We start from the raw sequence: 94,183 nt of genomic DNA on the forward strand, positions 1-94,183 counted from the left end.
GCGTCTGCGTTTCCGCTTTGTTGTGTCTTTACTTTATCAGGTGTTCCGTGCCCCGCCAAATCGGCGGTTCCGGATCAACCGAACGGGATAAAGCACCCGCTTTGCCCCGTTCATGCCAATGGACTGAATCGTCCAATCGGATTCCCGAAGCGGATTCCCGATCCTATCCGTGCCGAGCGCGTGCTCAGTCCAGTGAGACCGGGAGAGGAGTGGATGTGTCGGCACGCCCGCGAAGGACTCACGTTCGTCTCGCTCGACTCGAATCCGTCGTTCCTGCCGACCTTGGGCCGTCCGGAAGCGACTCGGAGAACACTACCCCCAGGCGCTGGATCCGGCAAACCAATGTGTATGTGTCGTGGGTCACCATCTCGGAGCGGGAACGCACCGTCGGCACACACATCCCGCAGGCGTGCGGTCGCGAGCTCACTCGCGTTCTCAGTTCAGCAGTCTGCCCTCGCCGACGCCCGGCGCCGCGTACAGCCACTCCACGTCGAGTTCGACCGCGGCGACGGTCGCCGGGGAGTAGGACACCAGGGCCTCGTCCCCCACGAAGCCGGCCGCCAGCCGCGCGATCGTCGGGTTGTGCCCCACCACCAGCAGTGTGCGTACGTCCGGGTCGACGTAGTTCACCATCTCCAGCAGCGCGTCCACCCCCGCCGAGTACGCGGCCTCGCTGTACTCGACCTCCGGCGCCGACCCCGGTTCCATCGCGCCCAGGACGCCGTCCAGGGTCTGCCGTGTGCGGAGCGCCGCCGAGCAGATCACGTGGTCCGGTACGTAGCCGTGTTCGGCGAGCAACCGCCCGACCTTCTCCGACTGGCTCCGCCCCTTGTCGTTGAGCGAGCGGGCGAAGTCCGCCCCCGCCTGCCCGTGCTCGGCCTTGGCGTGACGCATGAGAAGCAGCGTGCGGCTCATTGGGCCAGCACCGTCGCGACCACGGCCAGGCCGCCGATGAAGGCGACCATGATGCCCACGATCGTCGCCAAACCCTTCAGTCCCGTCACCAGGATCCCTCCCCAACCGTCACGCCCTCCCGGGCTCTCGCCGCCCGGGCCCTCGCGTCCGCTACGCGGGATCCGGCATACGAGCCGGATCCCGCGGTTCCAGGTTAGGTGAGCTCGCGCGACGTGGCCGCCCGGGGGAACCCGGGCGGCCACGTCCTCGTTCATGCCCCGTGTCCGGCGGTCCGGCGGATCTCTCCTCCGCCCCGGACGGCCGTGCGGCTACACCTTGCCGTCCCCGGCGCGGGCTTCCTCCTTGCGGTCGGTCGCGGTAGCTGCGGTAGCTCCGGACCCGTCGTCCCCGGAGCCGCCCTCGGCCTCCGGGGCCCCAGCGTCCGAGGAGACGGCGTCGCCGCCGCCGACCTCGGGGGCGACCTTGGGCGCGGCCTCGCCGCCGGGCCTGGCCAGGTCCGTCTCGGTCCCGGAACCGCGGTTCTTCGACCACAGCACCGCACCCACGAGCACACCCACGGCGACGACCGTCACACCCACACGCAGAACGACGTCCTCCGCGTAGATCACCACGGTCGGGGCCACGATCAGCGCGACCAGGTTCATCACCTTCAACAAAGGGTTGATCGCCGGTCCCGCCGTGTCCTTGAACGGGTCGCCGACCGTGTCGCCGATCACCGTGGCCGCGTGGGCCTCCGAGCCCTTGCCTCCGTGGTGGCCGTCCTCGACGAGCTTCTTGGCGTTGTCCCACGCGCCACCGGAGTTGGCGAGGAACACCGCCATGAGCACGCCGGCCGCGATGGCGCCGCCCAGGAAGGCGCCGAGCGGCGCGTACCCGAGCGCGAACCCGACGCGATCGGCGCCGACACCGCCAGCAACCCGGGCGTGACCAGTTCCCGCAGCGAGTCCTTGGTGCAGATGTCGACGACGCGCGCGTACTCCGGCTTCTCCGAGCCGTCCATGATCCCGGGGCGCGTCCGGAACTGGTCCCGCACCTCCAGCACCACGCGACCCGCGGCCCGGCCGACCGCCATGATGGCCAGACCGGAGAAGAAGAACACGACACTCGCTCCGATGATGACGCCGACGAGCACGTCGGGCCGGTCCAGGGACAGGGAGAAGGCGTCCGCGTTCCCACCCGCCAGGAGGAGCTGCTCCTGCACCGAGGTGCGGAAGGCCCCGAACAGCGCGGTCGCGGCCAGGACGGCGGTCGCGATCGCGATGCCCTTGGTGATCGCCTTGGTCGTGTTGCCCACCGCGTCGAGCCCGGTGAGCACCTCCGCGCCCTTGCCCTCCACGTCACCGGACATCTCGGCGATGCCCTGGGCGTTGTCGGAGACCGGACCGAAGGTGTCCATCGCGACGATGATGCCGACGGTGGTGAGCAGGCCCGTGCCCGCGAGCGCGACGGCGAACAGGCTCAGCGTGATCGAGCCGCCCCCGAGGAGGAAGGCCGCGTAGACGGCCCCGGCGATGAGCAGCGCGGAGTAGACGGCCGACTCCAGTCCGACCGAGATGCCCGACAGGATGACGGTCGCCGCGCCGGTCTGCGAACTGTCGCCGATCTCCCGCACGGGACGCCGGTCGGTCTCGGTGAAGTAGCCGGTGAGCAACTGGATGGCGGCCGCCAGGACGAGGCCGATGAGGACCGCGGCGACGGCGACGACCCGCGGGTCGGGGTCCGTGCCCGCGGCGGCGATCTCCTCGACGACCGTCGGGCTGACACCGGACAGGCCGTCGACGCTGCTGGGCAGGTACCAGAACGCGGTGACGACGACCAGGACGGCGGAGATCCCGGCGGAGACGAAGAAGCCGCGGTTGATCGCGGACATCGCCGTCCTGTCCCGGCCGCGGGGAGCCACGATGAAGATGCCGATGATCGCGGTGAGCACACCGATCATCGGGACCAGCAGCGGAAACACCAGACCCTCGGTGCCGAAGGCCACCCGGCCCAGGATGAGGGAGGCGACGAGTACCACCGCGTAGGACTCGAACAGGTCCGCCGCCATGCCGGCGCAGTCCCCCACGTTGTCCCCGACGTTGTCGGCGATGGTGGCGGCGTTGCGCGGGTCGTCCTCCGGAATGCCCTGCTCGACCTTGCCGACGAGGTCGGCGCCGACGTCGGCGGCCTTGGTGAAGATACCTCCGCCGACACGCATGAACATGGCCAGGAGCGCGGCTCCGAAGCCGAAGCCCTCCAGGACGATCGGCGCGTCACCCCGGTAGAGGAGAACGACGGTCGCGGCGCCGAACAGGCCGAGCCCGACGGTGATCATGCCCGCGACGCCGCCGGTCCGGAAGGCGATGCGCATCGCTGACCGGCTGGCCGACTCGTCCCCGCCGCGCGCGGCCGCCGCGACGCGCACGTTGCCGCGCACCGCCAGCCACATGCCGATGAAGCCGGTGGTCGCCGACAGCAGGGCGCCCAGGGCGAAGAAGAGGGAGCGGCCGACCCTGATCTCCAGGGTCTCCGCGGGGAGCAGCAGCAGGAGGAGGGGGATCGCGACGACGAAGACCGCGAGGGTTCGGAACTGCCGTTTGAGGTAGGCCGCCGCTCCTTCCTGAACGGCGACAGCGATGTTCTGCATTCGCTCGGTGCCCTGCCCGGCGGCGAGGACCTCACGCACCAGCATCCCCGCGACGGCGAGGGCCAGGAGGGCCACCACCATAACGACGATGACGAGTGTGAAGTCGCTGCCTTCCAAAGCTAGGGCCATGCCGCCTTCGGCGGCGAGGTTGAGCCCAGACAATCCGTCCTCCTTGAGACGGGCACGACCATTTCGGCCCCGTTCACGCGACGCACGGAACGGTTCACCTCTGAGGCGTCGGTCCCGCGCGAGGCCATGGACGTACCGCCGTCCGGAGGGAGCCTGAGCTGGCCCGGCGACACGCTTTTCGGGGTCGAAGCGGTGCCATCCTTATGTGTGATGCGCACCGCCCGCGCCACGAGTTCACGGGCGGTGATCCGGGGATTCTACGCACGACACCGAATAAAGGTGAGGGTCGATTCGGCTTTTCCCCAGGAGGAGTCAAAGATGTGACCACATGGTGATCTGAGGATGGGGATAAATAACTTTATCCACGACATTTGTAATTAATACTGTCGCATAATGCTTCAGCACGATGTTAACGCTAAAGCGTACAGTAGGCCTTATATGAGCACGAGCACCCCGAAGCAGCATCGGCCACGACAAAGAGCGCATCCGCCCATCAGTCCGGAACGGGTTCCGCCAGCCTCAGGGGCATCACCCGATGCTCTGGTCTACTCCTTGCGCAGACGCATCCCGGACGGTCGATGCCGTCGCCCGGCAGGGCCCGGCCCTCGTCGAGATCGTCAGCCAGCGCGCGGGCGAAGGCGGCCACCCCGACCACGTCGACGCCGTGCGGCGCGTGCGGTCCGAACTCCGCCACCCGATCCGCGCCCCGCCGCAGCAGGCGGGCGGCCCCGACCATGTTGCCCCGCTGCGCGTGGGTGACGCCGACCGCGGTCTGGGCGAGCCCGCGCCACAGCTCGCGTTCGGGACCCGGCACGGACTTCCACACGGCTTCGAGGACCTCGTGGGCGGTGAAAGCGTACCCCGCGTCAAGCAGCCGCTGGGCCGTTTCCAGCCCCTCCTCCACGGAGAACTCGGCGTCGTCGGGCACCCGCTCGACCTCGCCCGCGCTGCCGTGCGGCATGGGGCGCCCGTAGCGGTCGCGCGGACGCTGGTTCTGCGCGCGCCCCTCCTCGTCACGGTCCCGTCCGCCCTGTGCTCCGGTCAGGAAAGTCGCCATCGCCGCCTCACCGCCCTCATCGTCGCCGTGCGTTCGCCGCCCGGTCCCCCAACCACTCCACGAGGGCCCGGGAGACCTCCTCCGGCCGCTCCTCGTGCGGGAAGTGTCCGGCGCCGGGGATCACCCTCCAACGGTAGGGCCCCGACACCATGCCGCGGGCGGCGCGGGCTGCCTCGGCCGGGCAGACCGGGTCGGCGCGGCCGTGGACCTGGAGGACGGGCACGGTCACCGGCCGCCGCATCCTGGCGTTGTACCGGGCGCCGTCCAGCCGCCACCGCGACCGGAAGATCCAGCGATGGTACTCCAGAGAACAGTGGGACACCTTGGGGATGGAGAAGGCCAGCCGATAACGTCGCTCGGCCTCCTCGTCCGGCCAGCCGGGGGCGCTCCAGGCACGGAGCAGGTCGCCGACGCGGACGCAGCCGTCCGCCAGGAGCCGGTGCTCGGGAAGGACCGGCAGCTGGGCGTGGAGCAGGTGCCGCACGCCCGGCCCCATCGAGGCCACGATCCGCCCCGTGCGCAGGGGGTGGGGCGCGGCGACCGCGGCCAGCGCCCGCACGTGGCCGGTGTGGAAGGCGGCCATGGTCCATCCCACGATCCCGCCCACCCCGTGCCCGACGACGACGGCGTCCGCCGCTCCGAGCGCGCGGACGAGTCCCGCCGCGTCCTGGGCGAGGGTCACGAGGTCGTACCCGCGCGGGGTCTTGTCACTGGCGCCGTAGCCGCGCAGATCGACCGCCACGGCGCGGTACCCGGCGTCGGCGACCGCGGTCAGCTGGTCGCGCCAGGCCCACCAGAACTGGGGGAACCCGTGGAGGAACAGGACCAGCGGACCGTCACCGGCCTCGGCGACGTGGAACCGCGCCCCCGCCGCGCCGACCGTGCGGTGCCGCCAGGGGCCGTCGACGTAGGCGACGGAGTCGTCCAACACCGCGGGCGGGGCTACTTCTCGGCGGGCGCGGCCTCGCCGGCGGCGACCACGGCCCCGTCACCGTCCCTGGGCGGCCGGATCTCACGGCGCAGGACGCCGACGAGCCGGGAGGTGGTGACGGCGGTACGGGCCAGGCCCTGTCGCCGGCGCAGGTTGGCGATCGCGATGAGCGCGAAGACGGCCGCCACCACCAGGTAGAAGAGCGTGACGATGCCGAAGGAGACCCACGCGGCCAGACCGAGTTCCATCAGACCGAGGCCGATGGTCACCGAGAGGAGGATCGCGACCAGGTGGAGGAACACCCCGGCCGCGAGGAACTCGCCGATGCTCCTGCCGATACGCGCGGCGTCGGCCTTGGCTTCGAGTTTGGCGAGCCTGATCTCCAGGCGCACCAGTCGGGAGAGGTTGTCGGTGGCGTCGGAGACCAGTTCACCGATGGATCGGTCGGTGCCGCTGGATGCGCCAGGTTGGCCGCCACCCGGCTTGTCCACCATCGTGGGGGTCCCTTCTCTCGGTCCGGACTCGTGGATGATCCTCCGCATCCTCGCACATGACCGACGGCCGATGTCTCTCACGGCACGCGAACCGACGGGCTCGCCTCGGCTCGGCCGGGTGAGCCGGAGCGGCGACCTGGGCCCCAGGGGCTCCGCGGCTCCGCTCCGGTTCGTGCCGGTTCCGCGAGTGCGCGTGCCGTGGGCTCCGGTCAGTCGCCCTCGGACGCCGTCGGCAGCTGCCTGGCGATCACGTCCATGATCGACGCGTCCGTGAGCGTGGAGGTGTCGCCCACCGCGCGGTTCTCCGCGATGTCGCGCAGCAGACGGCGCATGATCTTGCCGGACCGCGTCTTGGGCAGCTCCGGGACGGCCAGCAGCCTGGCGGGCTTGGCGATCGGGCCGAGGGAGGCGCCGACGTGGTCGCGCAGCTCCCGGACGAGCTCGTCCGGGACCTCCTCGGCGCCGCCGCGCAGGATGACGAACCCCACGATCGCCTGGCCGGTCACCTTGTCCGCGGCCCCGACGACCGCCGCCTCCGCCACCTTCGGGTGGGAGACCAGCGCGGACTCCACCTCCGTGGTGGAGATGTTGTGGCCGGAGACCAGCATGACGTCGTCCACGCGGCCGAGCAGCCACAGGTCGCCGTCCTCGTCCTTCTTCGCGCCGTCGCCGGGGAAGTAGAGACCCTCGAAGCGGGACCAGTAGGTGTCCTTGTAGCGCTCGGGGTCGCCCCAGATACCGCGGAGCATGGACGGCCAGGGCTCGCGGATCACGATGAACCCCCCCTCGCCGTCGGGCACGGAGTTGCCCTGCTCGTCCACGACGTCGGCGACGATGCCGGGCAGGCCACGCATGGCCGCGCCGGGCTTGCCGGCGGTCACGCCGGGCAGGGGGCTCACCATGATCGCGCCGGTCTCGGTCTGCCACCAGGTGTCGACGACCGGGGTGGCGCCGCCGCCGATGTGCTCGCGGTACCAGACGTAGGCCTCGGGGTTGATCGGCTCGCCCACCGATCCGATGACGCGCAGGCTCGAAAGGTCGAACTTGGCGGGGATCTCGTCGCCCCACTTCATGAAGGTGCGGATCGCCGTGGGCGCCATGTAGGCGATGGTGACCTGGTACTTCTCGATGATCTCCCAAAAACGGCCCCGGTGCGGGGTGTCCGGGGTGCCCTCGTACATCACGGTGGTCGCCGCGTTGGAGAGCGGCCCGTAGACGATGTAGGAGTGGCCGGTCACCCAGCCGATGTCGGCGGCGCACCAGAAGACGTCCGTGTCGGCCTTGAGGTCGAAGACCGCCCAGTGGGTGTAGGAGGTCTGGGTGAGGTAGCCGCCGGTGGTGTGCAGAATGCCCTTGGGCTTGGCAGTGGTGCCGCTGGTGTACATGATGTACAGGGGATCCTCGGCGTCGTGCGCCTCGGGCGTGTGCTCGGTGCTCGCGGCCTCGACGGTCTCGTGCCACCACACGTCGCGGTCGGTCCACTCGACGTCCTGGCCGGTACGGCGGACGACGAGGACGTTCTCGACCGCCGGGCGGTCGGCGACCGCGGCGTCGACGGCGGGCTTGAGCGCGCTGGCCTTGCCGCGGCGGTAGCCGCCGTCGGCGGTGACGACGAGCTTGGCCTGGCTGTCGTCGAGCCGCTGGCCCAGGGCGTCCACGGAGAACCCGCCGAAGACCACCATGTGGACCGCTCCGATGCGGGCGCACGCGAGCATGGCCACGACGGTCTCGGGAATCATCGGCATGTAGACGGCCACGCGGTCGCCCTTGCGGACCCCGAGCCCGGTCATCGCGTTGGCGGCCTGGCAGACCATGTCCTTGAGCTGGGCGTAGGTGATGGTGCGGGTGTCACCGGGCTCACCCTCCCAGTGGTAGGCGACGCGGTCGCCCAGACCGGCGGCCACGTGCCGGTCCACACAGTTGACGGAGGCGTTGATGCCGCCGCCGACGAACCACTTCGCGAACGGCGGGTTCCAGTCCAGGACCGTGTCCCAGGGATGTTCCCACTGGAGCCTGCGCGCCTGCTCCTCCCAGAACCCCAGACGGTCCTCGGCCGCGGCGGAGTAGGCGTCGGCCGTCACGTTGGCCTGGGCGGCGAGGTCGGCCGGCGGCGGGAAGCTGCGTGTCTCGTGGAGAAGGTTGGACAGTGTCTCCTGGCTCGGGGGAGTGCTGTCGGCCACTGTGATTCTCCTTACGTCGGTGGTTCGCATCCAATTAACCATGTGGTCCATACCACTGGAAACACCGGGGCGGAATCCAGCGGCGGGTGCCGGGGAACACGCGGCGAACGGCCGGTGGACGGTCGCGGCGACGCGATGAGCGGTCGCCGCGAGGTCCCGGGACGGCGGTGGGCGCATGGTGTTACCGGCGCGTAGTGTTGGTGACCGTGAGCGAATCGACTTCCGCCTCCCTGTCCGACCCGCTGAAGCGGATCGCCGAGCTGCCGGGCGTGGCCGACGCCGTCGAGGAGACGCGTACCCTGGTCGACCGTCTGCTGGGGCACCGCGTCCTGCGTCGGCGCAGCGGCGACGTGTCCGTGGAGTCCTCCCTGCGCGGCGCGTGCGCGTCGGCCGCGTGGAAGGCGCCGAGGTCTCGATGGACGAGATCCGCGCGGGGCACGTGTACGACACGCGCATCAAGGGCGCGCTGCGGGTCTCCGGCGAGCTGGGCGCTCTCGTGGACACCTGGCCCAAGGCGCCGCGCCAGGCGCTGGCGCGGCTGCACACGTTGGCGGCGGCGGACGCGGTCGCCGAGGAGGCACTGGGTCGGCCCCGGCTGCCCGGGGAACGGGTCGAGGATCCGATGGAGGTCGGCCCCGCCCCGGATCCTCGGGAGGCGCTGGCCCGGATGGAGGGTCTGTACTCGCTCCTGGGCGCGCGTTCGTCCGTGCCCGCACTGGTGACGTCGGCGCTCGTGCACGGCGAACTGATGGCGATCCGACCGTTCGGTTGGGGCGACGGCCTGGTCGCACGCGCCGCCGAGAGGTTGACGCTGGTGGAGCGGGGGCTGGACCCGAAGTCGCTGGTCCCCTCCGAACTGGGGCACCGGGTGCTGCGTGACGAGTACGGTCCGGCGCTTGGCGGATACGTGACGGGGACCCCTGAGGGCGTTGCCGAGTGGATCGTCTACTGCTGCCGCGCCGTGCGCGCGGGCGCACAGGACTCCCTCGCCACCTGTGAAGCGCTCAAACGCGGTTGACCGGGGCCGTGAACGGCGGACGGACCTCCAAAACACCGCGCGTTCACGGAGTCGTTCAATTATCAACCAGTAGTAGGCGCGCTCTCGTGGCCGTGGACGAATGTCCCCGGATTGCCGAACGTGCGTGCGCACGCACGGCGAACGGCGCCCCGTCTTCAGTCCCGGGGCGCCGTCTCCGGCGCGTTCCACCGGGTTAGCAAGCATCCATTTACTTAGTCTGACCAGCCCATTCATCCCCAGGTCCGGCCTAGACAGCCCTTACCGGGCCGAGCGGCGCGTGGGTTCCCGGCTCCCGCGTCGGGGTGGATCTCCGCCACCAACTGCTTTCTTTCTACGTCTCGGTTCATCCTCCGAAAAGATGCTTGACTCAACTTTTTCACTTCGATTCCCGAACCGATACACAGGGTTACGTGGTAACGTCGTGCCCGGCGTTCGACGATGAACCGTCTCACCCCACATCGGCCAAACGAGCGAACTCCCTCGCGCCGAGCCGTTGTCCTGGTCGCGATCCGCGTCCCGTCGGGGTGGCCGTTCCTCGGAGAACGAGTACGTTTCCAGGCCTCGGTGGTCGTGGGGCAGTGTCTCCACGAACCCTCCCGGTGAGCGGACCCGGTCCTACCCCCCAGGACCGGCCCCGCGGAGACGGCTCCCCTCTCCCCCTGCGGGGGCCGTCACCGTGTCCGCTCCACTCGCCTGTCGGGCAGGGATGCGTGTCCGCCCCCCGTGCACGCATCCCTCCCGTCGGGTGTGCGGCCGGGTTGTCCACAGATCCCGAATCGGGCCTACCGCCTCGCTCCTCCGTCAGCGATGGTCGAGATGTCATCACTCGACCTGCGGAGGCGCGATGTCCCCCCGACCTCTCCCGTTGCTGTTCACCGACGACCCCGCCCTGCTCGACGACCTCCGCCGGCTGGCCACAGCCGCCTCCGTGGAGGTCGCCGTCGCCCGCTCGGCGGACCAGGCACGCCGCTCGTGGTCGCGCGCTCCCCTGGTCGTCGTCGGCGCCGACCTGGCCCGCTCGGGCACGCCGCCGCATCCGCGCGCCGTGACCGTGGCGCGGCGCCCGGGCCCGGAGAGGCCGACGGGACCGCCGGGAGCGGACCACGCGGGGACACACCGGAGTCCACCCGACCGCTCCTGCGTCTGCCCGAGGACGAGCCCGCGCTCATGGACCTGCTCGTCGACGCCGCCGCGCGGGGTGATCCTCCGCGCCCGCGGTCGCGGTCATGGGCGGACGGGGCGGCGCCGGGGCGAGCCTCACGGCGGTGGCCATCGCTCTGGCCGGAGCGCGCGCCGACCGGGACACCGCGCTCCTGGACGCGGACCCTCTCGGCTGCGGACCCGACGTCTACCTGGGCTGCGACCTCGGTGCCCCCGTGGACCCCGGTCACCGAACCAGCTGGGACGACCTCCTCCGACGCGACGGTCGGGTCCACTGGCGCGACCTGCGTGCCGGGCTGCCCGGAACCCGTGGCGTGTCGGTGCTGACCTGGGCCCGAGGCCCCGGTTCAGCCGACCACGACGCGCTGCCGCCCCGCGCGGCCGACGCCGCCCTGGACTCCGCCCGGCGCGGCACGGGGCTGGTCGTGGTCGATCTCCCGCGCTCCTTCGCTCCCGCCACCACCGGTTTCCTCAACCGTGCCGACCGCGCCTACCTCGTGGTTCCGGCCGACGTGCCCTCGGTCGTGGCCGCCTCCCGCGTGGTCCCCCGGTTGCTGTCCGAGGCGCCGGGAGCGGGGGCGGTCGTGGTCGGCGCCCGTGGAGAACTCTCGGCGGACGTCGTCGCGCAGACCCTGGGGCTGCCCCTCGCCGCCGACCTGCCCCGGGAACCGGGACTCGCCCGCATCCTCGCCGCCGGCCGGGCGCCTGCCCGGAGCCACAGGTCACCCCTCGCCCGGTTCGCGGACCGTGTCGTGTCCGAACTGCCCGCACCGGAGCGTGTCCGGTGAGCGCCCTCCTGGAGGCGGTCCGCGACCGCCTGGTCGGGTCAGGCGACCCGGTGAGCCCGGCGAGCGTCTCGGCGGCGCTGCGCGCGGAGGGAGGTGTGCTGGGCGACGCGGAGCTGTTGTCGCTGACCCGACGGCTCGCGGCGGAGCTGTCCGGAGCGGGCCCGCTGGAGGAGCTGATGCACTCGGGGGTCACCGATATCCTCGTCAACGGCCCGGACGAGGTGTGGGTCGACGACGGACACGGTCTACGGCGGACCGGGGTCCGCTTCGCCTCAGCCGAGGAGGTGCGCCGACTCGCCCAACGGCTGGCCGCCCAGGCGGGACGGAGGCTGGACACGGCAGTCCCCTACACCGACGCGCACCTTCCGTCCGGGGCGCGGCTCCACGCGGTGCTGCCGCCCGTGGCGCCGGAGGGCGCGTGCGTGTCCCTACGGCTCCCGCCGAGGCGGGTGTTCGGCCTGGACCGGCTGGTCGGGTGCGGAACGCTGACCCCCCGCGGAGCCGCGCTCCTGCGCGCCCTGGTGTCAGCACGTGTTCCGCTCCTGGTCAGCGGTGGCACGGGGACGGGCAAGACCACGCTCCTGTCCTGCCTCCTCTCACTCGTGAGCCGGGCGGAACGCCTGGTCCTGGCCGAGGACTCCCCGGAACTGCGGCCCGAACACCCGCACGTGGTCCGGCTCCTGACGCGTCCGGCCAACATCGAGGGGAGCGGCGAGGTCCCGCTCTCCGTGCTGGTGCGCCAAGCGCTGCGGATGCGCCCGGACCGCCTGGTGGTCGGGGAGGTGCGCGGGCCGGAGATCGTGGCGCTCCTGGCGGCCATGAACACCGGTCACGACGGGGGTATGAGCAGTCTGCACGCCAACGGCGCCGAGGACGTTCCGGCCAGGGTCGAGGCGCTGGGCTGTGCCGCCGGCCTCGGCCGCGAAGCGGTGCACAGCCAGCTGGCGGCCACCCGTGCGCTCGTGGTCCACCTCGTCCGCGACTCCGGGGTCCGGCGGTTCGCCGAGGTCAGGGCGCTGTGTCGTGGAGACGACGGTCTGGTGGGCGCCGTCCCCGTCGTCGACTTCGCGTCGGACGGAACGTGCCAGGAGTATCCCCACGTGACGGAGTTGATCGGTCGGGTGGGCGAGGGGTGGCGGAGCACATGACCGTCCTGTTGGTGTGCCTGGTCTCGTTGGTGCTGCTGGGACTGCCACTCGGTGCGAACCGGGCTCGCCTGGTACGTCTGTGCCCGTCGCCGGGCACGGCAGGGACGGAGGTCTCGTGGACGCAGCCTGCCCGACCGAGCGACGCGAGGCCCGACGTCGGGGGGCTCCGCGGTCGGGTACGGCGGCACGCTGGGGCTCGCGGCCGGGGGAGGGACTCCTGACGGGTGCGGCCCGACGGTGGATCCGGATTGCGGCGCACCGCCGCGAGAGGGCCCGGCGCCGCCGCGCGGTGATCGTCCTCTGCCGGGTCCTGGCCACCGAGTTGCGCGCTGGGCAGCCACCCGACGAGGCACTGCTCGTGTCCGTGGCGGAGGCGGGTCCCCCGGTGGAGGGGGTCGTCGACGTCCCCTCGATGCGCGCCGTCGCCGCAGACGACCCCGATCTGTGGGCACTGACCTACCTGGCGGTCTGCTGGGAGGTGTCCGCTGAGACCGGCGCCGGACTGGCGCAGGTCGTGGACGCCCTGGCCGCGGAGGTGACGGACCACGAGGAGCGGCGGGCGGAGATCGCGGCCAGAACCGCCGGACCGCGGACCACGGCGCTCGTCCTGGGCGGCCTGCCCTTGGTGGGGGTGCTGATGTCGGTCGGGCTGGGCGGATCCCCGGTGGAGTTCCTGTTCACCACGCCGCTCGGCGCCGCCTGCCTCGTGGGCGGGGTGATCCTCGACCTGCTCGGGACCTGGTGGACGTCGTGCATGGTGCGCCGTGCCGTGGGCTCGGCCGAGGGCAGGGCGAGGGAGAAGCCCAGGCCATCTGGGGCAGTCAGGGCGTAGGCCGTGCCCGACCCGCCCGCGCGGCCCCGGCGTCGCGAACGCCCGGGGACCGCCCAGAGAGATTGGGCCGCACGTGACCGCGGGTGATGTGGTGTGACAGCTGAGTGAAAGGTAGGGGTCCAGTGCTCGCGTTGATCACCGTGGTCCTCGGGACCGCCGCCGTCTGGGTCCTCATGGGTGGCGACCAAGCCCGTCGCCTCCGAGGACCGCGTCCACTTCCGGTTCGCTCGACGACGTCGATGCGCCGACCAGCGCTGGTCCTGGCCTGTCTTCTTGGCGTGGGCGCCTCGATCGCGGTGTTCGGGCCCGTGGGCGCGGTGGTGGCGGTGGGGGTCTGCGCGGGGCTGTGGGTGCGCGGCCGTCGTGCCCGCGTCCGCGGCACGACCCTGCCGGTGACGGCCGACCTCCCCGTGGTGGTCGGTCTGCTCGCCGCCGGGGTCCGCGCCGGAGGGACGGTGCCGGCCTGTCTGACCGCCGTGGCCCGCTCCACGCGGGGCAGGCTGGGTGAGGAGTTGGCCGCGGTCGCGCACCGGCTTCGTCTGGGCGCCGACCCCGCCACCGCGTGGCGGAACCCTGCCCTGCCCGCGCCGCTGGCCGCCGTCGGCCGTGACCTCGCGCGGGCGGCCGACACCGGCGCCCCGGTCGCCGACCTGTTGGACCGACACGTGGCGGACCTGCGACGCGCGCTGCGCGCGGAGGCCCTGGCCCGCATGGAGCGCCTCGGGGTCTTGGTGGTGGCCCCGCTGGGCTTGTGCTTCCTCCCCGCTTTCGTGCTCATCGGCATCGTCCCCATGGCCGCGGAACTCCTGACCGGTGCGCTCGGCGCCTGAGGGCCTCCCGGCCACCGCGGCGGAGGCTCACCGTCGGCGCGCCCTCCAGTGCGCGCTGGCACCGGCGGCGAGGCGAGCGCCGCCGGCGTGCTCGTACGGCACGTCGGAGCGGAGCCAGGTCAGGTCTCGTCCTCGCACAACCCGTCGATGACGTCGTCGAGGACGAGTGTGCGGTCGCGCGTGGACATCAGGGTGAGTTCCTTGAGCGCGGGACGTGTGTCGACCCTGGTCCCCCGTGCCCCCTCCACCACGCACACCCGCATGCAGTGCTGGGTGGTGGGCTGCCAGAAGTCGCGTTGATCGATGGGCGCGATGCCGTAGACCGTGGCCGGGTACCGCTGCGGCCTGCTCGGGGAGTACCACCGCTGGACCCGGGCGAGCACGAAACCGGTGATGAGGGAGTCGAACACCCCGCCCTTCGCGAGGTCGGTCACCGCCTCGCGGTTTCCCTCGGTGCAGCACTCGTCGCAGCAGGCCAACTCCGCCCGCAGCAGCCATCGGGCACGCGCATGACTCACCTCGGAGTTCTTGAGCTTGCTCGGGTGTCGGTGTCCCATACGTCAGCAGGGTACGGCCTCGTCCGTGCGCTGCTGGCGGAGCGCGGCGCAGGCTCGCCCACGCCAGCGGGGTTCGGCGGATCCGTGGCCGGTCCGGCTCGGGACCGCGCGGTGACGGGCCGGTCGAGCACGGCGGAGCGGACCGACACCTCCACCTCGACGGTGGCCCCGGTGACGGCGCACGCGTCGAGTGAGCCGCCGTTGGCCTCGGCTGTGGAACGTCCCAGGGCGCAGGCGTTCTCAGTTCCGTGGACCGCCTCGGTGGCCGCAGCCAGCGCGGCCAGATCGGCGGCGGTGGCGGCCCGGTCGCGGTCGAGGCGTACGGCGGCCGTGTGGAGGACCGCGAGGGCGGCCAGCATGAGCAGCGCGCACAGGCCCACCGTCCAGACGGTGGCGGAGCCGGTGTCGGAGCGGACGTCCACGATCAGGCTCCCGGTTCCAGGGGCACGGCCGCGGTCCCGGACACCTCGACCGGGGGAGCCGCCGCCGGACCCCACCGGAGCTCGGCCCGGACGGTCACCCGTGCCATCCCCGCGTCCTCCGTGAGGTGAACCTCGGCGGTGTCGGGAGCGGCGGAGAGCGCGAGCTCCCGCGCCCTCTCGTCGGTCTCGCCCCGGGCCAGCGCACGGGCGCCCAGCCGCGCCGCGTCGGCGCAGGACAGACGGGCGGCGGCCACCGAGACGCCGCCGAGCAGGAGGGCCAGGACGAGCAGCAACGACGGCAGCACCATCGCGGTCTCCGCGGTGACCGAGCCCCGGTCAGACACCGGAGCCCAGCGCGTCGACGACGAGGGCGGTGAGGACCTCGTTCACCGTTTCACTGGTCAAGATGGCGTACAGGACACCCGCGAACGCGACCGCGGAGACCGTGCACAGAGCGTACTCGGCCGTGCTCATTCCGTGGTCGTCGGCGGGTGCGAACAGGGGGGCGATCAGGCGTGTGACGACAGGCATGGGACCTCCCGGAACTCAGGGGTCGACGGAACGTCGTCCCTCCGCCACCAGGGTCCGCCGCCCAGGGGCCGTGCGGAAGGCCCATCCCCAGCCTGTGGACAACCGCCCGCCCGACTGACGCGGACATAAACCGCGAAGCGTCGACGTCGTCATGGTCGAGGACGGATGAGCCCCACTGACGGGAGGGTCGGACCGCCCGCCCGAGGGCCGCGACATCGCGTTGGCCGCCCGCCCCGCGGACACGGAGGGCGCGACGCCGTCCACAGGCTGTGGACGGGATCGGCCCCGCCCGCTCACCGCCGGCCCGGCCCTTCGCCCCAGACGAGCCGGGCCCCCACCCCGACACCCGGATTCACCCCTCGCCCCCCGCGAGGACCTCGTCCAGCAGCCGCAGGGCGCCGGACTTGCTCAGCGGCTCGTTCCCGGTCCCGCACTTGGGCGACTGGACGCACGACGGGCACCCCTGGTCGCACTCGCAGTCGGCGATCACGTCGCGGGTCGCGGCGAGCCACTGGCGCGCCGCCGCGAAGCCGCGCTCGGCGAACCCCGCACCACCCTGGTACCCGTCGTAGACGAAGACCGTCAGCCGTCCCGTGTCGGTGTGCACCGCCGTGGACACCCCGCCGATGTCCGACCGGTCGCAGGTGGCCAGCAGCGGCAACAATCCGATCGAGGCGTGCTCCGCCGCGTGCGCCGCGCCCAGGAGCCCCACGTCCGCGTCGCGCAGCCGGTCCTCCCCCTCACGCGGCAGCGTCCACCACACGGCGCGGGTGTGCAGCGTCCGTTCCGGCAGGTCCAGGGGCTGCTCACCCAGGACCGACCCCGTGCGCACGTCCCGCTTGAGGAAGCCCACCACCTGGCGGACCACCTCGACCTCACCGAAGTACACGGTCGCCCCGCTCGGCCAGGTCTGCCGCCTCCGGACCGAGGTGACCGTGATGTCCGTCGTGTCCCTCGCCCAGGTGCTGTACGGCGGCTCGGCGCCGTGCACGAGGGCCACGCCCTCCTCCAAGTCGAGGTCGTCGACGAGGAATGTCGACCCCTGGTGCAGGTACACCGCCCCGGGGTGCACCATGCCGTGCGCCGCGGCCTCGTCGATCTCCCCGAGCAACTGCCCACTGCCCGTGTCGACGATCCGCACGGGCGGCCCGCCCGACCCACGGATATCGGCCAGGTCACTCGCGCGTTCGTTACTCGTCCAGAACCAGCCTCTCGGGCGCTTCCTCAACAATTTTCCGTCGACGAGTTCGCCGAGCAGCTCCTCCGTCGTCGAGCCGAACAAGGCGAAGTCGTCCGGCGTGATCGGCAGCTCCTGGGCGGCCGCGCACAGGTGTGGACCGAGGATGTGGGGGTTTTCCGGATCAAGGACCGTCGCCTCTACGGACTGACCGAAAATGGCCTGCGGGTGGTGGGCGAGGTACGTGTCCAGCGGGTCGTCGCGGGCGATGAACACCGCCAGCGCCTCCACGCCGCGCCGCCCCGCGCGCCCCGCCTGCTGCCACAGCGAGGCCAGTGTCCCCGGCCACCCCGCGATGAGCACCGCGTCCAGACCGCTGATGTCCACCCCGAGTTCGAGGGCGTTGGTGGTGGCCAGGCCGAGGATCCTCCCCGTGCGCAGCGACTCCTCCAACTCCCGCCGTTCCGCGGCGAGGTAACCGCCCCGGTAGGCGGCCACGCGCGCGGCGAGGCCGTGTTCACCGCTCTCGGACAGCAGTCGCTGCGCGGTCATCGCGACGACCTCGGCCCCCTGCCGGGACCGCACGAACACGAGCGTGCGCACCCCGTCCCGCACCAGGTCGGCGAGCATCTCCGCGGCCTGCGACGAGGCCGTCCTACGCACCGGAGCACCGTGCTCGCCCGTCAGTTCGGTCAGCTCCGGCTCGACCAGCGCCACGGACATCCCCGCGCGCGGCGAACCGTCCTCCGTGACCGCCGTGACCGGCACCCCCGTCAGCCGGCCCGCGCTCTCGGCCGGGCTCCCCGACGTGGCCGAGGCCAGCACGAACACCGGCGCGGAGCGGTAGCGGGCGCAGATCCGGCGCAGCCGCCGCAGGATCAGCGCGACGTGCGAACCGAACACGCCCCGGTACCGGTGCGCCTCGTCGATCACCACGTAGCGCAGCCTGCGCAGCACGCGCGCCCACGCTCCGTGGCGGGGCAGGAGACCGTGGTGCAGCATGTCCGGATTGGTCAGCACGTAGTTGGCGTGCTCGCGGACCCAGGAGCGCTCCTCGGGCGACGTGTCACCGTCGTACACGGCCGCGCGCACGTCCGGAAGACCCAGGTCCGATATCCACCGCAGTTGGTCCTGGGCCAGCGCCTTGGTCGGGGAGAGATACAGCACCGTTCCGCCCGCGTCGATCGCGTCCACCGCGGGCATAAGGAAGGCAAGTGACTTTCCCGAGGCGGTACCCGTGGCTATGATCACATCACTGCCCGAGCGTACGAGGTCGGCGGCTGCGGCCTGGTGGGACCACGGACCCGTGATCCCCCGCTCCGCGAGGCGTTCGACGAGGTGGGGCGCGGTCCACGCCGGCCAGTCCCCGCTCACCCCGTCGCCCGGCGCCACATGCTCGATATGGGTCACCCGCGGGTACCGGGTATCGTCACGCCACACACCGGGGAGCACGGGCTCCGATCGCCTCATCCGAGACCCCTCCTCACTGGACACGTTGGACACGTTCCCGACCCACGATCCTCCCGACGAGGGTTGCGACACCGACCGACATCGGTTTCAGTGTGGCATCCGGGGGAAGAGTGGCGCGGTGTCACCGTTTTTCTGCGCATCGCAGGAAGACGCACTCTGTACCCGTGGTTGAATGCGTGCTGGTGGGGTAACGCCCGGCAGAGACCATTCGCGTTATACGCGGTTCGGCGCTGGAGGACTAGTGGACCTGAAGCTTGATCATTACACCGAGGGCGACACCGAGATCGTCGTCGTTGAGGGTGAGATCGATGTCTATACCGCGCCCCGGCTCCGCGAGCTGCTGATCGACCTGGTCAACAAGGGCAACTTCCACCTCGTGGTCAACATGGAGAAGGTGGAGTTCCTGGACTCGACGGGCCTCGGCGTGCTCGTGGGCGGGCTCAAGCGCGTTCGCGCCCACGATGGGACGCTCGACCTGGTCTGCACCCAGGAGCGCATCCTCAAGATCTTCCGGATCACCGGCCTGACCAAGGTGTTCGGCATCCACGACTCGGTGCAGAAGGCCATCGACAAGCGTTCCTCGAAGTAGCCCAGAGCGAGCGATGGCAACCATCACGCTCACGATCAGCGCGCTTCCGGCCCACGTGCGGACGGCGCGGCTCATGGCCGCGACCGTCGCACGGCGGGCCGGTATCGCCGCGACGGCGATCGACGAGATCAGGTTGGCGGTCGGTGAGGCGTGTTCCCGGGCGGTGGCCGCGCACAAGCTGCACTGTCCGACGCAGCCGATCCTGCTACAGCTGATCGACGGCGCCGGGACGGCGTCGGCCGCCGACGGCCGTGCGTCGGGCCGCGTCCCGGGCGTCAACGGCAACCCCGCGCAGCGCTTCGAGGTCGTCGTCTCCGACCGCGCTCCGGCCAAGGACGCGCACGAGTCGACCGACCGCCCCCTGCTCGACGGGCTCTTCCTCGACGGGGACGACACCCCGCCCGGCGGGATCTCGGGGTTCTCCCCGGGGCTGGGTCTGGCGGTGATCACCGGCCTCGCGGACGAGGTGCGGATCGACCCCTCCGACCAGGGCACGATCGTACGGATGAGCTGGCCGGTGGCGGCGGAGCGGTCACCCGACCCCAGCTCGAACTAGGCCACGGGACTCATGGGGGCGCCTCCTGACGGGGCGCCCCCTGTCGTGTCCGCGCCGAGCGGCACGGGCGCCGCCGTGGGCACGCGGGTCCTCTCCGGGCCGACGCGTCAGTCGCACACCCGCGACGAGACCTCCTCCGTCGCCTCCAGACCCGCGCTCGCGTTCCTCGCGACCTCGTCCGCGGTGAGCACGTAACCCGTCTCGTCCTCGTTGGTGGCGGCGGCGAACACCACCCCGTAGACGGTGCCGTCCGGCGCCAGCAGCGGCCCACCGGAGTTGCCCGGACGCACCACGGCACGCACCTGGTAGATCTCCCGGCTCACCTGCTGCGAGTGGTAGAAGTCGGGCCCCTGCGCGGTCTGACGGGCCCTCACACGCGCTGGGACGGCCGTGAAGCCGCTGTTGCGGGGGAACCCGGCCACGACCGCGTCGTCGCCCTGTTCGGCGGCTCCGTTGAACTCCAGCGGCTCCAGTTCCAGACCGGGGACGTCGAGGACGGCCAGATCCTGCTGTGCGTCGAAGAGCACCAGCGTCGCGTCCAGCTGGTGCCCATCCCGCGTGACCACCCGCAGGTCCTCCGTGACCCCGGCGACCACGTGGGCGTTGGTCATGATCCGGTCGTCGCCGTACACGAAGCCGGTCCCCTCGACCCGCCGCTGGCAGTCGGGAGCCGTCCCCAGCACCTTGACCACGCTGCGGCTGGACGCGATCAGCTCGGGGGTGGTCAGCACGTCGGGGTCGGGCGGCTCCACCTCGGCCAGCTCGCCGGTGCCCAGCCCGCTGAACACCTGGGGGAAGTCGCTCTGGTCGACGATGCCCCGGAAGGTCGCGAACCCGCCCCTCGCGGCCTCCGGCATCACGGCGTCGACCGACTGGAGGACCCGGGAGTCGCGCACCTGGTCCGCCACGAACGGCAGCGCGGAGTTGGCGACCGTGCTCCCGATGAACCACGCCACCAGCAGCACCGACAGTCCGCTGACCACGGCTCCGCCCATCGCGTCCACGACCCGGGCCGAGTCCCACGTGACCCGGTTGCGCACCAGGGTGCCCAGGTAGGACAGCAGGAACTGGCCGAGCGCGGCCGCCAGGAACACCACCGCGATCGCCACCAGCGCCTGCCGTCCGGGGTCGGCCACCCATTCCTGGATGCGGCTCGGAGTGGTCAGCGCGGCCAGGACTCCGCCGCCGATGAACCCCGAGAAACTGAAGACACCGACGATGAACCCCTGCCGGTAGCCCGTCACGGCGAACAGCAGCAGCAGGACGACCAGGACGACGTCGAGCACGGTCCCCTCCCCTCCAGTGTGAGCGCTACCCGACGGGGCGCAGGCCGTACGGGGTCGCTTCGAACATGTCGGTAAGACCCTCGCGGCGCCAATGAAGTTCCCAACCGCCCAGGGTGAGCAGACTGTCCACGATCGCTGCGGTGAATCCCCACACGAGCATCCCGTCGACCCTGAAGCCCGGGCCCCATCGCCGGCCCTGGCCGTAACGCACCTCGACCCGGTTCTCGGGGTCGGCGAGGCGGGCGATCGGCACGCGCGAGACGGCCGCGACCTCGGCGACGTCCACGGGGCGCACCTCGCAGGGTTCCCGCCACCACGCGAGCACGGGGGCGACGCGGAAGTCGCTGTAGCTCAGGTACAGCTCGGGCAGGCGGCCGACGACGTCGATGCCCTCGGGGTCGGCGCCCGTCTCCTCCGCTGCCTCGCGCAGCGCGGCGGCCTCGGGTGAGGGGTCCGACGGCTCGATCCGGCCGCCCGGGAAGGCGGGCTGCCCGGCGTGCCTGCGCAGGCCTTCGTTGCGCTGGATCAGCAGCAGGTCCGGCCCCTCGGCCCCCTCACCGAACAGGATGAGGACCGCGGACTCGCGCCCACCGGATTCCGGTGGGCGCATGGGCAGCGGCACGGGCATCGTCCTGGCCGAGTCCGCGAGCGCGGTGAGCCAGTTCGGTGTCGAGTTCATGAAGGCAACCTGTTCCAGGGGCCGGGAGCACCGTCGTGCGGGTGTGGCCGACCGGGCCGACCGGCCCGGGGCGGGAGTGTGTGGTCACTCACCCGATCAGGGTACAAACAGCCGACCGGCGCCCACAGGGGTCACAACGCGTCAGGAGAACGAACGCATCCGCAGCAGCTTGGTGGCCGTCTCCTCGTCCGTGGGCCCCTCCCCGTAGGAGGGACACCAGTGTGCCAGCCCGCAGGCGCCGCAGGCGGGCCTGCGCGCGTGGCAGACCCGGCGCCCGTGCCACACCACGCGGTGGGACAGCATGGTCCAGTCCTTGCTCGGGAAGAGCTCGCCGATCGCGTGCTCGACCTTCACCGGATCCTGCTCGTCGGTCCATCCGAAGCGGCGGACGAGCCTCCCGAAGTGCGTGTCCACGGTGATTCCAGGCACATCGAAGGCGTTACCGAGCAGTACGTTTGCCGTCTTCCTGCCTACACCAGGTAGTTTGACCAGGTCCGCGAGGTTCCCTGGAACCTCGCCGCCGTGTCGTTCGCACAGCGCCTGCCCCAGCCCGACGAGGCTGTTGGCCTTGGCCCGGAAGAAGCCGGTCGACCGGATCATCTCCTCCAACTCCTCGCGCTGGGCCGACGCGTACGCCTCGGCGTCCGGGTAGCGCGCGAAGAGAGCGGGGGTGACCTGGTTGACCCGCTTGTCCGTGCACTGGGCGGACAGGATCGTCGCGACCAGGAGTTCGAGGGGGGTCGTGAAGTTCAGTTCGCAGTGCGCGTCCGGGTACAGCTCCACGAGCTCGCGGTACATCCTGCGCGCGCGGCGCACCAACGCGAGCCGACTCTCCCCGGTCGGGGTGCTCGGCACGGCGGTGCTGTCTGGTGTCTGACGGGGCATCGTCACAGGGTAGGCGCCCGGCGGCCCCGCGATCGGCGCCCTCGGAAGGGAAGGGACGGTTCTCGTGCGGATCCGCTGACACGATGCCCCAGTGACCGAGATTATGTAACCAATGTCCGATGGCACGGCGCGGACCGCCCTGACACGAACCGATGCGGACTAAGATCTCTTGGGCTGACGTCGGCTGTTGTGGGCACGTGGTCTCCCGGCGGGCAAGCCGAGGTAACGACCTGGTTTCACACCCGGGTGCGATATACGTCACACTGTTGGCGGTCAGGTTCTAGGAGGACGTGTGGTGGACGAGATCAACGAGGTACTGCGGAAGGCTCCTCTCTTCGAGGCGCTGGACGAGGAGGACACGGCCGGACTCCGCGCCTCGGTCAACGAGGTACGTCTCGGCCGCGGGCAGACCCTGTTCAGCGAGGGCGACGAGGGCGACCGGCTCTACGTGATCCTCAGCGGGAAGGTGAAACTGACCCGCACGGCCGTGGACGGCCGCGAGAACCTGCTCGGCGTGCTCGGCCCGAGCGAGATGTTCGGCGAACTGTCGCTCTTCGACCCGCGCCCGCGCACCGCGAGCGCCGTCGCCGTCACCGACTCCGTGCTCGCCGGTCTGGGCCACGACGACCTGCGCCCCTTCCTGTCGAGCCGCCCGCACGTGTCGCTCCAGCTGCTCAAGTCTCTGGCCGCCCGGCTGCGCCGCACCAACGACGTGATGGCCGACCTGGTCTTCACCGACGTGCCCGGCCGCGTCGCCAAGGCGCTGCTCGAACTCGCCGACAAGTTCGGCAAGGAGGGCGAGGACGGCCTGCACGTCCACCACGACCTCACCCAGGAGGAACTCGCCCAGCTCGTCGGCGCCTCCCGCGAGACCGTGAACAAGGCACTGGCCGAGTTCGCCCTGCGCGGCTGGCTGCGGATCGAGGCCAAGGCCGTCGTCCTGCTGGACGTCGAACGCATGCGCCGCCGCGCCCGCTAGGTCGTTGTGCCGTGGATGCCGCCCGTCGCGAGCGGCGCATCCGGTGCGGCTGCCGCGAGGCCGAAGAAGGAGTGCCCCCGGTGTGCCCGCTCCGCAAGCTCCGCGGTGTCGCACAGCGGGCGCCGGTGGGGTCCCGACGACCGATGAGAACGCGGCGGGAGTCGTGCCGGGGCGTCGCGCAGCAGGGTACGTGCCCCCGGCACACGCCCTGGGGTCCCGACGCGGAGCTCTGCGCGTGGCCGCCCACCCGGCGGGGGCGGCCACGGTCGTGCCAGGAATGGTTCCGCACGGCGGGTGAGCGCGCCGGAGAGGCGCGGGGAAGCTCCGCGACCCTACACCTCCAGTTCGGCGGGCAGTTCGCCCCGCACGGCCAGGTACCGCAGCTGCGCCCGCACCGACGAGCTCGCGGCGCCGCGGATCTGCTCGGAGATGTCCGGGTAGACCAGATCGACGATCTCCGCCACCCGCGTCGCGCCCGCCCGGACCGCCGTGCGCACCTGTTCCAGGCGGGACTCGCGGTGGTCGATGTAGGAACTGAGCACCGACAGCGGTGAGGACAGGATCGGGCCGTGGCCCGGGAGCAGGGACCGCACCTGGTGCTCGCGCGCGATCTCCCGCAGCCGGTACAGGGACTCCATGTACGGGCCGAGCCCGTCGTCGCCGTCGATCACCGGGGTCCCGTGACCCAGGACCGTGTCCCCGGTCAGCAGCGCGTCGTCGGACTCCACCAGCAGGCAGATCGAGTCGTCCGTGTGCCCCGGCGTCGCGATCACGCGCACCGCCAGCCCGTCCACCGTGAGCACCTCGCCGTCGACCAGCCCGGCGCCGCCGACGCGCATGTCAGGGTCGACCGCGTGCACGGGAGCGCCCGTCAGCTCTGAGAAGTAGCGGCTGCCCTCGGTGTGGTCCGGGTGCCGGTGGGTCACGACCGTCATGAGGACCTGCGCGCCCTGTTCCTGGACAGTCCGCGCCACCCGCTCCAGGTGTCGTTCGTCGTGCGGGCCGGGGTCGACGACCACCACCCCGCGCGCGCCCGGTTCCCTCAAGATCCAGGTGTTGGTTCCCTCCAACGTCATCGGGCCGGGGTTGGGGCACAACACACAACTGGCGCGCAGCGTCCCGGAACCGTCGATCCTCATCGCACCTCGCTTCGCTCGCAGGGGCCGGACCGGTCCGCGGGGAACGGCCACGGGGGGCGGCGCGTCCGTCCGCGCCGGTGCGGGCCCCACCGTGACGTGAGGCCCCTCAGGGGGTCGCGTCGGGCTTCGGGAGGGGGTAGTGGGACCCGTCCGGGGTGACGATCCGGGTCTGACCGTCGACATCCCGAACGTCCGGTTCAATGGGGACGATATCCCGTCGCGCCGTCCGTACGCCTTCGAGGGTGCGGCAGGCGGCGAGCTCCCGGCAGGAGACGACCGTCGGCGGCAGCATCGGCATGCGCCCCGCCTCCCACGCGTCGGCCACGGCCGACGGGTCCGTCCAGCGGGTGAGGTCGGCCTCCCCGCCGACGTGCCGGGGCTCCTGCCCGGGCGGGAGTTCGGCGGCGAAGAACCAGGTGTCGAACCGGCGCGGCTGCGCCTTCGGAGTGATCCAGCGCGACCAGGCCCGCAGCCACTCCGTCCGCACGACCAGACCGCGCCGGGAGAGCACCTCGGTGAAGGAGCGGGAGCGGTCGACCAGTCCCAGCCGGTCGCGCTCCCACTCCTCTGTGCCCGTGTCGAGGCTGATGACCGGTTCACCGGCCACCTCGGGCTCACTGGCCAGGAGGACGCCGGTCTCCTCGAAGGTCTCCCGAACCGCCGCGCACACCAGGCCCGCGCCATCCGCACGTCGACGCCCAGGATCCGCGCCCACTCGTCCGGGGACGGACCCGTCCACGGCAGGCCGCCGTCGGCGTCGCGCTCGTCCACCCGGCCGCCCGGGAACACATGGGCGCCCGGCGCGAACCCCATGGACCGGACCCGGCGCAGGAGGAGGACCTCCATACCGGAGCCGCCCGCCGTGCCGGACTCCCCGGCGACGTCGCGGGCTCCGGCCGACGCGGGCCGGAGCAGCATCACGGTGGCGGCGGGCCTGGGATCGGCGACGCCCTCCGGCGCGGACCGCTCGAACATCGGCGCGCCCTCCTGTCTCGGTGGTCGTACTGGGTGGTCGTGGGGCGGTTCGGCGCTTGGTCAGCCGGTGCCGGACGGACCGGTCAGCGGACCTCGACGATCATCTCGACCTCGACCGGGGCGTCCAGGGGCAGTGCGGCCACGCCGACCGCGCTGCGCGCGTGGACCCCGGCGTCGCCGAAGATCTCGCCGATGAGGTCGCTGGCCCCGTTGATCACGCCGGGGTGGCCGGTGAAGTCGGGAGCGCTCGCCACGAAACCGGTCAGCTTCACGACGCGGACCACCCTGGACAGGTCGCCGATCTCGGCGCGGACGGCGGCGAGACCGTTCAGCGCGCACCGGGCGGCCAGCTCCCTCGCGGTGTCCGGGGCGACCTCCGCGCCGACCTTGCCCGTGGCGGGCAGAGCGCCGTCGACGAAGGGAACCTGACCGGACACGTACACGTGGTCTCCGGTGCGCACCGTCGGCGTGTACGAGGCGACCGGGGGCACGACGTCGGGGAGGGAGAGCCCCAGTTCGGCGATGCGCTCCTCGGGTGTGGCTGCCATCACAGCTCCCGCTTCATGTAGGCGACGTACTGCTGGTTGCGCGGGTCGGTGCCCTCGGGAAGCGGGGCGGGCACGACGGAGACGAGTTCCCACCCGTCCGAGCCCCAGTTGTCCAGGATCTGTTTGGTGGCGTGCGACAGCAGGGCCACCGTCTGGTACTCCCACTTGGTCATGATCAACTCCCCCATCGGGTACCGGCGGCCCGCCGGGGCGTGGCGTGGCCGCACGTCAACGCCGCCACCTTACTCACCCGCCGGGTCGGCCGCGTCGCCCGCGTGCGCTCCGGCACGGCTCCGCCGCCGTCCCCGGTCAGGCGGGTCGACACGGACGTAGACTCCGTGGAGTGAGCGAGGCTGAGTTCGGACCGGGGCGCCGTTCGGGATCCCCTGCCGGAGCGCGACTGCACATCGTCACCGGCAAGGGCGGAACGGGTAAGACCACGGTGGCGACGGCGCTGGCGATGGCACTGGCCTCACGTGGCGGCCGGGTGCTCCTGGTCGAGGTCGAGGGACGACAGGGCGTTGCCACCCTCCTGGGCGAACCGCCGCTGCCCTACGGGGAACGGGAGCTGATACCGCTGCCCGGCGGCGGACGGGTGTGCGTCCTGGCGGCCGACGCCGAGTCCGCGCTGCTGGAGTACCTGGAGCTGTTCTACGGCATGCGGCTGGCCGGGCAGGCGCTGAACCGGCTGGGCGCCGTCGACTTCGCGACCACGATCGCCCCGGGTCTGCGCGACGTCCTGCTGACCGGCAAGGCCACCGAGGCCGTGCGTCGCCGCTCGGGGGCCCGCCGCCGCTCCGCCGCCCCCGCGCCCTTCCACTACGACGCCGTCGTCGTGGACGCACCGCCCACCGGTCGGATAGGGCGATTCCTCAACGTGAACACCGAGGTCGCCGGGCTGGCCCGGGTCGGCCCGATCCGCACCCACGCGGACAGGGTCATGGGGGTCATCCGCTCCCCCCAGACACTCGTCCACTTCGTGACGCTGCTGGAGGAGATGCCCGCCCAGGAGACGCGGGACGGGATCGCCGAGATCGACGCACTGGGACTCCGGGTCGGCTCCGTGGTCGTGAACATGGTGCGCCCGCCCCTGCTGGAGGAGCCCGACCTGACCGCCGCCGCCGCCAGCGGGGAGTTCGCCCGGGACGAGCTGGCCGCGGGCCTCAGGGCCGCGGGGCTCGCCGACGCCGCCGACCTCGCCGCCGCCCTGGCCGCCGAGGTCGGCGCGCACGCGCTGCGCGTGGCCCTGGAGCACCGGACCCGCGAACGCCTCACCGACCTGGGTCGGCCGATGGTCGACCTCCCCTGGCTGGAGGGCGGTGTGGGCCGGTCGGCGCTGGAGGGGCTGGCGGACACCCTCGGAGAACAGGGGATGGGCCGGTGAACGTGACGAGCGGGGAGGACACCCCGAACGCGCCGCGCCTGGACGTGGACACCCTGCTCGACGACCCGGCGACGCGAATCGTCGTGTGCTGCGGCGCGGGCGGGGTCGGCAAGACCACCACCGCCGCCGCGCTGGGGCTGCGCGCGGCAGAACGGGGAAGGCACGCGGTGGTGATCACCGTGGACCCCGCCCGGCGGCTGGCCCAGTCCCTGGGGGTGGAGTCGCTGGACAACACCCCTCGGCCGGTCGCGCTCCCCGAGGGGACCCGGGGCTCCCTACACGCGATGATGCTCGACATGAAGCGGACCTTCGACGAGGTCGTCGAGGAACACGCCGACCCCGAACGCGCGCGTCAGATCCTGGCCAACCCCTTCTACCAGACGCTCTCCACCAGCTTCTCCGGAACCCAGGAGTACATGGCGATGGAGAAGCTGGGCCAGCTCCGGCAGTCGGGCGCGTGGGACCTGATCGTGGTCGACACACCGCCCAGCCGGTCGGCCCTGGACTTCCTCGACGCCCCCCAACGGCTCGGGAGGTTCCTGGACGGCAGGCTGATCAGGTTCCTCAGCGCCCCGGCGAACACCGGCGCGTTCCGGCTCCTGGGTGCCGGATTCTCCCTGGTGACCTCGGTCGTGAACAAGATCCTGGGCGCCCAACTCCTCGACGACCTCCGCTCGTTCGTGGTCGCCTTCGACACGGTCTTCGGCGGCTTCCAGGCCCGTGCGGAGCGCACCTATCGGCTGCTCCAGGATCCTGGAACGGCGTTCGTGGTGGTGGCGGTGCCCGACACCGACGCCCTGCGGGAGGCCTCCTACTTCGTCGACCGCCTGACCAGGGACTCCATGCCCCTTGCGGGTCTGGTGGTCAACCGCTCCCACCCTCTCCCCGACGGGGCGGGCCGGCGGCTCACGGCTGCGCAGGCGGCCGAGGCGGAGGCGGTGCTGCGCGGCGCGGGAACCCATCCGCTGGCGTCGGCGGCGCTGCGGCTGCACGCGGAGCGGGTGCGCATCCGCGAACACGAGGCGCGCCTGAGGGACCGGATGCTGTCCGAGCATCGGGGGATCCGTGTGGCCGAGGTGGCCGCCCTCCCGGAGGACGTGCACGACCTCGCGTCGCTGCGTACCATCGGGGCGGCGCTGGCCGACGGGCCGTCAGGGGCGGCGGGGGACTCGTGGGACTCCAGCACGCGGCACTGAAGCGCGACGCCCGCGCGCCCGGACCGGCCCGTTATCGGATCGTATGATTCCGGACACCCGGGGACGCGAACCCCATCCTCCCGCGCAGCGTCCCACCACGTAGGGCCCTCCCCGAACCCTCGGGGCGAGGCCGCAGGGGTCGGACGCCGAGGACCCGGGAGGGCCGAACCGTCCCCCGTGCGGGGGCGTTAGGCGTGACAGGATGTTCAGAGGCTTCGCCCGGACCCCCGACGGGCGATTCGACACGGTCACGCACCCTCCGTTCCACATCACACCTGTTCGAGCGTTCGTGGTCACTTAGTCTGATGGGGTGGGTCAGGGGACATTGCTTCAAAGAATCGGTCAACTCGTCGTCGTCGGCGCCATCGCGGGCCTCCTCGTCGCGGCGCTCACCCTCCCGGCACTCGGCGGTATCGGCATCACGGCGAGGAACGTCGCCAGCGGGTTCCTCGACATGCCGAGCCAGCTGGAGACGCCTCCCCCTCCGCAACGCTCCACGATCTACGACCGCGAGGGCAACGTGATCGCGGAGATCTTCGACCAGAACCGCGAGCTGGTCGACATCGAGGACGTGTCCCCCGTCATGGTCGACGCGATCCTCGCCATCGAGGACGCCAGGTTCTACGAGCACGGCGGCATCGACATCTCCGGCACCCTCCGCGCCGCCGTCCGCACCCTCAACGGCGACGTCGAGGGCGCCTCCTCGATCACCCAGCAGTACGTGAAGAACGTTCAGATCGAGGCGGCCACCTCGCAGGAGGAGCTGGAGCACGCCCGCGAGGAGACCATCGCCCGCAAGATCCGGGAGCTGCGCTACGCCGTGGCCCTGGAGCGGCGGATGACCAAGGACGAGATCCTTGAGGGCTACCTCAACATCGCCTACTTCAGCGACGGCGCCTACGGGGTCGAGTCGGCCGCCCAGCACTTCTTCCAGGTTCCCGCGAGCGAACTGGAGCTGCACCAGGCCGCCACGATCGCGGGCCTGGTCCGCTACCCCTACCTGTACAACCCCCGCTTCTACCCCGAGCAGACCATCGAGCGGCGCAACGTGGTGCTCGACCGAATGGTCGCCACCGGGGCGATCACCCAGGCGGAGGCCGACGAGGCCAAGCAGGAGGACATGGACCTGGACCTCGACACCCCGCCCAACGGCTGCGTCCCCAGTGACCAGCCGTTCTTCTGCGACTACGTGATCCGGGAGATCGAGGCGGACGAGCGGTTCGGCTCCGACGAGACCGAACGGGCGCGCTGGCTGCGCACCGCCGGCCTGGAGATCCACACCACCCTCGACCCGCAGGCGCAGCGGGCCGGCCAGGAGGCCGTGGACAGGTGGGTACCCCGGGAGAACGAGTCCCGCAAGGTCGCCGCGCAGGCCATCATCGAGCCGGGCACCGGCCACATCCTCGGCATGATGCAGAGCCGCAACTACGGCCCGGACGAGAGCCGGCTCGGCGAGACCTCGATCAACTTCGCCACCGACTACGACCGGGGCGGGAGCACGGGCTTCCAGGCCGGGTCGACCTTCAAGCCGATCACGCTCGCCGCCGCCCTGGACCAGGGGCTGCCGTACGGCACCTCGTTCCCCGCGCCCGCCAGCATCACGGTGACCGGGCAGCGAGCCTGCAACGGCGGCTCGCTCCAGCCCTGGAACGTGGCCACGCCGGGGACAGCAACGAGGGCGTGCACAACATGATCTCGGGAACCAGCAACTCGTCGAACACCTACTTCGCGCAGCTCCAGAGGCGGGTGGGCCTGTGCGACGTGATCGAGATGGCGGAGAACCTCGGTCTGCAGCGAGCCGACGGCACGCGGTTCTCGGAGAACGAGCGCACACTGGCCAACAACAGCTTCACGCTGGGCAGTGAGGAGGTCTCGCCGCTACGGGTCGCCAACGCCTACGCGACCTTCGCCTCGGGCGGCGTCTACTGCGAGCCGCAGGCGATCACCCGGATCGTGGACAAGCAGGCCGGTACGACCATCGACATGGAGCCGGAGTGCGAGCGGCGGCTCGACGAGAACGTCGCCGACGGGGTCGCCTTCCTGCTGACGCAGACCTTCAACGGGGGCACCACCTCCGGCCTGGGCATCGGCCGACCGGCGGGCGCCAAGACCGGCACCACCGACAACTCGGCCGCGGCCTGGTTCGCGGGCATCACCCCGCAGATGGCCAGCTCCATCTTCGTGGGCGACCCGCGCGGTCCGCAGCAGTACCCGCTGCGGAACGTCACCATCGGCGACCACTACTACGGGGTGGTCTACGGAGCGACGATCCCGGGCAAGATCTGGCGGGACACGATGCGCGACGCCCACGAGGGCCTGGACGTCGAGCAGTTGGCCTCGGCGCCGTCCGAGTTCGGTTCCACGGCTCCGCCGCGGCAACCCCGGGAGCCCGAGGATCCCAGTCCGGCCGCCGACGAGGGCGGCGTGCCCGACGTGGTCGGGATGGGCGAGGACGCCGCGGTGGCCGCCCTGCGAGCGGCCGGGTACCAGGTGAACGTGTCCGGGAGCCGGATCCGCTCACCGCAGCCCGAGGGCACCGTGGCGGCGGTCAACCCGGACCCGGGCACACGGCTGCCCGAGGGCGCCACGGTGAACGTCTTCCTGAGCCGGGGCGGCGCCGGCGCTCCGCCGACCGAGAACGAGACGTGGTTCCCGGTCCGGCCGATGACGCCCTTCCCGTCCAACGAGGAGTCGTCCCGATGAGCCGCGGGCGGGGGCGGCGCGCCGCCCCCGCCCGTTCGGGTGGGCGGTCCGGCCTCAGGCCAGCTGGCGCTTGACCTCCGCGGCCACCCGGGAGCCCTCGGCCCGCCCTGCGACGCGCGGTCCGACCGCCTTCATGACCTGCCCCATCGCGCGCGGGCCCTCGGCCCCGGTCTCGGCGATGGCGGCGGTGACCAGCCGAGCGAGCTCATCGTCGGAGAGCTGAGCCGGAAGGTACTCGGAGATGACCTCGTTCTCGGCCCGCTCCGCGGCGGCTTGGTCGACCCGGCCGCCCTTCTCGAACGCCTCGGCGGCTTCCTTGCGCTTCTTGGCCTCGCGGGTGAGGAGCTTGATGATCTCGTCGTCGTCGAGGGAGCGCTGGACGGCTCCGGACGCCTCCTCGGTGGAGATGGCGGCGATGACCATGCGCAGGGTGCCCGTGCGGACCGTGTCACGCGCCTTGATGGCGGTGGTCAGGTCGTTCTTGAGGCGGTCTTTGAGTTGGGACATGGCACCGATCCTACGGCGGGTGACTCGCGCCGGACCATCGGTTCGTGAACACGCGCACCGCGCGTGCTGAGATGATCAGTCGACCGACGAAGGAGTGTGGATGGGAACGGACAGCGGACGGGTCCTGCGCCGGATCGGACGCGCGGCCGCCGTGACGGGTGCGATCGGCGTGACCGGTGTGGCCTACGCCTCGGTGATCGAGCGCAACTGGTTCCGGCTGCGGCGGTACGAGCTGCCGCTGCTTCCTCCGGGGAGCGACCGGCTGCGGATCCTGCACCTGTCCGACGCGCACCTGACTCCGGGTCGACGAATGCTCATCGACTGGATCCGGGGGCTGTCGGCGCACGAGCCCGACCTGGTGGTCAACACGGGGGACTCACTGGCCCACCCGGGCGCGTGGGGCCGTTCCTCGACGCGTTGGGACCGCTGCTGGACCGGCCGGGAGCGTTCGTGTTCGGGTCCAACGACCTGTACTCGCCCCGGCTGAAGAACCCCGCTCGGTACCTGTGGCGGACGAGCCGGACCGACTACGCCAAGCGCCGGACACCGGATCTTCTGGCGGGAGCTGGGCGAGGCGATGTCGGCGGCGGGGTGGCTGGACCTGAACAACCACAAGGGCGTGCTCAAGGCGGGCGGGTTGGACGTGGCATTGGCCGGCGTGCACGACTCGCACATCGGGTTGGACCGGTACGACGACGTGGCCGGTCCGGCTGACCCGCACGCGACGTCCGGGTCGGGCTGCTGCACTCACCGGAACCGGCCAACCTGAGCCGGTTCGCCAGCGACGGGTACCAACTGCTGCTCGCGGGCCACACACACGGGGGGCAGCTGTGCCTGCCTTTCTACGGGACTCTGGTCACGAACTGCGGGATCGACCGCCGCCGCGCGTGGGGACTGCACCGGTACGAGGACGCGTGGCTGCACGTTTCGGGCGGGCTGGGAACGTCGCCGTACGCACCGGTGCGGTTCTGCTGCCGACCGGAGGCGTCGCTGCTGGACCTCGTCGCCGCCTCCTGAACGGCCCCTCGGAAGCCGGAAACGGTGTGCCCGAGCACTCCCCGCGTCCGCTAGACTTGGGGCGTTGCCTCGGGGTGTAGCGCAGCTTGGCAGCGCGCTTCGTTCGGGACGAAGAGGTCGTGGGTTCAAATCCCGCCACCCCGACAAAGGAACGGGTGTCCACGCAGGTGGGCACCCGTTCTTTGTCGTGCGCGATTTCCGGCGCGCGGCGTCCGGTGCACATTCAGTGCACATGGGGTCGGGGAAGGCTTTCGGTTCTCACACCCCGGCGAGGGCGGGAAGGTGAGCCGTCGCCCGCGTCCGGTCGGAGTCCATCGCCTCGGCGACCTCGTCCAGGCGGTCGGGGAACAGGTGCCCGTACCGGTCGAGGGTCATCGTCGCGGTGGCGTGGCCGAGCATCGCTTGGACGACCTTGACGTCGGCCCCGGAGGCGATGGCGAGGGACGCGGCGGTGTGCCGGAGCTTGTGCGGGGTGAGCCCCATGCCGTCCAGTTTCGCCGCCTTCACGGCTTGGGCGAACTCGCGACGACGCCAGTTGCGCAGCCGCACCGGAGCGCCGCGCCGGGTCGCGAACACCAGGGAGTCCTCTGCCCGACCGTCGACCAGCGGCCTCAGCTCCGGCACGAGGGATGGCAGGACGGGAACCGTGCGGCTCTTCCCCGTCTTGGGCGACTGTTCCACCAGCTTGTCATCCACTTCCGCGAACGTCGTCGTGATCCGGATGCAGCGCGCTTCCAGATCGATCCGCCCGACGCGGAGGGCGGCGGCCTCGTTGAAGCGCAGACCCGTGTAGGCGAGCAGCAGGATCAACGCGCGGTTGACGTTCGCGGCAGCGGTGATCTGCCCGTACTTGGTGCGTAGCGATCCGGCGGCGGTGGCGAGGGCTTCCACCTGGACATGGTTGAGGTAGACGTGTTCGGCCTCACTGGGTTTGGGGAGCGGGACACCCCGAGCCGGGTTCGCCGGAAGACGCCGCGGAACACACCACTCCAGAACCATGGACAGGACGCCGTGGGCGTGCCGGGTCTGGGAGGCCCCCAGGTTGCTCCCGCCCTCGTCCCGGGGCTTCTGGAGTTCGGCCACCCACACCGCGATGTCCTCGTTGTGGATTGCCGAAAGAGGAAGCTCGCCCCAGCGGGGAAGGACGTGCGCGTCGAGGAGACCCCGGTACTTCCACCAGGTGGACCGCTTGATGTCCGTGCGCGTGTCCAACCACTTCTCGGCCATTTCGGCGAGGGAAATCTTCGCGTCACCGGGGTTGCGGTAGGAGCCTTCGTGGAGGCTGTTCTCGATCTCGGTCTGTCGCTTCTCGGCGTCCGGCTTCTTCTTGAAGGTTCCACCGCTCTTGATCCTGCCGGAGGGGTCGTAGTAGCGGACCATCCATCGGGCGGGTGGAGTGCGTTTGGCGTCCTTGGCCTTCCTCACGGCCTCGTTGTACGTCTTGTCCTTCGTGCGGTCGTAGACCCACGCGCGAGCCATCAGGGGTTTCCTTCCAGGGGTGGGGGTTACTGGGTGAGGACCCAGGCGTGGACCTCGTCCGGGAGGTAGCGCACGTACCGGCCGACACGGTGGGAGGGAGGGCCGTCGCCCTTGTACCGCCACTCATAAAGCGTCTTCGGAGGTACCCGGAGGAAGGCAGCGGTGTCCTTCACCGACCACAGCGCGGGGCGGGGTTGGGGGACGGTCGCAGTGGTTGTCGTGGGGGTCATGCGGCCCTCGTCTCGTGCGTTGCCGAAAGATCGTTCTGGCGGGCGGCGTCGAGTTGGGCGCGGCGTTTGAGGGACTCGCCCACCGCCCGGAGTAGGCGGCGTTCGCGGGGAGCCACGTCCGGGTCGGTGGGGCGAGCCAGTTCCCACGCGAACCGTCCGGAGTCAACCGAGGTCAACGCGGGTGGACGGTGGCCGTTCTCGTCGCCCTGGTCCTCGTTGTTCGGGTCGATGCCGAGGGCGTCCAGCACCCAGGCCAGCCGGTCCGCCTTGTGGTCCGCGAGGGTCTTGCCCGACCACTTGCGCGAGACCAGGACCCGCCGTCCCGCGTAGCCCAGGTGTTCGCGGCGGTGCGCCTTCGACTTGCAGAACCCCGGGCGAAGCCCCGCCTTGGCCTGGTCGGGTTGGACGCCGTACCGGAGCCAGTTCGCACACCGGGGCGAGCACGGCTCGAACCGCAACGCGTCCAACAACCGATCGACGTGCTGTTCCTGCGCCACGGTGTCGACCTCGTGGCACTCCGCGATGTCCTTGGTCAGGTACTTCGCGAGGTACCGGACACACCGGTCAGCGTCCGCCGAGCCCGCGACAACGCCCTTGGCGTCGATTTGGCGGCCGAACCGCACCACGTGATGGGGTTCGGCGTCGGGGTCCTCGTCTAGGGCGTCCAACGCCTCGTCCCAGGTGGGCAGGAGTTCGCCCGTGGTGGGGTCGAGGTAGGTTGCGGCGTTCTCGTCCCACACCGGCAGGCGGTCGCCGTCGAAGACCACGCGATCGGCCGGAGGCCACCACACCTGGTGGTAGGTTGCGGCGGCGATCTGGCGGAGTTCGGCCCGGGGGATCGTGCCCCGGGTGGCCATGTGCAGATGCGGGGCCAACCGGCGTTGCGGTTCCACGGCCGCGAAGTACTGCACATCGAACCCGGCCACGCGCCGCAGGTTCTGCACGAACCGATCGGCCAGTTTGGAGAAGTGCAGCGCGTCCCGAGCCGCCCGCCGGTAGTCGTAGGTCGCCGGGTCGACCGGGGTCCCGTCCGACTTCACCCGCCCGTAGGAGTCCAGGGTGAGCGTGATGAACAGCGAAGGCCGGAACACCCGCCCCGTGTTCGGATCCGTGTAGGCCCGCCCGACCGTCTTCCGTGTCATCGGACGCTTCGGAAGGTCCGGGACGTCCTGACGACGCTTGGTCGAGCGCACCCGACGCGACCCCGACGACGAGCCTGCCGAGCGGGTCACCGAGCCCCGCAGCCCGGAAGCGGTGATCTCCTCATCCAGATCCGAGATGACCGCGTCCAGTTCGGCCAGCTCGTCAGCCGACGCGGCCCCTGTGGAGGCGAGGCGGTCGCGTTCGGCGGTGACCACGGCCCGCTGCTGGACCCACGAGCGTTGCGTCTGGGAGGGCGGGTCAGGCTCGACCACGGGTTCCTCTGCCAGGTGCCAGCCCTCCTCACACTGGGTCCGCCGGAGCGACCGCTTACGCTTCGCGCAGGCGGGGCACCGGGATTCGAGGGTGGACCCGCACGGGACGTCCACGATCTCGGTTTCCCCAGTACCGATGTCCGTCCGCCGCAGCGAGACCGGACGAATGCACACCCCGTGGTCAGCGGCCACCTGTTCGGCTACCTCACGGGCCAGAGGTTGCGCGAGCCGTTCGGCACGGGTCGACTTACCGGTCGGATTCGGCATCAGGCCACCTCATCCGCAGGGGAAAGGTCCGATCCGTAGACCTGGGCCATGGCGGTGATGTCGTCATCGGACACATACGCCGCTCGCACCCGCACCGGGGCGGGTGAGCCTTCCATCCGGATGTAGCCCACCCCGGGAAGGCCCGGGTCGATCAGATGCGCGTTCGCCCCCCGGTCCCGGGCGCCCTCCCCGAGGATCATGTCCACCTGTGACGCCTCATCCAGGCGCAGGGCCACCTTGTCCGGGAACAGGTTGCGCAGATTCATCACCTCTTTGCGGGGGTCCTGGAGAGCGGCCAGGACCGCGAACCCCACCGAACGCCCCTGCGAGGTGAGCGTGGCTATGGCGTTCTCCGCGCGGCGGCGGATATCCCGGTCAGGGTGGTAGGCGGTCAGGAACGCCACCTCGTCCAGCACCACCAACACGAACGGATCCGCCGTGGTGGGGACGTGCGAGCGCTGGCGACCGGCGTACCGTCGGGCCCGGTCCTGCATGTCGGCCACCGCCGATTCCAAGACGGCCACCGCGGATTCGCCATCGTCGGCGTACCGGGCGAACAGGCCCCGGCCGTAGGACAGCTCCATCCGCTTGGGATCGATCGCCCACACCCGCGCCGTCCCCTCAGCCACAGCCGGGAGCATCGCGCGGATGGTCGACCAGATCACCGAGCCCTTCCCGGACCCGGTCACCCCCGCCACCAGGACGTGAGTCCCGTGCAGGCGTAGCCGCCACTGCGACCCGTCCTCGGTGACGCCGACCGGCAACGCGGACAAGTCCACCGCATCCAGGTCCGGGATGTCCAAGGCGTCGAGGGGTTCGGCGAGGGTGTCGTGTCGGGGGAACTCCAAGGTGATCTTGCGCGGCCCCTCCACAACCACACGGCAGGACGGGGCACCGAACCCGTGCGCCAGCTCGGACACGCGGGTCTCGAAATCAGTGGGGGAGGTTCCGGCCACGAGGGTGACCCGGACCCGGTCGGCCCAGGAGGTGCAGACCACGCGGCGGATGCGGGGCAGGTAGCGGCGTTCCTGGTAGGACTCCGCCAACCCGGAGATGACCAGGACCGGTTGCCAGTGCCGGCGGTAGACCACCACGTGCCGCCACCACGCCAACACCCGCAGGGCGACGCAGACCCGGAACGAGTCCGGCCAGATGAGCCACCACACCAACGCGACCACCGAGGCGACCCCGCACAGCACGGCCAGGCCCAGCCAACCGAACCACCACCACACCGCAGCGCAGGAGCCCAGAGAGGCGACCATCACGGGGAACCGGAACGGCAGAGTGACCAGGAACCGCACCAGCCGCCACACCCAGGAGGCCAGGACGACGATCCCGGGGGTTTCCACGATCGGGGTCGTCCACCGCACCCCCTGAGCCGGAGACGGCAACGTCGGGGAGGTCTGCGCGGCACCGACCTTGGGCGGCATCAGACCTCACCCCCCATCGCGGCCTCAATCCGGGCCAGGACCCGGTCACGGTCGGCACGGGCACGAACAGCGGCCTTCGCGGCGTCCGGGTTGCCGTCCCGCTCCGCGATCCGGGCGAACACACGGGCCTTGAAGTCGAAGAACTCCGCCCGCTCGACATCGGTGCTGGGCGGCGTGTGGACCGCGTCCAGGAAGACCCGGACGAGCTGCGATCCGGTCAGCCCGGACAGGTCGGTGGGGTAATCGGACATACTGAAGACACCTCTTCTGAAAGTTGGGAAGCTTCCGGGAGGGATTCAGGGGCGGCTCAGGTGTTGGAGCACCAGGCCGCCCCGCTTCACGCACGAATGGGGGTCAGGCGGCGTCCTTGACCGTCTTGCGCCCCGAAGCAGCGCCGGGAGCCTTCACCCCGCGAGCCCGCAGCGAGTACGCCACCCGGGGACGGCGACCGTTGTCGTCCACGTACGGCTGGACTGCCATCTGTTCGAACTCGATCGGCCGGAACGGCAGCCCCGGGACCTCGTCCGGCAGCGTCGGGCACACCTCGGCGGCCACCTTGACCTTGACCGACTTGGCCTTGCCCCGCGCTTCGGGGTCGGCGTCGATCACGTCCACCGCCCACAGCGGAAGACCCGTGTCCTTGTCGAGTTGGGGACGCTTGGTCTCGAAATCGGTGATCGCTTCCACCCCCAGAGCGAACGCCCCGTGCGGGAACACCGTGCCGAACTCCACCGGCAACGCACCCTGAATAGCCATATCGGCAGTCCTCTTCTCATCATTCACGCAGTTCAAGGCCCTTTTCAGTGAGCGCCAGGCGATCACTCGGACCAACTTCGATACATGTATAGCATGTATCGATACTCGCGACCAGCGGTAGACGAAGGAAGTTGGGGAAGTCCGTCGAATCCGCTGCCACCGGGGGTTCCGGCGACAGTGACAACGATCCCTTGAGACGACGGGACGAGATCACTACATGGCTGGACGTGTTCGGGACGTCTCGGTAATGTGAGCGCGTCCCCAGACATCCTGCGAACCCCGAGGTACATGCCGAACGAGAGGTTGCGAGCCGCGCTCCTTCAGCGTGGCGTCACACCGGCCGACGTGGCCGAGGCGATCGGTGTCGACGCGAAGAGCGTCGAGCGTTGGATCACGCAGGGCCGCACCCCCTACCGGCGGCATCGCTATTCGGCCGCGGCCTACCTCGGTGTGGATGAGACCTACATCTGGCCCGAAGCCCTCAGCCCGGAGCAGAGCAAGGCAGCGTCGCAGAGTGAGATCATCGAGATCTACCCCCACCGGTGGAGTGTCCCGGCCGACCTGTGGAAGCGCCTCTTCGAGGACGCCCAGGAAGAGATCTCGATCCTCGTCTTCAGCGGGTTCTTCCTGGCGGACGACCCGAGCATGCTCAAGCTCCTGGCGGACAAGGCCCGTTCGGGTGTCCGTGTTCGGATCCTTCTGGGCGACCCCGACAGTGACGCCGTAGCGCAGCGCGGGGAGGACGAGGGCCTGGGCGAGCTCTTGGCCGCCAAGATCCGGAACGTCATCCTGATGTACAAGTCCCTGCGCGCCATCGAGGGAACGGAGTTCCGGCTACACGGGACGACCCTGTACAACTCCCTGTACCGCGCCGACGACCAGCTCTTGGTGAACTCTCACGTGTACGGCTCCGTCGCGGCCGAAGCCCCCGTCTTCCACCTCCGCAAGATTCCCGGCGGTGGGATGATGAGCACCTACATGGAGAGCTACGAGAAGGTGTGGGACGGGGCGACCCCCCTCGACTGAGAGCAGGCCCATGGGTAAGCGGATCGACTACTACGACGACCCCGAGGCACCGGCCGCGAACAGCCTCGTCCCGTCCGTGAACGTCTTCGTCGTCAACGACCGCGACGAAGTCCTGATGATCCGTCGCACCGACAACGACAACTGGGCGGTTCCCGGGGGCGCCGTCGACCTGGGCGAGTCGGTACCCCAGGCAGCAGTCCGGGAGACCCTGGAAGAAACCGGGATCACCTGCGAGATCACCGGAACCGTAGGGATCTACAGCGATCCGAAGCACATCATCTACTACACGAGCGACGGCGAGGCCCGACAGGAATTCTCCATCGCGTTCACCGCCCGACCCGTCTCGGGTGAGCCCAGACCCAGCAGCGAATCCAAGGAAGTCGTCTGGGTTCCACGAACGGAGCTGGCGACATACAAGATGGACCGGTCCATGCGGCTACGCGTCGGGCACTTCCTCAACGGTGGACCGATGCACATCGGGTGATCTCACCGAGCGTCGGCCAGGCGCTGTTCCACGGCCCGCACCGCTGACGTCAGCGTCGGTGAGGAACGGGTGATCGCGCGATGCACGAGGTGGTCAGGGGCGTAGCGCTCCAGAATCTCCGACAGGCGACGTTCGACCGGTAGGTGGGTGCCGTCCGGACTGGTGGTCATGTCCGAGTAGGTGAGCGCTTCCAGCAGGTGTTCCCGGGGGTAAGCGAACTCGCCTTCGAGCACACCCGGCATGCCGCGTTCCTCGGCTTCCACCACGGCCCCGGAGTGGTAGGCGACCAGGGAGCACAACTCCTGATCAGCGTTGTGAACGTCGCGCAGGTAGCGAGCACCGTCGAGGGGGTGGAAGCCGGTCGTCGCCAGGTCCGGGGAGTACCCGATGTCGTGCAGCCAGGCCGAGGCTTCGAGGAGATCGGCATCCTCCCCGAGAACGCCGTTCAGGGAACGGGCCTGTTCCGCCACGCCCTGTGTGTGCGCCCAGCGCCGGGGCAACGGTCGTTCGAGCAGCTTTCGCGCGAGATCCCGCGCCCAGTGAACATGTCCCACATGTGCCAGGCTAACCCGCGGCCGTGTCCGACCCTTTGACGAACCGACCCTTACCGTGCACGGCGACCACGAGCCCGGTTCCCTCCAGCTCGGAGAGGGCCTGTCGCGCCGTCCCCCGCGACACGTCGTACTCGCGGACAAGCGCGGCCTCACTGGGCAGGGCGTCACCGGGCGTGAGTTCTCCGCTGGTGATGCGGTCGCGCAGGTCGGCAGCGATCCGCCGGTACTGGGCGGGAGGCGCGGAGCCCGGTTCCGCACGCTGGCGTTCTTCCTCGGTGCATACGACACGACCTGTTCCGGGAAGTGCCTTGATCAGCCGGTCCGATTCCAGCAAGACCAGAGCGCGGCGGACCGTCGTGCGTGAGACACCGAACTCGTCTCCGAGCGCCGCCTCTGAGGGAAGCGCGTCCCCAGGCGCGAGGTCCCCCGCGGTGATGCGGGAGCGAAGGGCTTCCGCGATCTGGTTGTAGGTCCCCCAGGGGGTACGCGGACTCAAACGGGCTCCTTCAGGACTCGGGCAACAGCGAACCGCAACATGCGCCGCTTTCTGCATTTTGCAGTAGCAGCATCGTGCAGAAAAGTTGAAGCGCATAGACGCCCGCCGGTGATGACCGGGCCTGTAGACCCTCCCCCCGACCATCACCAGGCGGACGCCCCAACCGCAGCACTGACGCTGGTCACGGACGGAACCGAACGTCGACCTGCGGCCGGTCCTCACTTCTCCGGAGGACCGCCTTCCGCATCCCCGATGCGACGGCCGCCCTGGGCGATCCGCTCGGGAAGCAGGTTCGCGTTCCCGATTCCGTTGGGGGGATGTTCAAGCTGGTTGGCGAACACCTCCACGTTCTCCTCGATGAGCGTGGGTGCGTGCTTCGCGTCGGCGTTCGTGGTGGTGGCGACCCACAGGCGTCCGTGACGCCGGATGGACCACTGGTCGCCGTAGTGGGCTTCGAGCAGTCGAAGCAGGACGTCCGGTCCGGTTGTGGCGCTCACGCTGCCATCACCTCCATTCGTGAGATCTCGAAAAGGACTTTCAGACCGATCCGCGTCCGGTCGACCAGGTGAGCAGCGCGCCGTCTCTCCGCGTGGAGCACGTAGGGCCGAGCTACCCGGACCATCGGTGCGACCGTGTACGCGGGAGATGGTGGTGTGAAGGGCAACTGCGAGCACGGCACTGGTCTTGGAGTTCGGTTCGTGGAGGGTGTGCGCTTCCGAACGTGTGCGAACGGGTTCCGCATAATCCGCCCCTACTCGGTCGGGCCAGACACCCAGGAGTCCGAGGGACTCACAGGAGCCTTCGTTACCTGGGCAACGATGCTCCGAGTAAGCGGACATGTGTACCACGTATCGGACAAGTTGAGGGACGTCTAGGGACGTCTTCTGTTATCGTCGGGTTCCCGCACCCCGGAGGGCATCGACGTGAACACTGCACTGCGGAAGGCGCTGGCCGCGTCCCGACTCACCGAGACCGATGTGGCCACGCATCTCGGTGTCGACCCCAAGACCGTCCACCGATGGCTTTCGGGCCAACGGCCCTACCCTCGCCACCGCTGGGCGGTCGCCGATCTCCTCCAGGTGGACGAGGAGGAGCTATGGCCCAAGGAAGACCCCGATCCCGAAGAGGACTCCCCTGTCTCGGAGCACGTCTACCGTGTGTTCGCCCACCGCTGGGAGGTGTCGAGGGAAGCGTGGTGCGCCCTCTTCGCCGAAGCGAAGCAGGAAATCGGCATCCTCGTCTACAGCGGCCTGTTCCTCGCCGACGACGCGGGCATCCTAGAGCTTCTGGCCGCGCGAGCCCGAGACGGCGTGAGCGTCCGGATTCTGTTGGGAGATCCCGATTCACCCGAGGTGCGGCGACGCGGGGAGGACGAGGAGATCGGAGACGCATTGGCCGCCAGGGCGCGGAACGCGCTCGCCCTCTTCCGTCCCCTCCTGGACGTCGACGGCATCGAGATCCGAACGCATTCCACCGTTCTGTACAACTCCGTCTACCTGACGGAGAAGCGGCTTCTGGTCAACCAGCACATCTATGGGCTGCCAGCGGCGAAGTCGCCGGTGGTCGAGATTGACCGAACCCTGTCCCCGGACATGGCCGAGACCTACGCACGGAGCTTCGAACTGGCGTGGGAGGGTGCGCGACCTGTCGCGCCGTGAGCCCGCCGACCTCGTTGCCGAATTGGGCTGTATGGGATCAAGGCGACGGCGCAAGCGCCGTCGCGCAGCCCGCCGCCCGTCTCGGGCTGCGGGCTGCCGCCCGGTCCCGAGACGGGCACCGGGCGAAGCGGAGGAGCAGCGCCACAAACGGACTCCATACGAGCAACAGACTCGGTCACCGTCTGGCGGTACCAGGGGGGCCCACCCCCCTGGACCCCCCGAACCCGCACGGAACCTGGCGCGACACCGGACGCGCGGGGGTACAGACCGACCGCGCCAGAACCCATGCGGGACCGAAACCGTGGTTGCCGAAGACGGGGGTGGGGGAGCCGTGGCGGAGCTCCCAGAAAGCCTCCGTCGACCTGGGGCGAAGGCATGGTGTGCCCGTGCGCGGCGTTGCACATTCATTGCAGATGACCCCGGGAACCAGGGGGTAACGGTAGGAACCGGCCGGGCGTATTCGCGCAGGTGGCCGGAGCGATCGCAGGTCCCGGAGTCGCTTTCAAGCGATTTGCATACCGGAGGTCAGGGGTTCGACTCCCCTTGCTCCACTCATCGCTTGCCACGTCACGGACGTGAAGACGGCCACCCAGGCGATCGCCTCGGGTGGCCGTTGCGCATAGGGCGCACATTGCCCGCGTCGTCACGCGGCCCGGTCGGGTTCGTGCCTGTGTCCCAAGGACGTGTGCCGTGGACACACATCCCGCCGCGCGACGGGGCCGCCTCCACGCACACGCCCCTGCGGCTCCGCCTTCCGAAGGACCGCCCCGCCAGCCCTCCGTTTTCCGGGCGGCCTCGTCCGGGCGCTCCGGGATTCGCCCCCTGGCTCCACACCACTTCGCGACGGCCCTGTTCGGGGGAGGTCGCCCGCCCTGCCGGGTGGTTCCGTCATGGCACGGGGAGGTGCGGCCCTCGGCCCACGCGCCCTTCCGGCGCTCGTTCGGGACCCGCTTGGGCGGTCGTCGCGTTCTGTGCACGGTTCTAGTCCGATCGGTGGGGCGCCCGCTTCGTCCCACCCGATCGGTCACCACGGGCATGCGGGGAAACCGCAGGTCATCCCGGTATTCATGGAATGCTTTCACCTCTACCACATGCGAACACTCTCCGTGTGTGTATGATGACACCTCCCCGAAGTGCAATGGTCCTAGTGGGCCATATGAGAAATAGGCCACTTGGGGACTGTTGGTGAACAGGGACGATCCGTAGTTTCGACACCAGCGACAACGAGGAACACAGCGCGCCGAAACGATCAACCCCCGAAGACGAGCCGCGGCCCCCTGTCCGGCAGTCCTCGGATCGGCCGTTCCTCCTCCCCCATCGGCGGTCGCGTCAGCCGGTGGGATTTCCGATCACCACACATGCTGATCTTGGGAGTGGGGCAACATGTGGAATGAGAAGATGGCGGCCCGTGCCAAATGTCGGGAAATCGACCCCGATGCCCTCTTCGTGCAGGGTGCCGCGCAGAATCGCGCCAAACTCATCTGCCGGGGCTGCCCCGTGCGCACGATGTGCCTGGCCGAGGCGCTCGACAGCCGCATCGAGTTCGGTGTCTGGGGAGGCATGACCGAACGCGAGCGTCGTGCCCTCCTGCGTCGGCGCAAGGATGTCAGCGACTGGTACGAGCTGTTGACCTCGGCCGAGCGGCGATATGAGGAGGAGCGGTCCGGCAGGTCCGCTCCGGTCGCGGCGCACCCATAGGGCGTGTTCCGTGGATGCCGCCCGTCGCGAGCGGCGCATCCAGTGCGGCTGTCGCAAGGCCGAAGAAGGAGTAGGGGTGGGGGGCCTTGCGACTGATGAAACGCCGCGAGAGTCGTGCCGGGGCATCGCGCAGCAGGGCTGGTGTCCGCGGAACACACCCCAGGGGGCGGACTCGGCGGTCGGGGCGCGCCCCCGATGGAGGGGATCAGGGGAGGATCAGGGAGTGCCCCGATGTCCGTTCGCCACGGGATGGCCCATGATGGGGGGAGCACGGCCACGGTGGGAGAACAGCCGTGCCCCCTTCGGCTTTGGGAGTGGGAGTGGCAGTACGGGACCGTCGACAGCCGACGCGGCGCCACCAGGAGCAGCCGCAGGTCCGCCTCACACACGCTGACCGGGACGCGGTCGCCGAGATCCTTCGTGAGGCCTACAGCGTCGGCCAGCTCGACGAGCAGGAGTTCGACGAACGCCTCGACCACGCGATGCGGGCCAGGGTCCGCGCAGATGTCGAACCGCTCACCCGGGACCTCGGGGCGGTCCCGGCAGGACCCGGGACCCCCGGGACCCCCGGGACCACGACCGACCTCAGGACCCCCCTGCCCAGCACGCCGGTCGAACGGGTGGTCGCCGCCTGCACCCACGCGGGCAGCTACTTCTTCCCGTTCGTGGCGCCGCTGCTGATCTTCCTCGTGAGCGACCGGTACTCGCCGTACGTCCGCCGCCAGGCCATGGAGGCGCTGAACTTCCAGCTCTTCTGCCTCATCGCGGGTGTGGGCGGTCTCCTGCTCTTCTTCCTGGTCCTGCCGTTCCTCGTCACCCTGTACGCGGTCGTGGGCGCGCTCTGCCTCCCGGCCGTCGCCTCGGTGGCCGCGCTCAGGGGCAAGAACTGGCGGTACCCGATGTTCCTCCGTCTCCTCAAGGACGACTGAGCCGACGGAACGGAGGGCGCGGAGGCCCCGCGCCCTCGGTGGGTCACCGACCCGGGTGGCCGTTCTTCTCGGCCCGCTCGTGCCCCGCGGCGGCCTTGACCTTCTCCTTGACGGCCGTGGCCTTCTCCTCCAGGTTCTCGCGGGTCTCACGCACCTGTTCCCGGGCCTGGTCGAGGTGCTCCTGCCACTCCGCGTCCTGGGACGCCTGGCGGAGTCGGATCAGGGAGTAGACGATCACTCCCCCCAGCACCGCGGCTCCCCCGATCACGACCCCGCGTCGCACGCGGGCGCTTGCGCGCAGACGCCTCCTCATGCGCGAACGCGGGCTCGGGTCGACGCGGTGGGCGGCCGCCGTGAGCATCCCGGCCACCCGGGGCGCCACGGTGTCCTCGACGCGCTGTGCGGCCGTCTCCAACCTGGGAGCGGTCCAACCGCGCGCCTGGAGGAGCCTCAGGGCGGCCTGGTCCCGCGCCTGGTCGGCGTACGGGCCGAACCGGTCCGCCTGAGTCCGGGCCAGATCCTGCAGGCGGACGAGGGTCGCCTCGGCCTCCCTGCGTGCCTTGCGACGCTTCGAAGTGATGGGCACGTCGTCAGCTCCTTCGGTCGTTCTCGGTCCCCACCCAGCGGTGGCTGCACGCCGTGTTATCCGGGTGTTATCTCAACTTACGTCCTCTCCTTCGGCATTTGGCGTTCCGACACCGTACGGGTTGTCCACAGGTCGTCGGGGTTCCGGTGAAGTGAGGAGGTCGGACGGGTAACGTGAGCACGTAAGCGCACTCGACCGAAAGGCACGTAGGTGTCGGACTCCAAGGGCCAGGCCACCGCACGGCTGACCACCTCCGAGGGAACCATCGTCATCCGGCTGTTCGAGAAGGAGGCCCCCCAGACGGTCGCCAACTTCGTCGGTTTGGCCGAGGGGTCGAAGCAGTGGATGGACCCCGCCACGGGGAAGATGTCCAATGACAGCCTGTACGCGGGCACGATCTTCCACCGGGTCATCGACGGCTTCATGATCCAGGGCGGCTGTCCGCTCGGCACCGGTCGCGGCGGCCCCGGCTACAAGTTCGGCGACGAGATCCACCCCAAGCTCCGTTTCGACCGGCCGTTCCTGCTCGCCATGGCCAACGCGGGCCCGGGGACGAACGGCTCGCAGTTCTTCATCACCGTCAACGAGCCGAACTGGCTCGACGGCCGCCACACCATCTTCGGTGAGGTCGTCGAGGGCTCCGACGTCGTCGAGAGCATCTCCACCGTCAAGACCGACCCCAACGACCGCCCGCTGACGGACGTCGTCGTCGAGAGCGTCGAGATCACCCGATAGCGGAGACGACGTGCCCGGACACCGAGGAGTGAGAACCCGCCCATGACCGCGTCGCCACGGCCCCCCGGCGCACCGCGCACCTGTTACCGGCACACGAACCGTGAGACCGGGGTCAGCTGCACCCGGTGCGAACGGCCCATCTGCCCGGACTGCATGGTCGAGGCGTCCGTGGGCTACCAGTGTCCGAACTGTGTCACCGAGGGCCGGCGGAACACCCGCGCGGCCCGGACCGTGTTCGGCGGGCGGGTGGTGAGCAAGCCGTACGTCACCTGGACCATCCTGGGCCTGATGGCCGCGGGCTACCTCGCCCAGATGGTGACGGCCGCGTCCGCCCTCTCGGTCGGGGGCTCGTCCCTCGTCTGGGAGTTCGGGATGCTGGGTTTCGGGGTGACCGAGCGCGGGGAGACGCTCGGCGTCCTCTCTGGGGAGTGGTACCGGCTGATCAGCGCCGCCTTCCTGCACGGCGGTATCTTCCACCTGCTGTTCAACGGATACGCGATGTTCCTGCTCGGCGGCCAGCTGGAACGCTGGCTGGGGCACGGGCGGTTCCTGACGCTGTGGGTGCTCGGAGCCGTGGCCGGGTCGGTGCTCACCACCCTGGTCGAGCCGTACGGGTTCGCGGTCGGGGCCTCCGGGGCGATCTTCGCCCTCTTCGGCGCGGTGTTCGTGATCGGCCGACGGCTCGGTCTGGACCTGCGGATGGTCGCGGTGCTCCTGGCGGTCAACCTCGTGCTGACCTTCACCGTCCCGAACATCTCGTGGACCGCCCACATCGGCGGCCTGGTGGCGGGCCTGGCGCTGGGCGCGGTCTTCGCCTACCTGCCGCGCCGGAACACGGCGGCGACCCGCCGCACGGTCGTGCACGCGGTCGCGGCGGCGGGCTTCGCCGTGCTGCTCGTGGCCGCGCTGCTCGTTCTCCCCGGTGTCCTGGGACTGGTCTGACCGACGGCCGGAGCCCGTCGTCGCGTCAGGCGGCCCTCCGCGCCCCGGCCACGCGCAAGGGCCTCGGACCTGTGTCCGAGGCCCTTCGTCGCATGTGAACCCGGTCCCAACCGCCAGGGACGCCGGGCACGATGGACCAGGCTACCCACAGCCTGTGGATAACCCTGTGGAAAACCGGGGTGTGCGGTCCGTCAGTGCCAGCGCGTGGACAGGATGACGGCCACGATGATGCCGCTGAAGCCGATCGCCAGGTTCCAGTTGTTCAGGTCCCGCATGTACGGAACGAACTGGCCCGCGATGTAGTAGACGCCGATCCAGAGGATGCCCGCGATGAAGAAGCCCAGCATGGTCGGGACCAGCCAGCGCGGTGTGACCTTGGGCTTCTCCTTCGAAGGAGGCGGCGTGTAGACGGCCTTCTTCTTGCGGTCGCTGCGGGACTTGGGCACGGGCGCTGCTCCAGAGAGGTGGGCGGTTCGAAACGATCCACAGTCTACGCCCCGGAGTGGGGCTCCGTCACCGCCGCACGGACACGATCCGCGCGGCATGTTCTTCCGGCGCACCGCGGGGGCGCGCTCCGAAGAGCGCGGCCCCCGTTCGTCGTCCGTGCTTCCCTCAGGGCCTGCGGAAGGGGAAGCCCCCGTCATCGTCGTCGCCGGGCCCCTCCGGCTCGTCAGGCGGGGTCGGCAGGGTCGGATCGGTCGGCTCGCCCGTGTCGTCGCCCGGCTGAGGCTGTTCGGTCTGCGGCTCCGCGGCGATGGTCACCGTCACCGTGCCGCCGGGCGCGACCTGCTGGTTCGCCTGTGGCGACTGGGCGATCACCACGCCTGCCGCGGCGTTGCTGGTCTCCTGTTCGACGAACTCCCCGACCAGCCCGCTCCCCTGGAGAGCGGCCTCAGCGCCGACCCGGTTCATGCCGATCAGATCCGGCACGTCCACCTGATCGGGACCGGAGGAGATGTACAGGGTGATCTCGCTGTCCGGAGCCACCTCCCGGCCCGCGGCCGGGTCGGTCCCGACCGCGCTGCCCTCGGCGACCTCGTCGCTGGCCCGCTGTTCGGTCCGGACGTCCTCGAAGCCCTCGCTGGACAGCGTGCTCCGGGCCTGTGACTCGGTCTGCCCCTGCACGTCCGGGATCTCCACGGCCTCCGGGCCGGCGGACACGGCCAGGACGACCTCCTCGTTCAGGGGGTGTTCGGTCCCGGCTGACGGATTGGTCTCCAGCACCGTGCCCGGCTCGGCCTCGTCAGCCCGTTCCTCCGTGGTGACGTCGTCGAAGCCCGCGTCGGTCAGCGCCGCCCGCGCTTCGTCCTCCGTCTCTCCGACCACGTCGGGGACGGCGACCGACTCGACCGTCGGCACATTGTCCCGGGTGAACAGCCAGAAGGCCAGTATGAGGGAGCCGATCACACCGACGGCGAGCAGGGCCCAGAGCGCGCCCCTGCCGGCGCCGCCCTTGCGCTCCTGCTCGTACCGGTCGTCGTAGTCGTCGTCGTACCGGTCGTCGTAGTCATCGCCGTAGCCGCCGTACCCGCCGCCGTTGGCGGGAGGCAGTGCGGTGGTGGCGCCCGCGGCGGCCATCGCCATGGTGCCCGCCTGCGTGGGCATGCCCGCGAGGCCGCGCTGGATGTCCGCCCGCATCTCCGCGGCGTTCTGGTAGCGCTCCTCGCGGTCCTTGGTCATCGCGCGGAGGGTGACGTCCTCCAGCCATTCGGGGACCTGCGCGTCGATCTCGGTCGGTGGGACGGGTTCCTCGCGTACGTGCTGGTAGGCGATCGACACGGGAGAGTCGCCGGTGAAGGGGGGACGCCCGGTGAGGAGTTCGTAGAGCACGCACCCGGTGGAGTAGATGTCGCTGCGCGGGTCCACCCGCTCGCCGCGCGCCTGTTCCGGGGACAGGTACTGTGCCGTGCCGATGACCTGGGACGCCTGGGTCATGGTGGCCTGGTCGTCGCCCATCGACCGGGCGATGCCGAAGTCCATCACCTTGACCTCGGCGTTGCGGGTCAGCATCACGTTGGCGGGCTTGATGTCGCGGTGGACGATCCCGTTGTCGTGGCTGTACTCCAGCGCGTTGAGGATGCCGTCGACGAGTTCCGCCGACCGTTCCGGCAGCAGACGCCGGTCGTCGTCGAGCAACTCCTTCAGAGTGCGTCCGTCCACGTACTCCATGACGATGTACGGGATGGAGACGCCGTCCACGACGTCCTCGCCGGTGTCGTAGACGGCGATGATCGCCGGGTGGTTCAGCGAGGCCGCGGACTGGGCCTCGCGGCGGAACCTGGCCTGGAACACGTGGTCGCGGGCGAGGTCGTGTCGAAGGGTCTTGATCGCGACGAGCCGGTCGAGCCGGAGGTCGCGTGCGCGGTGGACCTCGGCCATGCCGCCGCGCCCGACGACGGTGTCGAGTTCGTAGCGTCCACCAAGGAGCCGGGGCTGGGACATGTCGTGTACTAATCCTCGTGTCTTCCGGCGGCCGCCCGCGGGCCGCCGCCTACCCTGAGCGTCGTTCGCTCATTACCTCATCATGTGTCAGTGCCGTCGGGCGGGGTTCCGGGGTCCTCGTCCACGGGGTCTTCCGGTGTCGTGCCCCCGTCGTCGACGGGTTCCTCGTCCTCGTCGGCGGGTGTCTCGCCCTCCTCGGGGACGGTCGGTTCACGGGTCTCCCCGTCGTCGTGCTCGTCGTCCTCCGGTGCCGGGTACTCCTCCTGTGTGGCCTCCTCCGGCTGGTTGGTCCATCCGCTGTCGGGCTGCTCGTCCACGGGCCGCTCCTGCGTTCCGTCGCCCTCGATCGCGCCCTCCGAGGGGACGGAGACGGGCGACTCCGACGAGGCCGGAGGATCGACGGTCTCGCGTACGGGGTCGGCCTCGGGCGGACCGCCGTACAGGAAACCGGCCACCACGGCGGCCGCGACGAGGAGCGCCGCAACGACCAGGGCGAGGACGACGGGGAGCCTGATCCGCCGCTGGGACGCTTCCGACAGCCTAGCCGAGTCCCCAGGTTCACCAGGGGTTACGGTCGGCTGGTCGGCGGTTCGCCAACGGAGGGGGCCGCTCCCGGTGTCCTGCACCGCGCCGACCACTGCCGTCCGGGTGACCGAGCCGAACCCGGCGGAGGGTGTGGGTGGGCCGGTCCCGGCGTTCGACCGGATGACGGCGGCCATGTGCGCCACCTCGCTCGCCGAGGCCGGGCGCTCCTCGGGGTCCTTCAGCAGGAGCACCGAGACGAGGTCGTCGATGTCGGCCGGGATGTCGTCGGCAGTTCGGGTGGCTCGTCGCGGGTGTGGGCCAGGGCGAGCGCGACGGGGTTGTCGCCCGTGAAGGGCGGCTGACCGGCCAGGCACTCGTACGCCACCACCCCGAGCGCGTACAGGTCGGACGCCGCGCTCGCGGGGCGTCCGGAGGCCTGTTCGGGTGAGATGTACTGCGCGGTGCCCATGACCATCCCGGTCTGGGTGAGCGTCACCGACATGTCGCCGCGGGCGATGCCGAAGTCGGTGAGCTTGATCTGGCCGTCACCGGTGACCAGAAGGTTGCCCGGCTTGATGTCGCGGTGGACCACGCCGCGCGCGTGCGCGGCGGCCAGGGCCTGAGCGGACTGGCACACGAAGTCGAGGGTACGGTCCGGGGTCAGACGCCCCTCCTCCCGTACCACCTGGGAGAGGGACACCCCGACCACGAGCTCCATGATGAGGAAGGCGCGGCCGTCCTCCTCACCGTAGTCGTAGACCTGGGCGATGCCCGGGTGGGACAGGCCCGCGGCGATCCGCCCTTCGGTGCGGAACCGTTGGCGGGCCGTCGGTTCCGCCATCTGCGACGGGTGCAGGAGCTTCACGGCCACCGGCCGGTTCAGCAGTGTGTCCGTCGCCTTCCAGACGGCGCCCATACCGCCGGAGCCCACCTGTTCCTCCAGGCGGTAACGGGAGCTCAGAACGGTCCCGGTGAGCCCACCGGGATCCTTCGGGGGCTCGTAGGCGCTCACTCGAGCACCACTGCCTCCATCATGGCGCGTGCGATCGGCGCCGCGAGGGTGCCGCCGCTGCCGCCACCGTGCTCGATGACGACCGCGACCGCGATCTCGGGGTCGTCCGCCGGCGCGAAACCGATGAACCAGTTGTGCGTGGCCTGGTCGCCGCCGGTCTCGGCGGTGCCGGTCTTGCCCGCGACCTCCGTGCCGGAGATCGCTCCGCCGGTTCCGGAGCCCTCCGGAGCCGTGGTGACCAGGACCATCATGTCGGTGAGGTCCTCGGCGGTGCTCGCGCTGACCGCCTGCGAGAACGTCTCCGGCTGGGTCTCGGTGACCACGGACATGTCCGAGTCCAGCACCGAGTCGACGAGGTAGGGGCGCATGATCTCGCCGCCGTTGGCCACACCGGCGGCGACCATGGCCATCTGGAGCGGCGTGGCCTGGACGTTGGACTGGCCGATGCCGGCGCGGCCGAGGATGCTGTCGTCGGTCTCGACCGGGGCCAGGCTCGGCTCGACGCTCAGCGGAACCTGGAGCTCCTCGCCCTCGGGCGGGTTGAAGCCGAACGCGCTGGCCTGGTCGGACAGTGCCTGCCCGCCCATCTCCATCGCCCAGTTGGCCATGGACGTGTTGCAGGAGATCTGGATCGAGTGCGCCAGGGTGTCCGGCTGGCCGCCGTTGCACGTGCCTCCGGGGGTGGCGTTGGGCAGTACGGGGCCGTTCGCGAAGTCCAGGAGGTCCGGAGCGTCGATCGTGGACTCGGGTGTGGCGCCCAGACTCTCGATCGCGGCGGCGGCGGTCACGACCTTGAACGTGGAGCCCGGGGGGTAGAGCTCGTTGAAGGCCCGGTTGAGCAGGGGCTGGTCCGGGTCCTGCTCCAACTCCACGAAGTTGTTCACCGCGGTGTCCCGGTCGGTGACGCTGGCGACGTCGTTGGCGTCGTAGCTCGGGGCCGAGACGGCGCCGAGGATCGCCCCGGTGTTCGGGTCGAGCGCCACCGCGGCCCCCTGGAAGCCGCCGTCGCGGAAGCCGTCGAACCCGGCCTCCTGCACCTCGGGGTCGAGCGTCAGTCCGACCCGCGCGCCCTCGGGCTCGCGGCCGGTGATGATGTCGCGGAAGTTGCGCACGGCGAGCCGGTCGTCGGTTCCGTCGAGGAGCGAGTTCTCGGCGCTCTCGATGCCGGTGGTGCTGTACACGCTGAGGACGCCGGTGACCGGCGTGTACATCTCGCCGCCGGTGTACTGGCGCTGGTACAGCGGGCTGCCGCTCTCCTCGGCGACGTTCTCCGAGAAGGCGACGCTCTCTCCCGCGATCTCGATCGGCCCGCGCGGTCGGCTGAGGTGTTCGCTGTACTGGCGGGTGTTGAGCGGGTCCTCGATCAGCGCGTCGGCGCGGAACCCCTGGATCCAGGTCAGGTTCAGCATCAGGACCGCGAACAGCGCCATCGTGAAGACGCTGAGTCGGCGGATCGGTGTGTTCATCGTCTGATCACCTGGGTCGCGCCCTCGTCCTGGATCGCTTGCGGGGCGGGACGGCGGGCGTTGTCGCTGATCCGCAACAGGATGCCCATCATGATCCAGCTCGCCATGAGGGCCGAACCGCCGGACGCCATGAACGGTGTGGTGGAACCGGTCAGCGGGATGACCCTGGTCAGCCCGCCCAGGACGATGAAGACCTGGTAGGCGAGGACGAAGGCGATGCCGCTGGTCAGTAGCTTGTCGAACGGGATGGTGGAGGCCAGCGCGACGCGCATGCCGCGCTCGACCAGGAGGAACAGCACGATCAGCACGCTGAGCAGGCCGGTCAGTCCGATCTCCTCCCCGAGTGAGGCGAGGATGAAGTCGCTGTCCGCCGCGAAGATCGTGTGCGCCTCGCCGCCGCCGATGCCGGTGCCGAAGAGCCCGCCGTAACCCATGCCGACCAGTCCCTGGACCAGCTGCTGGCTACCGCCGACCTCGTTGTAGACGTCCTGCTCGAACGCGTTCATCCAGATGTTCACGCGGGCCTGGACGTGCCAGAAGAGCAGGTAGGCGAGGCTGGCGCCGGCCATGAACATGGCCAGGCCGATGACGACCCACGAGGAGCGCTGGGTGGCGACGTAGAGCATGGCCAGGAAGGTGCCGAAGAGCAGCAGGGAGGTGCCCAGGTCGCGCAGGAGCACCAGGACGCCGATGGCCAGGACCCAGCCGACGAGGATCGGGGCCAGGTCGCGGCCGCGGGGCAGGTCGATGATCTTGAATCGGCCGACCTTGATCGGCTTGCCGACGATCGCCAGGACCTGCCGCTTGTTCATCAGGTACGAGGCCAGGAAGATGACCAGCGCGATCTTGGCGAACTCGGAGGGCTGCATGGTGAACGGCCCGATGCCGATCCAGAGCCGGGCGCCGTACACCGACACGCCCAGACCGGGGATCACGGGCAGCAGGAGCAGGAAGATGGCGACCAGGCCGCTGATGTAGGTGTAGCGCTGAAGGACCCTGGGGTTCTTCAGGAAGATGATGATCAGGAAGCAGCAGACCAGCCCGACCCCGGACCAGACGAGCTGCATGCCCGCGCCGGCGCGCTCGATGTCCTCGGCCCCGATCGCGTCCAGCCGCCAGATCATCGCGACCCCGACCCCGTTGAGGAAGAGGGTGCAGGGGAGGATGAGCGGGTCCGCGTAGGGGGCGAAGAACCGCATGGCGACGTGGGCCGCGATGGACAGGACGCCGAAGGTCAGTCCGACGGTCCACATCGCGGACGGGACGCGTCCGTTCAGGTTCAGGCCGGCGACGGCGATGCCGACCATGGTGATGGCGATGGCGACCGCGACGAGGACCAGTTCGGCGTTGCGCCGCTTGATCGGGGGGAGCGCGGTGGGCGCCTCAGCGGTGGCGGTGCTCAAAGGTCACCCCGATTCCTGGGTCTCGGTGGTCGGGACGGCCGGGTTCGCGGGGGAGTCCCCGGTCGTGGCGTCCTCGGTGGTCCGCGTTCCCGCGTCGGTCGCGTCCGACCCGCTGTCGCGCGCGTCCGGGTCGGACGCGGCCGACGCGGCCTCGGCGATGCTCTCGCTCAGCACCGTGATCCGGTTCCTGGCCTCCTCCAGGCTCTCCACCGGGATGGTGTTCTCCACCGCCGAGCGGTCGCCCTCGGTCAGGTCGTCCATGCGGATTCGCGAGGGCTCGACCTCCTCCGACAGGCTGAAGCCCGCGATGTCGGTGTCGATGCCCTGGTAGATGCTCACGGTGTCCCCGGAGGCGGAGGGGCCGACGTAGAACTGGCTGTCGACGTACTGGCGGCCGAAGTAGTAGGCGGCGCCCGCCACGAGCCCGACGATGACGACGAAGACCAGCACCATCGGCCACCATCGGCGGGGGCGGTACTCGCTCTCCCGCTCCCGCGCCGCTCGTCCGCGCGGGCGGCGGCGGTCGAAGTCGTCGTAGGGCTCGTCGAAGGACGCGGACTGGGCGGGTGCGGGAACGTCGTCCACCCGGTCCATCTCGGCGGTGTCCCCGGCCGATCCGCGCAGTTCCTGCGCCCGTCTGGCGGGGGTGTCGCCCGCCTGCTCGTCGGCCTCGGCGCGCTGGTCGGCCGCGCGACCAGCTTCGGCCGGGTCGTGGGACCCTCGCGGTCGGTCTCGGTCTGGATGACGTCGGCGATGACGGCGGTGATGTTGTCCGGGCCGCCGCCGCGGATCGCCAGATCGATGAGCTTCTTGGCGGCCGCGCTGGGGTCGGTCTCGGTCGCGAGCGTCTCGTGGATGGTCTTCTTGGTGACCACTCCGGACAGCCCGTCCGAGCACAGGAGGTATCGGTCGCCGGGCTTGGCCTCGCTGATGGAGATGTCCGGGTCGACCGGGCTCTTGCCGTCCAGCGCCCGCAGGATCAGCGAGCGCTGCGGGTGGGTGGCGACCTCTTCCTCGGTGATCTTGCCCTCGTCGACGAGGGTCTGCACCAGGGTGTGGTCGTGGGTGATCTGCTCGAACCGGGGACCACGCAGCAGATAGGCGCGCGAGTCTCCGATGTGGATGAGCGCGACGCGGGCCCCCGACCACAGCATGGCGGTCAGGGTCGTGCCCATGTTCTCCAGTTGGGGCTCCGCCATGATCCGACGGGACAGGGAGGCGTTCGCCTGCTCCACCGCGCGCTGGAGGGACTCGGCCATCTCCTCCGCGGCGGGGGACTCGGTGTCGAGGCGGCGGATCGTGGAGATCGCGATCGAGCTGGCCACCTCGCCGCCCGCGTAGCCGCCCATGCCGTCGGCCACCGCGAGGAGGTGCTGGCCGGCGTAGCCGGAGTCTTCGTTGCCTTCGCGGAGGCATCCAACGTCGGAGTACGCCGCGTATCGGAGAGCGATTGTCATTTGCGCAGTTCCAGGACGGTCTTGCCGATACGGATGGGCTGTCCCACCGTGATGGGCTGGGGGCGGTTCAGCTTCTGCTGACCGAGATAGGTGCCGTTGGTGGAATTGAGGTCCTCTACGAACCAGCGGCCGCCCTCGGAGTAGACGCGGGCGTGGCGCCCCGAGGCGTAGTCGTCGGTGATGACCAGTGTCGAGTCGGGCGCCCGGCCGATGAGGATCGGCTGGGCGGACAGGTCGACGGTGGTCCCGGCGAGGGAGCCTGTGTCACGGCGAGGATCGTGGGCTCGTTGCGGCGCTGGCGCTGCGGACGCTGCTGCCGGGCCGGGGCGGTCTGCTTCGGCTGACCCCCGTGCGAGGCGGGGCGCGGCTGGGGTCGGGGGCGCTTCTTCCTGGTCTTCCTCTTCGACGGGCCGAAGAGGTCGGTGCTGATGACCCCGACCGCCATGAGGACGAACAGCCAGAGCACCGCCAGGTACGCGATCTTGATCAGTATGAGGGTCAAGTTGGACATCGAACCGCTCTTCAGCCCCTGTCGTGCTCCGGCCGGGGTGACGGTCGTCGGCGCCGCCACCGAGTCTGCCCCACCTTCGGGTCGGTGAGTTGTCGTGGTCGCTGGTCCGCGGCTCCGCAGTCGCGGCCAGTCTGCCCGAACGGTCAGGTCTTCGCGGAGACTACCGTCCCGGACACATATCCGACAGCGGTACCACAATCGTCCGCCACCGGATTTCGACCAGTCAGACGTCGGTGGAACGGGGTTGGTTGCGGTCCCGCCGCGTCTGATCGGTCGAACACCCGGTACCGGACGGTCAGTCTCGCCGGAACGTCATGGTGGTGCGTCCGAGGCTGATCCGGCTGCCGTCCACCAGACGGGCCTGCCTGACCTGCTGGCCGTTGACGAACGTCCCGTTGGTGGAGCCCTTGTCGACGAGGATCGCCTCGTCGCCGTCCAACCGGATCTCCACGTGGTGCCGGGACACCCCGTTGTCCACGAGCCGCAGGTCGCAGTCGGTCCCGCGGCCCAGGAGCGTCACGGGGGTGGTCAGCTCGAAGGACTGCTGCTGGCCGTGGCTGGCGATGGTGCCCTCGGTCGCCGCTCCACCGGGGGAGATGAGCAGGCGCGGACGTCCGGCCTGGCGCTCGCCGTGGACACCGCCCGGGTCACCGACCGGTTGACGGACCTCGCCGTCCTTGCCGACCATGGTGCCGCGGACGACACCGGACCGGATGCGGAAGCGTCCGGTCTTGAGGCCCTCCTCCGGCCGGAAATGGACGCGGACCGGGCCGACGAAGGAGTAACCCTGCTCCGTCGCGTAGTCGCGGGCGAGTTTGGCCAGCTCCTGTCCGAGGCTGTCGGCGTAGACCTCCAGCCGCTCCTTGTCGCTGGCCGCGAGTTCGACGATGAAGTCGTTCGGGACGAGCGTGCGTCCCTGAGCGACGATCGCGGCTCGTTCGTCCATCTCCCGCTGAACGGCGCTCGCCACCTCGACAGGTTGGAGCTCGGACTTGAAGGCCATCGCGAAGGTGCCTTCGATCATGCCCTCAAGCCTGCGTTCGAAGCGTTGGAGCACTCCCACGAGGTACCTCCCTTGTACTCCACTCCGTATGTGTAGACGATCGTAACCGGGCTGGGGCGCCCCCGGATTCAGGTGCACCCCCCGTGCGCTGGCGGGAGCCCCCGCGCGGCCCCGGTCACGGCGGACAAAGCGTGTGCGAGTCGCGTTCAGACCGTGCTAGCCTTGTCCATGTCGCCAGGCGGATCGGTCCGAAATGACCGAAACCACCTGGCCATAAAACGGAACAAAGGTCACTCGGGCGGGTGGCGGAACGGTAGACGCGCACGGTTCAGGTCCGTGTGTCCGAAAGGATGTGAGGGTTCAAATCCCTCCTCGCCCACAACATACCCGGTGGGGATCGCTCTGCGGTCTCCACCGGGTCTCTTTTGCGCCCGGGGACCTGCGCGGGCCGGCCGCGGGGCGGGGTGGCACACTGCGGTCGTGAGCATCATCGAACGACTCCACGAGATCGGGCGCCCCCTGGTCGACGAGCAGCTGGCCCACCCCACGGTCGCCGGGATCGCTCGGGGCGACCTCGACGAGCGCGCGTTCCGCTACTGGCTGGAGCAGGACCACCTGTACCTGTTGGACTACGCGCGCGCCTTCTCGCGCCTGGCGTGGCAGGCGCCGGACGACCACCTCGCCGACCTGGTGGGGATCGCGCACAGCACGCTGAACGAGGAACTGGAACTGCACCGCTCGCTGTCGGGAGACTTCGGCGCCGACATGACCACGAAGGAGAAGGGTCCCGCCTGCGCGTCCTACACCGGGTGGCTGCTGGACGCCGCCGCCGACTACCGGGACGGGCTCGCCGCCGTGTACCCGTGCATGTGGGGCTACAACCAGTTGGGACTGGAACTGGCGAAGTCCCGCCCCAGCGAGCCGAGGTACGCGCGCTGGGTCGACACCTACGCCGACCCCGGGTTCACGCGGCTGACCGAGCGCTACGGCCGCAGGTTGGAGGAGGCCGGGCCCGACCCCGAGCGCGCCGAGCGCCTCTTCCTGGAGGGGATGCGGCATGAGGTGGCCTTCTGGGACACCCCGTACTCCGCCTGAGCGGGCGGACCGCCCGACTGGAAGGGCCCGCGGGCGGGAGACGACCGTGGCCGGGCCGGGACGGTCCGGCAGACGGGGAAGGAAACCGGTCACCGGCGACCGGCCCCCTCCCCCGGCCCGCCCGCCGCGGCGCGCGGGCCCGTGCGCGGTGGGCTACGGGGTGATCACGGTGCTGACGGTCTCGAAGCGGTCGATCTCGCAGCCGCCGACCTTGTTGAACTCGGTGTCGATCTCGGTTCCGTCGATGCGCCCGGTGACGTAGACGACCTCGGGGCCGCCCATCTGCATCGTGCACGTCATGTCGGTGGTGTCGAGGAGGAACGGCTCGGCGCCGACCTCCTCGATCTCTGCGCACGCGGCCTCGGGGTCGGGGTGGTCACCGCCCACGGGCGAGCACGTGAGCGTCCACGTGCCCTCCTCGTAGCCGGTTTCGGGGGGCAGCGACTGGTCGTAGCCCAGTGTGCGTTCGATCACCAGGGAGACCGCGGCCCCCTGGTTGGAGGAACGGGACTGGTCGCCCGTGTCGTCCGGGGAGGCGTCGTCGGGTACGGAGGGACTGGAGGAGTCGGGTGCGACCGTGCTCGCCTCGTCGGGCTCGTTGCCGCAGGCCGTGATAAGAAGCAGGCCAAGGGCTGCGAGCGCGGCGAGTCGTGTCGGCAGGGCCGTCACCGAGGGGTACTGAGCCATACGTCTTTGACGCGCCGCGTGTACGCGCGGTTCCGGGGTGGACACGATCTCCTCCTCGACTCTCATTCTCTTCCTTCCCACGGCACACGAACAGGGGGTCATGGTCATGTTCGGACACGAGGTTCCGGAGACGGTCGTCACGGAGGTGCCCGAGGACGCCTACCTGCTCGACGTCCGGGAGGACGACGAGTGGCGCTCGGGGCACGCTCCGGGCGCGGTGCACATTCCGCTCGGGCAGCTTGGCGAGCGCGCGGGGGAGATCCCCCGGGACCGGAGGGTCTACGTCGTGTGCCGGGTGGGCGGCCGCTCGGCCCAGGCCGTCATGGCCCTCAACCAGGCGGGCTGGGAAACGGTCAACGTGGCCGGTGGGATGAGGGCCTGGGAGCACGCCGGCCGGGAGATGGCGGCCGAGTCCGAAGCCGAGCCCACGGTGATCTGAGCGGTCCGCCGCCGATTTTCGCCGGATTGCGCGAAGCTCCGCCACGGGGGCGCTCCCGGGTGGCACTATGACGTGGTGAGCTCCGATCGCGCGCTCCTCAGCGCTGAAACCGTGCTGGCCGCGTCAGCGGACGCGGTGGTCGCTGTCGACGGTGAGCGTCGCGTCACCGTGTGGAATCCGGCGGCGGAGCGCATGTTCGGCTGGGCGGCGCGGGAGGTCGTCGGCCGAGAACCGCCCTTCGTCCCCGTGGAGCTTGGCTCGGAGTTCGGCGCGGTGCTTGAGCAGGTCCGTTCGGGCACGCCCCTGTCGATCGTCACGCGTCGCGTGCGCAGCGACGGCACGGTCATCGACGTGCGGGCGAGCACCAGTTGCGTGCTCGGCCCCGACGACGGCGCCCAGGGGTGGGTGCTGACCTTCCAGCCGTGCGAGAACGAGGCGCAGGTGCAGGCGGCGGCCATGGAACGGGCCCGCCTCGTGCGCAGGCTCACCGACGTGGTGGTCGACATCAACGCCGACCTCAGCCTCAAGTCGGTGCTGGACCGTATCTCCCGCAGCATCACCGAGCTGACCGGAGCCGACGCGGGCGGGTTCGTGCTGCTCAACGAGGACCGTGTGGAGCTGGTCAGCCTCACCGACCTGTCCGACCGCCTCCAGGGTTTCAGCGCGCCGCTGGAGACGAGCCTGTTCGGGGAGCTGCTCCGGAGCGGCAAGTCGGTCCTGTTGGCCAACGAGGACACACGCGGTCTGCAGGACCTGGTCTGGGCTGATCTGCCGGGACTGCACACCATCGCCCTGTGCGTGTCCAACGTGCACGGCCGTCCCTACGGCGCCCTGTACGCCCTCTACAGCGAGCGCAAGGTCGGGCACGTGGAGCTGGAGCTGTTGGAGCTGCTCGCCGCGCACGCGGGCGTGGCCATCGGCAACGCGATGGCCTACGAGGAGCTCAACCTCCAGCGCGTGCACGAGCAGGTCGTCGCGGACTCCAGCGCGGACGGGATCGCGGTCCTGGACTTCGGCGGCCGGGTGCGCAAGTGGAACCGGTCGGCGGTGGAGCTCACCGGTTACCCGGCGGAGCGCGTGGAGGGACGGCACCCGCCCTTCCCCCTGCCCGTGGCGCACGGCGAGCCGATCAAGCACAAGCTCAAGGACGGCCGCTGGCTGGAGATCCTCATGGCGCGCATCCCGCGCACCCATGAGTGGGTGGTGGACTTTCGCGACATCACCGCGCAGCGGGCGATGGAGGAGGAGCAGGAGTTCTTCCTGGCCACGACCGGGCACGAGCTGCGCACGCCGATCACGGTCATCCACGCTTCGCCACCACGCTGGTGCGCAAGTGGTCGCGGTTGAGCCCGCGGTCCCAGCGCGAGGCCGTCAGCACGATCGCCGACCGGTCGGCGACCCTGGCCACGCTCGTGGAGCGGCTCCGCCTCGGGTCGGACGTGTCGCGGGGCGAGCTCAACGTCGACCGGGTCGCCTTCGACCTGGGCGAACTCCTGCGGCGGTCGGTGCGGGCCTTCCGTCCCCTTTCGGAGCGGCACGACGTGGTCCTGACGGCCGACGACGACCTCCCGACGGCCGTCGGGGATCCGCTGGCCACGGGCATGATCATGGACCAGCTCCTGGACAACGCGATCAAGTTCTCCCCGGAGGGCGGTGCGATCCACGTCAGCGCCCGGGTGGAGGACGGTGAGGCGGTGGTCGTCGTGGACGACGAGGGGCTGGGCCTGGTCCCGGGGGACGAGGAACGCGTCTTCGGGCGGTTCGTGCGTGCGGGCGCGCGGGGCGACCGCAGGAGGATCGGCGGACTCGGCCTGGGGCTGTACATCGTCCGCCAGTTGGCGCGGGCGCAGGGTGGGGACGTCACCGCGCAACGGCGGGAGCGGGGAACACGGATGAGGTTCACCGTGCGCGTGCGCGAGGGTGAGCATCCGCATCAACACCGTGAGCCACAAGAGATCGCAAAAACCTCTCAAACTCCAGAATGCCTGCCGCGTCAGCGATCCGTGCCCCGAGGCGCCAGTCGTCGCCCGTGATTCAGCTCGGGGTGGGTTTCCACCCGAGGTGATCGGGGCATTTCCACCCCTGGTGGAATTCGCTGGCACACTTCGGGCGGGTTCCGAACCGTCCGACGAAGGACCGACGCGCAGGGACGAAAGCTGTGTCAGGAGACAACACACCACTCGACGGCGGGTCGTTCCCGTACCGGGTCGAGCGGAGCGTCACGCTTCCCTACGCCCCGATGAGCGTGACCGGAGCGCGTCAACGGCTGTGCAGCGACCTGCGCGCCATGGAGATCGGTGACGAACGCGTCGACGACGCCTCGCTCATCCTCAGCGAACTCGTGAGCAACGCCCTCCGACACGCCTCCCCGCTGCCGGATCCGGAGGACACGGTCGGGGTCTCCTGGCGGGTGCGCGTCGACCACCGGCCCCCCGCCGGCGGCTGGGTCGAGATCGCGGTCCGCGACGGCGGCTCCAGCACCATGCCGCGGGTGGCGCGGCCGTCCGTGTCCGGTCTGGGGGGTCGGGGCCTGGGCATCGTGCAGACTCTGGCCGGGCAGTGGGGCACCGAGATGGACACGACCACCACCACGGTCTGGGCGGTCCTGCAGATCGGGGCCGGGGACCTCGTCTCCAAACGTCTGGTGGCGGTCGATCGCCACCGCGTCGAGGTCGGCGCGGACCACCCCCGGTACGACGTCGGCGAGGTGCGCACGCGCGTGCGGGAGAGCGCCACGGCCTGGGGCGCCCTGCTCTGAGGAGGTCGTGCGCGACCGCGTGGCGGATCGGCGCGTCGTGACGCGGAGGAACGTGACCGATGTCGCGAAACACCGTCAACGAGGTGGCCCGGGGCTGGTCGGGACGCTACAGTCACGACTGTGGAGTTGAAGATATCGAGCCGGTCTCAGGATGGCGTCGCGGTGGTCACCGTGGGCGGTGAGATCGATCTGTACACGGCACCCCAGTTGCGCAGCGGCCTCCTGGAGGCCCTGGAGGACGGGGCACGGCGGTTGGTCATCGACATGTCGCGGACGGAGTTCTGCGACTCGACCGGCATCAGCGTGCTGTTGTCCGCGATGAAGCGCTCCCGCGACAAGGGGGGAGACCTGGAACTCGTGGCGCCCAAGGCGGCGGTCATGAAGGTTCTGGAGGTCACGGGGCTGCACGAGGTCTTCACCATCCACTCCGGGCTCGACGCGCTGCCGGTGGCGGCGGGGACCGGCACCGTCAAGTAGCCGGGCGACCGTGGGCCAGGGGCAGACCGGCGACCCCGCGGGGATCGCCGTGGTGATCGCCGCCAAGGACGAGGCGGACAGGATCGGCGCGACCGTCCGTGCGGCCGGAGCGCTGCCGGGCGTGGACCTGGTCGTCGTGGTGGACGACGGGTCGACCGACCGCACCGCCGACGTCGCGCGCGAGGCGGGCGCCCGCGTGTTCGCGCACGGGCGCAACCGCGGCAAGGGCGCGGCCATGGAGACCGGAGCCCAAGAGGTCCTCGCGATCGAGGCCGCCGAGGCCGACCGCCCCCCGCGCCACCTCCTGTTCCTCGACGCCGACCTGGGGGCGACCGCCGAGGGGGCGGAACCGCTGGCCGCCCCGGTCCTGGCGGGCCGGGCCGACATGACGATCGCCCTGTTCCCCGCCACCCGGATGCGCCTGGGCGGCCACGGCTTCGTGGTGCGGCTCGCGCGCGGGGGCGTGCGCAGGGCCACCGGGTGGGAGCCCGAGCAGCCGCTCAACGGCCAGCGGTGCCTGACACGGGAGGCGTTCGAGTCCGCCAGGCCGCTGGCGCCCGGCTTCGGTGTGGAGACCGGGCTGACCATCGACGTGCTGCGGGCGGGGTTGCGCGTGGTCGAGGTGGAGGTGCCTTTGGAACACCGGGCCACCGGCACCGACCTGCGGGCGCAGGCGCACCGGGCGCGGCAGTTCGCGGACGTCGTCAGGGCGCTGGCCGCGCGCGAGTTCCGGCCGACCGTGCGGCGCCAGTGGGATCGGGCCAGGGTGCGGGCACGTTCCACGAAGGGCGATCTTTCCCGAAAAGTCGGGCAAATTACTCGTGCGAATCGCCGCGAGTAACCCCATCCGTGCGTTGCGTAGCGCTACGCTCGCGCTGTGTTCACTTCGATCCTGACTTCGATAGGCATGCTCGCGGGTGTGGGCGGGTTCGTCCTCGGCGGGTACGCGCTGGCCCGGACGCGCGAGATCAGCGGCGACGCCCGCGCGTTGGCCGACCGGGCGGTCTCGCTCAGCGCCGCCGGCATCGACCCGCGCGCCGTCCGCGACGTCGCGGTCCTCCACTACGACGCCCTGGAGGAGATGTCGGGCGCGCGCTCGTTCTCACTCGCGATGCTCAACAGCGAGGGCGACGGCGTGGTGCTCACCTCGATCAACGGGCGGACCGAGTCTCGGACCTACGCCAAGGAGGTCACCCGGGGCGAGGCCGAATCGCTGCTCAGTCCTGAGGAGTACCGGGTGATCCGCTCGGCCCGTCTGGGCAACGGTGTCGGCGCTCCCGACGCCGTGGCCGACGAAGACGCGCCGGTCGGCCCCCGGGAGCCGGGCGCCGCCACCGCCCCGGACATCGGAGAGGGTCCGGCGCGGGCGCGCGGCGAGGAGGCCGTGGACGCCGACACCGAGGAACTCCCGGTGACCGTGATCAGGGTGGACGACGCGTGCGACGAGCCCGTGGAACGGTCCGGGAGCGAGCCCGTGCCCGGCCCGGCCGGCGTGCCGGGAGCCGGGGCATGAGCGCACGTGGCCGCAGCCGTATAGCCTGAACAACATGCCCCATCGTTACGCCTACCTCGGCCCCGAGGGCACCTTCACCGAAGCCGCTCTGCGCGACCTGCGTCCCGGTGCGCGCGACGCGCCCGCGTCCCCTGCGAGGGGGTCGCCGCCGTCTTCGACGCGGTCCGGTCGGGTGCGGTCGACGGCGGCGTGGTGCCGCTGGAGAACTCGGTCGAGGGCAGCGTCACCGCGACCATCGCCGAACTGATCAACGGCGACCCGCTGGTCATCACCGGGGAGACCGCCGTTCCGGTCGACTTCGCCCTGTTCGCGCGGCCCGGGACGGTGATGGAGGACGTCAAACGGGTGGCGACCCACCCGCACGCCCTGGCCCAGTGCCGGGGATGGCTGTCACAGCGCCTGCCCGACGCCGACACGCACACCGTGTCCTCCACGGCTGCCGCCGCGCGTGCGGTGTCCGAACCCGGCGCGCCCTACGACGCCGCGATCTGCGCGGTGATCGCGGGGGAGCACTACGGCCTGAAGGCGCTGGCCACCGGGGTCGGAGACCGCGCCGACGCCGCCACGCGGTTCATCTACCTGTCGCGGCCCGGCACGTTGCCCGAGCCCACCGGAGCCGACCTGACCTCGCTGGTCGCGTTCATCGACGACGACCACCCCGGAGCGCTGATCGAACTGCTCAACCAGTTCGCCGTGCGGGGAGTCAATCTGACCCGGCTGGAGTCCCGCCCCACCGGCGACGGCCTGGGCGACTACTGCTTCTGCATCGACGCCGAGGGCCACGTGGCCGAGCGCGGGTCGGCGAGGCCCTCATGGGCATCCGCCGCGTCTGCCGCGACGTACGTTTCCTCGGCAGCTACCCGCGCAGCGCGCGCCACGGAGATCGATCCGCCGCTGCGGCCGCGGCCCACCACGGACGCGGACTTCGTGGAGGCGGAGCGGTGGCTGGCCCGCGTCCGCGCGGGGTACGTGGACTGACCTGCCCAGGGTGCGCGGCGGACACGTACCCCGAGGTGGGCCGCCCGTCGCAATCCACCGCCCGCGACCGACGCCCACGGCACGGGCCCGCGACGGGCGGCATCCACCACGCACGCCCGCGTGCCGCGACAACGGGCTGTCGCGGCACACGCCCTAGCCGTCCTGCGACCCGGCCCTCCCGGCGGAGCCGGGCGTGGGCGCGTCGTCGGGCGGCCACTCCCGCGCCGCGGCCCGGCGCAGCTCCAGGCGCAGGGCCAGCCGCAGCGCGGTGTCCTCGGGCCGGGACGCGTCCAGGGCGATGAGGGCCTCCCAGAGCTCCTCGGTCGTCATCTCACTCAGTGGCTTCACGCCGTTCCTTCCCCGTAGTCGGTGCGCCGACGGTCGCGAGAGCACGCGTCGGCCCTGTCACGGAGGAGGACGCCGGTGACTCCCAGTCATGACGCGACCACGGGAAAGGTGTCAGCGCCGGGTGGGTCGGGCGGTAACCTGCAAGACGTGATCGACCTTCGCGTCTCCGAGAAGACCCCGAACGACTCCGTGCCTCGCAGCGGGCCCGCGGGGAGGACGCCTCCGTCGCCGACCGGTTGCTCGAACTCGACGCCAGTCGCCGATCGGCGCTCACCCGGTTCGAGTCCCTGCGCGCCGAGCAGAAGAGCGTGGGCAAGTCCGTCTCCAAGGCCTCCCCCGAGGAACGCGAGGAGCTCCTGCGGCAGGCCAAGTCGCTGGCCGCCGAGGTCAAGGAGGCCGAGGCGGAGGCGGGTCGACTCGCCGACGAACTGGACGCCGTGCTCGCGCGCGTGCCGAACATCGTCCAGCCGGACGCCCCCGAGGGCGGCGTGGACGACTTCCGGGTCGTGGAGACCGTGGGCGAGCCGCGAAGCTTCGACTTCACCCCGCGCGACCACCTGGAGCTGGGCGAGATGCTCGGCGCCGTCGACATGGAGCGCGGCGCCAAGGTCTCCGGCGCGCGGTTCTACTTCCTCACCGGCGTGGGCGCCCAGTTGGAGCTGGCGCTGCTCAACATGGCGATGAACCAGGCGGTCCAGGCGGGCTTCACCCCGATGATCCCGCCGGTCCTGGTCAAGCCCGAGACCATGGAGGGAACCGGCTTCCTCGGCGAGCACTCCGACGAGGTCTACCACCTGGACGACGACGACCTGTACCTGGTCGGCACCTCCGAGGTGCCGCTGGCCGGGTACCACGCCGGGGAGATCCTGCCCGCCGACGCCCTGCCGAACCGCTACATCGGGTGGTCGCCGTGCTTCCGGCGTGAGGCGGGCTCCTACGGCAAGGACACTCGCGGCATCATCCGCGTCCACCAGTTCAACAAGGTGGAGATGTTCGTCTACACGCACCCGGACCAGGCCGACGAGGAACACCTGCGGCTGCTGGCCTGGGAGCGGGAGATGCTGGACAAGCTCGACCTGCCCTACCGGGTGGTGGACATCGCCGGGGGCGACCTGGGCACGAGCGCGGCGCGCAAGTACGACTGCGAGGCGTGGATCCCGACCCAGGAGACCTATCGCGAGCTCACGTCGACGTCGAACTGCACGGACTTCCAGTCGCGGCGGCTCAACGTGCGTTTCCGCGACGGCCAGGGCAAACCGCGGTTCGCCGCCACGCTCAACGGCACGCTGGCGACCACGAGGTGGATCGTCGCGATCCTGGAGAACCACCAGCGCGAGGACGGCTCGGTCGCCGTCCCCGAGGCGCTCCGCCCCTACCTGGGCCGCGACGTCCTGGAGCCGGTGGTCGCCCCGAGGAAGCGGTAGGACCGCGACCGCGCACACGGCACGGAGCCCGAACGACGTCCGTTCGGGCTCCGTTCGTGCGTGCGCGGGCTACAGGTAGGGGCCGCCCGCGGACATCGGGCCGTCCTCGCCCGGTCCGGCCGCGCCTGGAGGCCGGAGACTCCCGGCGGCAGCGCCTTGCGCATGTTCTCCAGCTGGGCCCGGGCCGCCATCTGCTGGGCGAAGAGGGTCGTCTGGATCCCGTGGAACAGGCCCTCCAGCCAGCCCACCAGCTGGGCCTGGGCGATCCGCAGCTCCGCGTCGCTGGGGGCGGCGCCGTCGGCGAAGGGAAGGGTCAGGCGCTCCAGCTCGTCGATGAGCTCGGGCGCCAGGCCGTCCTCCAGTTCCTTGATCGAGGAGGTGTGGATCTCCTTGAGCCGGGCCCTGCTGGCCTCGTCGAGGGGAGCGGCCTTCACCTCGTCCAGGAGCTGGCGGATCATGCTGCCGATCCGCATCACCTTGGCGGGCTGTTCGACCATGTCAGTGAGGGTGCGGGTCTCCTCGCGGCCGTCGTCGCCCTCACCGCTGGAGTCGGCGCCCACCACCAGGACGTGGGGTTGCTCGTTGTTGTCTGCGCTGGTCATCAGTCCCCTTGGGATGTCGTCGGCTGTCACAGGGTGAGCAGGATCTTGCCCGTGTGCGCACTCGATTCCATGACGCGGTGCGCCTCCGCCGCGTTCCGCATCGGCATGGCGCGATCGATGACGGGGCGGACGGCGCCCTTCTCTACCAACGGCCAGACCTCGTCCCGTACTCCCGTGACGATGGCCGACTTCGCCTCGGCGGGTCGGGAGCGCAGCGTGGTCCCGTGCACCGACAGGCGCTTGGCGAGCATGCGCCCGAGGTCGAGTTCCGCCCCGCGACCGCCCATGAGACCGATGACGATCAAACGTCCGTCGGTCCTGAGCGACCGCAGGTTGGCGTCCAGGTAGGAGCCGCCCATGATGTCGAGGATCACGTCGGCGCCGCCCTCGGCGCGCACGCGTTCGGCGAAGTCCTCGGTGCGGTAGTCCACGGTGACCTCGGCCCCCAGGGCACGGCAGGCGCGCAGTTTCTCCTCGCTGCCCGCGGTGACCGCCACCCGGCGGCCAGGGCGCGGGCGAACTGGATGGCGAAGGTGCCGATCCCGCTGCCGCCACCGTGCACGAGGAGCGTCTCCCCCGCCCGGAGCGCCGACCATCACGAGGTTGGACCACACGGTGCCGGCGACCTCGGGCAGCGCGGCGGCCTCCACCAGGCCGACCGCCTTCGGCACGGGGAGGACTTGGCCCACGGGGACGGCGACGCGTTCGGCGTAGCCGCCGCCGGACAGCAGAGCGCACACGGTGTCGCCCACGGACCAACCGGAGTCCTCGGTCCCGGGGCCGAGCGCGGCCACCGTGCCCGAGCACTCCAGGCCCGGGTACTCGGAGGCGCCGGGAGGCGGCGGATAGACACCCTTGCGTTGGGCGACGTCGGCCCGGTTGACCGCGCTGGCGGCCACGTCGACGAGGACCTCGCCCGGTCCGGCGACCGGGTCGGGTACCTCGGACCAAGACAGGACCTTGGGGCCGCCGGGCTCGGTGATGCGCATCGCGTACATGAGGCCGACAGTACCCATAGACGGGCGCCCACAGCGCGGGGATCCGCGCGTCCACGTCCGTGACCGGGATGCTTTGCTCGGCGAGTAGGGGTATGAGTGGGACCGGGGGCGGCCCCGGTCACGTTCAGTGGGCCCCTCCTTCTCAGCACACCCCTTGACGCCTCTTGAGGAGAACTCTGGTGGCACACCAGGAACAGAACGGTTCGGACAGGGAGACCGCTCCCGGCCCGGCCGCCCCCACCCCCCGGGAGCAGTGGTTCGGGGAGTTCGAGGGGGCGGCGCCACCGCCGCCGCCCTACGCCCGGTTGTCCGAGGACACCCCGGCGCCGGAGGAGGCGCCGGGACCCGTGGAGCCCGGGGACGGGGCTTTCGAGGACGGGGCTCCCGAGGACGTGGTTCCCGAGGACGTGGTTCCCGAGGCCGCGGAGCCGGAGCCGGAGGCGGAATCGGCGGACGCGACGAGAGCGTCGGCACGGAACATCCCGCGCCGCGTGAGCGCTCGCGGCGTCCGGGCCGCCCAGGGCGCGCGGACAGGCTCGCCCCCGATCCCCTGGCGCCGCGTCGCTTCGGCCCGATCCCGACGTGCCCGAACCCGAGCAACTGCCGCCGCTGGAGGCCGAACGCCCCGACGCGCCGGTGACCCCGGAACCACCGGGGCCGTTCGGAGTCCCCGGGACATCCGGCGTGGTGGGGACGCTTGTGGCGGGTGCGGACCCGGACGGGGGCATCACGCCCTGGCGTCCGACCGCCCCCGAGCCGCCGCCCTCCCTCACCGGTCCGCGGGCGGCGGTCGCTTCGCCCGACTGGCGGCCCGCCACGGACAGCGGAGCACGGTCCGCGGGGGAGAACGGTGAGACCGCCGACTCGCTCAGCGCCGCCACACTGGTCCGCAACCGTCGCCAGGGACCGACCGGGGGCTGGCGACGGGCCGTGCACACCGCCACCCTCGGCCTGGTCAACCCCGGGGAGTCGCCGCGCGTGCTGCGCCAGCGCGAACTCGTCGCCCGCGCGTGCACGCCGGTCGCGTCGGGGCACCACCGGGTGGCGGTCCTCAGCCTCAAGGGCGGGGTCGGCAAGACCACCACCTCGGTCGCCCTCGGCGCCACCCTGGCGTCCCTGCGCGGAGACCGCGTGCTGGCCGTGGACGCCAACCCCGACCGGGGCACCCTCTCGGACAAGGTGCGGCTGGAGACCGCGGCCACCATTCGCGACCTGCTCAACGAACGCCACCTGGTGTCGCGCTACGCGGACATCCGCGGGTTCACCTCCCAGGCGCCCAGCCGGTTGGAGATCCTGGCCTCGGACCGGGACCCGGCGGTGTCGGAGGCCTTCAGCGAGGCCGACTACCGGGAGGTCGCCCGGATCGTCGAGCACTTCTACTCCATCTGCATCACCGACTGCGGCACGGGTCTGCTCCACTCCGCGATGAGCGGGGTGCTGGGACTGGCCGACCAGGTGGTGCTGGTGAGCTCGGCGTCCGTGGACGGGGCGCGCAGCGCGAGCGCCACCCTCGACTGGCTGGAGGCGCACGGGTACGCGAAGCTCGTCCGCGGCGCGTCGTCGTGCTGTCGATGGTCCGGTCCAACAGCAGGAGCAGCGTCGACCTCGGTCGGCTCGAAGAGCACTTCGCCGGGCGGTGCCGCGCGGTCGTGCGGGTGCCGTGGGACGGCCACCTGGAGGAGGGGGCGGAGGTGGACCTGGACCAGCTCTCCCTGGCGACCAGGGACGCCTACCTGAACCTGGCGGCGAGAGTCGGGGAGGGTTTCGTCTCGCGGGGATGAGACGACCGGCACACGGCGGTCCCGGTTTCCCCGCGCGCGGCCCCGACAATGAAGGTGGAGGGAGATGAACATGAGCGCAGAGGAACGCCCGTCGGCCGTCGTCGTCGGGGTGGACGGCACACCCGCGGCGCACGCGGCCCTGGAGTGGGCGGCGGAGGCGGCGGCACGACGCGGTGCGCAACTGAGGATCGTGCACGGGATGGGTGAGCCCTCCGTGGTCGCGACGCACGGCTCGCCGGAGCGTCGCGCGGCGGCGAGGAGGCGCTCGGGTACGCGAGGAACCTGGTGGAGGACGCAGCCGACCTGGTACGCGGCGCGCATCCGGGGGTGGACGTGGTGACTGTCCTGGCCGCGGAGGAGGCGCCGAGCGCGTTGATGGGCGAGGCGCGGCGCGGCGACGTGATCGTTGTCGGCTCGCGGGGGATGGGCGCCGTGCGCGCGATCCTGCACGGGTCGGTGGGCGTGCGTGCGACGTCCGAGGCGCCCTGCCCGGTGGTGTTCGTGCCCGCGCACGAGGACCGGCCCACCCCGGAACAGGGCCCCCCGGAGCCGAGGGGGCGGATCGTCGTCGGGGTCGACGGGTCCGACTCCTCACGCCGCGCGCTCCGGTTCGGGCTCCAGGAGGCGCTGCTCGCCGACGCGTCCGTGCGGGTGGTCAACAGCTGGGAGGTGCCGCTGCCAGCGGACACGACCGCACTGGAGGCGGACGCGCGTGAGGTCCACGAGGAGGTGTTCGACCGGCAGTCGGAGGAGATCGTGGCGGGCGTGCTCGCGGAGGTGATCGACGACCGGACGGAGGGCCTGGACATCAGCGCCGTGCGGATGCAGGCCGACCCGGTGGAGGCACTGCTGGAGGCGGGACGGGACGCGGACCTGATCGTGGTGGGCTCCCGGGGCCGAGGCGGGGTGCGCGGTCTGCTGCTGGGCTCGGTGAGCCAGGGGGTGCTGCACCACGCGCCCGTCCCGGTCGCGGTGCTCCCGCCGCACTCCGAGAACGGCGACTGAGGGGCGTCGCACGGTCGTCGGGGGCGGGGGCGACCATGGGAGCGGGACGACCGCGCCGTTCCCGGACGTCGGGGGTCTCCCCGGTGATGATGGATCCGGATCCAAGGGAGTTGCCATGGCAGACAAGGTGGAGCACACGCCCCAGGTGATCGTGGGCGTGGACGGCTCGGAGCACGCCCGTGCGGCGTTGGAGTGGGCGGCGGTCGAGGCCGAACGCAGGAGTGCGCCGCTGACCGTCGTCTACGCGCTGGGGATGCCCCTGGTGGTGACGGCCTACGGCGGTCCGATCCGTTTCCCCCCGACCGACGAGATCTCGGGACAGGCCACGCAGGTGCTGGAACGCGTCGTGGAGTACGCGCGGGCGATCGCGCCGTCGGTGAGGGTCCGGACGCTGACGGCCCTGGAGGAGGCGTCACTGGCGGTCATCCGGCAGGCGCGCCCGGGGGACCTGATCGTGGTCGGGAGCCGCGGCATGGGTTCGGTGGCGTCGATGTTCGCCGGGTCGGTCAGCGTGCGGCTGTCCGGGCACGCGCCGTGCCCGGTGGTGGTCGTGCCGGTGGGAGACACGGGCAAGCCCGCGAGCACGTCGCTGAACCGGGTCGTGGTCGGGGTCGACGGGTCGGCGAACTCCCACCGCGCGCTGCGCCTGGCCGTCGACCTGGCCAAGGAGTCCGACGGCGAGGTGGTCGTGGTCAACAGCTGGCAGGTCGCCTTCCCGTACGACCCCGACGGTCTGGTTGCCGCGGGGTACCAGCTGCAGGACGACGTGCTGGACCAGAAGTCCCAGGAGCTCGTGGCGGAGGCGCTGGCCGACGTCATCGACGAGCAGCGCGAGGACACGCAGGTCCGGGTCAGTGTGGTGCGCACCCAGACCAACCCGGTGGACGCGCTGGTCGAGGCGGCCCGTGGGGCGGACGCCGTCGTGGTGGGCTCGCGCGGAAGGGGGACCGTGCGCGGTCTGCTGCTGGGTTCGGTCAGCCAGGGGGTTCTGCACCACTCGCCGGTGCCGGTGGTGGTGCTGCCCAAGCACGCCGAGGAACACGCGTAGCGGTCGGGGGCCACTGGGAACGCCGACGGGGCGGCGTCCTTCGACACAGTGCCGGGGGGCGCCGCCCTGGGGCGGTACGGGTCACAGCGGCCCGAGCCGTCATGACCGCTACTTCGGGTCGCGGTTGAACTTCGAGGTCGACCAGACGTAGCCGAGCACCACGAGGCCCAGGGACCAGGCGACCGTGAGCCAACCGTTGTGGCCGATCTCGCCGCCGAGCAGCAGGCCGCGGAGGGTCTCGATGGCGGGGGTGAACGGCTGGTACTCGGCGATCGGCTGGAACCAACCGGGCATGGTCTCGACCGGGACGAAGGCGCTGGAGAAGAGCGGCAGCAGGATCATCGGCATCGCGTTGTTGCTGGCGGCCTCGGCGTTCGGACTGACCAGCCCATGCCGACTGCGACCCAGGTGAGCGACAGGGCGAAGAGCACGAGCAGGCCGAACGCCGCCAGCCAGTCCAGGACGCCGGCGTCCGTGGAGCGGAAGCCGATGGCCACGGCGACGGCGCCCACGACGACCACGCTCAGGACCGACTGCAGGACGCTGCCGACGACGTGCCCGACGAGGACCGAACCGCGGTGGATCGCCATGGTGCGGAAGCGGGCGATGACGCCCTCGGACATGTCGTTGGCGACGGACACCGCGGTGCCGACCACGGTCCCGCCGATGGTCATCAGCAGGATGCCCGGGACGATGTAGGCGATGTAGTCGGAGCGGTCAGCGCCGCCGCCGCCGATGCCCGCGCTCATCACGTCGCCGAAGAGGTAGACGAAGAGCAGCAGCAGGATGACCGGGGTGAGCAGCAGGTTCAGGGTGAGCGACGGGTAGCGCCGGGCGTGCAGGAGATTGCGGCGCAGCATCGTGGACGAGTCGCGCAGGGCGAGCGGAAGGGAGCTCATCGGACGGTCTCCTCGGGCTGGTCGGGGGTGCGGCTGCTGCTGGTCAGGGCGAAGAAGACGTCGTCGAGGTCGGGGGTGTGCACGGTCAACTCGTCGGCCTCGACGACGGCGGAGTCCAACCGGTCGAGCACGGCGCGCAGGTCGCGCTGGCTGCCGTCGCTGGGGATCCGCAGCGAGAGCGACTCCTCGTCCCGCGTGGCTCCGCCGAGCGCGGCGGCGGCGCGGTGGTAGGCGGCCGGATCGGTGAAGCGGAGCTGTACGTGCCCGCCCGGGATGAGCCGCTTCAGCTCCTCGGCGGTTCCCTCGGCGGCGATCCTCCCGTCGTTGAGCACGGCGATGCGGTCGGCGAGCTCGTCGGCCTCCTCCAGGTACTGCGTGGTGAGCAGGACGGTGACGCCGTCGGAGACGAGTTCGCGGATGATCCGCCACATGTTGTGCCGTGAGCGCGGGTCGAGACCGGTGGTCGGCTCGTCGAGGAAGATGATCCGCGGGTCTCCGACCAGGGTCATGGCGATGTCGAGGCGTCGTTTCATGCCGCCGGAGTAGGTGGAGGCGGGTTTCTTGGCGGCCTCGACCAGGTCGAACCGCGCCAGCAGATCGGCGGCGGCACGCCGTCCCTCGCGGCGGGACAGGTGGTGCAGGTCCGCCATGAGGAGCATGTTCTCCTCGCCGGTGATCAGGCCGTCGACGGCGGAGAACTGGCCGGTGACGCCGATCGCGGCGCGTACCGCCTGGGGGGCGGCGGCCAGGTCGTGGCCGCCGACGCGGATGTCGCCGCTGCCCGGGCCGGGGGAGATGAGCGTGGAGAGGATCTTGACGGTGGTGGTCTTTCCGGCGCCGTTCGGCCCGAGCAGGGAGAAGATCGTTCCCTCGGGGACGGTCAGGTCGACGCCGTCGAGGACGACCTTGTCGCCGTAGGACTTGCGTAGTCCGTGCGCCGCGATGGCCAGGTCGGTCATGGTGGGTGCTCCTTCTGTGGCCGGGGGTCAGAGGCTGCGGGCGGTGATGTCGCCGTGGCCGGTGGTCGCGTGGATGTCGAGGTCGGCGGCGCCGTCGCCGTTCCGGAGCGCGTTGCTGATCCGGCCGTAGGGGGTGCCGGCGTCCAGGGAGGCGGAGACTCCGCGGGCGGCGCCGACCGAGATCTCACCGTGCTCGGTGCGCAGTGTGACCGTTCCGTGGACGGCCTCGGCGACGCGGATGTCGCCCTTGGCGGTGCTGATCTCGCCGGGGCCGCCCAGACGGCCGACCGTGACGTCGCCGGCGAGGGTGGCCAGGCGGGCGCTCGCGGTCTCGTCGAGCTTGACCGTGGCGTGCTGGCCGTCGAAGGCGACGTCGCCGAGCCGTCCGACGCCCCGGAGTTCGGCGCTGGCCGCCTTGGCGTCGACGCGGGAGCCGCTGGGCAGCTGGACGGTCACCTCGACGGAGCCGGACTGCCCGAGGATCCGGTTCTGCGCCGGTGCGGCCTCGACGCGCAGGACGCCGTCGTGGTAGGCGACCTCGATCCGTTCCGCGGCCTTCACGTCGCGGCCGTTCGCGGCGTCCGCGGGGAGGACCTCGACGGTGGTGTCGGCGCGGTCGGCGGCGACGAACCGGACGCGCCCGGCGGGGATGTCCAGGACGGCGGAGATGGGGGCGGGGGTGGTGAAGGTCTGCATCGTGCTCTCCTGCGCTCGTTGTTTCGAACACTGGAAACACTACGTTGCATTCATGGATGTCGCAAAATGATAGTTGCGACAGATTTGCATCTTTGCAGGTGAGTGCTGCGAGATTGTTGCAATGGTTTCAGTGTTAACGCAACGGGCGGCACCGCATCTGTTGCAATGGATTGAAGGTGAACGCTATGGCGGCGGCGCGGAGCGGTCTGGGGGCCGGGATCTCACGGGTCGTCGGAGCGCCTTGTGCGCCCGCCGGTTCCGGGTCGACGCCTCCGGTGCGCCCGGCCGTACCCCCTGACGCTCGCGACCGCGCACACGACCGCGGCGAGCCCGGTACACGCGGCCGCGGAGACGTCCCCCCGGCGAGGTTCCCCGCCGTGAGGATGGCCATGAGGGTGGTGCTCACGAGGGATATGAGGCCGATTCGGTCGTCCATGGCCGACACCTACTGTTCTTCGGAGGATGCGCGTTGGTTCTCGATGTGGGCACGTCTTTGCTGGACGAAGAGAACAGGAAGGGCCACCGTCCACGCCGTCGCCATCGCGCGACCGCCCCAACGGCCGGTGGTCACCAGGATGTACACGCCCAAGGGGAGGAGGACGAGCTGAGCCACGGAGCAGACCGCCAGCGTGACGAGCATCCATCTGCGCGGAGGTGGGCGGTATCGCATCCAGTGGGCTCCACATCCGTGGTCGTGGGGGTCTGCGCCTACTGACAAGTCGACCCGGGCCGAACGGCCGGCGCAACCCCTGGAGCGGCGGATCGCTCCGATCTCGGGGTGTGCGTTCGCCTGGTGTTCCTTGGACGCACCGGCGTCGCCGCCGGTGCCGACGTGACGGCGAGCATCACCCTGGACGCGGCGTGTCGGCAGGTGGCCGCCGCCTGAGTCTGTGAACGACGAAGGCCGGTGGCTCCTCGGCCCGTGTGCGATGAATGTGCAACGGGCCCGGACCACCGGCCTTCGGTGTCTTCGCTGTGAGTCGCCGAACTGCGGCGACTCACCGCTTCGGCGGAGGGTGTGGGATTTGAACCCACGAAGCCCCGTCAAGGACTTGGTGCTTTTCAAGAGCACTGCACTCGGCCGCTATGCGAACCCTCCAGGGGAGCGCTGGTCTCCGCCAGTCATGTTAGGGCATGGCCCGTCGATCCACACCCCCGACAGTTTCGGGCCCCCGACGACGGGAACGCGGGCGTCGGGGGCGGTGCGGCCGACGGGTCAGCCGGTGAGGGACTCCCAGCGTCCGGCCAGGGCGGCGCGGCCCGACTCGGTCAGGGAGCCGAGGACGTGCAGGCGGGCCATGCCGCCGTCGGGGAAGACGTCCGTGCGGACGTGCGTCGCGGTGACCGGGGAGTCGAGCAGGAAGCGATGGGCACTGTCCGGCTGGAGTCTGGTGCGGCCCACGATCTCGAACCACGCGTCCGGGTCGGCCTCCGCGTCGCAGCCGAGGATGGTCACCCACCCGGCGGAGTTGCCCTTCAGGTAAGCGGTGTCCAGTTCGACGGCGCGGACCGAGGCCTGCGCGGTGAGCCGGAAGCGCACCCAGTCGTTCTCCTTGTCCCGGCGGCGCCGGTTCTCCCAGCCGTCGTCCATCTTCGTGGAGCGGCCCGGGGCGATGATGTTCTCCGGCGGCGAGTAGAACCGGTCCGAGGCGTCCTCGACCAGACCGCCGTTGACCAGCGCCGCCACGTCGAAGCTGTCCAGCGCCGAGAGCCAGGCGGGGTCGGCGACCGGCTCGCCGTACACACGAAGGCGGGCCACACCGCCGTCGGGGAACTGCTTGAGGCGCAGGTGCGTCCAACGGCGCTCCCGGGTGACGCCGAAGTCGTTCGCGGCGTGCCCGTACACGGGGGTGCGGGGGACGATCTCGGTCCACTCGGCGGCGAGCAGCTCCTCGGTGGAGGGCGTGCCGTCCAGGTGGGCGGCCTCGACGCTGATCTCGGTGGGGTGGTTGCCGCGGAAGTGCGCGGTGTCCACGACCAGCCCGCGGATGACGCCGGGCAGGCCGAGGCGGACCAGGGCCCAGTCGTGGTCGTCGCTGGCGGGGTGCGGCCGCTCGGCGCTGACACCGCGGCGGCGGCGGGTCTCCCAACCGTCCATGACCTTGCCCTTGTGGCCGAAGCCTCGGGATCGAACACGGCGGGCTCGGGCTTGAGCAGGTTCTCCCGTTCGGCGAAGAACTCGTCGTTGGCGGCGACGACGCCGCCCCCCAGGCGGCGGTCGGCGAGGTCGACGAGGGTGGCGAAGTCCCGCTCGGCGGCTCGGTAGTCCGCGTACGGGTCCCCTCCCCGGTACGGCTGGGCGTTGAAGGCGCGCGGATCGAAGTGGGCGGGTGCGGTCACGTCTCTCCTGAGGGGCCGGTGCTGGTGGTCACCTTTAGACTCCCAGGAGAAATCAGTCACGTCCAGCGACACTTTCTGCTCAGTCTGTTCTGAATAACTGAACATTGGGCAATGCGGCGGCCGCATCGTTCAGGGCCCGGGTGACCAGGGCGATCCAGGGCCGTTCGCGAGCCCCGGCGCGCACGGCCGAGACCACGTGCCGGCGGGGCTGGTCGGTCGGCAGCACGCGCAGGGCGACCCCGGGGGTCCGGCTCGCAGCGGCCAGGCGCGGGATCAGCGCGACGCCCATTCCGGCGGCGACCATGTCGAGGATGGCCCGCCAGTCGGCCGCCACGTGCGCCTGCCCGGGCACGAACCCCGCCTGGGCGCACGCGGCGATGGTGATGTCCCGCCAGGGGCCCGCGTCGCCGTAGATCCACGGATCGTCGGCGAGATCGGCCAGCCGGGGTCCGGGCGCGTTGGCCAGTCTGTGGTGCGCGGGCAGCGCCACGTCGAGCGGGTCGGTGAGCAGTTCGGCACGGTCGAACCTGCCGTCCTGGCCGGTGGGAGCCTGTGCGGCGAGGGAGAGGCCGATGTCGATCTCACCGGCGCAGAGCAGGTCGTAGACCTCGGCCGCTCGGCCTGGTGCACTTTCAGGGTGAGCCCGGGATGGTCGCGGCGCAGCGCGCTCACGGCGGGGACGACGAGCTTGGGGATGGCGGTGGCGAACGACCCCACGCGCACGTGGCCGGCCTCCCCGCGCGCGAACCCCTCCAGTTCGGCCTCGGCCCGCTCCAGTTGGGCGAGGACGATGTCGGTGTGGCGGAGCAGCACGTGGGCGGCGTCGGTGAGCCGGACGCGGCGGCCGTGCGCCTCCAACAGGGGGACGCCGGTCTGCTTGGCCAGCGAGGAGAGCTGCTGGGACACGGCGGAGGGGGTCATGCGCAGCGCCTCGGCGGTGGCCCGGACGGTGCCGAGTTCGTCCAGGGTGCGGAGCACGCGCAGTTTGCGGAGGTCCCAGTCGGTCATCTCACAGAACTACCATTCACGTCGCCTTAACGGAAAGTCCGTGGCTTCCTGGGTGGCGCCCCGTGGTTACTCAGGAGTAACATTGGCGGCATGGCAAAGATGAACGCCGAGACGGCGGAGATGGTCAAGTCCGGATTCCTGGCCGCGGTGCCCTTCGCCCGCACGCTCGGGGTCACCTTCACCGACCTCGACTTCGGCCGCGCCGTCATGCGCCTGCCCGACAACGCCGACCACCACAACCACGTCGGCGGGCCCCACGCCGGGGCCATGTTCGCCCTGGCCGAGTCCGCCTCCGGCGCGATCGTCATCGGCGCCTTCGGCGACCAGTTGGAGCGGGCCGTCCCGCTCCCCGTCAGCGCCGAGATCAGGTACCTCAAGATCGCCCTGGGCGATGTGACCGCCGAGGCCACGCTCGGTCGCCCGCGCGACGAGATCGTCGCCGAACTGGACGAGGGCAGGCGCCCGGAGTTCCCGGTCGAGATCGAGCTGCGCACCGACGACGGCACCGTCACCGGCCGCATGACCGTCGTGTGGACGCTGCGCCCGAACCGGAAGTAGCCCGCCCCCTCCCCACTCCTCGGCCCCGCCCGCGTCGACCGGGCGGGGCGTCATTTGTCACCGCCCGTGGGTACGTTCCCCGGTGAACCACGCCGACGAGGAGCCCCACCGTGAGACTGCGAGTAGACCGCGACGCGTTCGCCGAGGCGGTCGTCTGGACGGCCCGGGCACTCCCCACCAGGCCCGCCGTTCCCGTTCTCGCGGGGATGAGGATGGAGGTCTCCGGGGACGGGACGAAGCTTCAGCTGTCCGGGTTCGACTACGAGGTCTCCGCGCGCGCGTCGGTGGAGGTGCTGTCCGAGGAGACCGGCGCCGCGCTCGTCCCCGGCCGCCTGCTCGCCGAGATCGTGCGCAACCTGCCGGAGGGCACCGTACGCATCGAGCCGACGGGGCCCGACTGCTCGTCACGGGCGGGGCTGCGCGTTTCACGCTCGTCACCATGCCCCTGGAGGACTACCCGTCGCTGCCCGGGATGCCCGACCGCGTCGGCTCCGTGCCCGCCGACACACTGGCCACGGCGGTCCGCCAGGTGGCCCCGGCGGCGAGCCGGGACGACACCCTCCCCATGCTCACCGGCGCTACCTGGACTTCTCCGGCGACACCCTGACCCTCGTGGCCACCGACCGCTACCGCATCGCCGCCCGCGACCTGTGGTGGCGGCCCGAGGACCCGGAGTTCGACGCTGCCGCGCTGGTGCCCGCGCGCACTCTGGCCGACGTCGTGCGCGGCTGCTCAGCCAGTCCAACGTGGACATCGCCCTGTCGGCCGGTGCGGCCGGGGCGGGGACGGCGCCGGGCGAGGGCATGATCGGCTTCGAGAACGGCGAGCGCCGCACCACCACCCGTCTGATCGACAGCGACTTCGTCACGTACGCCTCGTGGTTCCCCACCGAGTTCTCCGCCCGGGCGGAGGTCGCCGTGGCTCCGCTGCTGGCGGCGGTCAAACGCGTGGCCCTGGTGGCGGACCGGGCCACGCCGCTCCGCCTGGCCTTCTCCCCGGGTGAGGTGGTCCTGGAGGCGGGGTCGGGCGAGGACGCCCAGGCCGTCGAGGCGATCACGGTCGACTACGAGGGCGACCCGCTGCGGGTGGCCTTCCGGCCGGACTACCTGATGGACGGTCTGGCGGCCGTGGAGACCGACACCGCGCACCTCAACTTCACCGCGCCGACCAAGCCCGCCGTGTTCACCGACGTTCCGGCCAGACAGGGCGAGAAGCCGTCCTTCCGCTATCTGGTGCAGCCCCTGCGGCTTTCCTGAGCTGGGACAACGCGCTTTCGCCGTGACTTTTCCCCACGTGGCCACAGGTTATCCACAGGATGGGTGTCATTCCTGTGGATAACCTGTGGCCATCACGGTCGGCGAACCCCGAAGTCAGTCCGGACATCCTTCGCATTCCGCATCTGACATGCGGAAACGAAAATAGTCCACAGAAGGGCGCAGCCTGTGGACAACTTCGCGGCCGGTGCTATTCGCCCTCGGTCAGCGTCGACGTCCCGCCGCCGGACACGGGCGTGCCCAGGCCCAGTTCGGCCTCGCGCCCCCTGCGGTATCCGGCACGGTATCCGGCCGCGCTGTGGGTGCGTTCGGGCCGGTGCTTGCGCAGCTGAGGGAACTGCCTGTGGAACTCCTCGTTCACACGGTGGATGTCGTCGCGCAGCACCAGTGCGGCGCCGCGGCCGGACGACGCGCTCCCGTCCCCACCGGCCTCCCCCGTCGATCCGCCCTCGGAGTTGGGCGAGGCGTTCTGCTGGAGCCTGGCACGGAACTCCCGGATCCGTTCGGCCACCGCGCGGCCGTAGGCGCGCACGAACGACCGGTAGTAGCGCTTGCGCTCGGTCTCCAGTTCCGAACGCGTGTAGTTGCGCAGCTCCCGGATGTCGCTGACGTGCGACGAGGTCATGAACCTCGCGGACGCCTCCATCTGCATCGCGATGGACGGCAGGAGCATGCGCAGCGCGTCCAGCGCGCTCACCGTGCCCACCAGGATCATGGTCCGCTCGGTGTTCTCCGCCGTGTTCCCGCGCACCGCCGACTGGCAGCCGTACGCGGCGGCGATGTCGGCCAGAGCCCGGACCCGGGCCTTGCCGTGCCCACCGACCCCGGGCACCGCGTAGTCCATGCGGCTGATCGCGTCGGGTTCCTCGCCGCGCTCGGCGCGGGCCTCGGCCTCGGCGATCGCGTGGCGGGTCATCAGCTCGGCGGCCTTGGCGGTGAACGCCTGGCTCTCGGCATCGGTGACCGCGGGGTCCTCCGCCATGCGAAGGAGCCCGCGGACCCGCTCGACCGTCTTCTGACGAGCAGCTTCAGTCATCGGCGCCCGGTCGTCTCCCGTAGGTGAGTGTTCTGGTTCCGCCCACGGGCGGCAAACACCGAGCCTAGGCCTTCTTGTTCCCCACCACCATCGCGATGACCCCGACGACGAGCCAGATCGCCGCCGCGACGAACAGACCGGAGAAGACGGCACCGAACAGACCGCCGATCGGAGAGGCGAGGATGGAGGTCGCGTACGAGACGATCGCGAACCCCGCGCCGCCGACCAGCGCGGGCGCGGTCGCGTACCGGAACGGGTAGGCGGCGGCCCAGCGCCTGCCCCGGCGGTCGGCCTTCCTGCTGATCACGCCGCCGATGCCGCCGATCAGCGAGAAGAAGATGATCCCCGCGGTCAGCCCGGCGCCGATCGGCCCGTTGCCGAGGTTCAGCAGGAAGAAGAGGGTGCCCCCGGCCGCGCCGCCCAGCAGCGAGGTGGTCCAGGGCCAGATCATCGTCGCCGAGGCGACGGGAGTGAATGCGTTACCGCGCTCCAGCGTCATGTCCACTGCTCCAGTCGAATCGTGTGACGCCCGCTCCGGCCGTCCCCTTCAGCATGCGCCTCCGGGGCCGCCGGGACATCAGGGCCCGTCCCTGACCTTCCCCCCAGATCGCCCGCGCATGTCTGTCGCCGGTGATCTGTGGACGGAGCCGGTGAACCGGCCCCGGGGGCCGACCGTGTGCTTCCCGCCGGCGCGTGCCCTACGGGGTTCCAACGATCAGGCGTCCGCCGGAGTGCCCGGTCCGGCTCCGTTCCCGATCGCGGCCAGGTCCGCGCTCAGGTGCGCCCAGATCGAGCGGAAGGCGGGCAACAGCGGCAGCGACGTCGTCTCGCCGACCGGCACCCACCGGATCTCCTCGCTTTCGGAGTTGCCGGGGCGAAAGGGCACGAGGCCGGGTGTGCGCGCGAGGAAGGTGTCGTACCGCCACACGGCGAGGTCGTGCTCGTAGCTGCCGATGACGGTGAACTCGTCGAGGTCCCCCGCGACCTCCTCGCGGAACTCGCGCACCGCGGCCTCCAGGGGGGTCTCGTCGCGGTTGCGCGCCCCTCCGGGGATGCCCCAGGTGCCGCCCATGTGGGTCCATCCGGCGCGGTACTGGAGGAGGACGTGTCCGGTTCCGGCCACGTCCGTGGCGTACAGCAGCAACCCCGCCGCGCCGTACACCCCCCACCGCCGGGTCCCGTCGGGCAGACTCACCCAGCCGTTCCCGTCGCCGTCCTGCATCAGGACCTCCCTCTCTCGCGTCGCGCTCGGCCGACCAAGCGTCCACCCCTTCGGGACAACGATCCGCCACGAACGATGATGCCCGCCCGACGCGGATCATGCCTCGACCGCCCCGCGTCCGGCACGGCCACCCTCCTGAACCCGTGGCCCGAATGCCTTCCTCCGGGGCGATCACGGCGGCGTGGGAGGACCGAGTCGCCTACCCTTCGTCGTGGGGCGGCTACCGTTGCTGGCCGCATTCGGCCAGACGGTGGCGGAGTGGTGAAATCGGACCCAGAGTTTACGTGTCACGACGTTCCGTCAGTCCGCGTGTCGGGCACGCGCTGAAAGCGGACTGTAAGTGGAACGGAAGAGGATGCCGTCAGTGTGGAACGCGTTCGACGAGACCGGTTCCCGCGAGAGGACGGCTCGTGAGTGAAGACCGGTCCGACGTTCGTTGGACACATGCCACCCGTGACGTGCCAGGCGGAACCGTCACGGGTGGCCCTCCGTCATAGGTGGTGATTTCCCCATGAAGCTGCGCAGACGCCGAAGAGCCGCGTTGCGGCTCTACGCGAGTGCGGTGAGGAGAGGAGTGCGCGTGCCCAGGATGTTGACTGTCGACGAGCGGTTCGAGGCGATCATCGCCGTTGAGGAGCCCACGGCCAGGGTCAACCCGATGCGTGACCCCGATCCGGACCGCGGCGGTTCGGAAGAGGAGGAGCCCGCGCGGATCACGCCTTCCGAGACGGACGACGACGAGAAGGCGTAACGCGCTTCCATCACTCCGAGTACTTGTGCAGAGGGGGGTACTCGGAGTTTTCCGTGCGCACGCATTCTCGTTCGGTCGGAATTCCCCTTGTAGTGTTGCCTCTTGTGGAATTCGGCGTGCTCGGCCCCATCGCCGCGTGGTCCGACGGTCGGCCTCTGTCGGTCGGCGGGCCGCGCCAGCGGTGTGTGCTCGGAGCCTGTTGGTGCACCTCGACCGTGAGGTCACGGTCGACCAGTTGATCGCCTACCTCTGGAACGACGACCCGCCGCGCACGGCGCGTTCGGTCATCCAGGTGCAGGTCCACCATCTGCGTCAGCTGCTTCCCGACAGCATCGCCACGACCCCCGGCGGGTACACGCTGAGCGTCGATCCCGAGTCCGTCGACCTGCACCGGTTCCGGAACCTGCGCGCGCGGGCCGTGAACGCCGAGCCCGCGGTCGCCGTCGACCTCCTCGACCAGGCCCTGGACTGTTGGCGGGGCACTCCCTTCTCCGGAGTCGGGTCGGAGTTCCTCGAACACTCGGTGGTCGCTCCGCTGCGTGAGGAGTGGTGGTCGGCCGTGGTCGGATGGGCGTCGTGCGCCCTCGGCCTCGGAAGGCAGGCCGAGGTGGTCTCCCGGCTCACCCCGATGGTGGGCGAGCAGCCGTTCCGCGAACGGCTGCACCACCTGTTGATCACCGCCCTGTGGCGGGACAACGAACGCGCCAGGGCGCTCGCCGTGTACGAGTCCTTCCGCGTCAACCTGGTGGAGGAACTGGGGGTCGACCCCGGACCGGAACTGACGGCCCTGCACGGCAGGATCCTCCGGGACGACGTCAGAGCCGGTGCGGAGGAGTTCCCCGGCGGAGCGCCCGCGGACGGTTCCGAGTCCGGATACGTGGTGCGCAACGACCTTCCGCGTGACCTGCCGGACTTCACGGGGCGCCGTGAGCCTCTCCGGGTTCTCGACGAGGTGGCCAGCGGTGACGACGGCCTGGCCAAGGTCTGTGTGATCACCGGAGCCGGGGGGGAGGGGAAGACGACCACCGCCGTCCGGTTCGGGTACGAGTCCGGGAAGCGCTTTCCCGACGGGCAACTGTTCATCGACCTCTACGGTTACACGGCCAACAAGGAACCCCTCGATTCCTCCTCGGCGTTGGCGGCGCTGCTGCGCGCGGTCGGGGTACGGGCCGAGTCCGTTCCCGAGTCCCTGGACGAGCGTTCCGCCCTGTGGCGGGCGACGCTGATGGGGCGCAGGATTCTGGTCGTCCTGGACAACGCGGCCAGTTTCACTCAGGTCAGCTCACTCCTGCCGTCCTCGCCAGGGTCGATGACCCTCATCACCACGCGCAACGACCTCTCCGGACTGAGCGGTGCGCGCTTCCTCTCCCTGGGGATGTTCGACGAGGCGACGTCCCTGGAACTCCTCGAACGTGTTGTCGGCCGAGAGCGTGTGAGAAGCGAACCCGAGGCGGCGCGCGACATCGTCCGCATCTGCGGCGGACTGCCGTTGGCCCTGCGGGTCCTGGCGGGCCGCATGGTGAGCCGGCCCCGGTGGTCGTTCGCGCACGTGGCCAGACGGCTCGGGGAGCGGAACCGCAAGTTTCGGGAACTGCGGGTCGAGGGTCAGAGCGTGGAGTCCGCGATCGACCTCTCCTACCAGAGCCTCACCGCCGACCAGCGCCAGGCCTTCCTCCTGCTCGGGCTGATGATCGGGAACACGGTCGACCTCGGCGGCGCGTCCGCTCTGTTGGACATGGACCTGGAGGATGCGGACGACACGCTCCAGGAACTCGTCGGGGTCTGCCTCCTGAACGAGCCCAAGGGGGACGTGTACCGGCTCCACGACCTGATCAGAGCCTTCTCCCTCGACCGTGCCCTGACCGCGTTCGGTCAGGAGGAGGTCGAGGCCGCCAAGACGCGGTTGGCCCGGTTCTACCTCGAAACCGCCCAACAGGCGGCGGAGCTCATGGGCGTGCACGTCGGCGTCGGATCGGACGCGGACGGGCTGCGGCACCGCGCCTACCTGTCGGGCCGCGAGGACGCGGAGGGCTGGTTCTCCCTTCACCAGGAGAACCTGACGGACACCATCGAGTACTTCGCGGTGGGAGACCACGGCGACAGCGCCTGGCGCCTCGCCGACGCGGTGTGGCGCTACTACGCCCTGCACGGCCACATGTCGCTGCTGATCAGCTCGCAGGAGCAGGCCTTCCAGATCAGCGACAGGCAGGGCAACGAGCGCGGCCGCGCGGTGACCCTCATCGGTCTGGGGATCGCCCACTGCCTCTCGGGGCGGTTCGAAGAATCCCTGGATCTGCTCACGGAGGCGCGGGACCTGTTGGAGTCCGTCGGTGACGCCAAGGGCATGATTCGAGCCCTGGCCAACCTGAGCATGGCCTACGAGCGGCTCGGCCGGTTCGAGGACGCCATGGCTGCGGTGCGCGGCGTGCTGGAGTACGCCACCAGTGTCGGGGACACCGAAGTGGAGGCGTTACAGGCGGGAAACCTGGCGCTGTTCCATCGGATCCTGGGGAACTACCAGGAGGCGTTGGACTGCTGTGAACGGGCCCAGCGGACGCCCAGGGGCGAGGACAACGACGACCTGGAGTCACGGGCGAAGCTGACCATGGGGGAGGCCTATCTCGGCCTCGGCGAGCTCGACCTCGCCTTCCGGGCGCTGAACGAGGCCCTGGAGATCTCCCGGCGGTCGCGGCTCGTGGCGAGCCAGATCTACATCCACAACGCCCTCGGGGTCGCCCACCGGGCCGCCGGGAAGTGGGAACAGGCCGTGGAGTGCCACGTGGAGGCACTGGAACTCGCAGAGGCGTCCGGCAACCGGAGCGGCGACGCCGAAATCCTCACCGACCTCGGCATGACCTACCACGCCGCGGGGCGGTACGAGGACGCCGAGGCCGAGCTGGAGCGCGCCCACGCCATCGCGGTCGAGCGCAGCGAACGCTACATCGTCGCCCGTGCGGCTCTCGCGCTCGGACGGCTGCCCGCGCCGACCATGCCGACCGGCCGCGCCCGCACCCTCCTCCAGGGCGCCGAGGAGGCCTTCGCGGAGATGGGCGTGCCCGAACTGGAACGGGCCCGAGAGGCCCTGGCCGCCCTCGACGTCGACTGAGGCCGCCCGAACCTCAGTGGTAGGCCCCGCTCCTGGGTGTGCCGCGCGGTCGCGTCCATCCCCCGTTCCTGCGCATGGACCACAGGTACAGCCTGCTCGGCAGGGAGCGCAGGACGTGCGGGAGCCTCGGGTACACGGCGCGGGTCACCCGGACCACGCGGTCGAACCGCCGCTGCCGGGCCGCTGACCAGGGGATCTCGAAGGCCTCGCGTAGTTTCGGCGGCAGCAGGCCGCCCGCGAGGAAGCGCTGGACGTGCGTGATCGGCCAGAGCAGGCGGTTGGCCGGCCAGAAGAGCTGTCGGGAGATGCCGAGCGCCGGCTCACCGACCTCCAGCCGCCCGACCGCCTCGGCCCAGTAGGCGTCGAACGCGCCGGGGTGGCGGGCCACTGCTCCTCGGGCAGTCCCAGCGCGGTCGCGAACACCGCCGCCTCACGCAGGAACACGGGGAACTCGTCCTCGTCGATCTCCCCGACGGTGAGTTCGTACAACCGCGTCCACGTGTGGAACAGCGTCGCGGCCACCCAGAGCAGCAGGTCGGGGTCGAGCGCCCGGTAGCCCGGGCCGTTCACGCGGCGGTGTATGGCGCGGACGATGGCCTGGACGCGCGCCCGCTCCTCGTCGGTGCCGAGCGAGGTGCCGTAGACGTAGTAGAGCGTGCCGCGCAGCCGGTCGAGTGGGCGCGTGGAGAAGTCGCTGTGGTCGTGCACGCCCTGGGCGACGCTCGGATGGGCGACCTGGAGCAGAATGGCGTAGGCGGCGCCCCCGAGCAGGCTGGCCTCGGAGTGGATCCTGCGCAGTGGAGACTCTTCGGACGATCGGCCCATGTCTGGATCGTAGGACAACGACGGTTCCGGGGCGGTGTGGCGCGCCCGTCCGGGATCGCTCCGGTCGGTGCGGGCTCCGGGGCCTCGGGCCTGGCGCGCGAACGAGGCCTACTTGATGGGACAGGAAAATCTAACCCCAAAGACAGGTACGGTCGGCATGGGTTCGCAAGCGCCCGGGTCCTCCAGCTACGGTCCCCGGTCCCCCACCCTCATGCCCGCCGGTGCGCCCCTCCGCCCCCCGTCCGGTTCCCTCCCCGGGCCGGGGACCACCGTTGGTGAGGCGCCGGCACCATCCGCGGTCAGGCCTCCCGCCACCCCGTGTCGGCGGGCCCCCTCCCGGCCGACGCCCCTCCACGCGGCCCGGACCGCGCGGCGGGCCTCAGCGGTGCGCGTCGCCGAGCAGGTCGATCACCGCCCTTCCCTGACTGCATGTGCACCGGACGCCGCGCGCCGGAAATCGCGCACGACAAAGAACGGGTGCCCACCTGCGTGGACACCCGTTCCTCCGTCGGGGTGGCGGGATTTGAACCCACGACCTCTTCCCGTGCTCGGGGTCGCCGTGGTGTAGCGGGGAGGGGCCGTGAGCTGCGGTCGGAGGTAGTCCGTGGTCCTGGCCCGTTCCCGCCGTTCCCGGGGGTCTCCCGACGCCATGTGCAATGAATGTGCATCGAGGCGGTGGGCTTCCTCGTGTCCTGGAGGAGGGGCCCAGGACTTCAGCTTGGGAAACCGAGAATGCTCCTGGCGGCTGACCTCGCGCTTCGCTGACCTGTGCTGATGTGGTCTATTTGTCCACGATTCCCCGTGGTTCCCCGGTGTTGACCGCCTTGTGTGGCACGTGTGTGGCACGAAGTGGGGCCGCTGTAGGGCCCGTTCCCCGGCGCGGAAGACGTTCGCAGTGAGCGATGCCCTTCGGGCTTTATCGTCCTGCGGAACCGGCTCGCCATCGACGGGATCCCCGTTGATGTCGTTTCCATGCCCTACGGGCTTTATCGTCCTGCGGAACAATATCGATCATTCAAGTAAGACTTCTCTGTCTGGAAGTTTCCATGCCCTACGGGCTTTGTAGTCCTGTGGAACCCTTCCCGTTTTTCACCGGGTCTGACCTGCGGTGACGCACCCCCTCAGCACGCGAGTGGGCCCTGACCCCCTCACAGGTGCGTGACCTGCGCAACATTTTGACTTCGCGGGTCTTTGACCAGCACGAACGCTCTGCAGGCAACAGGGGGTTTTGGGCGTGTGCCGCGCGCTCCTGTACACGCTCGCCCTCCCCGCATCCCATCGGCTCCGACATGGCACCGTCCACCTTTCCCCAAGGGCGGGTGCCGTGTCCAGACCGACCGTGCTCCCGCCAGCTCCCGCGACGCCCAGGGTTGCCCGCAACGGGTGCGCCACACCCCCCACCACGGAGGCGGGTCACCACGGTCTCGATCCCGCGCGGGTTCTGCGCGATCGGTCCGCACCTTCGCACGTGCGGTGTCGCGCCAGGTTCGTGCGGGCCCGGGGGGTCCACGGGTGGGGTCGCCTGTACCACCAGACGCTCACCGAGTCCGTTGACTGCGCGGGATCGGTCCGTGTGAGCTGTGTGGGCGCGGCTGCCGACCGGCGAGGGACCGGGCGGCAGCCCGCAGCCCGAGGCGGGCGGCGGGCCGCCGCGACGGCGCTCGCGCCGTCGCCTTGATCCCATACAGCCCAATTCGGCAAGCCTTCATGCCTCGATCTCGAACCAGGTCTTGCGCCCGGACAGGGTGACGAAGCTGCCCCATGAGGTGGCCAGGGCGTCCACGAGGAACAGGCCGCGTCCGTGTTCGGCGTCGGGTTCGGGATGTGCGACGTAGGGGGCGTCGAAGAACGACCCGCCGTCGTGCACGGTGACGCGCACACGGTGGCCGTGTTCGTGCTCGATGAGGACGCCGAACCCGGCCTCGGGGAGGTTGGACGGGGTGTGCTGGACGGCGTTCGTGGCGAGTTCGCTGGTGAGAAGTACCGCGTCGTCCACCATCGGGAGGTCGCCCAAGCGGTCGGCGACGAACGCGCGTACGAAAGCGAGCTGCTCGGGGCGGCCGTAGAACCATCCGTGGTGCACGCTGACGGTGTGTTGGGAGCTGTCTGCATGGAGGGACATGGGGTTTCACCTCACGCTTGAGTACATGTGGCAGACACTGAACTGCTGAGCTAGTACTATTAGTACGGATACCGTATAACAGGTGCGTGGTTATCGCACTGGTTTCGGCGCACAATAAGTACGGGTCCTGTAGTCAAGGTGAGGAGTGCCCTATGTTCGGACTGTCCGTGAGGTTCACGCTCAAGGACGAAGCCAGCGCTGGCGGCTTCGATGCCCTGGTGGCGCAGACGCTGCCGCACATCCGGGAGAGCGAGCCGGGCACCCTCGTGTACGCCGTCCACCAGGTGGACGGCAAGCCCCTGGAGCGGATCTTCTATGAGCTGTACCGCGACAGGGCCGCCTTCGACGCGCACGAGGACCAGCCGCACGTCAAGCGCTTCCTCGCCAAGCGTGAGGCGTTCCTGTCCTCGGTGGAAGTCGACTTCCTGCACCTCGCGAACGCCAAGGGTGTCTCCGAGTGAGCGGCAATTACCAAAAAGCGCTCGGTCGAAAGGTCGCCCAGAACCGGAAGCGGCGTGGGCTCTCGCAACGGGAGTTCGCCGGGCTCGTCGGCCGCTCCGAAGCATGGGTGTCCCAGGTCGAACGCGGTGTGCGCAAGGTCGACCGCATGGTGGTCTTGGAGAAGCTCGCCGAGGTTCTGGAGATTCCGGTCTCGGAGTTGGCCGCCGAGGCGCCGATCGTGGCGGCGACGGCTGAGGAGCGCCCGGCAGTAGTCGTCTGCGTTTGGTGCTCAGCGGCGCCCACGCGCTCAACGCCCTACTGCGTGCGAAGGGTCCGGTCGATGTCGACGCCCTTCGTCATCGGGCTGAGCAGGCGTGGGAGCTGACGCACGCCAGTTCCTACATGGACCTGACCGAGGCCTTGGAGTCGCTGATTCCCGACCTGGAGTCGGCGGCGCGGTCGGTGCCCAACGGCGAACGCCTGGAGCTGTTCAGGCTCCTGAACGCCACCTATCAGGCGTGTTCCTCCGCGCTCACCAAGCTGGGGGAGTACGAAGCGGCCTGGATCGCCGCTGACCGATCCATCACCGCCGCCGAACGCGCCGAGGATCCGCTACTGATGGCGGCCGGTGAGTTCCGCCTCTGCCTCACCTTTCTGGGCGCTCGCTACTACGACCAGGTGGAAGCGACCGCCAGCACCGCGACCGAGGCGCTGTCGGGCCTCGTAGAGGAGGGCAACCCGCAGGCTATGTCGGTCTACGGGGCACTGACCCTGCAACGAGCCATCGCCGCCGCCCGCCGCAACGACGCCACGTCCGCGTACCGTCACATCGCCACGGCACGAGCGGTCGCGGAACGGATCGGTGAGGAGCGCAACGACTACAACACCGAGTTCGGCACGGCGAACGTGACACTGCACGAGGTCTCGGCCGCTGTGGACCTGGGCGACGCCGGGGTTGCTCTGCGAGCGGCGCAAGCGGTTGATACCTCCGGCCTGTCGGCGGAACGCCGGGGGCGGTTCCTCATCGACGTGGCCCGTGCGCATCTTCAGCGCCGCAACGTCGATGACGCGGTGGCCACGCTGGAGGAGGCCGAATCCATCACCCCCGAACAGGTACGGGCGCACCCGCTGGTGCGGCAAGCCTTGGGTGACCTGCTGGCGATCCAGGATCCGGCCGGTCCTGCTCTGGTCGGCCTGGCGCGGAGGGCAGGCGTACTCTAAGTACGAGTCAGTACTAGAACTACTAGACAAAACTAAAAGTACGGGTTAGCGTGTGGTGTATCGCATGGGCCTTCCTGCGTGGAGGGCGCGATGCACCACACGCTTTCGTGTGCGCCTGATGGCGCGGTGAGGAGATGACATGGCTATTCAGGGTGCGTTGCCGGTGCAGTTCGCCACGGTGTTCCCCCACGGGGCCTTCGCTCTGGGAGTGGAGGCGATCACCGATTTCGAGACCAAGCGGCCCCAGCTGGACAAGGACTCGGGGTTGCCGCTGTGGGCGGTGGACGTGATCGACGCCGACCCCGAGGCGCGGGGCAAGGCCAAGTCGGTGAAGGTCAAAGTCGTCGCCCAGGTGTGCCCGACGCTGCCGGACGAGGTTCCCGGGCTGCCGTTTCGCCCGGTGGAGTTCGAGTCCATGGCGGTGATGCCCTACGTGGACGACAACGGTCGTCGCCCCCGGGTGGCGTACTCGCTGCGGGCGCGGGGCGTGAAGGCTCCCGGTGCTGTCGCTGGTGGTGGGCGTCGCTCCCAGACCAAGGACGCCGTCTGAGGCGTGCATGAAGCGGGGCGGCCTGGTGCTCCAACACCTGAGCCGCCCCTTCAATCCCCTACTCGAACCCTGCGAAAGCTTCGTGAAGAGGTGTCTTCAGTATGTCCGATTACCCCACCGACCTGTCCGGGCTGTCCGGCTCGCGGCTGGTCCGGCTGTTCCTGGAAGCGGTGGACACGCCGCGCACGACCCCGGCCGAGTGGGCGGAGTTCTTCGACTTCAAAGCCCGTGTGTTCGCCATGATCGCGGAGCGGGACGGCAACCCCGACGCGGCCAAGGCCGCCGAACGCGCCCGCACCAACCGGGACCGGGTCCTCAACGAGATCGCGGACGGGGGTGAGGTCTGATGCCGTCCAAGGTGGGTTCCGCTCAGACCTCCCCGACTCTGCCGTCTCCGGCTCAGGGGGTGCGGTGGACGACCCCGATCGTGGAAACCCCGGGGATCGTCGTGCTCGCCTCGTGGGTGTGGCGGCTGGTCCGGTTCCTGGTCACGTTGCCGTTCCGGTTCCCCGTCATGGTCGCCTCAGCTGCCGTGTCGGTGTCGTCCTGGTGGTGGTTCGGTTGGCTGGGCCTGGCCGTGCTGTGCGGGGTCGCCTCGGTGGTCGCGTTGGTGTGGTGGCTCCTCTGGCCGGACTCGTTCCGGGTCTGCGTCGCTCTGCGGGTGTTGGCGTGGTGGCGGCACGTGGTGGTCTACCGCCGGCACTGGCAACCCGTCCTGGTCATCTCCGGCCTGGCCGAGTCCTACCAGGAACGCCGCTACCTGCCCCGCATCCGCCGCGTCTCCTGTACCTCGTGGGCGGACCGGGTCCGGGTGACCCTCGTGGCCGGGACCTCTCCGGCCGATTTCGAGACCCGCGTGTCCGAGCTGGCGCACGGGTTCGGTGCCCCGTCCTGCCGTGTGGTGGTGGAGGGGCCTCGGCGGATCACTTTGGAGTTCCCCCGACACGACACGTTGGCCGAACCCCTCGACGCCTTCCCGATGACGCACCACGTGGATCTGTCGGCACTTCCGGTGGGGGTGTGTGAGGACGGTTCGCAGTGGCGGCTTCGCCTGCACGGTACCCATGTGCTGGTGGCTGGGGTGACCGGGTCGGGGAAGGGGTCGGTGATCTGGTCGGCCATCCGCGCGATGCTCCCGGCTGTGGCTGAGGGGGTCGTGCAGGTGTGGGCGATCGATCCCAAGCGGATGGAGCTGTCCTACGGCCGGGGCCTGTTCGCCCGGTACGCGGACGACGGCGAGTCCGCGGTGACGGTGTTGGAATCGGCGGTGGCGGACATGCAGGACCGGGCACGCCGCTACGCCGGTCGCCAGCGCTCCCACACCCCCACCACGGCGGATCCGTTCGTGTTGGTGGTGTTGGACGAGGTGGCGTTCCTGACCGCCTACCACCCCGACCGCGACGTCCGTCGCCGCGCCGAGAACGCCATAGCCACGCTCACCTCGCAGGGGCGTTCGGTGGGGTTCTCGGTCCTGGCCGCGTTGCAGGATCCCCGCAAGGAGGTGATGAATCTGCGGAACCTGTTCCCGGACAAGGTCGCTCTGCGGCTGGACGAGGCGTCCCAGGTCGACATGATCCTCGGCGAGGGTGCCCGGGACCGGGGGGCGAACGCGCATCTGATCGACCCGGGTCTTCCCGGGGTGGGCTACGTCCGTATGGAGGGCTCCCCGGCACCGGTCCGGGTGCGGGCCGCGTACGTGTCCGATGACGACATCACCGCCATGACCGAGGTCTACGGGTCGGAGGTGGTCTGATGCCCACGCCTACCGGTAAGTCGACCCGTGCCGAACGGCTCGCGCAACCTCTGGCGCGTGAGGTGGCTGAACAGGTGGCGGCTGACCACGGGGTGTGCATCCGCCCCGTCTCGCTGCGGCGGACGGACATCGGGACCGGGGAAACCGAGATCGTGGACGTCCCGTGCGGGTCCACGCTCGAATCCCGCTGCCCCGCCTGCGCGAAACGGAAGCGGTCGCTGCGGCGGACCCAGTGTGAGCAGGGCTGGCACCTCGCGGAGGAACCCGTGGTGGAACCCGATCCGCCTACCGAGGGGCAACGCTCGTGGGTGGAACAGCGGGCCGTGGTCACCGCCGAACGGGACCAACTCGCCTCCACCGGGGCCGCCTCGGCTGACGAGCTGGCCGAACTCGCCGCGGTCATCTCGGACCTGGATGAGGAGATCTCCGCCTCGGGGCTGCGGGGCTCGGTGACCCGCTCGGGCTCCTCCTCGTCGTCGGGGTCGCGTCGGGTCCGCTCCACCAAGCGGCGTCAGGACGTCCCGGACCTTCCCAAGCGTCCGATGACCAGGAAGACGGTCGGGCGGGCCTACACGGATCCGAACACGGGCAGGGTGTTCCGGCCGTCGCTGTTCATCACCCTGACCCTGGACTCCTACGGACGCGTGAGGTCGGACGGCACCCCGGTCGATCCGGAGACCTATGACTACCGGCGGGCGGCTCGGGACGCGCTGCACTTCTCCAAGCTGACCGATCGGTTCGTGCAGAACCTGCGGCGCGTGGCCGGGTTCGATGTGCAGTACTTCGCGGCCGTCGAACCCCAACGGCGGTTGGCTCCGCATCTGCACATGGCCACCCGGGGCACGATCCCCCGGGCCGAACTCCGCCAGATCGCCGCCGCGACCTACCACCAGGTGTGGTGGCCTCCGGCCGATCGCGTGGTCTTCGACGGCGACCGCCTGCCGGTGTGGGACGAGAACGCCGCGACCTACCTGGACCCCACCACGGGGGAGGTCCTGCCCACCTGGGAACAGGCGCTGGACGCCCTGGACGAGGACCCCGACGCCCAACCCCATC

General features: G+C 70.6%; 76 protein-coding genes, 4 tRNA genes and 19 pseudogenes. 46 read left to right on the forward strand and 53 right to left on the reverse strand.

Going from position 1 to position 94,183, the window contains the following annotated elements:
- Positions 1-435: 435 nt before the first annotated feature.
- The 6 genes and pseudogenes from BJF83_RS04340 to acs form a co-directional block, all read right to left on the reverse strand.
- Positions 436-915: a histidine phosphatase family protein gene (locus BJF83_RS04340; RefSeq protein WP_075925268.1), complete on the reverse strand. Its 480-nt coding sequence runs from the start codon at positions 913-915 to the stop codon at positions 436-438.
- A gap of 308 nt (positions 916-1,223) precedes the next feature.
- A pseudogene (locus BJF83_RS04350) lies at positions 1,224-3,670 on the reverse strand (sodium-translocating pyrophosphatase).
- 493 nt (positions 3,671-4,163) lie between these two features.
- The gene (locus tag BJF83_RS04355; protein WP_083678407.1) at positions 4,164-4,727 is read right to left on the reverse strand and encodes a DUF309 domain-containing protein; all 564 of its coding nucleotides are present in this window, start codon (positions 4,725-4,727) and stop codon (positions 4,164-4,166) included.
- Positions 4,728-4,743: 16 nt separating this feature from the next.
- A complete protein-coding gene (locus tag BJF83_RS04360) occupies positions 4,744-5,658 on the reverse strand; it encodes an alpha/beta fold hydrolase (protein ID WP_075925270.1) in 915 nt (304 codons plus the stop codon).
- 11 nt (positions 5,659-5,669) lie between these two features.
- Complete coding sequence (locus BJF83_RS04365) at positions 5,670-6,152, reverse strand: phage holin family protein (protein WP_075925271.1); 483 nt, start codon at positions 6,150-6,152, stop codon at positions 5,670-5,672.
- A gap of 209 nt (positions 6,153-6,361) precedes the next feature.
- The gene (gene acs, locus BJF83_RS04370; RefSeq protein ID WP_075925272.1) at positions 6,362-8,332 is read right to left on the reverse strand and encodes an acetate--CoA ligase; all 1,971 of its coding nucleotides are present in this window, start codon (positions 8,330-8,332) and stop codon (positions 6,362-6,364) included.
- Positions 8,333-8,538: 206 nt separating this feature from the next.
- On the opposite strand from acs, the pseudogene BJF83_RS04375 reads away from it, so the two are divergent.
- The 5 genes and pseudogenes from BJF83_RS04375 to BJF83_RS04395 all read left to right on the forward strand — a co-directional run bounded on the left by BJF83_RS04375 (position 8,539) and on the right by BJF83_RS04395 (position 14,109).
- Positions 8,539-9,350: pseudogene (locus BJF83_RS04375) on the forward strand (oxidoreductase).
- A 1,226-nt stretch (positions 9,351-10,576) separates the two neighbouring features.
- Positions 10,577-11,299 (forward strand): septum site-determining protein Ssd, encoded by a 723-nt coding sequence (gene ssd, locus BJF83_RS27795; protein ID WP_143831783.1) that lies wholly within the window; start codon positions 10,577-10,579, stop codon positions 11,297-11,299.
- Positions 11,296-12,447 carry a TadA family conjugal transfer-associated ATPase gene (locus BJF83_RS04385; RefSeq protein ID WP_075925273.1) on the forward strand — a complete coding sequence of 384 codons (1,152 nt, stop codon included), beginning with the start codon at positions 11,296-11,298 and terminating at the stop codon, positions 12,445-12,447. Before ssd ends, BJF83_RS04385 begins: the two co-directional genes overlap by 4 nt.
- 289 nt (positions 12,448-12,736) lie before the next feature.
- Positions 12,737-13,279 (forward strand): type II secretion system F family protein, encoded by a 543-nt coding sequence (locus BJF83_RS04390; protein ID WP_075925274.1) that lies wholly within the window; start codon positions 12,737-12,739, stop codon positions 13,277-13,279.
- Positions 13,280-13,518: 239 nt separating this feature from the next.
- Entirely contained in the window at positions 13,519-14,109 is a 591-nt protein-coding gene (locus BJF83_RS04395; protein WP_262391313.1) for a type II secretion system F family protein, read from the forward strand.
- Between the two features lie 119 nt (positions 14,110-14,228).
- On the opposite strand, the gene BJF83_RS04400 is transcribed toward BJF83_RS04395, so the two are convergent.
- The 5 genes from BJF83_RS04400 to BJF83_RS04420 all read right to left on the reverse strand — a co-directional run bounded on the left by BJF83_RS04400 (position 14,229) and on the right by BJF83_RS04420 (position 18,266).
- Complete coding sequence (locus BJF83_RS04400) at positions 14,229-14,666, reverse strand: hypothetical protein (RefSeq protein WP_075925275.1); 438 nt, start codon at positions 14,664-14,666, stop codon at positions 14,229-14,231.
- The gene (locus BJF83_RS04405) at positions 14,624-15,088 is read right to left on the reverse strand and encodes an Rv3654c family TadE-like protein (protein ID WP_075925276.1); all 465 of its coding nucleotides are present in this window, start codon (positions 15,086-15,088) and stop codon (positions 14,624-14,626) included. The genes BJF83_RS04400 and BJF83_RS04405 overlap by 43 nt, the downstream gene beginning before the upstream one ends.
- 2 nt (positions 15,089-15,090) lie before the next feature.
- The gene (locus tag BJF83_RS04410; protein ID WP_262391314.1) at positions 15,091-15,432 is read right to left on the reverse strand and encodes a TadE family type IV pilus minor pilin; all 342 of its coding nucleotides are present in this window, start codon (positions 15,430-15,432) and stop codon (positions 15,091-15,093) included.
- Positions 15,425-15,619, reverse strand: a complete 195-nt coding sequence (locus BJF83_RS04415) for a DUF4244 domain-containing protein (RefSeq protein WP_075925277.1) — start codon at positions 15,617-15,619, stop codon at positions 15,425-15,427. Before BJF83_RS04415 ends, BJF83_RS04410 begins: the two co-directional genes overlap by 8 nt.
- Before the next feature lie 352 nt (positions 15,620-15,971).
- Positions 15,972-18,266: a DEAD/DEAH box helicase gene (locus BJF83_RS04420; protein WP_187347083.1), complete on the reverse strand. Its 2,295-nt coding sequence runs from the start codon at positions 18,264-18,266 to the stop codon at positions 15,972-15,974.
- Between the two features lie 241 nt (positions 18,267-18,507).
- Between BJF83_RS04420 and BJF83_RS04425 the strand changes: the two genes are divergently transcribed.
- On the forward strand, positions 18,508-18,855 hold the full coding sequence (locus BJF83_RS04425; RefSeq protein WP_075925278.1) for an STAS domain-containing protein: 348 nt from the start codon (positions 18,508-18,510) through the stop codon (positions 18,853-18,855).
- Positions 18,856-18,868: 13 nt separating this feature from the next.
- Positions 18,869-19,411: an ATP-binding protein gene (locus tag BJF83_RS04430; protein WP_075925279.1), complete on the forward strand. Its 543-nt coding sequence runs from the start codon at positions 18,869-18,871 to the stop codon at positions 19,409-19,411.
- Positions 19,412-19,518: 107 nt separating this feature from the next.
- Here the strand turns inward: BJF83_RS04430 and BJF83_RS04435 are convergent, their stop codons facing one another.
- The 3 genes from BJF83_RS04435 to nth form a co-directional block, all read right to left on the reverse strand.
- Complete coding sequence (locus tag BJF83_RS04435; RefSeq protein ID WP_075925280.1) at positions 19,519-20,697, reverse strand: MarP family serine protease; 1,179 nt, start codon at positions 20,695-20,697, stop codon at positions 19,519-19,521.
- 25 nt (positions 20,698-20,722) lie between these two features.
- Positions 20,723-21,376 (reverse strand): CoA pyrophosphatase, encoded by a 654-nt coding sequence (locus tag BJF83_RS04440; protein ID WP_075925281.1) that lies wholly within the window; start codon positions 21,374-21,376, stop codon positions 20,723-20,725.
- Positions 21,377-21,517: 141 nt separating this feature from the next.
- Positions 21,518-22,261, reverse strand: coding sequence for an endonuclease III (gene nth / locus BJF83_RS04445; protein WP_187347084.1), 744 nt, complete (start codon positions 22,259-22,261; stop codon positions 21,518-21,520).
- A 304-nt stretch (positions 22,262-22,565) separates the two neighbouring features.
- On the opposite strand from nth, the gene BJF83_RS04450 reads away from it, so the two are divergent.
- Positions 22,566-23,240 carry a Crp/Fnr family transcriptional regulator gene (locus BJF83_RS04450; RefSeq protein WP_187347088.1) on the forward strand — a complete coding sequence of 225 codons (675 nt, stop codon included), beginning with the start codon at positions 22,566-22,568 and terminating at the stop codon, positions 23,238-23,240.
- A 332-nt stretch (positions 23,241-23,572) separates the two neighbouring features.
- Here BJF83_RS04450 and BJF83_RS04455 read toward each other — a convergent pair whose 3' ends face one another.
- From BJF83_RS04455 to BJF83_RS04470, 4 genes and pseudogenes are all read right to left on the reverse strand, one after another.
- Positions 23,573-24,379 (reverse strand): MBL fold metallo-hydrolase, encoded by an 807-nt coding sequence (locus BJF83_RS04455; protein WP_075925283.1) that lies wholly within the window; start codon positions 24,377-24,379, stop codon positions 23,573-23,575.
- A 106-nt stretch (positions 24,380-24,485) separates the two neighbouring features.
- A pseudogene (locus BJF83_RS04460) lies at positions 24,486-25,354 on the reverse strand (NUDIX hydrolase).
- Positions 25,355-25,437: 83 nt separating this feature from the next.
- Entirely contained in the window at positions 25,438-25,902 is a 465-nt protein-coding gene (locus BJF83_RS04465; RefSeq protein WP_075925284.1) for a RidA family protein, read from the reverse strand.
- Positions 25,902-26,075, reverse strand: coding sequence for a DUF4177 domain-containing protein (locus tag BJF83_RS04470; protein ID WP_075925327.1), 174 nt, complete (start codon positions 26,073-26,075; stop codon positions 25,902-25,904). Before BJF83_RS04470 ends, BJF83_RS04465 begins: the two co-directional genes overlap by 1 nt.
- A 170-nt stretch (positions 26,076-26,245) precedes the next feature.
- Between BJF83_RS04470 and BJF83_RS04475 the strand changes: the two genes are divergently transcribed.
- The 4 genes from BJF83_RS04475 (at position 26,246) to BJF83_RS28470 (ending at position 31,185) form a co-directional block, all read left to right on the forward strand.
- Entirely contained in the window at positions 26,246-27,286 is a 1,041-nt protein-coding gene (locus tag BJF83_RS04475; RefSeq protein WP_075925285.1) for an ArsA-related P-loop ATPase, read from the forward strand.
- Complete coding sequence (locus BJF83_RS04480) at positions 27,283-28,482, forward strand: ArsA family ATPase (RefSeq protein WP_262391315.1); 1,200 nt, start codon at positions 27,283-27,285, stop codon at positions 28,480-28,482. The genes BJF83_RS04475 and BJF83_RS04480 overlap by 4 nt, the downstream gene beginning before the upstream one ends.
- 325 nt (positions 28,483-28,807) lie before the next feature.
- Entirely contained in the window at positions 28,808-30,175 is a 1,368-nt protein-coding gene (locus BJF83_RS28465) for a transglycosylase domain-containing protein (RefSeq protein ID WP_262391316.1), read from the forward strand.
- A complete protein-coding gene (locus BJF83_RS28470; RefSeq protein ID WP_262391322.1) occupies positions 30,172-31,185 on the forward strand; it encodes a PASTA domain-containing protein in 1,014 nt (337 codons plus the stop codon). Before BJF83_RS28465 ends, BJF83_RS28470 begins: the two co-directional genes overlap by 4 nt.
- Before the next feature lie 54 nt (positions 31,186-31,239).
- Here BJF83_RS28470 and BJF83_RS04490 read toward each other — a convergent pair whose 3' ends face one another.
- Positions 31,240-31,692, reverse strand: coding sequence for a GatB/YqeY domain-containing protein (locus tag BJF83_RS04490; protein ID WP_075925286.1), 453 nt, complete (start codon positions 31,690-31,692; stop codon positions 31,240-31,242).
- A gap of 100 nt (positions 31,693-31,792) precedes the next feature.
- Between BJF83_RS04490 and BJF83_RS04495 the strand changes: the two are divergent.
- Together BJF83_RS04495 and BJF83_RS04500 are read left to right on the forward strand one after the other, a co-directional pair.
- Positions 31,793-32,709 (forward strand): annotated as a pseudogene (locus BJF83_RS04495) (metallophosphoesterase).
- A gap of 70 nt (positions 32,710-32,779) precedes the next feature.
- Positions 32,780-32,853 (forward strand) — tRNA-Pro (locus BJF83_RS04500).
- A 114-nt stretch (positions 32,854-32,967) separates the two neighbouring features.
- Here the strand turns inward: BJF83_RS04500 and BJF83_RS04505 are convergent.
- The 6 genes from BJF83_RS04505 to BJF83_RS04530 form a co-directional block, all read right to left on the reverse strand.
- Positions 32,968-34,188, reverse strand: a complete 1,221-nt coding sequence (locus BJF83_RS04505) for a site-specific integrase (protein ID WP_075925287.1) — start codon at positions 34,186-34,188, stop codon at positions 32,968-32,970.
- Positions 34,189-34,214: 26 nt separating this feature from the next.
- Positions 34,215-34,418 (reverse strand): AlpA family transcriptional regulator, encoded by a 204-nt coding sequence (locus tag BJF83_RS04510; RefSeq protein ID WP_075925288.1) that lies wholly within the window; start codon positions 34,416-34,418, stop codon positions 34,215-34,217.
- The gene (locus tag BJF83_RS04515; protein WP_075925289.1) at positions 34,415-36,100 is read right to left on the reverse strand and encodes a replication initiator; all 1,686 of its coding nucleotides are present in this window, start codon (positions 36,098-36,100) and stop codon (positions 34,415-34,417) included. Before BJF83_RS04515 ends, BJF83_RS04510 begins: the two co-directional genes overlap by 4 nt.
- A complete protein-coding gene (locus BJF83_RS04520; protein ID WP_075925290.1) occupies positions 36,100-37,530 on the reverse strand; it encodes an FtsK/SpoIIIE domain-containing protein in 1,431 nt (476 codons plus the stop codon). The genes BJF83_RS04515 and BJF83_RS04520 overlap by 1 nt, the downstream gene beginning before the upstream one ends.
- Positions 37,530-37,781, reverse strand: a complete 252-nt coding sequence (locus BJF83_RS04525) for a hypothetical protein (protein WP_075925291.1) — start codon at positions 37,779-37,781, stop codon at positions 37,530-37,532. The genes BJF83_RS04520 and BJF83_RS04525 overlap by 1 nt, the downstream gene beginning before the upstream one ends.
- Before the next feature lie 103 nt (positions 37,782-37,884).
- Positions 37,885-38,286 carry a plasmid replication, integration and excision activator gene (locus BJF83_RS04530; RefSeq protein WP_075925292.1) on the reverse strand — a complete coding sequence of 134 codons (402 nt, stop codon included), beginning with the start codon at positions 38,284-38,286 and terminating at the stop codon, positions 37,885-37,887.
- A 288-nt stretch (positions 38,287-38,574) separates the two neighbouring features.
- Between BJF83_RS04530 and BJF83_RS04535 the strand changes: the two genes are divergently transcribed.
- Both BJF83_RS04535 and BJF83_RS04540 read left to right on the forward strand, forming a co-directional pair.
- Entirely contained in the window at positions 38,575-39,312 is a 738-nt protein-coding gene (locus BJF83_RS04535; RefSeq protein ID WP_075925293.1) for an XRE family transcriptional regulator, read from the forward strand.
- 10 nt (positions 39,313-39,322) lie between these two features.
- Positions 39,323-39,796, forward strand: coding sequence for an NUDIX hydrolase (locus BJF83_RS04540; RefSeq protein WP_075925294.1), 474 nt, complete (start codon positions 39,323-39,325; stop codon positions 39,794-39,796).
- Between the two features lie 2 nt (positions 39,797-39,798).
- On the opposite strand, the gene BJF83_RS04545 is transcribed toward BJF83_RS04540, so the two are convergent.
- The 3 genes from BJF83_RS04545 to BJF83_RS04555 all read right to left on the reverse strand — a co-directional run bounded on the left by BJF83_RS04545 (position 39,799) and on the right by BJF83_RS04555 (position 41,343).
- Positions 39,799-40,266 (reverse strand): HD domain-containing protein, encoded by a 468-nt coding sequence (locus BJF83_RS04545; RefSeq protein WP_262391317.1) that lies wholly within the window; start codon positions 40,264-40,266, stop codon positions 39,799-39,801.
- A gap of 94 nt (positions 40,267-40,360) precedes the next feature.
- Complete coding sequence (locus BJF83_RS04550) at positions 40,361-40,846, reverse strand: GntR family transcriptional regulator (RefSeq protein WP_075925296.1); 486 nt, start codon at positions 40,844-40,846, stop codon at positions 40,361-40,363.
- 218 nt (positions 40,847-41,064) lie between these two features.
- Positions 41,065-41,343 (reverse strand): hypothetical protein, encoded by a 279-nt coding sequence (locus BJF83_RS04555; RefSeq protein ID WP_075925297.1) that lies wholly within the window; start codon positions 41,341-41,343, stop codon positions 41,065-41,067.
- Between the two features lie 426 nt (positions 41,344-41,769).
- Here BJF83_RS04555 and BJF83_RS04565 point away from each other — a divergent pair, with 426 nt between their 5' ends.
- The 4 genes from BJF83_RS04565 to BJF83_RS04575 all read left to right on the forward strand — a co-directional run bounded on the left by BJF83_RS04565 (position 41,770) and on the right by BJF83_RS04575 (position 45,131).
- Positions 41,770-42,504, forward strand: coding sequence for an XRE family transcriptional regulator (locus tag BJF83_RS04565; RefSeq protein WP_316042199.1), 735 nt, complete (start codon positions 41,770-41,772; stop codon positions 42,502-42,504).
- 474 nt (positions 42,505-42,978) lie between these two features.
- Positions 42,979-43,055, forward strand: a tRNA-Ser gene (locus tag BJF83_RS27335).
- 832 nt (positions 43,056-43,887) lie between these two features.
- Positions 43,888-44,202 carry a WhiB family transcriptional regulator gene (locus tag BJF83_RS04570; protein ID WP_075925299.1) on the forward strand — a complete coding sequence of 105 codons (315 nt, stop codon included), beginning with the start codon at positions 43,888-43,890 and terminating at the stop codon, positions 44,200-44,202.
- Between the two features lie 320 nt (positions 44,203-44,522).
- Positions 44,523-45,131 (forward strand): DUF1707 and DUF4870 domain-containing protein, encoded by a 609-nt coding sequence (locus BJF83_RS04575; protein WP_075925300.1) that lies wholly within the window; start codon positions 44,523-44,525, stop codon positions 45,129-45,131.
- A 43-nt stretch (positions 45,132-45,174) separates the two neighbouring features.
- On the opposite strand, the gene BJF83_RS04580 is transcribed toward BJF83_RS04575, so the two are convergent.
- A complete protein-coding gene (locus BJF83_RS04580) occupies positions 45,175-45,717 on the reverse strand; it encodes a hypothetical protein (protein WP_075925301.1) in 543 nt (180 codons plus the stop codon).
- A 210-nt stretch (positions 45,718-45,927) separates the two neighbouring features.
- On the opposite strand from BJF83_RS04580, the gene BJF83_RS04585 reads away from it, so the two are divergent.
- Together BJF83_RS04585 and BJF83_RS04590 are read left to right on the forward strand one after the other, a co-directional pair.
- Positions 45,928-46,452, forward strand: coding sequence for a peptidylprolyl isomerase (locus BJF83_RS04585; RefSeq protein ID WP_075925302.1), 525 nt, complete (start codon positions 45,928-45,930; stop codon positions 46,450-46,452).
- A 42-nt stretch (positions 46,453-46,494) separates the two neighbouring features.
- On the forward strand, positions 46,495-47,394 hold the full coding sequence (locus tag BJF83_RS04590; RefSeq protein WP_083678408.1) for a rhomboid family intramembrane serine protease: 900 nt from the start codon (positions 46,495-46,497) through the stop codon (positions 47,392-47,394).
- A 191-nt stretch (positions 47,395-47,585) separates the two neighbouring features.
- Here the strand turns inward: BJF83_RS04590 and BJF83_RS04595 are convergent, their stop codons facing one another.
- From BJF83_RS04595 to BJF83_RS04630, 8 genes and pseudogenes are all read right to left on the reverse strand, one after another.
- Positions 47,586-47,840 (reverse strand): cell division protein CrgA, encoded by a 255-nt coding sequence (locus tag BJF83_RS04595; protein WP_075925303.1) that lies wholly within the window; start codon positions 47,838-47,840, stop codon positions 47,586-47,588.
- A 166-nt stretch (positions 47,841-48,006) separates the two neighbouring features.
- Positions 48,007-49,836: a Stk1 family PASTA domain-containing Ser/Thr kinase gene (gene pknB / locus BJF83_RS04600; RefSeq protein ID WP_075925304.1), complete on the reverse strand. Its 1,830-nt coding sequence runs from the start codon at positions 49,834-49,836 to the stop codon at positions 48,007-48,009.
- 80 nt (positions 49,837-49,916) lie between these two features.
- Positions 49,917-51,373: pseudogene (locus BJF83_RS04605) on the reverse strand (protein kinase).
- Positions 51,370-52,839, reverse strand: coding sequence for a penicillin-binding protein 2 (locus tag BJF83_RS04610; protein ID WP_075925305.1), 1,470 nt, complete (start codon positions 52,837-52,839; stop codon positions 51,370-51,372). The pseudogene BJF83_RS04605 and the gene BJF83_RS04610 overlap by 4 nt, the downstream one beginning before the upstream one ends.
- The gene (locus BJF83_RS04615) at positions 52,836-54,242 is read right to left on the reverse strand and encodes an FtsW/RodA/SpoVE family cell cycle protein (protein WP_075925306.1); all 1,407 of its coding nucleotides are present in this window, start codon (positions 54,240-54,242) and stop codon (positions 52,836-52,838) included. The genes BJF83_RS04610 and BJF83_RS04615 overlap by 4 nt, the downstream gene beginning before the upstream one ends.
- Before the next feature lie 3 nt (positions 54,243-54,245).
- Positions 54,246-55,699: pseudogene (locus tag BJF83_RS04620) on the reverse strand (Stp1/IreP family PP2C-type Ser/Thr phosphatase).
- Positions 55,696-56,210, reverse strand: a pseudogene (locus tag BJF83_RS04625) (FHA domain-containing protein). The pseudogenes BJF83_RS04620 and BJF83_RS04625 overlap by 4 nt, the downstream one beginning before the upstream one ends.
- Before the next feature lie 295 nt (positions 56,211-56,505).
- Positions 56,506-57,267 (reverse strand): DUF3662 and FHA domain-containing protein, encoded by a 762-nt coding sequence (locus BJF83_RS04630; protein WP_075925307.1) that lies wholly within the window; start codon positions 57,265-57,267, stop codon positions 56,506-56,508.
- Between the two features lie 242 nt (positions 57,268-57,509).
- Between BJF83_RS04630 and BJF83_RS04635 the strand changes: the two genes are divergently transcribed.
- Together BJF83_RS04635 and BJF83_RS04640 are read left to right on the forward strand one after the other, a co-directional pair.
- A tRNA-Leu gene (locus tag BJF83_RS04635) sits at positions 57,510-57,592 on the forward strand.
- Between the two features lie 101 nt (positions 57,593-57,693).
- Complete coding sequence (locus tag BJF83_RS04640) at positions 57,694-58,308, forward strand: TenA family protein (protein WP_075925308.1); 615 nt, start codon at positions 57,694-57,696, stop codon at positions 58,306-58,308.
- Positions 58,309-58,461: 153 nt separating this feature from the next.
- Here the strand turns inward: BJF83_RS04640 and BJF83_RS04645 are convergent, their stop codons facing one another.
- Positions 58,462-58,995: an SSI family serine proteinase inhibitor gene (locus tag BJF83_RS04645; protein WP_075925309.1), complete on the reverse strand. Its 534-nt coding sequence runs from the start codon at positions 58,993-58,995 to the stop codon at positions 58,462-58,464.
- Between the two features lie 106 nt (positions 58,996-59,101).
- Here BJF83_RS04645 and BJF83_RS04650 point away from each other — a divergent pair, with 106 nt between their 5' ends.
- The 7 genes and pseudogenes from BJF83_RS04650 (at position 59,102) to pheA (ending at position 65,160) form a co-directional block, all read left to right on the forward strand.
- Positions 59,102-59,434, forward strand: coding sequence for a rhodanese-like domain-containing protein (locus tag BJF83_RS04650; RefSeq protein WP_075925331.1), 333 nt, complete (start codon positions 59,102-59,104; stop codon positions 59,432-59,434).
- Positions 59,435-59,509: 75 nt separating this feature from the next.
- Positions 59,510-61,467: pseudogene (locus BJF83_RS04655) on the forward strand (PAS domain S-box protein).
- Between the two features lie 125 nt (positions 61,468-61,592).
- Entirely contained in the window at positions 61,593-62,192 is a 600-nt protein-coding gene (locus BJF83_RS04660) for an ATP-binding protein (protein WP_075925310.1), read from the forward strand.
- Between the two features lie 120 nt (positions 62,193-62,312).
- A complete protein-coding gene (locus BJF83_RS04665; RefSeq protein ID WP_187347085.1) occupies positions 62,313-62,669 on the forward strand; it encodes an STAS domain-containing protein in 357 nt (118 codons plus the stop codon).
- 10 nt (positions 62,670-62,679) lie between these two features.
- Positions 62,680-63,510: a glycosyltransferase gene (locus BJF83_RS04670; protein WP_075925311.1), complete on the forward strand. Its 831-nt coding sequence runs from the start codon at positions 62,680-62,682 to the stop codon at positions 63,508-63,510.
- Between the two features lie 36 nt (positions 63,511-63,546).
- Positions 63,547-64,182 carry a DUF4446 family protein gene (locus tag BJF83_RS04675; protein WP_262391318.1) on the forward strand — a complete coding sequence of 212 codons (636 nt, stop codon included), beginning with the start codon at positions 63,547-63,549 and terminating at the stop codon, positions 64,180-64,182.
- Positions 64,183-64,216: 34 nt separating this feature from the next.
- Positions 64,217-65,160: pseudogene (gene pheA / locus BJF83_RS04680) on the forward strand (prephenate dehydratase).
- A gap of 153 nt (positions 65,161-65,313) precedes the next feature.
- On the opposite strand, the gene BJF83_RS04685 reads toward pheA, so the two are convergent.
- Positions 65,314-65,508: a hypothetical protein gene (locus BJF83_RS04685; RefSeq protein WP_075925313.1), complete on the reverse strand. Its 195-nt coding sequence runs from the start codon at positions 65,506-65,508 to the stop codon at positions 65,314-65,316.
- Positions 65,509-65,655: 147 nt separating this feature from the next.
- Here BJF83_RS04685 and serS point away from each other — a divergent pair.
- Positions 65,656-66,932 (forward strand): annotated as a pseudogene (gene serS / locus BJF83_RS04690) (serine--tRNA ligase).
- A 69-nt stretch (positions 66,933-67,001) separates the two neighbouring features.
- Here serS and BJF83_RS28475 read toward each other — a convergent pair.
- Both BJF83_RS28475 and BJF83_RS04700 read right to left on the reverse strand, forming a co-directional pair.
- Positions 67,002-67,534, reverse strand: a pseudogene (locus tag BJF83_RS28475) (bacterial proteasome activator family protein).
- 26 nt (positions 67,535-67,560) lie between these two features.
- A pseudogene (locus BJF83_RS04700) lies at positions 67,561-68,532 on the reverse strand (NAD(P)H-quinone oxidoreductase).
- Positions 68,533-68,711: 179 nt separating this feature from the next.
- Between BJF83_RS04700 and BJF83_RS30330 the strand changes: the two are divergent.
- The 3 genes and pseudogenes from BJF83_RS30330 (at position 68,712) to BJF83_RS04715 (ending at position 72,366) form a co-directional block, all read left to right on the forward strand.
- Positions 68,712-70,313 (forward strand): annotated as a pseudogene (locus tag BJF83_RS30330) (AAA family ATPase).
- Positions 70,314-70,383: 70 nt separating this feature from the next.
- Positions 70,384-71,318: pseudogene (locus BJF83_RS04710) on the forward strand (universal stress protein).
- A 115-nt stretch (positions 71,319-71,433) separates the two neighbouring features.
- Positions 71,434-72,366, forward strand: a complete 933-nt coding sequence (locus BJF83_RS04715; RefSeq protein WP_187347086.1) for a universal stress protein — start codon at positions 71,434-71,436, stop codon at positions 72,364-72,366.
- Between the two features lie 108 nt (positions 72,367-72,474).
- Here BJF83_RS04715 and BJF83_RS04720 read toward each other — a convergent pair.
- From BJF83_RS04720 to BJF83_RS04750, 7 genes and pseudogenes are all read right to left on the reverse strand, one after another.
- A pseudogene (locus BJF83_RS04720) lies at positions 72,475-73,265 on the reverse strand (ABC transporter permease).
- Positions 73,262-74,224 carry an ATP-binding cassette domain-containing protein gene (locus BJF83_RS04725; protein ID WP_075925314.1) on the reverse strand — a complete coding sequence of 321 codons (963 nt, stop codon included), beginning with the start codon at positions 74,222-74,224 and terminating at the stop codon, positions 73,262-73,264. Before BJF83_RS04725 ends, BJF83_RS04720 begins: the two are co-directional and overlap by 4 nt.
- Positions 74,225-74,251: 27 nt before the next feature.
- The gene (locus BJF83_RS04730) at positions 74,252-74,920 is read right to left on the reverse strand and encodes a DUF4097 family beta strand repeat-containing protein (protein ID WP_075925315.1); all 669 of its coding nucleotides are present in this window, start codon (positions 74,918-74,920) and stop codon (positions 74,252-74,254) included.
- A gap of 445 nt (positions 74,921-75,365) precedes the next feature.
- A complete protein-coding gene (locus BJF83_RS04735) occupies positions 75,366-75,590 on the reverse strand; it encodes a hypothetical protein (RefSeq protein ID WP_262391319.1) in 225 nt (74 codons plus the stop codon).
- Between the two features lie 340 nt (positions 75,591-75,930).
- Positions 75,931-76,019 (reverse strand) — tRNA-Ser (locus BJF83_RS04740).
- A gap of 117 nt (positions 76,020-76,136) precedes the next feature.
- A pseudogene (gene alc, locus BJF83_RS04745) lies at positions 76,137-77,260 on the reverse strand (allantoicase).
- Between the two features lie 79 nt (positions 77,261-77,339).
- Positions 77,340-78,268, reverse strand: a pseudogene (locus BJF83_RS04750) (LysR family transcriptional regulator).
- A 99-nt stretch (positions 78,269-78,367) separates the two neighbouring features.
- Here BJF83_RS04750 and BJF83_RS04755 point away from each other — a divergent pair.
- On the forward strand, positions 78,368-78,826 hold the full coding sequence (locus tag BJF83_RS04755; RefSeq protein WP_075925334.1) for a DUF4442 domain-containing protein: 459 nt from the start codon (positions 78,368-78,370) through the stop codon (positions 78,824-78,826).
- 110 nt (positions 78,827-78,936) lie between these two features.
- Positions 78,937-80,082 (forward strand): annotated as a pseudogene (gene dnaN / locus BJF83_RS04760) (DNA polymerase III subunit beta).
- A 208-nt stretch (positions 80,083-80,290) separates the two neighbouring features.
- Here dnaN and BJF83_RS04765 read toward each other — a convergent pair.
- The 3 genes from BJF83_RS04765 to BJF83_RS04775 all read right to left on the reverse strand — a co-directional run bounded on the left by BJF83_RS04765 (position 80,291) and on the right by BJF83_RS04775 (position 82,358).
- Positions 80,291-81,136, reverse strand: a complete 846-nt coding sequence (locus tag BJF83_RS04765; RefSeq protein ID WP_075925317.1) for a DUF2786 domain-containing protein — start codon at positions 81,134-81,136, stop codon at positions 80,291-80,293.
- 64 nt (positions 81,137-81,200) lie between these two features.
- Positions 81,201-81,635, reverse strand: coding sequence for a hypothetical protein (locus BJF83_RS04770; RefSeq protein WP_075925335.1), 435 nt, complete (start codon positions 81,633-81,635; stop codon positions 81,201-81,203).
- Between the two features lie 216 nt (positions 81,636-81,851).
- Positions 81,852-82,358 carry an NUDIX hydrolase gene (locus BJF83_RS04775; RefSeq protein WP_075925318.1) on the reverse strand — a complete coding sequence of 169 codons (507 nt, stop codon included), beginning with the start codon at positions 82,356-82,358 and terminating at the stop codon, positions 81,852-81,854.
- A gap of 580 nt (positions 82,359-82,938) precedes the next feature.
- On the opposite strand from BJF83_RS04775, the gene BJF83_RS27800 reads away from it, so the two are divergent.
- Positions 82,939-83,109: a hypothetical protein gene (locus BJF83_RS27800; protein WP_187347087.1), complete on the forward strand. Its 171-nt coding sequence runs from the start codon at positions 82,939-82,941 to the stop codon at positions 83,107-83,109.
- A 202-nt stretch (positions 83,110-83,311) separates the two neighbouring features.
- The gene (locus BJF83_RS04780; RefSeq protein WP_083678411.1) at positions 83,312-86,215 is read left to right on the forward strand and encodes a tetratricopeptide repeat protein; all 2,904 of its coding nucleotides are present in this window, start codon (positions 83,312-83,314) and stop codon (positions 86,213-86,215) included.
- Between the two features lie 13 nt (positions 86,216-86,228).
- Here the strand turns inward: BJF83_RS04780 and BJF83_RS04785 are convergent.
- Positions 86,229-87,040, reverse strand: a pseudogene (locus BJF83_RS04785) (oxygenase MpaB family protein).
- Between the two features lie 1,705 nt (positions 87,041-88,745).
- Positions 88,746-89,162, reverse strand: a complete 417-nt coding sequence (locus BJF83_RS04790; protein WP_075925319.1) for an ATP-binding protein — start codon at positions 89,160-89,162, stop codon at positions 88,746-88,748.
- Between the two features lie 152 nt (positions 89,163-89,314).
- Between BJF83_RS04790 and BJF83_RS04795 the strand changes: the two genes are divergently transcribed.
- The 7 genes from BJF83_RS04795 to BJF83_RS04820 form a co-directional block, all read left to right on the forward strand.
- Positions 89,315-89,623: a putative quinol monooxygenase gene (locus tag BJF83_RS04795; protein WP_075925320.1), complete on the forward strand. Its 309-nt coding sequence runs from the start codon at positions 89,315-89,317 to the stop codon at positions 89,621-89,623.
- Positions 89,620-89,988 (forward strand): helix-turn-helix domain-containing protein, encoded by a 369-nt coding sequence (locus tag BJF83_RS28485; RefSeq protein WP_262391320.1) that lies wholly within the window; start codon positions 89,620-89,622, stop codon positions 89,986-89,988. Before BJF83_RS04795 ends, BJF83_RS28485 begins: the two co-directional genes overlap by 4 nt.
- A 17-nt stretch (positions 89,989-90,005) precedes the next feature.
- Entirely contained in the window at positions 90,006-90,824 is an 819-nt protein-coding gene (locus BJF83_RS04800) for a hypothetical protein (protein ID WP_262391321.1), read from the forward strand.
- Positions 90,825-90,963: 139 nt separating this feature from the next.
- On the forward strand, positions 90,964-91,374 hold the full coding sequence (locus BJF83_RS04805) for a plasmid replication, integration and excision activator (RefSeq protein WP_075925321.1): 411 nt from the start codon (positions 90,964-90,966) through the stop codon (positions 91,372-91,374).
- A gap of 101 nt (positions 91,375-91,475) precedes the next feature.
- Positions 91,476-91,721, forward strand: a complete 246-nt coding sequence (locus BJF83_RS04810; protein ID WP_075925322.1) for a hypothetical protein — start codon at positions 91,476-91,478, stop codon at positions 91,719-91,721.
- Entirely contained in the window at positions 91,721-93,127 is a 1,407-nt protein-coding gene (locus BJF83_RS04815) for an FtsK/SpoIIIE domain-containing protein (protein WP_075925323.1), read from the forward strand. Before BJF83_RS04810 ends, BJF83_RS04815 begins: the two co-directional genes overlap by 1 nt.
- Positions 93,127-94,183, forward strand: a 1,057-nt coding sequence (locus BJF83_RS04820) for a replication initiator (protein ID WP_316042204.1), incomplete at its 3' end; no start/stop codon positions are given. The genes BJF83_RS04815 and BJF83_RS04820, both read left to right, overlap by 1 nt.

The sequence above is a fragment of the Nocardiopsis sp. CNR-923 genome, assembly GCF_001942255.1.
Taxonomy (GTDB): Bacteria; Actinomycetota; Actinomycetes; order Streptosporangiales; family Streptosporangiaceae; genus Nocardiopsis.

Excerpts from the sequence above, each read along its gene's own strand:
- BJF83_RS04340 (WP_075925268.1), bottom strand. The coding sequence starts at position 915 with ATGAGCCGCACGCTGCTTCTCATGCGTCACGCCAAGGCCGAGCACGGG.
- BJF83_RS04355 (WP_083678407.1), bottom strand. The coding sequence starts at position 4,727 with ATGGCGACTTTCCTGACCGGAGCACAGGGCGGACGGGACCGTGACGAG.
- BJF83_RS04365 (WP_075925271.1), bottom strand. The coding sequence starts at position 6,152 with ATGGTGGACAAGCCGGGTGGCGGCCAACCTGGCGCATCCAGCGGCACC.
- ssd (WP_143831783.1), top strand. The coding sequence starts at position 10,577 with ATGGGCGGACGGGGCGGCGCCGGGGCGAGCCTCACGGCGGTGGCCATC.
- BJF83_RS04395 (WP_262391313.1), top strand. The coding sequence starts at position 13,519 with ATGCGCCGACCAGCGCTGGTCCTGGCCTGTCTTCTTGGCGTGGGCGCC.
- BJF83_RS04400 (WP_075925275.1), bottom strand. The coding sequence starts at position 14,666 with ATGGGACACCGACACCCGAGCAAGCTCAAGAACTCCGAGGTGAGTCAT.
- BJF83_RS04415 (WP_075925277.1), bottom strand. The coding sequence starts at position 15,619 with ATGCCTGTCGTCACACGCCTGATCGCCCCCCTGTTCGCACCCGCCGAC.
- BJF83_RS04420 (WP_187347083.1), bottom strand. The coding sequence starts at position 18,266 with ATGAGGCGATCGGAGCCCGTGCTCCCCGGTGTGTGGCGTGACGATACC.
- BJF83_RS04430 (WP_075925279.1), top strand. The coding sequence starts at position 18,869 with ATGGCAACCATCACGCTCACGATCAGCGCGCTTCCGGCCCACGTGCGG.
- BJF83_RS04440 (WP_075925281.1), bottom strand. The coding sequence starts at position 21,376 with ATGAACTCGACACCGAACTGGCTCACCGCGCTCGCGGACTCGGCCAGG.
- nth (WP_187347084.1), bottom strand. The coding sequence starts at position 22,261 with ATGCCCCGTCAGACACCAGACAGCACCGCCGTGCCGAGCACCCCGACC.
- BJF83_RS04455 (WP_075925283.1), bottom strand. The coding sequence starts at position 24,379 with ATGAGGATCGACGGTTCCGGGACGCTGCGCGCCAGTTGTGTGTTGTGC.
- BJF83_RS04465 (WP_075925284.1), bottom strand. The coding sequence starts at position 25,902 with ATGGCAGCCACACCCGAGGAGCGCATCGCCGAACTGGGGCTCTCCCTC.
- BJF83_RS04470 (WP_075925327.1), bottom strand. The coding sequence starts at position 26,075 with ATGACCAAGTGGGAGTACCAGACGGTGGCCCTGCTGTCGCACGCCACC.
- BJF83_RS28470 (WP_262391322.1), top strand. The coding sequence starts at position 30,172 with ATGATCTCGGGAACCAGCAACTCGTCGAACACCTACTTCGCGCAGCTC.
- BJF83_RS04490 (WP_075925286.1), bottom strand. The coding sequence starts at position 31,692 with ATGTCCCAACTCAAAGACCGCCTCAAGAACGACCTGACCACCGCCATC.
- BJF83_RS04505 (WP_075925287.1), bottom strand. The coding sequence starts at position 34,188 with ATGGCTCGCGCGTGGGTCTACGACCGCACGAAGGACAAGACGTACAAC.
- BJF83_RS04510 (WP_075925288.1), bottom strand. The coding sequence starts at position 34,418 with ATGACCCCCACGACAACCACTGCGACCGTCCCCCAACCCCGCCCCGCG.
- BJF83_RS04515 (WP_075925289.1), bottom strand. The coding sequence starts at position 36,100 with ATGCCGAATCCGACCGGTAAGTCGACCCGTGCCGAACGGCTCGCGCAA.
- BJF83_RS04520 (WP_075925290.1), bottom strand. The coding sequence starts at position 37,530 with ATGCCGCCCAAGGTCGGTGCCGCGCAGACCTCCCCGACGTTGCCGTCT.
- BJF83_RS04525 (WP_075925291.1), bottom strand. The coding sequence starts at position 37,781 with ATGTCCGATTACCCCACCGACCTGTCCGGGCTGACCGGATCGCAGCTC.
- BJF83_RS04530 (WP_075925292.1), bottom strand. The coding sequence starts at position 38,286 with ATGGCTATTCAGGGTGCGTTGCCGGTGGAGTTCGGCACGGTGTTCCCG.
- BJF83_RS04535 (WP_075925293.1), top strand. The coding sequence starts at position 38,575 with ATGCCGAACGAGAGGTTGCGAGCCGCGCTCCTTCAGCGTGGCGTCACA.
- BJF83_RS04540 (WP_075925294.1), top strand. The coding sequence starts at position 39,323 with ATGGGTAAGCGGATCGACTACTACGACGACCCCGAGGCACCGGCCGCG.
- BJF83_RS04570 (WP_075925299.1), top strand. The coding sequence starts at position 43,888 with ATGTGGAATGAGAAGATGGCGGCCCGTGCCAAATGTCGGGAAATCGAC.
- BJF83_RS04590 (WP_083678408.1), top strand. The coding sequence starts at position 46,495 with ATGACCGCGTCGCCACGGCCCCCCGGCGCACCGCGCACCTGTTACCGG.
- pknB (WP_075925304.1), bottom strand. The coding sequence starts at position 49,836 with ATGTCCCAGCCCCGGCTCCTTGGTGGACGCTACGAACTCGACACCGTC.
- BJF83_RS04610 (WP_075925305.1), bottom strand. The coding sequence starts at position 52,839 with ATGAACACACCGATCCGCCGACTCAGCGTCTTCACGATGGCGCTGTTC.
- BJF83_RS04645 (WP_075925309.1), bottom strand. The coding sequence starts at position 58,995 with ATGGCTCAGTACCCCTCGGTGACGGCCCTGCCGACACGACTCGCCGCG.
- BJF83_RS04650 (WP_075925331.1), top strand. The coding sequence starts at position 59,102 with ATGTTCGGACACGAGGTTCCGGAGACGGTCGTCACGGAGGTGCCCGAG.
- BJF83_RS04715 (WP_187347086.1), top strand. The coding sequence starts at position 71,434 with ATGGCAGACAAGGTGGAGCACACGCCCCAGGTGATCGTGGGCGTGGAC.
- BJF83_RS04725 (WP_075925314.1), bottom strand. The coding sequence starts at position 74,224 with ATGACCGACCTGGCCATCGCGGCGCACGGACTACGCAAGTCCTACGGC.
- BJF83_RS04730 (WP_075925315.1), bottom strand. The coding sequence starts at position 74,920 with ATGCAGACCTTCACCACCCCCGCCCCCATCTCCGCCGTCCTGGACATC.
- BJF83_RS04735 (WP_262391319.1), bottom strand. The coding sequence starts at position 75,590 with ATGCGATACCGCCCACCTCCGCGCAGATGGATGCTCGTCACGCTGGCG.
- BJF83_RS04755 (WP_075925334.1), top strand. The coding sequence starts at position 78,368 with ATGAACGCCGAGACGGCGGAGATGGTCAAGTCCGGATTCCTGGCCGCG.
- BJF83_RS04765 (WP_075925317.1), bottom strand. The coding sequence starts at position 81,136 with ATGACTGAAGCTGCTCGTCAGAAGACGGTCGAGCGGGTCCGCGGGCTC.
- BJF83_RS04770 (WP_075925335.1), bottom strand. The coding sequence starts at position 81,635 with ATGACGCTGGAGCGCGGTAACGCATTCACTCCCGTCGCCTCGGCGACG.
- BJF83_RS04775 (WP_075925318.1), bottom strand. The coding sequence starts at position 82,358 with ATGCAGGACGGCGACGGGAACGGCTGGGTGAGTCTGCCCGACGGGACC.
- BJF83_RS04790 (WP_075925319.1), bottom strand. The coding sequence starts at position 89,162 with ATGTCCCTCCATGCAGACAGCTCCCAACACACCGTCAGCGTGCACCAC.
- BJF83_RS04795 (WP_075925320.1), top strand. The coding sequence starts at position 89,315 with ATGTTCGGACTGTCCGTGAGGTTCACGCTCAAGGACGAAGCCAGCGCT.
- BJF83_RS04800 (WP_262391321.1), top strand. The coding sequence starts at position 90,006 with ATGGACCTGACCGAGGCCTTGGAGTCGCTGATTCCCGACCTGGAGTCG.
- BJF83_RS04805 (WP_075925321.1), top strand. The coding sequence starts at position 90,964 with ATGGCTATTCAGGGTGCGTTGCCGGTGCAGTTCGCCACGGTGTTCCCC.
- BJF83_RS04810 (WP_075925322.1), top strand. The coding sequence starts at position 91,476 with ATGTCCGATTACCCCACCGACCTGTCCGGGCTGTCCGGCTCGCGGCTG.
- BJF83_RS04815 (WP_075925323.1), top strand. The coding sequence starts at position 91,721 with ATGCCGTCCAAGGTGGGTTCCGCTCAGACCTCCCCGACTCTGCCGTCT.